Below are 113,853 nucleotides of genomic sequence, written 5' to 3' on the forward strand. Positions count from 1 at the left end.
TTGATCCGGCGCTGGCATGGGTCGGGGTTAAAAATTCCGGTCGGGGCTGCACGCTGTCAAAGATTGGCTATGAAAGCCTGACCCGGCCGAAAAGCTTCCATCTGCGTACCAAAATTTAAGGGCAGGCGCCGTTGCGCCGTGCCAGGGGAAACATTGCCATGAGCAAACATATCACCGGAAACTGGAATTATCCGACGCCTGTTCGTTTTGGTCCGGGCCGGATTGCGGAACTTGCCGATGCCTGCAAGGCACTGGGTATGACACGCCCGTTACTGATTACCGACGAGGGCCTTAAGGACCTGCCAATGGTGCGTGATGCCATTAGCGCCAATGAACAGGCAGGTTTGCCTACCGGGCTTTTTGCCGGGGTAAAAGGCAACCCGGTTGGCAAAAATGTTGATGATGGTCTTGCTGTTTACCGTGAAGGCGGCCATGACGGCGTTATTGCCTTTGGTGGCGGTTCGGGCCTTGACGCGGCAAAGGCCGTGGCCCTGATGGCGGGGCAGTCACGCCCGATGTGGGACTTTGAAGATGTTGGCGATAACTGGACCCGTGTGGACCCCAAGGGCGTTGCACCGATTGTTGCCGTGCCGACAACATCGGGCACCGGGTCCGAAGTTGGGCGCGCTAGCGTCATTACCAACGAAGACACGCACGAAAAGAAAATTATCTTTCATCCCAAAATGTTACCGGGGATTGTTATATCAGACCCTGAACTGACAGTCGGCCTGCCAGCCCATGTTACGGCGGCAACCGGGGTGGATGCCTTTGTACATTGTTTTGAAGCCTTTTGTGCGCCGGGCTATCACCCGATGGCCGATGGCATCGCCCTTGAAGGCATGCGCCTGATTGCCGATGCATTGCCGCGTGCCTATGACGATGGCAAGGATATTGTTGCCCGCGCCGATATGCTGGCGGCGGCTTCGATGGGGGCGACGGCCTTCCAAAAGGGGCTTGGCGGTGTTCACGCGCTGGCCCATCCGATTGGTGCAATTTTTGATACCCACCACGGCCTGACCAACGCCATTTTGCTGCCCTATGTCATGCGCGCCAATCGCAAGGTGATCGAAGATAAAATGGTGATTCTGGGCCGTATGCTCAATATCGCCGCGCCGGGTTTTGAGACCATGTTTGACTGGGTGCTGGGTTTCCGTACCCGCCTTGGCATCGTCAATACGCTTGCTGAAATCGGTGTTGATGTTGATCGCGCCGACGAAGTCGCGACCAAGGCAAAGGCCGATCCGTCAGACGGGGGCAACCCGGTTGATCTTTCGGTTGCGGATTACGCCGCCATTTATCGCCGTGCCTGCGCGGGCGAACTGGGCTGATACAGGCGATCACATCAAATCGGGATCGGGGACAGGCAATGGGTTTGAAAATACTGGTCGTGGATGGCAATCTTGCCAGGGTCAACCAGCTTAACCAGTCGCTGGGTGGGTCACCATCTGGCGAGGGATATGTTGCTGCCCTGCATCTTCTTGATCCCGATATTGATGCGACAATTGTTCATCCGGCCGATGACGGGCCGGATTGCCTGCCATTTGGCATTGCACTAACTGATTTTGACGGGATCGCCTGGACAGGGTCGGCATTGAATGCCTATGCCGATGAACCCGCCGTTGCCAACCAGTTACCGCTTGCCCGGGCCTGTGTTGAATCCGGCGTGCCGGTATTTGGCAGTTGCTGGGGCATGCAAATAGTGGCCCAGGCCCTGGGCGGGGAAGTCCGGCCCTGTGAAAAGGGCCGTGAAATTGGCATTGGTCGTGAAATTCTGGTCAATGAAGCGGGCGAAACCCACCCGTTATTTGCAGGTCGATCAACATGCTTTAGCGCAATGACCGTGCATATGGACGAAGTGTGGGCCGTGCCTGAAGGGGCGGTTATTTTGGCGGGCAACCGGCATTCTGCCGTTCAGGCCTTTGCACTGGAAACATCGAAATACCGGTTTTGGGGGGTGCAATATCACCCGGAATATTCGCTGGCCGAACTTGCTGCCATTTTCCGCCGGTACGGGCAAAGATTGATTGATGCGGGCCTGTTTGCCGATCAGGCCGCCCTTGATGCCATGGCCGATGACTGGTTCACCCTGCATAACGATACCGGGCGGCGAGACCTTGCCTGGAAATACGGTATTGGCGAGGATACGTTATATGCATCCTCGCGACTAACCGAACTTTCAAACTGGCTGACCTATCTGGTGCGACCCTATGTCGCCAGCAGGGGCTAAAGCTGCTGGCCGGGCTTAGCAGCATCCGTGCCATTGATGCTTTGCGGGTTTATAAGGCCTGTTTGACAGCCTGCTTTGCGCGTTCTTCGACAGTTTGGACATTCAAATCCCAAACCGTGGTGCCGTGGGTTTCTGCCGTCAGGCTGGCCATGGCAAGGCCGCGGGAAACGGCATAATCAAAATCACCGGGTTTGCTGGCGGCTGCGGCGGTGAAGCCGGCAAAAAAGGCGTCGCCAGCCCCATTGGCATCAACAAGGCGGGTTGGCAACGGTGCCCAGAATGCCACGTCGCCACGGTTAAGCGTTACAACACCTTGCGCACCCAGCGTGATAATAACCTGCGGGGTGCCTTTATGATGCAGGATGCCAGCGGCCTTAACGGCATCTTCCTGCGAGCCCACATTCTGGCCGGTCAGAATTTCGCTTTCGATGCGATTGGCAATCAGCAGGTCAACATCGCCAATAATTTCTTTCCAGCGATCCGCCTTGAACGGCGAGACCGTTGCGGCACAAAACGGGATGGCCCCCTTATTGCGGCTTAGCCACGCCAGGGTCTCGACCGGCAGGTTGGCATCGGCCACCCACCAGTCCCATTTTTTAAGCTGCCCCAGACGGGACTGGAAATGTTCGATCGTCAGGCTGTCATAGGTTTCGGCATCCATCAGGCCCAGGGCAAGGTCGCCCTCGGTATTCAGGATGGCGGTATAACCCGGTGTATGCTGGCCGGGCAGGCGGTCGAGCAGGCGGGTATCAATGCCAATTTCTGACAGGGACTGCACAATCTGCCCGCCATCACCATCACGGCCGACGGCCCCGGCCATGCCAACATTGCAGCCCAGCAGGCGCAAATGAACGGCAATATTGCGGCCAACACCACCCGGTTTGCGATGCAGGGTTTTAACCGGGTTGGATGCCGCAGGTACAAACGGGTTCAGACATTGCATGGTGCGGTCAAAATGGGCGGCACCCAGGCACAGGATATTGGCGGGCAAGGACATGAAGGAAATCTTTTAAACCGGGTTTCAAATGTGGGGCGATGAAACGGGTATTCCGCGTCATCTGTTTGATAATCCCCCCATCACGGGCAGGCAAGGAAAACGCATATCAGGGGATTGCCAGATATATAAAAAACGGGGCAGCCTTTGTAGGGCCACCCCGTTTCGATGTCTGGCAGGGATAAGGTAAGCCCTGCCGGGTTATAAAGTGTGTTGTGCCTATTTCAGGATGATGCGGCCCTGTGTGGCCGGGGTCATCGGCGAATTTGCCGCGATATATTCGGCAACCGCATCTTCAAGATTGGGGCCATAATCATAGGCATCAACACCATTGTCGCGGAACAAAACGTAGCCATCGCCACCACGACGCATGAAATCGTTCGAGACAACACCGTATAATTTGTCGTCCTGGATCGGGCTGTAAGCGCCATCTTCCATAACCATGACGTTTGAAACACGCGCACCTTCAGCCGCAGCCAGATCAAGGTCAAATTTCAGTCCGGCAACCTGCGGGAACTGGCCTTTGCCTTCGGCCACGCCAGAAACCCCATGTTCAAGCGATGCAACCACGTTCTTGCCCGAAAGTTTGAAGGTCGCAATCGTGTTCTGGAACGGCAGAACGGTCATGACCTCACCCATATTGACCTGGCCCTGATCAATGCTGGCACGCAGGCCGCCACCATTTTGAATGGCGATCTGGAAGCCTTCGCCGGCCTTTGCCAGCATCGCATCGGCAACAAGGTCGCCCATCGCACATTCCTGCGCACGGCAGGTTTCACGCGATCCGTCGGCTGGTCCTGAAAATTCGCCAACAAGCTGGTTGCGCACGGCATCCACCGGGGCGCGTTTGGCATCAATAGCGGCCAGAACATCGGGTGCCTGTTTGACGCTGCTATCAAGTGCAATAGGATCACCCTGCCATTTGACCGGCACACCATCGTCATTAAAGGTGACGTTCAGATCGCCAAGATAACGGCTATAGGCATAGGCCTGTACGATCAGCACAGGGTCGCCGTTGGGGGTGTGTTCTACAACCGGGTAGGGGTATTGGGCGTTTTTGTCGGTATTGGAAAACAGCAGGTGGTCATGCCCGCCAACAATAACGTCGATGCCATCTACGCGCTTGGCAATTTCAAAATCGCGATAGGACCCGTCATGTCCCAGAACAATGATCTTGTCGATGCCTTCAAGCTTCAGCTTGGCAACAGCGATGCGCAATGCCTCTTCCGATTTCATGAAGGTCAGATCCGGGCCGATAGAGCTGACTTCCGGTGTCTCCTCGGTCGTGAGGCCAATCACGCCGATTTTCTGCCCGCCGGCTTCCAGAATGGTATAGGGTTTTACCTTGTCATGTAGGGGGGATGCAGGACCTGCGACCAGATTGCTTGATACGATAGGGGTTTTGTTATTTTCAATGAAACGGACCAGATTTTCCGGTCCGTCATCAAATTCATGGTTGCCGATCGTCATGGCGTCATAGCCAACCATGCCCATCAGTTCGGCAGTCAGGTCACCTTTATAGGTGGTATAGAAAAGCGATCCCTGAAACTGGTCGCCCGCATCAAGAACCACCGTGTTACCACCTTGGGCGCGGGCATCGCGAATGGCGGTTGCCAGGCGGGCATAGCCGCCAAAACATTTGCCTTCGGTTTCGCCTTTGGCATCGCAGCTATTGTTATATTTGGTGACCGATTCGACCCGGTCATGAACGTCGTTGGTGTGTAAAATTCGCAGTTGATAATCAGCAAGAGCGGGTGCGCCCCCAAGGGCCAGCATCGAACAGGCAGTCAGCAGGCCCAACGTCATCCGTTTCATCGTGTTTGCTCCGGTCAAAGTGCGAAAGTGTGTTTTTGGGTTTGCACCCCAAAAGCCATGTTGTTCAAACCGCTTATGGTAAACAAGGCAGCCCTGATGTCGACTGAAACTATCATGACGGCCCAATTGAAATTACGGGGCCTTAAAACCCGGCGTGGTGAAACTGCGGGGTCATTCGCTGCTGGCGATTTGGCAAGCCGGGTTGATTTTCCAATTGCCGGCCATGTTGTCCTGAGCAAGAGAGAATCGGGACGATTGCATGATCAGTGTGGACGGATTCCAAAAAGGTATTTTACCGGAATGTGACAGTGAAAGCGCTTTCACTCCGGCTAAATTTCTTGAAATTTGTTCGTGCCGTGGTTAAACGGGCCAACGTAAGGGAAATCACTGATAGGGCAGGGCAAAGCGATCATCAATCGGGTCCATTACTGACCATTTGGACAGCTTTTATACCTGATAATGTTCCTCGCCTATTTACACAGGCCCATATTTTGTAGTTACCATATGTCGTCCGTATCCGGTTTAAATGGGGAAAGGCGCAAACAGTCCCGGATAAATCAATAAGGAACGGGCACCGTTTTTCGATGAGGGAGTTCCGCCGTCAAGGGCACTGGCGGGATACAAAATAAGAGAATCAAGCAACAGAAGGGCATCGGAATGAAAAAGCTTCTGACCACAATGGTCGCGGCTGTCGCGTGCTATGCTACGGTAGCGTCGGCTGCCGAAATCAAGCCGGCGGTTGTTTACGATCTGGGCGGCAAATTTGACCGTTCCTTTAACCAGAGTGCCCACGAGGGTGCCGAGAAATACAAAGCAGATACCGGCACAGCCTATCGCGACTTTGAAATCCAGAACGATTCCCAGCGCGAACAGGCCATGCGTAACTTTGCGCGCCGCGGTATGAACCCGATTGTCGTGATCGGCTTCTCGCAGGCCAGCGCCCTTGAAAAAGTTGCTGCCGAATTCCCTGACACCAATTTTGCGATTGTTGACTCGGTTGTTGATCTGCCGAACGTTCAGTCCATTCTGTTCAAAGAACAGGAAGGTTCGTTCCTGGTGGGTGTTCTTGCCTCGATGGCATCGAAATCCCACAAGGTCGGCTTCATCGGCGGCATGGATATTCCGCTGATTCACAAGTTTTCCTGTGGCTATGCCCAAGGCGTTAAATACGCCAATGACAGCACCGAAGTTTTTGAAAACATGACCGGCACCACCGGCGCTGCCTGGAATGACCCGGTTAAGGGTGGCGAACTGGCGAAATCACAGTTCGACCGTGGCGCGGATGTTGTTTACCATGCCGCAGGCGGCACCGGCGTTGGTGTTCTGCAGGCAGCAGCAGATGCGGGCAAGCTTGGCATTGGTGTGGATTCCAACCAGAACGCCCTGCATCCGGGTTCGGTTCTGACCTCGATGCTCAAGCGTGTTGATACAGCTGTTTACCAGGCATTCAAAGATGCAGCCGATGGTAACTGGCATTCCGGTACGACGGTTCTTGGCCTTAAAGAAGGCGGTGTTGACTGGGCTCTCGATGATAATAACGAGAAGCTGATCACCGACGACATGAAAGCAGCCGTTGCCAAGGCTAAAGCAGAAATCATCGATGGCTCGCTGAAGGTTCATGATTACATGACTGACAGCGCCTGCCCGATGTAAGCATCTGACATTCGGGGATCAGACGTGTCAGATACGATACACGCAGCGCACGGTACCGGGGCAACCGGTACCGTGCCGCCCGCCATTGAACTGCGCGGCATTGATAAGCGGTTCGGTGCGGTTCACGCCAATAATTCAATTGATCTGAAAGTTGAAAAAGGCACCATTCACGGCATCGTCGGCGAAAATGGTGCTGGCAAATCAACATTGATGAGCATCCTTTACGGCTTCTACCAGGCCGATGAAGGAACCATTCATGTTGACGGGAAGCTTTGCGACATTAAAGGTTCGGAAGACGCCATTGCTGTGGGCATCGGCATGGTGCATCAGCATTTCATGCTGGTTGAACCGTTTAGTGTTCTGGAAAATGTGATTTTGGGCGTGGAAGGCGGTGCTGTTCTGCGTGAAGGCGTGGACAAGGCCCGCGAAGAACTGCGCCGGCTTGAACGCGAATACTCCCTTGATATCGACCCTGACGCCATTGTTGGCGAATTGTCGGTCGGGTTGCAGCAACGCGTTGAAATTTTAAAGGCCCTGTATCGCGGGGCTGAAATTCTTATTCTGGACGAACCAACGGGCGTTTTAACCCCGCAGGAAGCCGACCACCTGTTTCGTATTCTTGAAACCCTGAAACAGCAGGGAAAAACGGTGGTTTTGATCACGCATAAACTGCGCGAGATCATGGCGGCAACCGACAATGTTTCGGTCATGCGCCAGGGTGAAATGGTGGCCCATCGTCACACCGCCGACACCAGCCCGGAAGAACTTTCTGAATTAATGGTGGGGCGCAAGGTATTGTTGCGCCTTGAAAAAGGCGAAGCCAAACCGCGCGATACCATTTTGCAGGTGGAAAACCTGTGCGTTGATACCAGCACTGGTGTCCGCAAGGTGAAAAATGCCAGCTTTCATGTGCGTGCGGGTGAAATTGTTGGCATTGCCGGTGTTTCGGGCAATGGACAAAGCGAATTGTTAGAAGCCCTTGGCGGTATCCGTTCCGTCAGTGAGGGGCAGGTGACACTGAATGGCCAGGATGTAACGCCAGGGCGCGGTGTTGGCCCGGCAGAGCTGCGCCAGCGTGGTGTGGCCCATGTCCCCGAAGATCGCCATCGTATGGCGATGGTAACAGCCTTTTCCGCCGAAGAAGCCGCGATTCTGGGCTATCAGGATGACAAGGCCTATCAAAAGGGGCCGTTGCTTGACTGGGGCAAAATTGCCGGTGCAACCCGCCATATGATGGAAGAATTCGATGTTCGCCCGGCAGATCCGCATTTGAAGGCCGCGAATTTTTCGGGCGGGAACCAGCAGAAACTGGTGCTGGCGCGTGAAATGATGCGTGACCCGGACCTGCTGCTGGTTGGGCAGCCAACCCGTGGTGTGGATATTGGCGCCATTGAATTTATTCACAAACGCATTGTCGCCATGCGTGATGCGGGCAAGGCCGTTTTGCTGGTTTCGGTTGAACTTGATGAAATCATGTCGCTGTCAGACCGTATTTTGGTGATGTGCGACGGGTACATTGTAGGCGAGGTTGATGCCGCAGACGCAAATGAACGGGTATTGGGCCTGATGATGGCTGGTGTTGATCCGAAACAGGCCGAAGCGGAGGCCGGGAAATGAGTGATACCATCCAACTTCCGCGCTGGATCGATGTTGGCGTCCTGCCGCTGATGAACCTGGTTCTGGCTTTTCTGATTTCCGGTCTGGTCGTGATGGCCATTGGCGAAGACCCGACCGAAGTTGTGCGCATCATGCTGTATGGTGCATTCGGCTATGAAGAAGCGGTGGGTTACACCCTTTATTACACCACCAATTTCGTCTTTACCGGTCTGGCTTTTGCGGTGGCATTTCATGCCGGGCTGTTCAATATCGGTGTTGAAGGCCAGGCCTATATTGGTGGTCTGGGGGTAACACTGGCGGCCCTTTACCTTAATTGGATTCCGGCCCCCCTTATGCCGGTTGTCAGCATCCTTGCTGCGGCGCTTTTTGGGGCGGCCTGGGCCTATATCCCGGCTTATTTGCAGGCGCGGCGCGGGTCGCATGTGGTGATTACCACCATCATGTTTAACTTCATTGCCTCATCGCTGATGGTTTATCTGCTGGTAAATGTGTTGCGCCCGCAAGGCTCGATGACGCCGGAAAGTGCCGCAATCGATGAAAACCTGACGCTACCCTATATCCACGATATGGCGGGGTGGTTCGGGTTTGATATGGCCAGCAGCCCGCTGAACTTTTCCTTTGTCTATGCGATTGCGTGCTGCGTGCTGGTTTGGCTGTTTATCTGGCATACGCGCTGGGGTTATGCCATTCGTACCGTGGGTGCCAATGCCGCAGCTGCAACCTTTGCCGGGATCGAACCGGGCCGTTATATCATTCTTGCCATGATGATTTCGGGTGGGCTTGGCGGCTTTATGGCACTTAATGAAGTCATGGGTGTTCAGCATCGCCTGCTGATCGATTTTACCGCCGGGTATGGCTTTGTCGGTATTGCTGTCGCCCTGATGGGCCGGAATCATCCGTTTGGTATTTTCCTTTCAGCCCTGTTGTTTGGCATGCTTTATCAGGGCGGGGCGGAGCTTTCGTTTGAAATTCCGACCATTACCAATGACATGGTTGTGGTTATTCAGGGTCTGGTCATTTTGTGCACCGGTGCGCTTGAACATATGTTCCGCCCGCGTGTCACCCGGATCTATACGGCCTGGCGGTTGCGCCAGCGTGCGCAGGAGGCTGCATAATGGATAATTTCCAAATGGTCGTCCTGTTGCTTGACGCAACAATGCGGACATCGACTCCCCTGATCCTTGCTGCCCTTGCTGGCATGTTTTCCGAACGGGCAGGGACCATCAACCTGGCCCTTGAAGGCATGATGCTGGGTGGGGCGTTTTCGGCGGCCTGTGTTGCCTATTATACCGACAGCCACTGGCTTGGGCTTGGTGCTGCTGTGCTGACAACAATGGCCCTGTCACTGCTGCATGGTTTTGCCTGCATCACGCATAAGGGCAATCAGGTTGTATCGGGCATGGCGATCAACATTCTGATGTCCGGCCTGACAGCACTTGTGGGTATTGCCCTGTTTGCCCAGGGTGGCAAAACCCCGGCGCTTGACCATGATGCACGTTTCCAGCCGATCACCCTGCCGGGTGCGGATGCGGTGGCCAATGTGCCGGTGTTGGGTTCGCTTTATTCCGAACTGATCAGCGGGCACAACATTTTGGTTTATGTTGCGTTTCTGGCAGTACCGGCATCCTGGTGGGTCCTTTATCGTACGCGGTTTGGCCTGCGATTGCGTGCTGTGGGCGAAAACCCGGGGGCCGTTGATACGGCCGGCATCAGCGTGGTTGCCATGCGTTATCGTTCGGTTCTGTGCAGTGGTTTTCTGGTGGGTATTTCAGGTGCCTATTTGTCAACCGCGCAGGGGGCATCCTTCCTGCAGGATATGACGGCGGGTAAAGGGTATATCGCGCTGGCAGCGATGGTCTTTGGCAAGTGGCGCCCGTTTCCTGCCATGTTTGCCTGCATTCTGTTTGGCTTTCTTGATGCGGCGGCAACGCGCCTGCAGGGCGTTTCATTGCCCGGTATTGGCGAGGTGCCGGTACAGCTGGTGCAGGCACTGCCCTATATCCTCACGGTTATTTTGCTGGCAGGCTTTATTGGCCGCGCCGTTGCCCCCAAATCGCTGGGCCGTCCGTATGTCAAGGAACGCTGATTTTTGCTTTTGTGGGGTTTTACCCCGTCTGGATGTTTGATGACTGAAAACAATTCTGCCGTGCAAAAAAATGAAACCGAAAAGCGCAACGCCCCGGCTGATCTGGTGGCCGCGGCGCAGGTTGCGCGCAAAAATGCCTATGCTCCCTATTCCAATTTTCTGGTAGGGGCGGCGTTGCGCACGGAAAATGGTGCCATTATTGCGGGCTGTAATGTTGAAAATGCGGCCTATCCCGAAGGTGTTTGCGCCGAAGGCGGGGCCATTTCGGCAATGGTGCTGGCGGGTGAACGCAAAATTACGGAAATTGTTGTGGTGGGCAGCGGTGATGTTGCCTGCACGCCATGTGGCGGTTGCCGCCAGAAAATTCGTGAATTTTCCGGCCCTGATGCGACCATTTTCGTCATTAACGAAGCTGGCAAAACGCTTTTGACCCTAAGCCGTGAAGAACTGATCCCGCATTCTTTCGGACCGGAGAACCTGTCATGAGCAATATTGACGTGGCACTTGCGATTATTGAACAGAAGGCACCCGGTTTTAAGGCCGATGTTGCCCTGGTTCTGGGAAGTGGCCTTGGCGGTGTTGTTGATGCCGTTAGTGAAGCCATCAGGATTGATTACAGTGATCTTCCCGGTTTTCCCAAGCCGACGGTGGTTGGCCATGGCGGGCAACTGGTGCTGGGCCGCATTGGTGCCGTGTCGGTTGCTGTTATGCAGGGACGCGCCCATTATTACGAACATGGCCGTTCGGATTTGATGGCAGAACCGCTGGAAGTTTTGCGCAAACTTGGCGCTGATCAGTTGATTTTAACCAACGCGGCAGGCTCGCTTCTGGCGGAAGCAACGCCGGGTAACCTGATGCTGATTACCGACCATATCAGCCTGTTTGGTCCCAACCCGCTGATTGGCTATCACGGTGCGGATCGTTTTGTGGATATGAATGTGCCCTATGACCCCGAAATTGGGGCAGGCCTGCATCATACTGCCGCAGAACTGGGTATTCCCCTGTTTGAGGGGACTTATGCCTGGTGCACCGGCCCCAGCTTTGAAACCCCGGCCGAAATTCGTGCCTTGCGGGTGATGGGCGCGGATGCGGTTGGCATGTCGACCGTGCCCGAAAATATCCTGGCCCGTCGCCTTGGTTTCCGGGTTGCTGCGGTTTCCAATATAACCAACCTTGCTGCCGGCATGAGCATGACAGCCCTTAGCCATGAACAGACCCTTGAAATGGCAAAGGAAGGTTCGGCAAACCTTATTCGTATTTTGTTGCGTTATTTCGCCCAGACGAAATAGGGCCGGGACGCCATAACACTGTTTGAAGGCGGGCAATGTATGATGTCCGCCTTGATTTTCTTAACCATCTGCAGAGCAGGGGACCCACATGCTGCCGCAGGAAATTATTCGCCGCAAACGTGAAGGCGAAGTTCTAAGCGAAGAAGAAATTGCCTTTTTTGTCAAAGGTATCGCCGATCTTTCTATTAGTGAAGGTCAGGTTGGTGCCTTTGCCATGGCGGTGTTTTTCCAGGGAATGACCATGGATGAACGCGCAGCCCTGACCCGTAATATGCGTGATTCCGGCACGGTGCTGGACTGGAAAAAGCTGGGTCTGGAAAATGGCCCGGTGGTGGACAAACATTCCACCGGTGGTGTTGGCGACAAAGTCAGCCTGATGCTGGGTCCCATTGTTGGGGCCTGTGGGGCATTCGTGCCAATGATTTCGGGCCGTGGCCTGGGGCATACGGGCGGGACGCTTGATAAATTTGATTCCATTCCCGGCTATCGCACCGCACCGGACTTGGCCGAATTTGCCAAGGTCACGCGTGAAGTTGGCTGTGCAATTATTGGCCAGACGGCCGACCTCGCACCGGCGGACAAGCGGTTTTATGGCATTCGTGATGTGACGGCGACGGTTGAATCCATTCCGCTGATTACAGCATCGATCCTGTCGAAAAAGCTGGCAGCGGGCCTTGATGCGCTGGTGATGGATGTGAAATTCGGCTCTGGCGCATTCATGAATGAATATGACCGTGCCCGCGAACTGGCCCAAAGCATTGCCGAGGTTGCAACGCGCAATGGTGTGCCAACAACCGCCCTTCTGACCGATATGGACCAGGTGCTGGGTGAAACGGTTGGCAATGCCCTTGAAATGAAAGAAGCCGTTGATTTCCTGACCGGTAAAAACCAGGAACAGCGGGTTTATGATGTGACGATGGCGCTGGCTGCCGAAATGCTGGCCCTGACCGGTATTGCCGATGACGTGGCTGATGGTTTGCAGAAGGCATCGGCGGCATTGTCATCCGGGCGCGCAGCCGAGGTATTTTCGCGCATGGTAACTGCCTTGGGTGGTCCGACCGATTTTGTCGAGAATATCGACAAACATCAGGAAGCCGCACCGATGGTTTCAGAAATTACCACGGGGAAAACCGGGCGGGTTCTGTCGATGGATGCGCGCAAGGTTGGTTTGGCCCTGGTTGCGCTTAAGGGCGGGCGTACGCGCGCCGATCAGGCGATTGATCATGCCGTTGGCTTTACCGATTTTGTCCGTGTAGGGCAGACGGTATCGGCGGCATCGCCGCTTTGCGTTGCCCATGTGCGTGATGACGCGCAATTGCAACTGGCCGAGAAAATGTTGCGCGACGCCATCGTCATTGGTGATGGCGACATTGCCGAAACGGGCAGTGCCGCCGCCGTGCGCGAACGCATTGTCGCCAAGCGCAGCGGCGAATAACGGCTGCTTCAGTTAAACAAAAAGGCCCGGGGCGTTGACTGCTCCGGGCCTTTTTGATTTGCGTGAAAAGCAATGCTGCTTTTATGCCGCATCCGCCTTGATCAGTTCGGCGGCCTTTTCGGCAATCATGATTGTCGGCGAATTTGTGTTGCCGGAAACAATGGTTGGCATGATCGAGGCATCGGCGATACGCAGGCCGGCAATCCCGTTAAATTTCAGGGCCGGGCTGACAACGGCGTCGGGATCCGTTCCCATCCGGCAGGTGCCCACCGGGTGGAAAATGGTGGTGCCAATGTCACCCGCGGCTTTTGACAGGTCATCGTCAGTCTCGTAAGACGGGCCTGGTTTGAATTCTTGCGGGTTATAGGGCTGCAATGCCTTTTGGGCCACGATCCGCCGGGTTTGGCGGATGGCATCAATGGCAACCTGCCTGTCGGCCTGTGCGCTCAGGTAATTGGGTGCAATGGCGGGCTGGGTTTTATAATCCGGGCTGGTCAGGTGAATGGAACCACGGCTTTCGGGCCGCAGGTTACAGACACTGGCGGTAAAGGCCGGGAAGGGGTGAACGGAATCGCCAAATTTTTCCAGCGACAGGGGCTGCACATGATATTGCAGATTGGGCATATCATAGGTTGATGACGACCGCGTAAACATACCAAGTTGGCTGGGGGCCATCGACATGGGGCCGGACTGGTTAAACAGATATTCCAGCGCGATTGCCGCCTTGCCAAACAGGGAATTGGCCTGTTCGTTCAGGGTTTTGATATTTGACACCTTGAAGGCACAGCGCAGTTGCAAATGGTCCTGCAGGTTTTCGCCAACCGAACTGTTTTCATGAACAACATTGATGCCAGCCTTTTGCAATACATCGCCACGGCCAATGCCCGAAAGTTCCAGAATATGCGGCGAGCCGACCGATCCGGCTGAAAGAATAACCTCGCGGCGGGCCCGGACGGTGCGGATGGTGCCGTGATGGTCAAATTCGACGCCAACAGCCCGACCATTTTCAATGATCAGGCGGCGGACCTGGGCATGTGTCTGGATTTTCAGATTGGCGCGGTCCCGTGCTGGGCGCAAAAAAGCCTTGGAGGTATTCCAGCGAATACCGCGACGCTGGTTAACCTTGAAATAGCTGGAGCCTTCGTTATTGCCTCGGTTGAAGTCATCAACACGCGGGAAACCTGCCTGTTCGGCTGCATCCTGAAAGGCATCGAGGATGTCCCAGTGCAGACGGGCTTCTTCAACCCGCCATTCACCACCGGCACCATGAAGGGCATCCGCGCCTTTATAATAATCCTCGGATTTTTTAAAAAGCGGCAGCACATCATCCCAGCCCCAGCCGGTGCAACCTGACTGACGCCACTGGTCATAATCGGTGGATTGGCCGCGCATATAGATCATACCATTGATCGATGAACAGCCGCCTAAAACCTTCCCGCGCGGATAGGAGAGGGACCGGCCATTGAGGCCGGTTTCGTTCACGGTTTTAAAGCACCAGTCCACACGAGGATTGCCGATGCAATAAAGATAGCCCACCGGGATATGGATCCAGGGATGGCGATCCTTACCACCGGCTTCAAGCAGGATGGTTGTGGCATTGTCGATTTCCGAAAGGCGGTTGGCGAGCGTAGAGCCCGCCGACCCGGCACCGACAATGACGTAGTCAAAGGTTTCTTCTGTCATGAAAAGGGGCCTTATTGCTTGGTCCGCAGACCCAAACGGGCACCAAGGCGCGATGCATTGAATTCACCAATGATCCCGCGACGGAACACCAGAACGCAGACCATAAAGATCAGCCCGGTCAGGACGGTAACGGGGAATGCCGATGCTGCAAGGTAGTTTTGCAGGGTCACGACAAAACCCGCACCAAAGATGGGACCAAAAATGGTGCCGATACCACCCAGAAGCGTCATCAGGATAACCTCGCCCGACATTTGCCAGGCAACGTCGGTCAGGGTGGCGAACTGGAACACCAGCGTTTTGGTGCCCCCTGCCAGCCCGGCCAGGGCCGCCGACATCACAAAGGCACCAAGCTTGTAACGGTTAACCGAATAGCCCAGCGAAATGGCGCGGTCTTCGTTTTCGCGGATGGATTTCAGGATCATGCCAAACGGCGAATGGACAATGCGCCAGATGGCGAAAATACCAATCACGAAAATGCCCAGCACGAAGAAATACATGTTAAGCGGTTGGTTAAGGTCGATAAAACCCAGGAAATGGCCGCGCGGCACGCCCTGAAGGCCATCTTCACCATGGGTAAATTCAGCCTGCAGACAGAAAAAGTAAAACATCTGTGCCAGCGCGAGCGTGACCATGGCGAAATAGATGCCCTGGCGACGAATGGCAAAAAAGCCCATCACCAGCCCCAAAAGGGCAGCACCAACCACACCAACAAGAATGCCCAGTTCAGGTGGGAAGCCCCATTCTTTGACCGCATAGGCGGTGAAATAGGATGCCCCGCCAAAAAATGCGGCATGGCCAAATGACAGAAGCCCGGTATAGCCCAGCAACAGGTTGAAAGCACATGCAAACAGGGCGAAACAGAGCACCTTCATCAGAAAGATCGGATAAAAGGCGAAGGGCGCAATCACCAGGGCAATGAACGCAACAGCAAGCAGCGCAAGCTGGATACGGGTGCCGGTACTGGTGGTGGCAGAAGATGTCATGGAAGATGTTTTCATATCACGCATCCCGACCAAACAGACCGGCAGGCCGGACCAGAAGAACCAGTGCCATGATGACAAAGATCACGATGTTTGAGGCTTCGGGGTAGAAAACCTTGGTCAGGCCTTCAAGAATACCCAGCGCATAGCCGGTAATAATGGCCCCCATGATCGATCCCATGCCACCAACCACGACAATGGCGAAAACCACAATAATCAGATTGGAGCCCATAAGCGGGCTGACCTGATAGATCGGTGCCGCCATGATGCCTGCCAATGCCGCCAGACCGGCGCCAAGACCATAGGTCAAGGTCAGAAGCAGGGGCACATTGATGCCAAATGACTGAACAAGGATGGGGTTCTCCGTTGCTGCGCGCAGATAGGCACCCAAACGTGTTTTTTCGATCAGAACCCAGGTGCCGATACACACGATCAGTGAAGCAACAACCACCCAGCCACGATAGATCGGCAGATACATGAAGCCCAGATTGACACCGCCACTTAGCAGTTTGGGCGTGGCATAGGGCTGGCCCGAGGAGCCATAAAAATAACGAAACGCGCCTTCAACCACCAATGCCAGACCAAAGGTAAACAGCAGGCCATAAAGATGGTCGAGGTTATAAAGGCGGCGCAGTGCAAAGCGTTCGACGACAATGCCGGTAAGACCGACAATGACGGGGGCAAGAATCAGAGCGAACCAGTAATTCACACCAAGCCAGGTCAGCAGCAGCATACCGGCAAAGGCACCCATCATATATTGGGCGCCATGGGCGAAATTGATCACGCGCAGCATGCCGAAAATAATCGCCAGGCCAAGGCTGAGCATTGCATAGAACGACCCGTTGATAAGGCCGATCAGCAACTGTCCCAGAAACGCCTGAATGGGAATTCCAAAAATCATGATCACGGCGTTTAAACTCCTAGAACCTCGTGCAGCATATCCATGCGCGCAGGCAGTTCGCTGGCGTCAAATCCTGCGGAAACAAGGCCATGTTCCATCAGGTAAAAACGGTCGGCGATTTTGCTGGCGAAGCGGAAATTCTGCTCGATCAGCAAAATGGTCATGCCACGCTGTTTCAGGGTCTGTAAAACCTCGCCAATGCGCTGAACAATGACCGGGGCCAGGCCCTCGGTCGGTTCATCAAGCAAAAGCATGTCAACGCCGATGCGCAGCATACGCGCCATGGCCAGCATCTGCTGTTCGCCACCCGAAAGTTTGGTGCCGGAACTGGTTTTACGTTCATAAAGGTTCGGAAACAGGTCGTATATTTCCTCGATGCTCATGCCGCTATCGGAAATTTTCGGCGGCAGCATCAGGTTTTCCTCGACGCTGAGGCTGGCAAAAATGCCGCGTTCCTCGGGCACAAAACCAAGGCCGGTTTTGGCAGTTTTGTGCAGGGGCAGGCGCATCAGGTCGTGGCCGTTAAATTCAATGGCCCCGGTGCGTTTGCGCAAAATACCAACGATGGACCGCAATGTGGTGGTTTTACCCACGCCGTTACGGCCTAGAATGGTAACGGTTTCGCCCCGGCGGACATTCAAATTCACCCCGTGCAGGACGTGGCTTTCGTCGTACCAGGCATTCAAATCCCTGACGGACAGAAGGATATCCTTGTCACTCATCATCTGTCCCCATATAGGCAACTCTTACGCGTTCGTCGTTGCTGACGGTGTCATAATTGCCTTCGGCCAGAATTTCGCCGCGCTGAAGCACGGTGATATGGTCACACAGATCCGCCACGACCTTCAGGTTATGTTCCACCATCAGAACGGCACGGCTACGCGCCACTTCACGGATAATTTCGGCAACCCGGCCCACATCTTCCTGGCCCATGCCCGCCATTGGTTCATCAAGCAGCAGGACTTTCGGGTCCAGCGACAGGGTGGTTGCAATTTCAAGCACACGCTTGCGACCATAGGAAAGGTCGGCAGCGTAGCTATCGCCATCCTTTTCCAGCCCGACGGATTTCAAAAGCTCCATCGCGCGGTCATTGAGGCTGTCTAGCGTGTTCATCGACCGCCAGAACTGGATGGCAAGGCCACCAGGACGTTGCAGGGCGACACGCACATTTTCCAGAACCGTCAGATGCGGAAATACCGCCGAAATCTGGAATGAGCGCACCAGTCCCATACGCGCGACATTGGCGGGCGGGGTTTTGGTAATGTCATGACCCAGAAGGGTGATTGTACCACTTGTGGGTTGAAGAAACTTTGTTAGCAGATTGAAAACAGTGGTTTTGCCTGCGCCATTCGGGCCGATCAGCGCATGCACCCGGGCATGATGGACATCCAGGTTGACATTGTTGACCGCGGTAAAGCCACCAAAATCGCGGCGGAGGTCACGAGCGGAAAGAACCACTCGTGCCTCGTTCGCGTTTTGCGACATACCGGGATTTTGAAGTTCTCCGGTTGCCATCATGTTTTATTGCGCCAGTGCGCAGCCGCTTTCGGACGGGGCGATGAATGCCTTGTCACCGGGGACGGTATCAAGAACATTGTAGTAGTCCCAGTCGCCCTTCATTTCGGACGGCTTTTTGACTTCCATCAGATACATGTCATAGATCATGCGGCCGTTGGCGCCGACTTTGCCGTTATGGGCAAACACGTCATTGACCGGCATTTCATGCAGGGCTTTGGCGACGGCTTCGGTTTCATCCGTGCCAACTTCCTTGATCGCCTTGAGATACTGAAGAACAGCCGAATAGGTGCCTGCCTGGATCATGTTCGGCATGCGGCCGGTACGATCATGGAAGCGTTTACCAAATTCGCGCGATTCATCATTGCGGTCCCAATAGAAACCTTCGGTCAGGGACAGGCCCTGTGCGGCTTCGGCACCCAGGCCATGCACTTCGGCCAGGGTAAACAGAAGGGCGGCAAGGCGCTGACCGCCCTGAACGATACCGAATTCCGATGCCTGTTTGATGGCATTGGCGGTATCAAGGCCGGCATCGGCAAGACCGATGACCTTGGCACCCGATGCCTGTGCCTGGAGCAGGAAGGACGAGAAATCGGTGCTGGAAAGTGGATGGCGCACCGAACCCAGAACCTTACCACCATTGTCGGTAACAAATTTCGAGGTCTGTTCTTCGAGCGAATAGCCAAAAGCGTAATCGGCCGTCAGGAAGTACCAGGTATCGCCACCGTTTTTCACGAGTGCGCCACCCGTACCAACTGCAAGGGCGTGGGTGTCATAGGCCCAATGGAAGCCATAGGGCGAGCACTGGTCACCGGTTAGCGCGGTCGTTGCCGCACCGGTTACGATGTCGATCTTTTTCTTTTCTTTGGAAATACCCTGAACAGCCAGTGCGACTGACGAGGTCGTCAGTTCCATGATCGCATCAACCTTGTCTTCGTCATACCACTGACGGGCAATGTTGGCCGCAACATCAGGCTTGTTCTGGTGGTCGGCGGTGATGACTTCGATTTTCTTGTCCAGAACGGTTCCGCCGAAATCTTCGACGGCCATTTTGGCGGCTTCATAAGACCATTTACCACCGAAATCGGCGTAAACGCCGGACTGGTCATTGAGAATGCCGATTTTAACGATATCGTCGGAAACACCAGCCGCATGTGCCGGAAGTGCAGCAGCGGCCGCCATGACGGCAAGTGATGCCATCGCGAGTTTCTTCATCTGAGGTTCCTCCCTAACTGAACCATGTTGTTACCGCCATTCACAGAAATGGCGGGTGACGTTCCTGTTTTCCGAACTCTGCTTTGACCGCAAGTCAGTTGACTGCGGCGGAGGACAGGCGACGGATAGGCGTACACTGTGCCGTGTACTTGTTTATTTTTGTAACGCACCGGAAGGTTGTTTCGATGCCCTGATATTCTCCGCCTGCGGCTGTTTTCAGGCAAGCGGGTTATTGTTTTGTTGTTCGATGTGAACGCTAACATTGACCAAAAGGTCAACAAATATATAATTTTGGACAATATCTGTACAAAAATGAACAGAACGGTCCGATGAACAATTTTTCCTGGGATGATTTGCAGTATTTTCTGGCTGTCGCGCGAGACGGGCAATTGTCCGCTGCCGCACGCCGCCTGCGCACAAGTCACGTTACGGTAGCAAGGCGTATCGACCGCCTTGAACAGCGTTTGGGCGCCAAATTATTTGAGCGGAATCCCCGTGGTTATGTGCTTACGCCATTGGGCGCGCGCCTGATGTCGCCAACTGAAACAATGGCGCAGGAAGCCGATAAATTATTGGGAGAGGTGGGCACCGGGTCATTTGCCCTAAGCGGGGTTGTACGTTTTAGTGTGCCCGAAGGGTTTGGCAATTTTTTCATTGGTGAAAAGCTGCCGTTTTTTGCCAAACGCCATCCCAGCCTGTCGATTGAAATGGTCAATATTCAGCAGATCGTTTCGCTTTCACGCCGCGAAGCCGATATTTCGGTCGCGCTGAATACCCCCAAAACCGGGTCTTACCATCGCGAGAAAATATCAAGCTATGCACTGTATGTTTACGCATCGCGGCAATATCTGGCGGAACACGGACCAATCACCGATCGTGCGCAATTATCCTCGCATTCATTCATTGGCTATATCGAGGATATGATTTTTACCCAGGAACTGAACTATCTGGCCGAACTGATGCCGGGCTTTCGCGCGGGCTATCAAAGTTCGAGTGTATTTGCGCAGCTTAAAGCAACCCGGGCGGGGTTCGGGCTGTGCATATTGCCGTATTTTATGGCGGTTGCCTTTGATGACCTGGTGCCGGTTTTACCCGAAACCGTAAAAATCATGCGCGATTACTGGATGGTATGCCATAGCGATATGATCAATGTGGCGCGGATTCGCCTGCTGGCGGATTTCATCCGCGAAGAAACCCACGCCGCAACCGATCTGTTGACCGCAGCATCCATGCCCGCCGTACGTGATGCCTGAATGTTTCGTTCGGGCGATTAATTGGGATCGTAGAATGTGGGTGGGGCGGTGATTGGCACCTGAAAAGCCCTTCACGTGCTTTTTGACTGTCCGGTAAAGGGTAAGGCAGCGATTTCGGGGCAGCATGGTCTTGCATCTTTTGTGCGATCCCCGCATGTTAGGGAGCATGACTGCGAAATGAGAACAAACTTATATAAAATCACATCGCCGTATCGGAGAGAACATGGGTAAATTGGACAGGCGCCGCCGGGAAATTCTGGAGAAGGTAGCCGTTAGCGGCTTTATGACCATCGATGCACTGGCGACGCATTTTGATGTTACCCCGCAGACCATCCGTCGCGATATCAATGAAATGGCCGAAGAAGGGCTGATTGCCCGTTATCATGGCGGTGCGGCAAGCCTTTCGACCACTGAAAATACGGCTTACACGGACCGCCAGGTTCTTAATCTTGAGGCGAAACGCAAAATCGCCCGTCTGGTGGCACGTCACATTCCCGAAGGGGCGTCGCTTTTTATCAATATCGGAACGACGACCGAAGAAGTCGCCCGTGCCCTGTCTGATCACAAGAACCTTAAGATCATTACCAATAACCTGCATGTCGCCGAGATTTGCGCTGCTAACCCGGGATTTGAGGTGATTATTGCTGGTGGTGTCGTGCGTCAGCGTGACTTTGGCATTATCGGTGAAGCCACTATCGACTTTATCAGCCAGTTCAAGGTTGATTACGCGATTATCGGTATTTCCGGTGTTGATGAAGATGGCAGCCTGATGGATTTTGACTATCGCGAAGTGCGTGTTGCCCGCGCGATCATTTCCAATTCCCGCCAGACATTTTTGTGCACTGACCTTTCCAAATTCGGCCGTCGCGCAATGGTGCGGCTTGGCCATTTATCCGAGGTCGACGCCCTGTTTACCGATGTTGCGCCAGGCAAGGCATGGGAAAACATCCTTGAACAGGCGGATCTGTCCGTTTATTGCGCGGATTGACCGAAAAGGCGCAAATAAATCAGCCAATACAGTGCCAATAACGGTTAGGGTCCTTTGGGGAGCCTAACTGCATATTGGTGCATTGAATATTGCAGGTGAAAGGGCTGTCAGGCGACGAGATGTTGCCCGCGATTTCGTGTGCGCATCGAAATCGGCCCCTGGGATGAACCCTTAAGCATCTGTGTCAGGTGCTCGTTGTGGGCATCGGAAATATCGTCGCGCTTGCCACTCCAATAGACCCGGCCTTCATGCATCATGGTCAGGAAATCATAACGGTTACGCGCGATTTCCATGTCATTGGTCACGGTGATGACGGTCGTTTTGTGCTTTTTGGCGATGGTTTCAATCATGTTTTCAATATGATTGGAAAGCACAGGGTCAAGGCCGGCTGTTGGGTTATCCAGCAACAGGATTTCCGGGTTGTTGGCAATGGCACGCGCAATACCCACACGCTTTTGCATACCGCCCGAAAGGTCGGCCGGACGTAAAGTTGCACTATCGGCATCCAGGCCAACCAGCCCCAAAAGTTCGACGGCGCGTTCCTTTGCCTGTTTTCGTGACAGGCTGCCGTTCTCGATCAGCTGAAAGCAGACATTTTGCCAGATCGGCAGGCTGTCAAACAGGGCGTTTTGCTGAAACAGCATGCCGACACGATCGGTCCAGCTTGCGTCATTGCTGGCATCGTTTTCGGCGATGTTTTTGCCCTCGATCAGGACCGAGCCCTGATTGGCACCATAAACACCGGCCATACATTTCAGCAGCACGCTTTTGCCCGCTGCCGACGGGCCGATAATCGCCATTGTCTGCCCGCGATCAAGCGACAGGCTGACATCATCCAGCACGGTGTTTTCGCCAAATTTTTTGACCAGATTATGAATAGCCAAAAAAGGCGAGGTCGCGTTTGCCGGGTTTTGGGCGGTATCGTTGGGCAATGTCATGATGCAATCAGTGTTATGCGAAAATCTATTGGGCCGATAGTCGCTGCTTGGCGGGCAGGGCGCAAGGATGAAATGCGCAAAAAGAAAAACGGCCCCGAAAAATTCGGGGCCGCTTAACCGTTTTAAACCTGATTTTCGCTTAGTGCGAAAGGATCTGGCTAAGGAACAGTTTGGTACGTTCGCTTTTCGGATTGGCGAAGAAGTCATGGGGTTCACCCATTTCTACAATTTCACCGGCATCCATGAACACAACGCGGTCGGCAACTTCTTTGGCAAAGCCCATTTCGTGCGTCACGCACAGCATGGTCATGCCTTCTTTTGCCAGTTCAACCATCACGTCGAGAACTTCCTTGACCATTTCCGGGTCAAGGGCCGAGGTCGGCTCATCGAACAGCATGATTTTCGGCTGCATGCACAGTGAACGTGCAATGGCCACACGCTGCTGCTGACCACCGGAAAGCTGACCCGGATATTTGTGGGCCTGTTCTGCAATGCGAACACGCTTCAGGTAGTGCATGGCAAGTTCGATGGCTTCTTTCTTCGGGGTTTTGCGAACCCAGATCGGCGCCAGGGTGAGGTTTTCCAGCACGGTCATGTGCGGGAAAAGGTTGAAATGCTGGAACACCATGCAAACTTCGCGGCGCACAGCTTCGATGTTTTTCACATCGTCGCCCAGCAGAATGCCATCAACCGTAATCTCGCCAGCCTGATAGGCTTCAAGACGGTTCAGGCAGCGGATAAGGGTGGATTTACCCGAACCCGACGGCCCACAGATGACGATACGTTCACCCTTGCGAACGGTAAGATCCACGTCTTTGAGAACGTGAAAGTTGCCATACCACTTGTTCGCCTTGCGAATGGTGATCACGTCTTCGTTCGACGGCGGCGGAGCAACATTATTGGTGGTTTCAGTAGCAGTCATTTTGTTTTTCCTCTCTCCTCACCGGCGCTCGCCCTTGCGCAATTCTTTTTCAAGATATGCGGAATAGCGGCCCATCGAGTAACAGATCAGGAAGAAGATCGCCGCAGCGAAAACGTAACCTTCGACATAATAGCGGGTCCAGGCAGGGTCGCTGCGCAGTGCCAGCTTGACCGCACCCAGAAGGTCGAACAGACCGATGATCACGACCAGGGTCGTATCTTTGAACATCGAGATGAAGCTGTTGACCGTTGGCGGAATGACCAGACGCAGGGCCTGCGGCAGAATGATCAGGCGCATGGACTGCCAGTAGGACAGACCAAGGGAATCACCTGCTTCAAACTGGCCACGCGGAACAGCCTGCAGACCACCACGGAATACTTCGGCCAGATAGGCCGCTGTAAACAGGATGATACCGATCTGGGCACGCAGAAGTTTGTCGATGGAAACGCCATCCGGCAGGAACAGCGGGAACATGACAGATGCCATGAACAACACCGTAATCAGCGGGACGCCACGAATGACTTCGATATAGACCACTGACAGGGTCTTGATCGCCGGCATGTTCGACTGACGGCCAAGGGCCAGCAGCAGACCAAGCGGGAAGGCGAAAACGATACCGATCGTCGACAGGATCAGCGTCAGCGGCAGGCCGCCCCACGAGCTGTTCTGAACGTAGGTAAGGCCAAGCATGCCGCCCCACATCAGAATGGCAATCGCCGGAATGCCAACAATCCACATCGGCAGGATCAGCTTTTGCAGGCGCGGATAACGTACGCCGGCAAGGCTTGCCACGATGATGCCGATCAGGATGATCATGGCCAGCAACGGACGCCACTGCTGATCAAAGGGATAAACCCCAAACAGGATCAGTCGAAGATTGGCATTGACGAAGCCCCAGCAGGCGCCGGTGGTTTCGCGGCAGGCTTCGATGGTCGGGGTCAGCGTTGCATTAAGCACGGCCCATTCAAAGATCGGCGGAACAATCCAGACCACAAAAGCAATGGCGAGAATTGTCAGGATCGAGTTGAACCAGCTGTTAAAAAGGTTTCTGCGAACCCAGATAACAGCACGTTGACCGACAGAACCATTCGGGCCCGGTGGTAGTTGGGTACTTGTTGCCATCTTACCTCTCCACCAATGCCATTTTCTTGTTGAACCAGTTCATGAACAGCGACGTGATCAGGCTGAGGCCAAGATAAACAGCCATGTAGATCGAGATTGCCTCGATCGCCTGACCGGTCTGGTTCATGGTTGTGTTCGACACCGAAACCAGGTCCGGGTACCCGACAGCAACAGCAAGCGAGCTGTTTTTGGTCAGGTTCAGATACTGGTTGGTCAGCGGCGGAATGGCGACGCGCATGGATTGCGGCAGAATGATTTTCCGCAGCGAAACAGAGCGCTTCAAACCAAGGCTGTCGGCAGCTTCCCACTGGCCGTTCGGAACGGCCTGGATACCGGAACGGACAACTTCGGCGACATAGGTTGACGTATAGATCGTCAGACCGATGAGAACCGACATGAATTCCGGCGAAATGTTATAACCGCCGCGAATGTTGAAGCCCTTGAGTTCCGGGATGTCCATTTCGGTCGGTGCGCCGCCGGCAATATAGGCGATCAGGACAAAACCAACCAGAATACCAACGCTGGCCCAGAAAATCGGGAAGGGCTGGCCGGTGGCATCCAGACGTTTGGCTGCCCATTTCTTGACGAAATAGATAACCACAAACGCAAGAATTGCAGCAATCCCCATGAAATCATAGGCATTGTCGGCAACCGGAACCGGGATATACATCCCGCGATTGGTCAGCAGAACATCGGGCAGGGGCTGCAGGGCATTACGCGCTGCAGGAAATGCGCCCGGAATGATCGCATACCAGAAGAAAAGCTGAAGCAGAACCGGAATATTCCGGAATGTCTCGACATAAACCGTGGCGAGCTTGCGCACAATCCAGTTCGACGAAAGACGTGCAACACCAAAGATCGTGCCAATGATGGTACACAGAACGATGCCGAGAAATGCGACCTTGACGGTGTTAAGCAGGCCGACCATGAGTGCCGTTGCATAGCTGCTGCGCGGCGTATAGTCGATCATGCTTTCGCTGATCCCGAACGATGCTTCCAGATTAAGGAAGCCATAACCGGTTGAGATGTTTTGCCGTTCCAGGTTGTCCAGGGTGTTGGACACCAGATACCAGCCAGCCAATATGACAAGACCGATCGCAATGATCTGATAAATTACAGCGCGAACGTTTTCGTCATTCAGGTAATCGGCGAGGCCTTTGGAACGGACACCCCCCGGGGCCTGTTGAGTCTTACTCATCTGTCCCTCAGGTGTAGATTGTATCCAATATGCAGATGCTCTAACGAAAAGCTCCGCCCCGGCAAAAAAGGCCAGTGGGCGGAGCTCATTTCGTCTACGAAGACCGGTACGATTAACGGACCGGAATAGCGTACTGCAGACCACCGTCAGTCCACAAAGCGTTCAGACCACGTTCCAGGCCCAGCTTTGCGGTTACGTTGGCTTTGTAGCTTTCGCCATAGTTGCCAACCTGTTTGATGATGCGGTAAGCCCATTCTTCGTCAACACCAAGAGCTTCACCCATGCCCGGGGAAACGCCCAGAAGACGCTGGATGCCGGGGTTTTCGCTCTTCTTCATATCGTCAACGTTTCCGCTGTTGACGCCGAGTTCTTCGGCTTCAATCATCGCCATCAGCGACCAGCGAACCAGGTCGGCCCACTGATCGTCACCCTGTGCGACAGCCGGTCCAAGCGGTTCTTTGGAGATGATTTCCGGCAGGATCACATAGTCATCCGGGTTCGGAGCCATGGTCTGACGGACAGATGCAAGACCGGAAGCATCGGTGGTGTAAACGTCACAACGACCAGCAAAGAATGCTGCCGTGGTTTCGTTGATGTTTTCGATAACGACCGGCTCGAAGCTCATGCCCTTGGCGCGGAAATAGTCAGCCAGGTTGAGTTCGGTGGTGGTGCCCGGCTCGACGCAGACGGTTGCACCGTCCAGTTCGGTTGCGTGGGTCACACCAAGAGATTTCGGGACCAGGAAGCCCTGGCCGTCATAGTAGTTAACGCCACCGAAGGTCAGACCCAGTTTCGCATCGCGGGTCAGGGTCCAGGTGGTGTTACGCGACAGAATGTCAATTTCACCAGACTGCAGAGCGGTGAAGCGCTGTGCAGCGGTCATCGGGGTGTACTGAACTTTTTCGGCATCACCCAGAAGTGCTGCTGCCGCTGCGCGGCAAACATCAACGTCAAGGCCTTCCCATTTGCCTTCCGCATTTGCAGCAGAGAAACCCGGCAGACCGGTATTCACGCCGCACTGAACGAAACCTTTGGCCTTGATGCCATCAAGCACAGCGCCAGCGTGGGCGTTGTTTGCGGCAATGGCGGCAACAGACATTGCGCCAGCGGCCAGGATCGTTTTCATTTTCATTTATTAGCTCCCTCATTAGCAAAGCATTCTTAATGGCTTTGGTAACTTCTATGCCACCCCAGACATGCCAAATGGACATATCTGTTCTGTCCTTTTGTTCGGACAGCCAAATTAAGGAATTTTAGGGCCGTATGTGTCAAGTGCGAAAAACAGCGGGTAGGTTGCCGGTGTAGAAATTTTCGCAACAAAAATTGTCTTTTTGGGTAATCAAATTAGCCAAAAAATCGGTACTGAAATGAGGATATCGAATTTATATCTTTTATATCAATGGCTTGTGTTCCTGTCTTTTTGGACAGGTTCGTTTGCCATTTTAGCGCCATTTTTTTTTATGACGCGGTGTTTGTGTGTAAAAAATTGGCAAAAATGTGTCCTGATTAAATTTTGATCGTCGCTGCGATGCGGAATCGGAGCAATTATCGCAGGGGTGAATAATTGCTCTGGTGACCGGCGCTGTTCTCAAGGATTTGAGAAAAAGAATGCCCCGGCATCGTATCTGGATGCCGGGGCATGATATGCGTTTTGCTGCGACGCGAAATCAGCTCTGCAGAATTTCCAGGTCGGCATACAGGTCCAGCGCTTCGGGATTGGCCAGTGCTTCCTGATTCTTTACCGCCCGTCCATGCACCACATCACGCACAGCCAATTCCGTGATTTTGCCCGATTTGGTACGCGGGATATCATCGACCGCAACAATCTTGGCCGGGACGTGGCGTGGCGTGCAGTTATTGCGGATCTGCTTGCGGATACGGTCTGCCAGCGCGTCATCAAGTGTGGTGCCCGGTGTCAGCACCACAAACAGCACCACACGAACGTCGTTGTCCCATTCCTGGCCGATAACGATGGATTCCTGGATTTCAGGCAGCATCTCGACCTGGCGGTAAATTTCCGCTGTACCGATGCGCACGCCACCTGGGTTCAGTGTGGCGTCGGAACGGCCATAAATCACCATGCCGCCATCATCATCAAGCTCTACATAATCGCCATGGCACCATGTGTTGGGGAAGCGATCAAAATAGGCATCGTGGTAGCGCTGCCCATCCGGGTCATTCCAGAAGCCAACCGGCATGGAGGGGAAGGGGGCAGTACAAACCAGCTCACCCTTCTGATTGCGCACCGGTTTTGCTTCATCGTCATACACATTGACTGCAACGCCAAGGGCGCGGGTCTGGATGACGCCGCGGCGTACCGGCAGGACCGGGCTTGCCAGTACAAAACAGCCGAGAATATCGGTGCCACCGGATATCGACGCCAGATGGATGTCTTCTTTGATATCACGATAGACATAATCAAAGCTTTCGGGCGCCAGGGGCGAGCCGGTCGATGTCATGGCGCGCACCGTTGACAAATCGTGGGTTTCGCGCGGTTTCAATTCGGCCTTGGCAAGGGCGTCGATATATTTTGCCGATGTGCCAAACAGGGTCATGCCTTCGGCATCGGCATAATCAAACAGGATATTGCCACTGGGATAGAAGGGGGATCCGTCATAAAGCAGCAGGGTTGCTTCAGCCGCCAGGCCGCCCATCAGCCAGTTCCACATCATCCAGCCGCAGGTGGTGAAATAAAATACCCGGTCACCCGGCGCGACGTCGCAATGCATCAAATGTTCGGAAACCTGCTTTAACAGCGTGCCGCCGGTGCCATGCACAATGCATTTCGGTTTGCCCGTGGTGCCCGATGAAAACATCACATAAAGGGGGTGGTTAAATTCCACCTGTTCGAATTCGATTTTTTCGGCGTCATAGCGACCGGTATAGTCGCCATACGAAACGGCGCCGCGAATGCCGGTGGTGTTTTCACCGTCAAAGGCATATTTGACGATCACAACGGTTTCAATGCTGGGGATGCGGTCAACGACATCCTTTACCTTTTCGCGAATATCGTGGCTTTTGCCATTATAATAGTAGCCATCAACCGTGATCATGACTTTGGGTTCGATCTGCCCAAAGCGGTCTTCAACGCCCTGTACGCCAAAATCGGGCGAGGCGGATGACCATGTGGCACCAATGGCGGCCGTACCGAGCATCGCAATTACGGTTTCAGGCATGTTGGGCATATAGCCGCACACGCGGTCGCCTTTGCCCACGCCCTGGGCGCGCAGGGCCTGTGAAAATTTTGATACGGCAATATTCAAATCGCACCAGGAAAGGCGGGTTTTAACCTTGTCTTCGCCCCAGAAAACCAGCGCATCACTGTGGTCATCGCGGCGCAGCAGGTTTTCGGCAAAGTTCAGCCGTGCTTCGGGGAAAAATTTGGCGCCAGGCATCTGGTGCGGGTTTTCCAGCACCGTGTCGCCCCATTTTTCGGCCTTCAACCCGGCATATTCGATGAATGCTGGCCAGAAGGTTTCCATATCGCTGACGGACCAGTCATACAGATCGACGAAATTTTCCAACTGCAGGTCGTTGCGGTTGTTAAGCCATTCACGAAAGCGCGTAACGTTGGCGTTTTTTATGCGTTCCGGGCTTGGTTGCCAAAGAATGTCCGTCATCGTCGATACCTCTGTTTCCTGCGTCAATGTTGTTATGAATTAAGGGGATGCCACGGTTTGTAACTGTTATCGGTAATTCGGTATCACCCTACCGCTTTTTACGTCGAAATATGCTGCGCGGCAAGAAAACTGGTGTTGCATTGCCGAAGATCGTTAATCGGGAAGTGGTTTATCCTGATGTGTTTTATTGGGTTTAAGAGATAACGCATTGAATTTTATTGGTTCACTGTGAAATGAATCATGCTTGCATATCTGCCAGCAGAATCTAGGCAGCCATTCGGGTTTCGCAACTTTATCCAGGGTCGATGCGACGCGTGGTCATGCGGGGTGCTGCCAGCGTGCGCGAAATTCGCATAAAAACTTTTGCGACGAATAGCTTGCACACCAAAGCAGGGGCAGTAAGCTGCTGGCAATATTTTTATTTCGGAGTTTCGGACATGCCGGGAAAGATTGATCCTTCCTTGCCTTTCAAGCCAGTCAATATCGCCGTGTTGACCGTGAGCGACACGCGCAGCTTTGCGACCGATACGTCGGGCGATATTCTGGTGCAGCGCGCCGAAAAGGCGGGGCATACGGTTATTGACCGTAAAATATTGCCTGACGAGTTTGACCAGCTGGTTGCCCAGTTAAAAGCCTGGTCGGAAGACCCCAGTGTTGATGCGATCATTTCAACCGGTGGAACGGGGGTTACGGGGCGCGATGTCACGACCGAGGCGCACCAGGCCGTTTATGAAAAGGAAATTCCCGGTTTTGGTGAGCTGTTTCGCTGGTTGTCCTACGCCAAAATTGGCACATCGACGATCCAGTCGCGCGCTGTGGCAGGGGTTGCGAACGGCACATATATGTTTGCGCTGCCAGGCTCAAACGGGGCATGCAAGGATGCGTGGGACGATATCCTTGTCTATCAGCTCGATTTCCGGCATCGCCCGTGCAATTTCGTCGAGCTGATGCCGCGCCTGTTGGAAAAGTAAACCGGACGCCCCTGTTTGATCTGCGCTTTATGGCCTGAAATGGCGGTAAACATGCTGTTGCAGGCAAACAGGGTAACGGTGTTATGGAAGATTGATGGATATAATCAGCGATCCGTTTTTTTATGTCGTGGCGATCCCGGCCGTATTGATTGCCGGGGTGTCAAAAAGCGGTTTTGGCGGCGGGCTTGGCGTTGTTTCCGTGCCGTTAATTGCGCTTGCAGTGTCGCCGCAAGTTGCGGCCGCCATTATGTTGCCGATCCTGTGTCTGATGGATTTGGCCAATGTCTGGGCGTATCGCAAAAATTGGGATCGTCGCAACATGATGATCCTGATCCCGGCTGCCCTGATTGGCATTCTCGTCGGTTCATTATCGTTTAACTATCTAAGCGAGGAAGCCGTTAAAATCCTGATCGCGCTTATTGCGATCGGCTTTACGCTTGATCGCTGGTTGCGACGTAAATCGGCGGGGGACCAACCCAAAAAAGCCAAATGGCTGCCTGGTACGTTTTGGGGGGCTATTTCGGGCTTTACCAGTTTCGTTGCCCATTCGGGTGGGCCGCCGATATCCGTGTTTTTGCTGCCGCAGCGGTTGGATAAAACGGTGTTTGTTGGCACAACCGTTATGTTCTTCATCGTTGTGAATTACGTAAAGCTTATTCCATACTGGCTGCTTGGCCAGTTTAACGGGGCGAACCTTGAAACAGCTGCTGTTTTGGCGCCGGTTGCAATTGCTGGCACCTGGCTGGGGCTTTGGGCGCATGACAAAATCAACGAGGTTCTGTTTTACCGCGTTTGTTATGTGCTGTTGCTGGTGACGGGACTGAAACTGTTGTGGGATGGACTATCGCATTTCGGAATGCTGTAGCGATCCAGGTCAATAGGCCGAGCAGTGATTGCCGCATGATACAGGTATGAAATACAGGGCAGGGCGCATCTTTGGGTGTGCCCTGTTTTTTTGTTTTGCGGCTTTATGTGATCAAAATTCAATAATCTGTCGGGCGGGCCTTCTAGGCTGGAGGATACCTCTTGGTGACAGCCGGATTGCAGCTTTTTGTGCAGGTGAAAATTGCGCAAAAGCATACTTATAGCGGTTGTATAGGGTGTTTTCGCATTTGATGCTAAAATTTTTAAAAAAATGGCATTTTCAACTGTTTTTTACCGATAAAAATCCAACGCGACTCTGATTCTGCGATGATTTCCCTGGCTTGAAGCAGGGTAACTTTGTCCTGCTTTGGGGCTGTATATTAATGCGTAAGTATATATAAATTAAGATGTAAGATTATATATTCCGGTAAATTGGTATTACGTAACTTCTGTCTTTTATTTGTGAATATTTGGCATAGGTGTTTGCGAAAACTGAAACAATAGCGCAAGTAATTGAAATAATTTGGAATTAATTTAACACATTGGTTGTGTGTTACAAAAATATTGCGTGTGCATCCTCGGCCAGCGGCGCAGCCTTTTCTTATCAGGAACTTTAAAAAACATGGGGGATAACATGCCTGAGAGAATCCTGAATGCTGCAACAAAAATGTCGGAACTAACGACAGCCAAGGTCAATGAAATTCAGAATGTCACCAAGGCTGCCAAAATCCTGGCACTGAACGCGCTTATTGAAGCATCCCGTGCGGGAGAGGCGGGACGGGGCTTTGCTGTTGTTGCCAACGAGGTTAACAGCATTTCCCAGCAGGTCACATCCATCGCCAATGAACTGCAAAACCTGTTTGCGACCGAAGCCCGCGATTTGCGTGCGACGGCACAAATGGTGCGCGGGGCGCGATTGTCCGATCTGGCGCTGTATGTGATCGAACTGATTGACCGTAACCTGTATGAACGTTCGTGTGACGTTCGCTGGTGGGCAACCGATAGCGCGGTTGTCGATGGCTGTGCAGACCCGGAAAATGACAAGGCGACAAACTGGGCATCAAAACGCCTTGGGGTTATTCTGGATTCCTATACGGTTTATCTTGATTTGTGGGTCGCGGATTGTAATGGCCGGGTTATTGCCAATGGCCGACCGGACCGTTACCGCGTCAAGGGGCTCGATGTCAGTAATGAACCCTGGTTCCGCCAGGCAATGGCCACCCGGGATGGCACCGAATATTCGGTCGCCGATATTGAACGAAACCAGCATCTGGGCGGGCGTTCAACAGCAACCTATGCCACGGCTGTTCGGGCCGAGGGTGAAGCGGACGGTGAAATCATCGGTGCGATGGGGATATTTTTTGATTGGGAAACCCAGGCAGATTCGGTTGTTAATTCCATCAGCTTTGCCGAGGAAGAGGCACCCAGAACCCGTGTGATGATTGTGGATCGAAATTATAATGTCATTGCTGCGTCCGATGGCATGTCCAGCCGCGGCGAACGTTTCGCCCTGCAGGTTAGCGAGAATGACAAGGATTCTTACCTGTTGGAAGATGGCAGCATTGTTGGCTTCGCCTTGACACCGGGCTACGAGACCTATGAAGGGCTGGGCTGGCGCGGGGTCATTGTGCAAAAGCCGCGCAATGATTTGCGAACGGCGCGCAGGCATGTTGCGCTGACAAAACCTGTTGAGCGGACACGGGAGTTGGAAGCCGTGGAAAGCTGATCAGCGCAAAGATTGAGTTTTTGATACTATAGTTCGTCAGCCAGGCGGGTACAGGAAGTACCTGCCTGCTGTCGTTTTTGCGTATGGTGTTTGTAAGCCGCCAGGCGGTCTGCTGTCAGGAAATGTCAGTAGTGGCGGCAAAACAGGATGGCTATTGGGTAGGGATAACGATAGGAACGGATAAAGAACATTGATTTGGGGACGACATCATGGCCGAGCTTTTGAAAGACCTGTTTTCACCGGCATTGATTGCCGATATGGCGGCCAATATTTTGCGGCATGATACGTCGTTTGACCATGATGCATTTATCCGGGATGCCAGCGACAATCTTGCTGCCCTGGAATTAAAACAGCGCAGCAATCAGATCCTCGATGCGCTTTCTACCCATCTGCCCGATGATTTTGCCCGTGCCGTTAGCATTATCAACCAGAGCCTGGCGCCAGCACCAAGCGGTGATTTTAACGACATTACCGACCCGCAACCGGCAATTTCCGGTCCAGGCATACGCGGCTGGGCAATTATGCCAATGGCGGATTACATCGCCCGGCATGGGCAGGATAATGTCGAATTATCAATGGGTAGTCTTTATCAGTTAACCCAACGCTTTAGTGCGGAATTTGCCATTCGCCCGTTTCTGGCGAACCATACTGCACAAACATTGGCGATTTTGGCGGGCTGGGTCGAGGATGCGAATACCCACGTTCGCAGACTGGTATCCGAAGGGACGCGCTCGCGATTGCCATGGGGGATGCGCCTGCCGGTTTTCATTGAGGACCCCAAACCTGTCATCGCACTTTTAACCCGTTTGCGTGATGACAGGGCGGAATATGTGCGCCGGTCGGTTGCCAATAACCTGAATGATATTTCAAAAGATCACCCTGATCTGGTCGCCGGGATCGCGGCGGACTGGTTGCGTGATGCCCCAAAACCCCGCCAGCGTATGATCAACCATGCCTGCCGCAGCCTGATCAAACAGGGGCATGAACCCACCCTGGCGGCACTTGGCTTTGGCCCGGTTAAAGTGGCGGTATCGGCATTGGATTTAAGCACTGATGCGATTGAACTGGGCAGCGAGATTGGTTTTTCGATTGCGATAAAAAACGAAGAACCGGCAATACGCGATATCGTGATTGATTATGCCATTCATCACCGCAAGGCGAATGGCAGTCTGGCAGCCAAGGTTTTCAAATGGAAGAAGCTGGTGCTTAAGCCCGGTGCAAGCATTTCTCTTGCCCGAACCCATCGGATTTATGAAATCACCACCCGCAAATATTACCCCGGCCAACATATTATTGATGTGCTGGTAAACGGGCAAAAAGTGGCAAGTGCGCCATTTGATTTGCGCATTCCCTGAAATGGGGGCAACCGTATCGCAAAGTTGGCTGGCCTGGTGATATGGTAAACGTAAATCGATGATAGCCCGTTGATAAGTCCGCGTATTAGCCCGGTTTCATATGGGGCAGGCTGGGCCGCTTTCTGTAAGCCAGATCAAAACGGTCGAAATATTTCACTGGCGTAATTTTGATAAAATTGCAACAATTCGACAACGTTTTGTTCTTTCTTGCTGTTTTGCAGGTCCCCCATGTCGCTGTTTATTGCCAAACTTGCCGTTTCCATCATTGTGGTTTTGGGGCTGTCAATGCTGGCCGAACGCGCCGGGCCGCGGGTGGCCGGGGTGCTATCAGGTTACCCGCTGGGAACGGCGATTTTGCTGTTTTTCATCGCGATCGAACAGGGCGTGCATTTTGCCCAGGAAAGTGCGGTTTATGCGTTGCCAGGGCTGATTGCGACACTGGCATTTTTATATGCCTACTACCTGGTATCGCGCGCGGTCACCCATATGTCGTTGTTGTGGCAGGTCCCTATATCCTCGCTGGCATCTTTTGCGGCGTTTGTGTTTGTGTCCTGGCTGGGCCAGCTTTTTACCTTCACCCTGTTTGAAGCGGCAGGGGCGCTATTGGTTGCGATGGTGGTTTCGATATTTCTGTTTCGGTCTATCGAAAATGTCAGCATTGCCCAGCGTATCCGCATTACGCACGGCATTGTTGCCATCCGGGCGGCGACGGCGGCACTTATTGTTGTGGCGATCAGTGGTGCAGCTGCCATTATTGGTCCGCGATGGTCGGGCCTGTTTGCCGGCTTTCCGGTAACGCTTTATCCCATGATCCTGATTTTACACGTGTCATACGGCATTGCGCCGGTTCATACCGTGATCCGCAATTTTCCCCGGGGAATGGGCGCCTTGCTGATTTATATCGTCATGGTCAGCTTTACCTATCCGCAATTTGGCATCGGGGTTGGAACGCTTCTCGCTTTTGCGGCAGCAACGATTTATCTTGTTGGATATTCCAGCGTCGTATGGTGGCGTAACCGTGGAATTGCACAGACAGGAGGCTGATTTCCGCTTGCGTGCATCCCGCTGATAACGCCAGCCAAAAGAACGCGTTTTCATGCGGGAGGAAATCGCCATATGCAGCAGGTTCAGTCGCTGGTGCGTGCCTTGGGCATTTTAAATACCCTTGCTGACAGTGATGATGGCATGACGCTGACGGAAATTTCGCAGCGTGTGAAATTGCCGCCATCGACGGTGCATCGTCTGCTTACCACCATGCAGCACGAACGCTATGTCACCTTTGATGGTGAACGCACCCTGTGGTCAATTGGCGTGCAAGCCTTTAGCGTTGGTAATGCCTTTACCAAAAACCGCAATCTAAGCCAGATCGCGCGGCCCTACATGCGGGCATTGATGGAAGAAAGCGGCGAGACCGTAAACCTTGCCGTGGCCGATGGTGGTGAAGTGATTTTCCTGTCTCAGGTGGAATGCCGCAAGATGATGCGGGCCCTTGTAACACCGGGTCGCCGGGCGTTGATGCATTGTTCGGGGGTGGGCAAGGCCCTGCTGGCCTTTTTACCGGCCAAGGACGTGGATGTTGTGATTGCCCAGCATGGTTTGCCACAGATGACGGAACGCACGCGCACCACCGCCGACAGCCTAAAAAATGACCTTGCCATTGCACGCAAGCAGGGATGGGTCCTGGATGATGAAGAACATGCTGTTGGCCTGCGCTGTGTTGCCGGTGTTGTCCGCGATGAAACGGGCGATCCGATTGCGGCATTGTCGCTTTCCGGCCCTGCGGCACGCATCCCCGAAGAACGCATTGCCGTTTTTGGCAATTTGATTCGCCGTGTTTGCGGCGATCTTAGCCGGGAATATGGTGGCATCCCGGTGTGATGCATGTTGCCGAACAAGCAAAACGGCCCGTCTGATCATGATGGGCCGTTTTGCTGAGCTGTCAGGTTATCCGAAAATCATTTGCCAGGGCAGGAAACGCCCGTACCGCCAAGGCCGCAATATCCATCCGGATTTTTGAACAGATATTGCTGATGGAAATCCTCGGCGTAATAGAAGGTCGGTGCGTCTTCGATTTCGGTGGTGATGTCGCTTAGACCGGCACCTTTCAGCGCACCAAGATAGTTTGCGCGTGACGCCAGTGCGGCATCCTTTTGCGTGCCATTGACGGGATAAATGACAGAGCGGTATTGCGTGCCAATGTCATTGCCCTGACGCATGCCCTGGGTCGGGTTGTGATTTTCCCAAAAGATTTTCAGAAGCTGGTCATAGGAAATGACAGATGGATCAAAAACCACCAGAACGACTTCGGCGTGTCCGGTCTGGCCGGAGCATACTTCGCGATAGGTCGGGTTTTGGGTGTAACCACCGGCATAGCCAACGGCCGTGCTGTAAACGCCATCCTGTTGCCAGAACAGGCGTTCAGCCCCCCAGAAACAGCCCATACCGAAAACAGCCGTTTCAAGGTGGTCGGGGAAGGGGCCGGTCAGGGGATTGCCGTTTACTGCGTGGAATTCGGGCACCGGCATGGCATCGGGGCGACCCGGCAATGCCTCGCTGCGGGACGGCATGCGTGATTTTTCGGGTGGAACGGAATTAAACATGGTCAACCTGCCAGATGAATGAAACGTGTTTCCCGCAATGTAGCCGGGATTTGATGCGGTGCAATCACCGATGCTTCAAATTGTCTTGATTGTTTCGTTTTTATCAATCGGCCACGGGCCGCATAATACCATTTGCAGGCCCTGTATTCTATCAAAACAGGGTACGGTATTGCGGCGTGTTTCCAAGCGGAAAGTCGGTTGAATGCGGTTCGTTCGGTCTTTCGGGCTGGTGGGTGGTGGTTTGGTGCTGCTGCTTGTGGGCCTGTCCTTTTTGCCTTTACCCCCACCATTTTTCGGTATGGTTCTAATTGCGATTGCCATACCCATGCTGGCAAGTGGTTCCAAACGTGCGCGTCGCATCATTCAGCATATCCGCTGGAAAATTTATCAGCGAAACGGATTTCTGGAAAAGGCGCTGTATCAGGCACCGCGCTGGATTGGTGTTTACCTGCGTAAAACCGATCCCGGCCCGGTCACAAGGCGCCTGCGTCAAAAGTCAGTACAGCCACGCTCGATCAGTTAAGCTGCTTTTTTCAGCAGGTCGTTGTTCATTCATCAAAATAAATAACGCCCCCGCCACGGTTAGCGACGGAGGCGTTATTTGAAACATCAGACCCGGCAGTTGTGCCGTGATCAGGGTTCGATATAGCGCACAATGCAATCCAGGCTGTTTTCTTTAAAGCCCTGGCAGACCTGTGCGGCAACGGCCTTATCGGCGAAATGACCGGTCATCAGGCGGAAATACAGACCCTTGCCCTTGATGGCCAAGGTGCGCACTTCATGATCGATTCCGTCAAGCAACCCGCCTGATTTCTTTTGAAGCTTCACCCAGCTTGCTTCGGCCATTTCCCGGCTGCGATACGCCGCAAGCTGCAGGGCATAATAGGGTTGGCCTGCTTTTGCTATGGCGTTACCCGTGGTTTTGACGGGGGCGACGGCTTCGGGCGCTGGTGGGCCCTGGCGTTCGGCTGTTGTGGTCATTTCCGGCTGGGCCGGTTTTAGCGGTTTATCGTCTGTTGCAGGTTTGGCGGGGGCCATATCCTGTGCCGTTGCCGTTGCCGTTGCCGTTTCAGCCTTGGCCGGTTTCATTGCTGCGGGTTTGGCTTCGTCCGCACCTGGCACCATGTCATCGGGGACCGGGGCAGGGGCTGGCATTGGCTCCGTCTCTGCCACGGTCGGGGCTGCGGGCATTGATTGCAAATTGCCATCTTCAGTGGGTGTGCTGTTGGGTTGCAGGCCTGCATTTCGCACACTGGCCGCCCCAACACCACCGGTCAGTTCCAGTATTTCAGCTGCCGGTGATTTTTTCGGCGGCTGGCTGGTGGTGATGTCGCTAATGCCAACTGCCTTTTCGCTGGTAATGCTGACAGGTTCCTTTGGCGGCGTTACGCGGGCAAGCGTTTCGGTATTCGGGCTTACCTCGATCGCAAAGGGCGGGGCCGGAGGATTGTCATCCTCGGGCATCACATCCACCGGCCCGGCCGTCAGGTAAAAGTCGGTATTGCGTTTGACCTTGGGCGGGTTTGGCATGGTTGGCCCGGGGGCGACCTTTGCCATTTCGACCTTTTCATCAATCTCGTCAGATTTCGCCAGTTCCGGGTTGGATACATCCATTGCGGCCAGACGTTGTTGGGCAAGGCGGACAATCTTGCTTGAGAGGTTCACGCCATTGCCACATGGCATGGTAAAGGTGCTGTTGGGGTTGGCTGCTGTCAGCCAAAGATAAAGCTTGCGGGCTTCGGCATGATAGCCGCCCAGTTCAAGTTCAATGGCCTGTTTCAGGTCATCTTCAGGGCTGGAGCTGATTGCGACGTCTTTGGTGCTTGTTGCAGTCGGTGCTGCGCGCGCAGAAGACAGGTAAATCCCGCGCGCAGCCGAATTTTCCAGAAACAGCGAGCATGCGGCCATTTGCTGGGCAATGCTGAAATCATCAAAGGTGGTCGGCTGGGTTTCGATACCGGCCATCACATCTGGCCGTTCGTTCATGGTTTTCTGGTTGTCTGTCGCGCAACCCGCAAGCAGAAGGCTTGCCGGCACCGTGGCCATAAGCAGGCGCTGTGCCTGGCGAAATTTGAGATTCCTGATTGGAAAGCTGATTTTCGCCATCGTTCCCCACATTCCCCGGCTGTGTATGCAATCGTTTTATTGCACTTATCATGTCTTAGGACGGGGAACTGTCAAGGCGCAGTTTTGCTATTTTCGTACGCAGGGTGACTAGCGGTTGATAAGCTGAAAAGCGATACCGCCCAGCAAAATCAAAACGGTAAGCGCCAGCGCGATATTGATGACCGATTTTGTCGCGCGCGAGACAATTTCCGGTGGAATGACCATCGGGCCATTTCCGTGGCGGGCAGGGCCGCTTGTCGCGCTTGCCAGATTGTCCCGGTTCAGAATTTTGACGACCTGCTTTTTTTCTTTACGGGTGGCATCGTCATATTTGTTTTCCACTACGCGGGCTTCGACATTGTTGGTATTGTCGAGTGCCTTCTTCGCACTTTCCATTGCGGCCGCATATTCGGATGCTGTTTCCAGTTCCATCTGGGCGCCGGTTGTGCGGGTTACCATCACGGTATATGTTTTGCGTAGCAGATTGCCTGACATTGAGACTCACTAAAAGCAATGGGTACGGGTTTCAGGATGCCCTAGTCTTCCGAGAATGTATATCTATACGTACGGCTATTTTGTTGCGTTGCGGCAAGAAAATAACTGCTGTATCGATGCATTGCAAAAGCCTGGGCACGTTGCCGGATTGGCGCTGTTTTCCTTAAAGTTTGGTTCGGATTTGCTCTCTATATTGTTAGGCGATGCCTCGAAACAAGATGAGACGGGCGAGAAAATCGAACTGTGAATTTTATGTGTTAGCGATCCTGGCGCCGGGCCGTAACGAGCACGATTCCCCAGGCAGCAAAAACCCTTCACCGATCAGACCGGGAAGGGCTTTTGGATGATGGGTGTTGTCGGGGGCCGGTGTTACCAGCTTGAAGATTTGCCATCCAGCGCGTTGCTAAGGTCTTTATATTGTTCGCAGTCCGTACCGCAAACTTCTTTCAGACGGGCAAGGTTTTCCTTTGCCATGTCAACGCGGCCAGTCTGGATATAAAGTTCGCCCTGGTATTCAAGCGCCCCGCGATGGTCCGGGTTGATTTCAAGGGCTTTTTCATAGTTGGCTTCTGCTGATTTCATATCGCCCGATTTACGCTGGCTATAGGCAAGATAATTCAGCACGTCGGCATTTTCCGGATCGGCTTTGTTCATTTTTTTCAGGCTGTCGATCGCATCTGAATATTTGCCAGCATCAATCATTTTAACGACTTTTGGCAGGTCCGTCGGGGTGTCGTCACTGGAGCTGCTGAAAAAGCCAGCAGCAAAGCCGCTAGAGCTATAAAGGCAAACCGCACCGGCGACGGTTGCGATGCGGGCAAACTGGACAAATGTTTGTTTGTTCATCTGAAGCTCGTGCTTTCCATGGGGTAGGGCGTTAGGGCGGGGGCAATGCCGTGTTTGTGCATTACGCGCCTATTATATCCATACTACGCAAACCAGTATCTCACAGGTCAGCCGGTTCTTGTAACTAATGTGTGACCAGCCTGTGAAAAGGCATGAAAAAGGCCCGCAAGCATGTGCCTGCGGGCCCTGGTATCGTTTGTTCGAACGGTCAGAAACCTTAGAAATCGGCTTCGATCACGCGGTCCTGAATTTCACGAACCATATCTTCTGCCAGATCGGCGATCGCCACGGTTTTCTGATGTTTGAAGCCAAGGCGACGAACCGAAGCGGTTTTTTCTTCCGCTTCGCGTTTACCCAGCGCCAGGATCAGCGGGATCTTGGCATGGCTGTGTTCACGCACCTTGTAGCTGATCTTTTCATTGCGCAGATCAAGCTCGACATTCAGGCCCTTGGCCGCCAGTGCTTCTTTCACTTCACGGGCGTAATCGTCTGCCTCGTTGGTGATGGTGCAAATGACGGCGTGAACCGGCGACAGCCAAAGCGGCAGGCGGCCCGCATAGTTTTCGATCAGAATGCCGATAAAGCGTTCGAGTGAACCCAAAATGGCGCGGTGAAGCATGACAGGGCGGTATTTTTCGCCGTCTTCACCCATATAGGTCGCATCAAGACGTTCGGGCAGCACAAAGTCCGCCTGAAGCGTGCCACACTGCCAGTCACGGCCGATGGCATCACGCAGAACGAATTCAAGCTTCGGACCGTAAAACGCCCCTTCACCCGGATTGATTTCCAGTTTCAGGCCAGCAGCTTCGGATGCTTCACGCAGTGCGCTTTCGGCTTTGTCCCAGATTTCGTCAGAACCGGCACGGACTTCCGGGCGGTCAGAGAATTTGACGACGATATCGGTAAAGCCGAAATCCTTGTAAACCGATTTCAGAAGGTCACAGAAAATCTTGGTTTCGGAAACGATCTGGTCTTCGGTACAGAAAATATGCGCGTCATCCTGAATGAACTGGCGCACACGCATGATACCGTGCAAACCGCCAGACGGTTCATTACGGTGGCAGCAGCCAAATTCGGCCATACGCAGCGGCAGGTCACGATAGGACTTGCTGCCCATACGGAAAATCTGCACGTGGCACGGGCAGTTCATCGGCTTAAGGGCAAGAACCTTTTCATCCGTATCCGGGGCAGTCGTGAACATGTTTTCACGGAACTTTTCCCAGTGACCGGATTTTTCCCAAAGAACGCGGTCCACCAGCTGCGGCGTGCGAACTTCCTGATAGCCGGCATTGCCAAGGCGATCACGGATATAGTTTTCAACCTTGCGATACAGCTTCCAGCCTTTGTCATGCCAGAAAACCGACCCCTGGGCTTCTTCCTGCATGTGGAACAGGTCCATTTCGCGGCCAAGGCGGCGATGGTCGCGTTTTTCGGCTTCTTCAAGCATATGAAGATAGGCATCAAGCTGTTCCTGCGTTTCCCAGCAGGTGCCGTAAATACGCTGCAGCATTTCGTTATCGGAATTACCGCGCCAATAGGCACCGGCAACCTTCATAAGTTTGAAGGCCTTGCCAATTTTACCCGTGGAGGGCGCATGCGGCCCGCGGCAAAGGTCGATAAAGTTGCCCTGGCGATAGCAGGTGATCGTTTCCGTTTCCGGAAGGTCACGAATGATCTCGGCTTTGTAGTCTTCGCCCTTATCAAGGAAGAACTTGATCGCTTCGTTACGATCCCAGACTTCACGTTCGATCTTTTCATTACGATCAACGATTTCTTTCATCCGCTTTTCGATCTTGACCAGATCGTCGGGCGTGAAAGGCGTTTTACGGGCAAAATCGTAATAAAAGCCGTTTTCGATGGACGGGCCGATCGTGACCTGCGTGTCAGGATACAGTTCCTGCACGGCTTCGGCCATGACATGCGCGCAATCGTGGCGGATCAGCGGCAATACTTCTTCATGCCCTTTGGTTACGATCTCGATGGTTGCATCAGTATCGATCTCGCGGCCAAGATCGCGGACTTCACCGTTAACGATAATGGCAAAGGATTTCTTTGCCAGTGAACTGCTGATGCTTTTGGCAACATCGAAACCCGAAACAGGACCGTCAAATTCACGTACGGCGCCGTCCGGAAGCGTAAGGGCAATCATGTTCTGCTCAACTCTGCTTTTTCATGCGGGCGAAATAATCAAGGCGCACACCTTATACCCGTTGTTATAACGGGAAGTCTGCACAAGAAAACGAATTTTGGGATGGGGTCAAGTTCGCTCTTTTAAAAAAGCGACTTCAAAGGCAGCAAAAAACGCTGCACTGCCATTCTGGCGTGCAGTAAATTCTGTCTTCATCAATTTTTTGTCGGCTGCGCCGTTCATTGATGCTTTCCCGTTTGTTGCTGCTCAAATATAACAGGCTATTGCCGGCGGGCAAGCCGGAACTGGCTGATATCGGCCCAATTATCTGAATAATAATCATCAGGCGCCACCACGCCCATCAGGAAATCGTCACCATGCCCAGCCCCGAAGTCAGACGTAACGTTATTGTTCTCAGTCTGTGTGTTGCCCTTTCGGCAAGTGCGATGTCACTTCTTTTTACTGTGGCCGCTGTTATTGGCTATTCACTGGCCCCCGATAAATCCCTGTCGACACTGCCGGTATCGGCAACCATGATTGCAATGCTGGTTACAACCGCACCCGCAGCCTTCATGATGAAACGTTACGGGCGGCGCATTGGCTTTGCTGTTGGCTGTTTCATTGGCATGTGTGGTGCCATTTCGGGCATGGGTGCCGTTTACTGGGGTAATTTCTGGCTGATGTGCGCGGCTGGCGCCTTTATCGGCTCGGCCAATGCCATTGCCATGCAATACCGCTTTGCCGCAGCCGAGGCAGCCCCGGCCGAATTTCGATCCCGCGCCATTTCATTTACCATGCTGGGCGGGGTGCTGGCGGCGTTTATCGGGCCGAACCTGGCAAGCTTTGCGCGCAACTGGTTTGATACAGTGCCGTTTCTTGGCACATTTTGTGCGCTGTTTGGCCTGCAATTGTTGCTTTTGCTGGCGATTTCGCAATTGCGCTTGCCCGAAACCCACAAAAAGGTCCATGACGAACCCGCCCGTCCGTTAGGCGAGATATTCCGGGTGCCAGGCGTGCTGGTTGCCATTGTGGGGGCCGCCCTTGGTTACGCCGTCATGAGCTTTGTAATGACAGCAACGCCGCTTGCCATTCTTGATTGCAATTATGCCTTTGGTGATGCTGCTTTTATTATTCAGTGGCATGTGGTCGGGATGTATGCGCCGGGCTTTTTTACCGGCAGTTTGATCCGCCGGTTTGGTTCGCTTGCCATTATCCAGATCGGGGCGGTGATTACGCTGGGCTGTCTGTTGTTCGGGCTGGCCGGCGTTGACCTGCTGGCGAATTTCTGGCCCGCCCTGGTGTTGCTGGGCATTGGCTGGAATTTCATGTTTGTGGGCGCGACCACGCTTTTGACGGAAAATTATCGCCCGGCAGAACAGGCACGTATCCAGGCGATTAACGAATTTGCCGTGTTTGGCACCGTTGCTGTTGCATCCCTTTCTGCCGGGTCGATTTATGCCGGGGCAGGATGGTCGGTTCTGCTGATGTCGGCTGGGTTGCCGGTCGGGCTGGTGATGCTGATTGTAGCGATTTATGCGGTTTATAAACGGAACCTTGCACGCAAAACCATCTGATCATTCTTGTACCGTTTTGATGCGTTTTAAAACGCTTAATGCTTGCCCGACAGAATTTCGAGCGCATGGGAGCGAAATTCACGGTTATAGAGCACCACAATCACCCAGCTTGCACCGAGCATGAAGGCATAGGGGTGATAAAACCAGGCCAGGGCGGACAGGGCAAAGAAATAGGCGCGAATGCCGCGATTGAAATTATGGGCGGACATCATGCTCATGCGGGCAGCCTGGGCCGCAATGTTCGCGCCTTTTTCGTGGTTGGCTTCCGGGGCGGCGCCAATCAGGATTGAACAGTAATTTGACAGCCGGAATGCCCAGGTGAATTTGAAAAAGGCATAAACAAAGATCAGCATCAAAAACACGACCTTGCAATTCCAAAGCAAAGGTGTGGATGCTGCCGCATAGGGCAGGGCGGAAATCAGTTCCAATCCTTCCTTGCTGTAGCCCAGCAGCGCACCAAGGCCGACCAGCACCAGGATGGTTGTTGATGAAAAGAAGCTGATAGCCGTGATCAGGTTGCCAGCGATGGATGTGTCAATCATCCGCAGATTGCGCTTGAGCATCTGTTCCATCCAGCGATGGCGATTGCGTGCCATAAGGGCGGAAATGCTTTTGCGACGGCGCGCGCTGCTATCGGCGTAAAATGTATAGCCTGCCCACCAGCACAGCGCCCAGGCAAGTGCGAGCGCATCATGCAATGTTGTTGTTACCATTTATGTTTTTCTTCCCCTTCTTATGGTGGGGGATCATATCATTGAATGGGGCGGTTGGCTTTGGTGTTTATCCTCGCAGATTGTGGGTATGCGGTTTATATTGGCCCGCGTGATGGCAGATGAAGAATTGCTGAAAATCATCGCCGACGGGTTGTTTTCTGGCCCGAGAAAGAGTATCAGCGGCGCAAATTTAACGGAGCTAATACCCCATGAGCGACCTTGATAACGACCTTGGCGAAGAAGACCTCGAACTGGCCGAATTTGAAGCACATACCGAAACGCTGATCGAAGAAGGTCGCAGCCGGGATGATGTGTTTGAATTTGTTGGTTATATGAATATCAACGAAGTCGGCACCCACATGATCGCCGCTGAAATGGTTCTGGACGAAGATGATATCGACCAGATGAGCAAAACCCTGCGCCAGCTTGATGTTGACCTGAAGCCGCTGGGTGAATTGACCGGTGGCCTTAAAGGCGGCGAAGATGTCAAACGTGCCTTGGCAGCCCTGTTTCTGGAGCTGGTCGAACTTTGCGAGCTTGATGACGATGATGAAGATGCCGGCGAACTGAGCGAAGAATCCCTGCTGCTGTTGAACTTTATCAAACGCTTTAACCCGCAGATGCGCCGCCTGACCGTGGCTCTGACCGATACGGATGATGATGACGTGTCGTGCGAATATGAAGTTACCAACTGGTAACAGCCTGACGTTAAATGGCAAAGCAACGCTGTTGCTTGCCACTGCGTCATAAATTGGCTAGGCACAAAGGCAGCATTGTTTGAATGCTGCCTTTTGTTTTTTGCGGAGCATCACGGTGAGCCAGGAAAGCCCGGTTATGACTGAGACGACAGATGATTTGGCACAGGGTGAAAAACGCCTTGAAACTTACCTTGGCCGCCATGCGCGTGGCGAAGACCCCATGCCGGAAGCCGCACCACTATTGCAGTGGATTGACGCACATGCAGGTGGTTTTGCATCGGTTCTGTCGCATGATTTAAAAACATGCCGCAAAATCGTTTATGATTTTAGCCGCGATGGCGACGTTGTTTTGGGCGGCACAAGCGACCCGGCCCGCCAGACCGACATCATGTTTGCGCAAATGGCACAAGAGGACGCACCGGTAGGCGTAGGCCGTTACCGCGAAGACCGCATCTGTTATCAGTCGCCGCAATTTAAAACCGGCGGCGAAGCCCGCAGCCAGCATTTGGGGATCGACCTGTTTCTTGCGGCGGGAACACCGGTTTATATGCCGCTTGATGGCGTTGTGCACAGTTTTGCCGATAACAACCTGCCGCTGGATTACGGCCCCACCATCATCATGGAACATAACCCTGAACCCGGCATCCGGTTTTGGACATTATACGGCCACCTTAGCCGTGAATCGCTTGAGGGGATTCATGTTGGCAAGGCCTTCGCAAAGGGCGAGGAGCTTTGCCGGTTTGGCGATTACCCGGTAAATGGCGACTGGATACCGCATCTGCATTTCCAGCTTATTTGTGATCTGCTGGGGAAACAGGGTGATTATTATGGGGCAGCGAAGCCCTCGCAATGGGATGTATGGGCAGCGATTTGCCCCAATGCCAACCTGATTTTGCAAATGCCCGAAAATGTCACGGCCAGCCGGGCAGGGCAGTAAGGCAAGGGGGACGGGATGACACAGCCACGTTTGAAGGCCGGTTTATGGGTGCGCGGGCAAATCGGCATTTGTCAGGCCAATGGCATCACCGCCATGGTGGTGCATAAGGGCAATGAGGATGCCGGTGCCGTTTTGCTGAAATTAAACCGGTTTGCGGGGGGCTGTTTTGTTTATTCCCGTGTCACAACGATGGAAGGTGAATTGGGCTGGATGCAGGTTGCCGGTGCGGCCTTGGGCGACCGGGAAACCGAAATGCAGTGCGATGATTACTGCCGAAGGCAGGTTTCCTTTGACCGTGATGTCTGGGTGCTTGAGGTCGAAGATCATAAGGCGCAATACGAACTTGATGCCCCAATTGTTGAGTTTTGACATAAAAAAAGGCCCGCAAATTATTGCAGGCCTTTAATTTTTAGCGTAATGCCAAATCAGGCGGTACGCTGCAGGATGTGATAACCGAAATCGGTTTCAACAACGTCGGACACAGTGCCGACTTCCATGTTAAATGCAGCCTGGTCGAATTCCGGAACCATCATGCCACGACCAAAGAAGCCAAGGTCGCCGCCCTGACGGCCCGACGGACAATCAGAATTGGCCTGGGCGATTTCTGCGAAATCAGCGCCATTGTCGATCTGGGTTTTCAGGTCCTGGATCTGGGTCAGGGCTTCGTCTTTGCTGCGCGATGCGGTGGAGCGTGCGGAACCGGCATACATCAGCAGGATGTGCGAAGCGCGAACTTGTTCACTCATGATATTTCCTTTCGACCCGGCCCTATGCAGTTGCAAAAGGCCGGAAATCTGCAAAATTTCAAAATTATGGGAATTGCCATGCGTGGCACTTTCCCATAAGCCTTGTGGCTTGTTACGACAAAATGACCTGCGATGAAAGAGAAGAGGCTCACAAATGCTTGCTGTTGTTTCCCCGGCAAAGAAACTGGACTTTGAAACACCGGCACCGAATATGCCAGTCAGCCAGCCGGCATTTCTTGATGATGCTGTCGAACTGATTGGTGTTGCGCGAAAAAAGACCCGCCGCGACCTGATGAATTTGATGGGCATTAGTGAAGATCTGGCTGAACTGAACGTACAGCGTTTCGCCCATTTCAAAACCCCCTTTACCGCCGATAATGCCAAACCGGCGGTTTATGCTTTCCGGGGCGATACCTATGTCGGACTCGATGCCGATAACCTGACCCAGGACGATCTGGAGTGGGCGGAAAACCATTTCCGTATGCTTTCGGGGCTTTATGGTGCGCTGCGCCCGCGTGACCTGATGCAGGCCTATCGCCTGGAAATGGGAACCCGGCTGGAAAACCCGCGCGGTAAAAACCTGTATGAGTTCTGGGGCGAAAAAATTGCCCGTCATTTGAACGATATTACCCGTGATCATGCCGACAGAACCCTGGTTAACCTGGCCTCGCATGAATATTTCAAGGCGGTGAAAACCAAATTGATCGAAGGCCCGGTGATTACCCCGGTCTTTAAGGAAGTAAAAGGCAACACGGCCAAGGTGATTGGCTTTTCAGCCAAGCGTGCCCGTGGCATGATGGCGCGATACATGATTCAGAACCGGTTGGAAAAGCCGGAAGACCTTAAATCGTTTGATATGGACGGTTACATTTACCGCGATGACCTGACCGATGGGAATGACTGGGTCTTTACGCGCACGCACGAATAATGTAGTGCCCGTGTTCTCGATTTTTTCACCATTAAAGTGAGCGACCAGATGAGCGATGATCATCTAGAGCAGCCCGACGATGAAAATCACCTGCCAGAATCACATCCGTTTTCGGGGTATTTGCGGCAGTTCTTTCGCGGGCCGGGCCGTTCGCGCAGTTTAACCCGGGACGAGGCCTTTACGGCCTTTTCCATGGTTCTGCGTGACGAGGTCGATCCCATTCAGCTTGGCGCCTTTTTGCTGATGCTGCGTTATCGCGGTGAAACGCCGGAAGAACTTGCTGGCATGATTGAAGCCGTGCGCGAAATTGCCCGGCTTGAACCCGATGAAAGCGACATCCCCGAGGCAAGCCATCCGATGCTGGACTGGCCGTCCTATGCGGCGGGGCGTACGCGTGGTTTGCCGTGGTTTGTTCTGTCGGCATTGTTGCTGGCGCAAAACAAGATCCCGGTTCTGATGCATGGCTATAATTCGCATCTGGTAAAGGGGATTGGCACCGAGGCAGCCTTCAAGGCGCTGAAGCTTCCGATTGCGATGTCCGCCGAAGAAGCACGGGCCGATATCTCCATTCATGGTATCGCCTATCTGCCGTTGCGCCACATTCATCCGAAATTGCAGGAACTGATCGGTCTTCGGCCGCTTCTGGGCCTGCGTAGCCCGGTTAACACGCTCTTGCGGCTGTTAAACCCCCTGCAGGCCAAGGCGGCCTTTCTTGGGGTGTTTCATCCGGCGTTTCTGGATGTGCATCGTGAAACCGGCAAATTGCTGCATTTGCCCCGCATCGGCGTGATCAAGGGCGGTGGCGGCGAGGCGGAGCGCACACCCTATAAGCATGTTGATCTGCGGTTGCTTGATAACGGGGTTCTAAGCGACCTTCGCTGGCCTGCCAGCCTGGCGCGCACCGAAAAACCCGAGGACGATGTGCCCCCGGCCAAGATCGAACATTTCCTGGGCGTTTGGCGTGGCGAAATTGACGATGCCGATGCCATTGCCAAAATCAAGGGAAGTGCTGCCATGGCGGCCTATCTTGCCGGGCGGGCTGATTATATCGACGAGGCCGAAAGCCTTGTTGAAGGCTGGTGGACCAACCGCAAGATCAAGCGTTTACGCTAGGGTTTGGCAAATACCATATCGATATGCAAAAGGCAGGGGCGATGAAATCCCTGCCTTTTTTATCAGAAGGATGAACCGGGCTGTTTCAGGAATGCCAGTTCATCGTCGCTTGAAGTGCGGCCAAGAATGGCATTGCGGTGCGGATAGCGACCAAAACGGTCGATGATTTGTTTGTGGCGTTTTTCAAAATCAAGATTTTCTTCAAGGCCGGGCTGGTCAAACAGGGTCAGCGCGACTTCGTGAACAAGTTCGGATTCCGAATGCATATAGGGCATGTATAAAAACAGCCGTTCGGTCGCATCGCCCAGTGCCTGGTCCGCTTTGATGCTGACGGCTTCCTGCGCAAGGACCAGCGCCATCGGGTCGCTGGCAAATGATCCCGGCTGGTCGCGATAGATATTGCGGGAAAACTGGTCAAGAATGATGATTTCGGCCAAACGGCCCTTGGGCGTTTTCCGCCAGCCAAACAGTTCACCCTTGCCAGCCGCAGCATGATAATCGGCAAACCGTTCGCCGATATGGCGATCAAGGGCCGTATCTTTTTCAAACCACTGCTTGCGGGTCAGTTCCTTAAACCAGAAATGTAAAATTTCGTCCGGGTTCATTGTGATGCGTCCTGTCGGGATTTATGGTTATCGGGGCGTATCAGAAACAAGTTTGCCATTTTGCTGGCTGACAGTGCGGGTTGCAACCTGCTTAAGGAAGGCATGGTTATGTGAAATAATCACCATGGCTTGGGGCAGGCTTTGCAAAATGGCGGTGAGGCGGGTTTCAACCGCATTGTCCAGCCCGGTTGTCGGTTCATCAAGCAACAGGATTTCGGGTTTCATTGCCAGAACGGTGGCAAGCGCCACCAGGCGTTTTTCCCCACCCGACAGATGATGCGTGATCCGGTTTTCAAACCCGTCAAGGCCAAGGTCCGCCAGGGTTTTATGCGAAATGGCAAGGGCATCGGCATCTGTTGCGCCCAGGTTAAGCGGGCCAAAGGCGACGTCTTCGATCACGGTGGGGCAAAAAAGCTGGTCATCGGAATCCTGAAACAGCAAACCCACACGGCCGCGAATGGCGGCAAAGTCCTGTTCGCTTTTGCAGGTATTGTCCAGGATGTTTACGGTGCCACTATCGACTTTGCGCAACCCCATCATGATATGAAACAGGGTTGTTTTGCCCGCACCATTAGGCCCGGTCAGTGCCACACGCTCGCCCGGCTGCAACGTGAAATTTGCGTTATCAAGTACGCGTTTGCTGCCATCAAACGAAAAGCAGATATCACGCAAGGCAATTAAATCAGGGGCGGGCATAAAACCTCCAGCGTGATAAGGGCGGCCAGAAAGAACAGGATCGCCAGTACAAAGGCAGCATCGCGGCGCGTTGGGTGGGGCAGGTGAGCAAAATGATAATGGCCGTGAAAGCCCCGACATTTCATTGCCCATAAAATCCGTTCGGATCGCTCATGGGCCCGCACCAGCAACATCCCCACCAGATACCCTGTCATTTTCCAGCTATGCCGGTTGGTTTTCAGGCGAAAGGCACGAGCGCGCATGGATTGGCGCAGACGCAAATATTCATGATGAAGCACGTCGATATAGCGCACTGTAAACATCATCAGCGTCGTCAGCTTTGTTGGCAGATAAAGCCCGGTCATACCGCGCCCAAGTTCCGTACTGCTAAGATTGCCGAGAAAGGCGATGATGCCACACATCACCGCATTGGCCTTTAACGCAATCATGGTGGCGCGATAAAGCCCCTGCCAGGATGCATCAAATCCCCACAGCGTGAACATAACATCACCAGGAAATGTAAATGGCAGCAGGACAAGCGTTACCAGAATAAACCCGTCCATCGCCAGGATGCGCCGCAGGGTTTTGCGCCAGTCTGGCGAGGAACTGGCAATGATTAACGCCGTGATGGCAATGGATGCCACCATGGGCTGCCAACTGGCAAAGGATACCAATGTAATCGCCAGAAGGATCGTTACGGCGATTTTAACGCGTGGGTCAATGGTGCCGATAAAGCCGATGGAATGCGATGTGCTGGCAGGTGTCAGAACCGAATGTTTGTTCATTCTGACTTGGTCGATACGCGGCTTCTGGCCTGCCACCATGCGATGGTGCCAAATATGCCAATGATTATGCCAAGGCCCCCAATAATATCGGAAAAGCGCACCTTGTTCTCATAGGCGACAATCTGTTCGCGCAGCGGATTTACCTGTTTTGCCACTGCATGGCTGACAAGGTCTGACAGTTGCTTGGGTGTGATGGTGATGCGCTGGGTGTCACCTGATGTTGCTGTGCCCTGTGTCGTGGCAGGCTGATTGAATGAAGACATGAAGGCTGTGCTGTCAATGTCGCTATCTTCCCCGGCGGGCAAGGCCGATACGGTCGCGGGGCTTTTGGCGGATGCTTTTGGCAGGTTATCCGATAGCTCGCTTGCCTTCACGACGTAGGACGCAGCATGGCCATCGCCAGTGTTGGTGCGGATGGTGTAATCATCCAGATGGTCGATTTTCAGGCGAAATTCGCCCTCATTATTGGTTTTGCCGGTAAACAGGGTTTTGCCTGTGCTGTCTTCCACGGAAAGGGCCGCTTCATGCGGGCGTGCGCCCCCGCCAAAATAGGCATAACCCTCGATCACATCGCCATCGCCCAGTGCAAACACATGGAAGCTGTGCGCCCATACCGGCAACGGTGCCAATGCCAGCAGCAGCATGGCAATTAAAGGTACACAAAACTGGCGGCTGGTGTGGCACCAGCGGTTGGACCGTGATGCCGCGGTAGGAAATACGGGGGACGAAACAGGGACCATGGATTTGCAATTATGCGGTGGCACGGGCATTACCGCCTGAAAGCAGCATAGCCGGGCGAACTTTTTTGATGAGCGAGAAGGCGGCAGCTGTCAGGAAGCCTTCAACAACCATGATTGGCATGTTGTTGATGAAAACCAGTTTGGCCGTTGCGATAAATTCCTGCCCGCTTAACGCCAGGGAGGCACCAACCATCACCGCACTCAGCATGATGGAGCTTGCCCCCGCGAGAAAGGCCGCAATCGCCATAAACCGCCCGTCCATCCGCGCCAGAAGTGGGCTGAATGCCAAGCCGACCAAAACAGCCGGCAGCGCCATATTGACGGTATTGACGCCCAAAACCGTAATTCCGCCAAACCCGAAAAACACTGCCTGTAACAATAAGGCGATAAACACGGCCGGGAAGGCGGCCCAGCCCAATATAAGGCCAAGCAATCCATTCATGATCAGATGGATGCTGGTTGGGCCGATGGGCACGTGAATAAGGGATGCGACAAAGAAAACAGCGCTTAACAATGCTGTTCGCGGCATGTTTTCAATGGTGATGCTGCGCAGGCCATAGGCAATGCCGCCCACCGCAATAACAGCCCCGCTCACAACCACCTCTGTCGATAAGACACCATCAACAATATGCATTTTATTGTCCTTTTGGGGTTGGCCGTTAGGGCAGGCAGCAAGCGTGTCGCCGGGCGATTAAAAATGCACGCATATGGCGCAAGCCACACGAAATGCCAGATTTGAATTTCCCGGAATGAAAATCAGCGTAGCGATTGAAGCCCCGAAAAGTCAAGCATCACAACACTGATTTTCATATTTTTCAGGAAAAGTTATGACGCAATATGGCGCCGTAACCATCTGTTTTCGAACGAATTATCCGCTGCTTTCGCAGTGCGAAATTTATACGGCTGTGATTGCTGGTGGATCAGCTTAATTTGACGATTTTGCCGGGTTTTCCGTTTTGATCCACAAAACACCACCGCGTTCGACAGGGACATTTTCTTTGCCATCAGGGGTGGGCAGCGTGCCATCTTCGATCAGGGCTGCAAAAACCCACCAGCCAGCCCAGGGTGTGGTGTAGGAAAATGTGCCATTTGCATCGGCCTTGATGACCTGGGTTGAAAAGCTGCCATTGGGCAGGGTGACACTGCCATCATTTTTGAATTCGACTTCTATTTCGGCAAAGGGCACCGGTTTACCATTGTGTTTTACCACCCCGGAAAAGCTGTTGCCGGCCCAAAGCCCATAGGGGCGGGATAGTGGTTCGATCTCGACTGGGAAGCCCACCATCTGGTCCCAGTTGCTGCCATCGCCAAAGGCGTCGATTACGGTTTTGGTATATTGGACGATATATTTACCTTCGGCAGGTTCATAATAAGGCTGCGGTTCAAGGTAAAAGGTATATCCTGCCGGTCGGGGCAGGGTGACATCGGCCTGATAGGCCTGTTTGCCATCGATATCATGGCGAACCAAATGATCGGTGAAATCGGTCTTTTTACCATCTACCTGCATGCCGAATTGAACCGGTTTGGCCATTTCCATGGTTGGCCCCATATCGGTGGGATGGGTGAAAACCATATCGAAATGCACATCTTTCCCGGTCGTCTGATCGACAACATTTGTCGACGGGATCAATTGCTGAAAGTGCGCCTGTGCTGTAGCTGCAAACAGGGGTGAAAATGCCAGACCGGCACACATGGCCACGACATTTCCTGTCTTGAAGTTACGCATCTTCAATCCTTTTCTGATGATCCCAAACTGGTCAGGTCGAACGCTAGTTTTATTAGGAATAATCGTCAAGCCATTGAAATCACATTTTTCATAAAAAATAATAATATGTATGAATTTAAAGTGATCTGTGTGATTGATGGCACGCTGGCAGTGTTTGGTCCGTTTACCATCTTCGCTAAAAAAGTGTATGTATTGCATGTTTCACGGTTTATCCGTGTGCCGGTAATGCTATGATTCGATCTGGCTTTTTCATCGATGAAACGCAAAACGGGGGATGCGATGCTGCGAATGGTTTATGTGACGCCCGATGGTGGGCGGCATTGGGTTGACAGTGAATGGCGCAATACGATGACCTTGCGCGATGCCATCGCCGATAGCAGGCCCGGTGATTTGATCCGCCTGTTGCCGGGAAACTATTTTCTGCCCGAGGCAATTGACCTGCCACGCGATGGCACCCCGGCCGAGCCCATTATCATTCGTGGTGAACATGGGGCGATTATTGATGGCCGTCGCCCGCCTGATCCCGAAGTATCGGCCACCAGTCCGGGGCCGTTACGCTATGCTGCCTTTCGCATGATCAATCGCTGTCATATCCGGCTGGACAATATCCGGATCGAGCGAAGCTGGCCCAGTGCGGTTTATATGGAAAACAGCCACCATCTGATTTTCAAGGATATGGAAATTGAAGGTGGAACCTATGCCTTTTACGCCGATGGACCAAGTTGCCATCATATATCGGTGGTGCGATGCGATTGGGTACAGGATGACAGCCTGTGGCGGTACATCAACTGGGCGATGGTCCATGATGGCGAACTGGTACCCGGTGAGAAGGCACCATACCGTTATTTGAACGGGGCTTTTTTCGGCAGCAACAATATCAAGGGCGATATTGTTATTCGCGCCAATAATATTCGCCACTGTTACAATGCCATTCGCCTGGATATGTCAGATGAATATGCTGATGCGCCGTTAGGTGACTTCAACTGCAATGTTGTGATCACGCAAAACCGGTTTTCTTTTGTGCGTGATAACCCGGTGGAGCCTGAAACCGTCGCGGTGAATTGGTGGGTGACCTATAACCAGCTTTATAACTGCCATAAATGGTTTTCACAGGACGGGGTCAAAGGCGGCTTCTGGTATTATTTTGGTAATCTTGGCTGGTTTGATTCCCGCCCAGGCCCCGAAGGGGATGAAAATAATGGTGGCGCGGTTTTCAAATTTGGCAAAGACCCGGATGCATTGCCAAGCCTGCCTTTCGAAACCTTTCACAACAGTTTCTATCTGCGCCAGCAATATGTGAAAAATGGTACAACCAGCCAGTGGCGCCACCGCCGTAATGCCATTGGTTACGCCGATAGTGCGCATTTGCCCCCGGGGCTTATGACGCCCGGTCAACCGTTTTTGGGTGAAGACCTGGAGCTTTCGTCTCAGGAGAATGTCTCGTTTGACGGTGATCTGTGTAACCATCCGACTTTTCCGTCAGTGTTTGATAATTACCCCGGTGTTTATTTGGGTGGGTTGCCGGTTAATGGGCCCATTTTCCGCGCCGGGATATGCGGGGATCTGGCGTTATTACCGGGCAAGGCTGTGCCTTATGATCAGCCGCTGGCGGTGCAAATGCCCGATGGCACGGTTTGGCATTCGGAAAATGGCCTTATGCCCGGGGCGCTGGATGGCAACGGCATGTTTACGGGGCCGCGTTATCGCCCGGTGGATATGGATTATTTGCAGCAATGCCAGCAAACCGATGATTGATATGTGCTGATCGGGCGTGAAAGGACGGCCGCTGCGTAAAGCGGATTCACAAAGGCATAATTCTTACGTAAGCGTAAATTCATTGACTTTGACGTTGGTATGGGGCGAAGGTGTATTTCGGGTGTCCCAAGCATAAGAAGAACAGATGAACGACAAGCTTTACAGCATTACTGAACTTGCCGAAGAATTCGACATTACGCCGCGCGCCATCCGCTTTTACGAAACCAAAGGGCTGTTATCGCCACAGCGGGCCGGGGCAACGCGGGTTTACAATTACCGCGACCGGGCGCGTCTGGTGCTGGTTTTGCGGGGCAAGCGCCTGGGCTTTACGCTTGAGGATATCAAAGAATATATCGACCTTTACGATGCCGATCGCAGCCATTCCGAACAATTGGCGCATTTGATGCTGGTGGGGCGGAAACGTATTTCCGAGCTTGAGCAGCAGCTTGAAGATGTGCAAACGACCCTGGTGGAGCTTCGCAAGATCGAGGCAGAGGCCCATGATGCCCTTCAGGCCCGTGGCCTTGACCCGGAAGAAGCCGTACGCGACATCGTTCGCAAATTGCCGGCAAAAGCCGGGGCGTAAGGCTTCATCTTTTTGATTTGCAGAATGCAAAACACCCCGTCAGCAACCAGGCTGGCGGGGTGTTTTTGTGTGCATGTCGCGTTTATGGATGGGTTAGCGGTAATTTGACCTCGAAGACTTCCTCGTCTTCCAGATATTTGCGGGTAAAGCCCAGTTTTTCACACAGGGTCAGCATACGCCGGTTGGTTGGCAGGACCTGGCCGATAAAGGTTTCAACGCCTTTGGCACGGCAGAATTCGATCATTTTTTCCATCAGGATACGGCCAAGACCACGTCCCTTGATGTCCGAACGCACCATAATCGCATATTCGGCATATTCATTATTCGGGTCGATGGCGACCTGGACAATACCGTGAATATCCCCTCCGGTCGTGCCATCAGGCACGGTTGCGACAAAGGCCATGGCGCGGTCATAGTCAAGCTGGGTCTGGCGGGCCATTTCCGAATGCGGTAATTCCCGAACCGATCCAAAGAACCGGAAATGGATATCTTCCGGTGTCAGCTTTGACATGAAGGCATAGTGCGCCGGTTCATCTTCGGGCTTGATCGGGCGCAGCATATATTGTGTGCCATCTTCCAGCACAATTTCCTGCTTCAGGTGGCGCGGATAGGGGTGAATGGCGAGGCGTTTGTCATCGCTTTCAACCTTTGGCGTCACCTTGATGCGGGCATCAAGGGCAATGACGCCTTTCTGATCGATCAGAAGCGGGTTCATATCGAGTTCGACCACTTCACCCAGATGCACCACCAACTGCGACAGGCGCACCAGTGTCATGAACAGTTCTTCAAGATTGACCGGCGGCACATCACGATACCCTTTCAGCAGATTATAGATGCGGGTGCCTTCAACCAGTTCGCGGGCAAGTTTCATGTTCAGCGGGGGGAGGGCCATGGCGCGGTCGCGCACTACTTCGACCTCGACACCACCATGCCCAAACAGGATAACCGGGCCGAAAATCGGGTCTGTTGTCATGCCGACAATCAGTTCACGGGCATTGCGCCGTGTTACCATCTGCTGCACGGTAAAGCCGCGCAAGCGGGCATCAGGGAACTGATCGCCGATGTTTTTCAGCATCTTTTCGGCGGCATGTTCGACTTCTTCGGCACTTTCCAAATTCAGGACAACGCCACCCACATCGGATTTGTGGCTGATATCATCGGACAGAATTTTGAGGGCGACCGGAAAGCCGATTTCCTTTGCCGTGCTGACAGCACCAGCGACATTTTCAACCGAAATGGTTTTGACCGTATTGATGCCATAGCATTCCAGAACCTGCTTGGCTTCGGGTTCGGTCAGCATGGTCCGGCCGGAATGGATGGCCGAATGAATGATCTGGCGGGCCTTGTCGGTTTCAGGGGTGAAATCCTGGGGAACGGAAGGCGGCGTTTCCATCAAAAGATCTTGCAGCTTGCGGTAATTCACCATGTGCTGAAAGGCGGTAACGGCATTTTCCGGCGTGCGATAGGTCGGGATGCCTGCGGCATAAAACAGCTTGCGGGCTTCAGTTACGGTGGCTTCACCGACCCAGTTGGTCAGAATGTTTTTGCGGGTGTTTTTAATGGCATCAATCACACCGCGCGCCACTTCTACCGGGTCGGTAATGGCGGTTGGGGCATGCATCACTAGAAGGCTGTCGATATTCGGGTCTTTCAGGACCTGTTCAATGGCACCTGCATAACGCTCGCCCGGGGCATCACCGATAATATCAATCGGGTTTGCGTGTGACCAGGTATCGGGCAGAACCTTGTTCAGGGAATCGATGGTGCCTTCTTCAAGATGCGCCAGTTGCCCATGCTGTTCGATCAGGGAATCGACGGCCAGAACACCGATGCCGCCGCCATTGGTGATAATACCAAGTTTATCGCCCTTGAATGGCCGCATGCGCGACAGCGTTTCTGCCGCCGAAAACATTTCAGAAACCGTATAAACGCGCAAAACGCCGGCCCGTTTGATGGCGGCATCAAAAACATCATCCGCACCGGCAAGTGCGCCCGTATGCGAGGCAGCAGCAGCGGCACCTTCGGCAAAACGGCCCGATTTGATGCATAGAATCGGTTTGTTGCGCGATGCCGCGCGCGCCGCCGAGATAAAGCTGCGGCGTTCATGAATGGATTCGATATAAAGCATGATCGCGCGGGTTTCCGGATCCGAACCCAGATAATCGATGACATCGCCAAAATCGACGTCATCGCATTCGCCCAGCGAAATGAAGTGTGAAAAACCAACACCGCGGGCAGCAGCCCAGTCCAGTACCGCCGTGCATAGTGCGCCTGACTGCGAAACGAAGGCGATTTTACCTTTTTCAATGCTTTGATGGCTGAAGCTGGCATTAAGGCCGATGCCCGGAACCATCAAGCCAAGGCAGTTGGGGCCAAGCAGGCGCATTTTGTTGCGTGCCGCCGTTTCCAGCATCGCCTGTTTAACGCTGCGGGTTTCGTCATAGGGCGTGGATCCAAGGCCCGCCGTTAACACGATGGCGGCTTTGCAGCCTTTCTGATCAAGGCATTCCATCACCGGGACAACGGCCTGTGGCGGAACGCAGATAACGGCCATTTCCGGCACAACCGGCAGGCTTTCGACATCGGGATAGGCCAGAACGCCACCAATGGACTGGTTGCGCGGGTTTACCGGCATGATCGGCCCGTCAAAGCCGCCCGCCAGCAGGTTGCGCATAATCACCTGCCCAACCGAATGCGGGCGATTGGAGGCGCCAATAACGGCGACCGAGGACGGTTTGAAGAGATGTTCTAGATTGACTGTGCTCATAACCGAATTCCCGCTTTGCTGTCTGAATGGACGTTGTGCAAATGTGAAAGCTTGCGCAATGTAACCCGTTTTCGGTTCAGTATGATCCGATCAGAATAACTGTTTTTCGCAGGTGCGGAAATTATTTCGTCTGGCGATTATTTGCCTTGTTCTGAATCAAAAACGGTACAGGCTTCATATTTCTGGAACAAAAATGTGCCGGGGCAGGGTGAAGTAACGAAGCCTGGAATGCAAACAGCTTTAATGAAGATGTTCGCCGTGACCGTGATCAAGGTCATGGCGTTCGGATTCTTCAAGCCATTCTTCAACTTCTGTTGCACTGCCCATGGCAAGGGCGATGGCAACATCGTTATGAACATGTTCAAGGCTGTCAAACATCGGGCACCAGCCAAAGGCCTGGATGCGTTCATCGGTTGTCGAGGCGATGGTAAACAGATCACCGTCAATCGGATGAACCGTGCCGTGAATGACGTCTTTTTCACCAATAATCAGCCAGCCATCGGTTGAACCGGCAAGCGTGCCCAACTGAACCTTGCGCAATTCGATATTTGCAATTTTCATCGGTTAAATCCTTCGGACCTATGGTGAAAAACAGGTAACGCAGATCAAAAGAAAAAGGGACCGAACAAAATGTTCGGCCCCTTTTTAATTGGCTCCGGCAGCAGGACTCGAACCTGCGACCCAATGATTAACAGTCATTTGCTCTACCAACTGAGCTATGCCGGATCAGTGTTTGGCACTCCGTCTGAAGCGCGTGGCAGGGGTATAATAAATGCCGGAAACCGGCGCAAGACCTTTTTTGACAAAAAAGGACGAAAAATTCAAATTTGCCAAAATTTATCCAGTTTCAATGCGTTACCAAACGCGCAAAGCGAAATTGGACGGGGCTGTTAAGCCATTGGTCCCGCTGGCCGATACCGTTGGGCTTTCTGTAGCGATGAAAAAAAGCGGGGCGTCAGATTCACCCCGCCGCTTGATATTGGCCTGACGGCTGTTTGTCGGTTACGGAACCGGGTGCCCCTGGGCTGCTACCAGGATGGCAAACCAGTCCTGGCGTTCCAGCTTGATATCGCAGGCCGTGGTTGCGTCTTTCAGGCGTTCAGGCTTCATGGTGCCCAATACCGGGATGGGTTTGCAGGGCAGGCTTAAAAGCCACGCTATGGCGATTTCTGCGATGCCGGGGGTATTGTATTTGGCACGCATTTCTTCCAGAACCGGGCGCAGATGTGCGGCAACGGCATCATCCTTGTCACGAAACAGGCGTGATCCGCCCAATGGCGACCAGATCATGGGGCTGATGCGATTTTGCTGCATCAAATCAAAGGTGCCATCAAATAGGGGCTTAAGCTCCAGTACCGAGCATTCAACCTGATTCGTTACAAGGGGCGTATCAAGCCGGCTTTGCAGCAGATTGAATTGTGACGGCGTGAAATTTGAAACGCCGAAATACCGAACTTTGCCGGCACGATTGAGAGTGCCAAAGGCATCGGCGACCTCATCGGCGATCATTAGCGGATCAGGCCGATGCAAAAGCAGGGTATCGATATGGTCGGTGCGCAGATTGCGCAGCGAGGATTCGACAGATGCGATGATATGTTCTTTGGTGGTGTTGTAATGATTGATGCGGTTTTCCGGCCGTGCATCACAAACCAGCGCGATATCGCATTTGGTGACGATTTCCATTTGCTGGCGCAAATGCGGCGTCTGCGACAGTGCGCTGCCAAATAATTCCTCGCAACCGTAATTGCCGTAAATATCAGCGTGATCAATGGTGGTGATGCCAAGATCAAGGGCTGTTTCAACAAGGCGCAGGATATCGTCGCCATTATTGATGTCCGGGCTGTTTTTAAGGCGCCATGCACCCCAGGCCAGTGTTGAAAAGCTAAGGTCGTCGGCAAGTGTTCGGCGTGATAGCGACATATCCGGTCCCCGCTGCGCCCATAGTCACACAAAACGGAGTGGTTTTGCGGCAGGCGCAGGTGTTGTTGGTTGGTTTATGGCATTGTCCTAGCAAGCCAGCGGAGCGCGGTAAACTATCCATCCATGTCGGGCGGCCCTCCCATTGGGCTAGCCGTACTGTCAGGGGATAGCAGATGGTATTTAGTCAGAAAGGGCGTAGGCGACCAGGATGGCTGCCAGAAAGATGCCTGTCATGGCAAGCGGTTCCCAATATTCCATGAAGCCAACGGCAACTAAAATCCAGCCGATACCGGCTAGAATCGTTATCGCCTTTATAACGGGCTGCTGGGCAAGGGCAGGGCGGCGCCAGCACATGGAAAGGGCCAGCAGGCCAAAGCTGACCTGTCCCAGTGAAAAGGTGCTGTTCAGGCCATAATAGAGTGTCGTTTCGGGGCTGCTGGGGCGAACGCCGCGCAGATATTGTGAAATCACATCAATGGTGAAATGAAGCAGGCCGATCAGAACCAGCCAGCCATATGCGATTCTTAAAACCACAATCTGCATCGCGCCTTCCTTTGCATGCCAACATCAGATGGCAATCGTTATAGGGCTGCGCGAAAAATCGGGCTTTGCCGATTATCGTTAATTTTTGCCCGATCGTCCGTATCGCGGGCAATAAGGGTGAATCGGGCAGGCGGGGTATGACGGGCATGATCATGATAGGGCAAAGAAAAAGGGACCGAACACAAGGTTCGATCCCTTTTCACATTGGCTCCGGCAGCAGGACTCGAACCTGCGACCCAATGATTAACAGTCATTTGCTCTACCAACTGAGCTATGCCGGATTAGTGGAGGCGCGAGCCGGAATCGAACCGGCGTACAAGGATTTGCAGTCCTCTGCGTGACCACTCCGCCATCGCGCCATCGCGTCGGCAGGGCGGTGTATAGCCCTATAGAATGCAGCCCGTCAAGCACCCAATTTTACATTTTTTGTACAATGACAGGAATTAATGTCAAAAAGCAGCACAGCCGCCAGTTTTTGGCTGGCGGCTGTGGGCTAAATTACGATGTTTGCTAATTTATTTCCGGCTTTGCGGCTGGCGTTCCAGCCATGGGCGCAGAACTTTTTCGCGATCGGGCGATGCGCTGAAATCAAGGTTGGCGACATCTTCACGGCTGTTTTCAACCTCGAATGACAGCGTGATATTCGGGCCATCAATGCGAATGGTACCGCGTGTTCCCGGTTTTACCGGTTTTTGCAGTTTCACCTTACACCCGCCCTTGGAAATATCGATGGTGTGGCCATTGATGGTTTCACCATTCACGCTGACCTGCACACGGGTTTCGATATTAAAGCGCGGATCGCGGCGACGGTTGACTTCCGGCGTTGCCGTACGAACGATACGAACCAGGGTCGCACGCAGTTCGGCAATGCTTTTATCCACTTCGGATGCGATCTGGTTCATGCTTTCGGCACGTTCCAGGTTGCTGTCGGCTTCCTGGGCAACGTCGCTGATTTTTTCGGTCACCTCGTTGGATGCGGTTGCCGTTTCAATAACGTTTCGGGCAATTTCCTGGGTGGCGCTATCCTGCTGGTGAACCGATGTGGCAACATTCGATGCCACCTGGTCGATCCGGCGGATATTTTCACTCATATGCTGAACAGTCGAAACGACCGATCCGGTAACCTGCTGGATCTCACCAATCTGACGGGTGATTTCCTCGGTCGAGCGGGCGGTCTGGTTGGCAAGGTTTTTAACTTCCTGTGCCACCACGGCAAAGCCTTTGCCAGCATCGCCTGCTCGGGCTGCTTCAATCGTTGCATTAAGTGCGAGAAGGTTGGTTTGTGCTGCGATATCGGCAATCAGTTCGGCAACTTCGCCGATGCGATCAACACTATCTTTTAGTGACAAAACAGTGCGTTCTGCCTCAATACCTGAAGTATTGGCTTCAGTGGTGATCGAGGTGGCTTCTTCGATCTGGCGCGAAATTTCGCGAATGGAAGCTGCCAGTTCTTCGGATGCACCCGATACTGTTTCGGCGTTGGCAAGGGCTTCGTGTGCCGCGGCAGCAACGCTTTCGGAATTGGTTGAAACACGCTGCGACGATGCGGCCATGTCGGCGGCAGACGAATTCAACCGTGATGTCTGGTCGATGATAGCTTCAACCACGATCTGCAATTCACGTTCAACGGTTTCTGCAAGATTCTGCAGGGACGAAACACGCTGGGTCTGGGCTTTTTCCTCGTTTTCACGCCGTTCAAGGATGCCATAGGCCAGCTTGGCATGCAGGGCACGCAATTGCTGAATCACGGGTTTGAAATCGGGAACCGATGGTAATTCGATATCGTGTGACAGATTATTATGGGCAATGGCTTCAAAATGATCCTCCATACGCAAAAGGGGCTTGCGCAGTTTGCGAATCATCAGGGTGCCGTACAGGAGCGTTAGCGCAATCGCGATGCCCAGCAACACGATATTGACGGTAATCGCGCTATAGAAATTGCTTTCAGCGCGGGCAACGCGTTCTTCGGTCAGTTCTGTTTGCAGGTTGGCAAGTTCGCCAATAGCGGCCGTCAACGGGTCAATCGTCTGATAAAGCTGCTGTTCGACCAGGGCCTTAAGGGCGGGTTTGTCCTTGGCGCGGAAGCTGTCTTCAAGTTTTTTTGCCAGCGCATCGGCCGATGTCATCATGCCGGTAATTTTGCTGACAATGGTCTGTTCGCGCGGGCCCAGTTCCTGGCTGGAATAGGTGGCAATGTTGCTGTGAATCCGGTCCTGCGCGGCTTCAATGCCTTTCAGGCCTGTATCCCAGTCAAAATTGCCATTATTCACTTTATGCGCGGCATCAACGATGAAAACGGCGTAATCGTCTGACACTTCTTTCAGAAGGTTCAGCGGTTTGACGCGTTTTTCGTAAACATCAACCAGATGGCTTTCGGTATTCTGTTCAGCCCAGATACCAAAGCCGCCAATTGCCGCCATCAAAATAACCATGGAGCCAAAAGCAAGGGTCAGGCTGCCACGAATGCTGGAGATGTAATTTTTAACCCGTGCGCCAAACCCGTCGGGCACGATCTGGCCATCATCAAGCGCGACATTATTGCCGGCATTGTTGCGCAAATCGGCATAGGTTTGCTCGGCTTCACGTTTTTGTTCGACCGTCGGCTTGGTGCGAATGGAAATATAACCAACAACCTTGCCGTCATTGACCACGGGCGTCACATTGGCGCGTACCCAGTAATGGTCACCATTTTTACAGCGGTTTTTAACAATACCCTGCCAGGGGCGACCTGCCTTGATGGTCGACCACAAATTTGCAAAGGCTTCCTTGGGCATGTCGCGATGGCGGACAATATTATGTGCCGACCCGATCAGCTCGCTTTCGGAAAAACCACTGATTTCGACGAAATCCTTGTTAGCAAATACAATCTTGCCACCGGTATCTGTCCGGGAAACAAGAATGCTGCCGTCTTCCATTTCGATTTCGCGGTTTGTTACCGGTCCCGTATCCCGCATAATCCCCTCTGGCGTTGCTGGCGTTAATTCAACTTAGTCTGCTGGTAAATACACAGATACCGCGCGGAAAGATTTGATATATCTTTGTATCGATGCACAAAAGATGATCGATAATTACCCTATCCAATGGTATTATCAATAGCGAATTTTACGGAGCCTTATAAGGTGAGTACTTCTTTTGATTGCAGTGAAAACCGGGATAGGACGGCTACGTTTAAACAAGTCTAAGTCCAAGAGAATACGTGATTTTGCGCGAAAATCCATATCTGATATGCGCGATTGCACCATGAACCTTTAATGCGGTGTTTCTAATATTGCCTGTGCTTATCGGGTATCCTGGCGGTCTTATATGGCTGGATGAGGCGGATAGGGGGCTATGATGGTGTCAGCAGGCGGGATTCGCAGGCGGGATAGGGTTGAAAAACGTAAAATCGGGGCTGTTACGCCGCGCCGCAGCAATTTCCAATGTTGTCAGGCGCCCGCGGGCTGATTATAAACGTCTCACCTCGTCAGGCCCTTCGGCTGTTATGCCGCCGGGGCCATAGTGCATTTCTTGCGGGAATTTCAGGTCAGATATGATGGATTATCAAGTCGCGCGCCACAACATGGTGGAAAATCAGGTTCGTGCCAACAAGGTTACCGATCCTATGGTCATCGCAGCGATGGAAGAGGTCCCGCGCGAGCTGTTCTTGCCGGAAAGCAAACGCGGCGTTGCCTATGTTGACGAAGACATTGCCATTGGCAATGGCCGTTATGCCGTCGAGCCGATGGTTATTGCCCGTCTGATGCAGTTGGCCGAAATCGCCACGACCGATGTCGCCCTGGTGATCGGTGCCGGTTATGGTTATTCCAGCGCATTGCTTTCGCGTGTTGCGGAAACCGTTGTCGCGATCGAGCAGGACGGTGCCATGGCGCAGGCCGCGGAAAAGATCATGCAGCAGAACAACTATGACAATGTCATCGTTGTAGAAGGGGATGCCGTTGCCGGTTATCCGAAACAGTCACCTTACAATGTCATCATGTTTGACGGTGCAGTTGCCGAGGTTCCCGAAGCAATTCTTGCACAGCTTGCCGAAGGTGGCCGTCTTCTGGCTGTGGTGCGCGAAGCCGACAAGGTTGGCGTTGCCCGCCTTTACGAACGTGAACATGGCGTTATTGGCCATCGTGACCTGTTTGATGCCTATGTTCCTTACCTGCCTGGTTTTGAACCGGTCGAAAGTTTTGTATTCTAATTTACAGCGCTGAATGCGGGTCCGGTATCGGTGTGCCGATATCGGAACGCATCGTTGTGTTATTTGTTATTGCAAGGTCTGTCGCAATTGGACATGGTCCGGGATATTTCCTGTCAGGAAGTCGCAAGTATGATCGAAACTTCGGTTCCGTTCACGCTTGTTGATGTACGTGAGGCATGGGAACTGGAAATCTGTTCGATTGAAGGGGCCCTGCATATTCCGCTTGGCGATATTGCCCGCCGGTTTGACGAGATTGATACCAGCAAGCCAGTCGCACTTTTGTGCCATCATGGTGTGCGCAGCCGACATGCTGCGATGTTTCTGGTATCAAGGGGGATGACCGACATTTTCAATATTGCCGGTGGTATCGAAAAGTGGGCTTTGGATATCGCGCCGGAAATGTCACGATACGAATGACGGAAATGTACGAATTCGGTTAAATGAAGGGAAAATTGGAAATTTTACTTCCAACTGCCTCTTTTTTTAGACATTTTTATTGGCAACGTTACCATATCGGAACTGCGCTGGGGTCGGGACTTGGTGTAGGACTTTGACAAGGGTGTATAAATGATAAAACGGTTCTTGCTCACCTGTAGCATTCTGGCGACTGCCGGTGTGATCTCTACGGGGGCGTCTGCTGAAACCCTCGATGATGCGCTTGCCAAAGCATATCAGAGCAATCCGACCCTGGAAGCCGGACGGGCACAATTGCGTGCGACCGATGAAGAAATCTCCCAGGCTCTTTCCAATTGGCGTCCTACTGTTCAGTTGAACGGCAGTGCCGGTATTCGCAAGCTTGACGTCGATACCGACCAGGCCGCGACGACCCGCGATTCGACGCTGAACCCCTATGAGGTCGGTCTGAATGTCAGCCAGCCGCTTTATCGTGGCGGCCGGACCGAAGCTGAAACCGAACGGGCCGATGCGCGCATCAAATCGCAGCGTGCAGGTCTTCGTTCGACGGAACAGACAGTATTTTTGAATGTTGCCACGGCTTATTTCAACGTTCTGCGGGATACCGCCGTTGTTGAACTCAACCAGAACAACATTCGCGTTCTTGAGCGCCAGCTTGAAGCAACCCGTGACCGTTTCTCGGTGGGTGAAGTTACCCGTACCGACGTTTCGCAGGGTGAAGCCCGCCTTGCCGGCGCCAAGGCCGACTTGATCGCAGCCCAGGGTACGCTTGCAAATACCCGTGCGGTATATGAACGCCTTGTTGGCAATGCCCCGACCGATCTGAAAATTCCGGATCCGCTCGGTGGTCTGCCGACCAGCGTCAAGCAGGTGATTGAAACCGCCAGTGCCCAGCACCCCGATGTTCTGCAGGCGCAGTTCTCGGAAGATGCTGCACATGACGATATCCGACTGAGCGAAGGTGCCCTTTATCCGGTCGTCAGCCTGAGCGCGGGCGTTTCGCGCAGCAGCGAGGCGTCTTCGGAAGACACCACGACCGATACGGCCGAAGTTCTGGCCGAAGTAACGGTTCCGATCTATCAGCAGGGTGCGGAATATTCCAGCATCCGCGCAGCCAAGCAGACAGCCGGTCAGGCCCGTCTGGTTGTGGATCAGACCCGTCGTGAAGTTATCGAAAGCGCAACCAGCGCTTGGGAAAATCTTGTAACGGCACGTGCCAGCATCGAAAGCCAGCAGGCTGAAGTTTCGGCTGCTGAAGTTGCTCTTGATGGTGTTCAGCGCGAAGCGTCTGTTGGTTCGCGTACCGTTCTTGACGTTCTTGACCAGGAACAGGAACTGCTGCAGGCACGTGTGTCGCTGGTGCAGTCACGCCGTGATGCCGCAGTTGCCGAATTCCAGGTTAAAGCCGCAATTGGCGCCCTGAACGCACAAGTTCTTGGTTTGCCGGTTGAAATTTACGATGTCGAACAGAACTATAATAAAGTTAAGGATCAATTGTGGGGATCTGATTGATCTGGAAGTGCCAACACCGGCCCTGGACGGGAAGGGGGCCGGATAATCGACCGGACCAGTTCGGTGATTATTTTTTAGCGCGGAAGAAAACCAATGAGTGATGGGCAACAGGAACCTTCAATGGAGGACATCCTTCAGTCTATCCGCAAAATTCTTGCGGATGAGGGTGAGGATGAGAAAAAGGAACCGGCAAAACCAAAGCCGGCACCGGCCCCGGAGCCTGAACCTGAGCCAGAGGTTTTTGACGAGCCGGAAGATGACTTCGACGAACTGGTTCTGGAAGATGAACCAGAAGAGCTGGTGCTTGACGACGACGAACCGGAACCTCTTGATCTTGACGATGATGAAGAGGAAATGGAACTTGAGCCGGAAGGTATGGACCTTGACGACATGCTTGATTTTGAAGAGCAGGTCGAAGATGAGCCGGAACCCGAGCCCGAACCCATTGCCGAAGAACCGCGTCGTCCGATGCCCGCTTTTTACGAGCAGGAAGATGATGACGAACCTGCCCTGATTTCGGGCATGACGGAATCCTCGGCTGCTGGCAGCATGACCGAACTTGCTCAGGCGGTTGCGCGCAAACGCGCCATCGGGCTCGGGATCAATGCCGGCCACGCCACACTGGAAGATCTGGTGCGCGATATGTTGCGCCCGATTTTGAAAGAGTGGCTGGACGAGAATTTGCCCTATATGATCGAGCGCCTTGTGAAAAAGGAAATCGAGCGGATTGTGAGCCGCGCCGAAGACCTTTAGGCGAGCCGATGAACAACAGACAGCGGCGCGCCTTTGGTGCGCCGCTTTTTTTTCTTTTATCAATAAAACCCGCAGCGGATCAGAAAGACAATGTTGGATAAGACCTACAGCCCGGCCGACGTGGAAAGCAAACTCTACGAAAAATGGGAAAAATCCGGGGCCTTTGCCGCCCATCCGGAAAGCAAAGAAAATCCCTATGTCATTATGATGCCGCCGCCCAACGTGACCGGTAGCCTGCATATGGGCCATGCCCTGACATTTACCCTGCAGGACATTCTGGTGCGTTATAACCGCATGAGCGGCAAGGACACCCTGTGGCAGCCCGGCACCGACCATGCCGGTATCGCAACCCAGATGGTGGTTGAGCGCCAGCTGGGTGCCCAGAACGTCACCCGTCATGACCTTGGACGTGAAAAATTCGTCGAAAAGGTTTGGGAATGGAAAGAACAGTCCGGCGGGACCATTACCAACCAGTTGCGCCATCTTGGCGCGTCGCCCGATTGGCCGCGTGAACGTTTTACGATGGATGAAGGCCTTTCATCGGCTGTTCGCAAGGTGTTTGTCACCCTGCATAAACAGGGCCTGATCTATCGTGACAAGCGTCTGGTAAACTGGGACCCCAAGCTTCTGACCGCAATTTCTGACCTTGAAGTTGTACAGAAAGAGGTCAAAGGCCATTTCTGGCATTTCAAATATCCGATTGAAGGCCGCGAGGGTGAATTCATCACCGTGGCAACTACCCGCCCGGAAACCATGCTGGGCGATACGGCGGTTGCTGTTCACCCCGATGATGAACGTTATACCGATCTGGTTGGAAAATATTGCATTCTTCCGATCGTTGGGCGTCGTATCCGCATTGTGGCCGATGAATATGCTGATCCGGAAAAAGGTTCGGGTGCTGTTAAAATCACCCCGGCGCATGACTTCAATGACTTTGAAGTGGGACAGCGCAATGACCTTGAAAAGATCAACATCCTCGATGATAACGCCTGCATTAACGATAATGCACCAGAAGAATATCGTGGTCTTGACCGCTTCAAGGCGCGTGAACTGATCATCGCGAAAATGGAAGAACTCGGTCTTGTCGAAAAGATCGAGGAAACCGTTCACATGGTTCCCTATGGTGATCGTTCCAACGTTGTCATCGAACCCTATCTGACCGATCAGTGGTTTGTGAATGCAGCGGTGCTGGCGAAACCGGCGACCGAAGCAGTTGAAGATGGCCGTATCCGTTTTGTCCCGAAAAACTGGGAAAACACCTATTATGAATGGATGCGCAACATCCAGCCCTGGTGTATTTCACGCCAGCTTTGGTGGGGGCATCGTATTCCGGCGTGGTTTGGTCCGGATGGCACCATCTTTGTTGAAGAAACCGAAGAAGAAGCCTTCGCTGCGGCCAAAGCCCATTATGGCAAGGATGTCGCGCTTGATCAGGAAACGGATGTTCTTGATACCTGGTTTTCATCGGCATTGTGGCCGTTCTCGACCCTTGGCTGGCCGGAAAACACCCCGGAACTGGGCAAATACTATCCGGGTGATGTGCTGGTTACCGGTTTTGACATTATTTTCTTCTGGGTTGCCCGGATGATCATGATGGGCATGCATTTCATGGACGGGCAGGTGCCATTCCGTGACATTTACATTCATGCCCTGGTCCGTGACGAACACGGGCAGAAAATGTCAAAATCCAAGGGTAACGTCATCGATCCGCTGGATCTGATTTCGGAATATGGCTGCGACGCGCTGCGCATGACCCTGACCGCACTTGCAGCCCAGGGCCGTGATATTAAGCTGGCGACCTCGCGCGTTGAAGGTTACCGCAATTTCGCGACCAAAATCTGGAATGCGGCGCGTTTCTGCGAAATGAATGAATGCCAGGTGGTTGATGGTTTTGACCCCAAATCGGTCAAAACCACGTTGAACCGCTGGATCGTTGGCAAAGTCGCTGAAGCAGCCAAAACCGTTTCAACCGCCATTGAAAACTATCGTTTCAATGATGCGGCAGGCGGGGCATATCAGTTTGTCTGGGGCACCTTCTGTGATTGGTATCTGGAACTGGCAAAGCCTGTTTTCATGGGAGATGACGCCGATGCCAAGGCTGAAACCCGTGCGACTGCGGCCTGGGTTCTGGATCAGATTTTGCTGATCCTGCATCCTGTCATGCCGTTCATCACCGAAGAACTTTGGGCGCAGACCAGTGATAAACACACAGGCCTTCTGATGTCGCAGGCATGGCCGGTTCTGGGTGATGATCTGATCGACACCAGCGTTGAATCGGAAATGGATCTCGCACTGCGTTTGATCGGCAATATCCGTGGTGTTCGTTCGGAAATGAATGTTCCGCCATCTGCCGAAGTGCCGATTTATCTGGTGGAAGCATCGGATGCCATGAAGGCGGCAATCACTGCGCAGGAAGCCCAGGTTAAACGTCTGGCGCGTGTTGCCAGCATCAATCTGGTTGGTCAGGACCAGGTCGAAACCGTTGCCAAGGGAGCGATCCAGACCGTTGTTGATGGTGTACCGGTTTTCGTTTCGGTTGCTGATTTCATTGACGTTGCGGCTGAAAAGTCCCGTCTTGAAAAGGAAATCGACAAGATCGGCAAATATATCAAGGCACAGGAAGGCAAGCTTTCCAATGAACGCTTTGTCAGCCGCGCGCCCGAAGAGATTGTCGCTGCTGAAAAAGCCAAACTGGAAGAAGCCCGCAATACGCTTGGCAAGCTTCAGGAAGGTTACGACCGTATTGCTGCCATGTAAGGTTGTGACAGGTCAGATTTGATTTGAAAAAGGGGTGCGGGATTATGCCGTGCCCCTTTTTTGTTTCTGGCAATATGGCGGGAATCGCATAAATTGGCGCCCTGAATATCGCGCAGGAGACATGACATGCCGCTTTCCCGTTTGCCATCGCCCCCGTATTACGCCGTTATTTTTGCATCGGTCCGCACCGATGAAGATGATGAAGGTTATGGCATTACGGCCACGGAAATGAGCCATCTTGCAGCAGAGCAGGAAGGGTATTTAGGCCAGGATTCCACGGCACGCGATGGTGAAGGCATGGGCATTACCGTTTCCTACTGGCGTGATGAGGCATCGATCCATGCCTGGAAAAAGCAGCTTGATCACACCGCTGCGCGCAATATGGGCCGCGAGAAATGGTATAAAAGCTATACGCTGCGTGTCGCCCGCGTTGAACGCGCCTATGATTTTGACCGGCCGGAACAGGCCTGATGCGCGCGGTTGAACATCCCTTTATCGAGCCGGAAGAAGCCTTTTTCGCTTTCGCAGGTTTGCCGGGCTGCCATTTCCTTGATTCTGGCGGTGATAGCGGCTTTTCCTATATTGCCGTTCATCCCGTACATGTCATCTCGGCGCGTGATGGTGTGGTATGCGTTGATGATCAGCCTATCGATACTGCGCCCTTTGCGGCTATCCGCGAAATGCTTGCCAGATACCAGATCCCCCATGATCCGACCTTGCCGCCATTTCAGGGCGGGCTGGTTGGCTATTTTGGCTATGACCTGTGCCAGCAGCTTGAAAAGCTGCCAGTCCCCAATGCTGATTTCCTGAACATCCCGGACATGTTGGCGGGCATTTATGATGTGGTGATATCATTCAACCTTGCCGCACGTCGTATGTGGATCATCGCGCATGGCCTGGATGATCAGACCGATACTGCATCTGATGTGCGTGCGCAGACGCAAATATTTGATATCGAGTGTAAGCTGGCCGATGTGCAGGGCCAGGGCGATTGCAATGATGATCGGCCGCTACCCACTGCGCCGGAAGCACCGACAATAACCGCCTGGCAGTCTAATTTTGATCGTGCGGGATATGAAACCGCTGTTGGTCAGGTAAAGGACTATATTTTCGCGGGCGATATTTTTCAGGCAAACCTGTCACAGCGCTTTTCGGCGGAATATGAGACTGGGCAGCTTGCGGACCGTTTTGGGCTTTATCGGCGGTTACGGCACCTAAGCCCGGCGCCATTCGGGGCCTTTTTGAATTTTGGTGATGTTGCAATTCTGTCTAACTCGCCCGAGCGGTTTTTACAGGTCGACGAAACCGGGGCTGTTGAAACCAAGCCGATCAAGGGCACGCGCCCGCGTGGTAAAACCCCGGTTGAAGACGCCTCCTTTGCCCAGGATTTGCTGGTGTCTGAAAAGGACAGGGCAGAAAATGTGATGATCGTGGATTTGCTGCGCAATGATTTATCACGCGTTTGCAAGCCGCATTCCGTTATCGCCGATCCGATTTGCGATCTCGAAAGCTTTGCCAATGTCCATCATCTGGTTTCAACGGTGAAAGGGCAGCTTGAAGATGGCCAAACCGCGATAGACCTTTTGATGGCCTGTTTTCCCGGTGGTTCTATTACCGGCGCACCGAAAATTCGGGCGATGGCGATTATCACCGAACTGGAGCAAACCCGGCGCGGGGCCTATTGCGGGGCAATCGGGTTTATCGGCTTTGATGGGGTGATGGATACCAACATCGCCATCAGAACGCTGGCAATTCACCGCGGCAGGGTGGCCTTTAATGCTGGTGGTGGTATCGTTGCCGATAGTGACCCGGCAGCAGAATATGATGAAACCCTGGCCAAAGCAGCAAAACTAATGGCAGCCCTTGGAATATCATTTGATGGCCAATAGGGCCGCATGTGGCGTTCCGAATGCCGGTAAAAATTCACGCATATTGAAGATCATGCTGCAAAGTAATGGAAATCGTTCGTGATTTTATTGATCGATAATTACGATTCGTTCGTTTTTAACCTGGCCCGTTATGTGCGGGAATTGGGGCGCGAGGTAATGGTCATTCGTAATGATGCCATCGACGCGGCAGCCATTCGTACACTGGCGCCGGAGGCCGTTATTTTATCGCCAGGGCCTTGTGCGCCAGATCAGGCCGGTCAATGCCTTAATATCGTGCGTGATTGTAGTGCTGATTTTCCCATACTTGGTGTATGTCTGGGACATCAGGTGATTGCGCAGGTTTTTGGCGGGCGAATTGCCCGTGCCAAACGGCCGCTTCATGGCAAAACCACACCGATCACGCATAATGCCACAGGCCTTTTCAAGGGCCTGCCAAGCCCATTGACGGTCACCCGCTATCATTCCTTGATTGCCGATTTTCCCGCTGGCAGCATCTCACTGGAAATAACGGCCCAAAGCCCTGATGGCGAGGTAATGGCGCTGGCCCATCAAAACTTGCCAGTTCATGCTGTGCAGTTTCACCCCGAAGCGGTTTTAACCGAATACGGGCATGATCTGTTGGCGAATTTTCTGGGCATTGCAGATGCGTTTAATGCCGCAAAACCCGATGATGATGCGGGCCGGTTTGCCATTACCCAGGCAGGTGTTTGATGATGTGGTTGAACGGACAGTTCGTTGCTGAAAATGATGCCGCAATTTCGGTGCAGGATCGCGGGTTTCTGCTGGGTGATGGGCTTTTTGAAACCATGTGTGCGACGAATGGCAAAGTTAAATGGCTATCGCGACACATTAACAGACTATCGCAATCAATTGAAAAATTGGGTGAATTTTCGGGATCTGTGCCAGGTCAGGCAGAGCTTGCTGATATCATCGCGCATTTGTGTCAGGATATCGTGACGCCACATGCGGTGATCCGGTTAACGGTTTCACGCGGGCAGGGTGGTTTGGGGTTGATGCCCGGCGGCGTAATGGATGGGGTGGTTCTAATCACTGCCAAGCCGTTTGATATGGCAAAGGGTGCCGGACCGTTATCATTAAGTGTATCGGCCCGTATCCGTCGCAATCCGTGGTCGGTTGCAAGTCGTATAAAAAGCCTGAACTATCTTGATAATATTGCAGCACGTCAGGAAGCCGCCCTTCATGGTGCCGAAGACGCCCTGATCCTGACGCAGGACGGGTTTGTTGGTGAAACGACAATTGCCAATATTTTTACCTTGCGGGGGCGTGTTTTACAAACTGTGGGCGATAAAAGTGGCATTTTCGCCGGACTGGCACGGGGCGAGATCATTGATTGGGCGCAAAGCATTGATCTTGCGATCTGTTATGATCCGCTGTCGATTGCGGAACTTTCGCAGGCGGATGTGGTTTTTGTCTGTAATGCGCTGCGCGGTGCGCGCCTGGTTCGTGAAATTGACGGACAGGTTTTGGCACCGTCCCAAAACGGTTTGGAAATATACAATAAGATTGCAAAGCATCTTGAAAACAGCATCAGAGGTGGCAGCTAAAGAACCACAAGACTGCCCTGTCTGTTTTCAAAAAGGGTGAGAGTAGGGAGACGATGACCGAAAACGGCAAACTAAAAGAAATTCCGGCAGCCCGCCTGCTGGAGCTTTTGAAGAAGAATGATCAGTCTGGCAAAAAGCTGTTTGTCGGTCTGCTGGATGTGCCAGCATCCCTGCGGTTGTTATCCGAGGATTATGCCGTTCTGATGCGCGAAGGGTTTCGCCTGCTGCCGGAAAAAACCCAGCAATACAAACTTGAAAACGGCATGGTCGCCTTTGTCCGCCTGGGGCGTGGTTTTGGCAATGCCGACCCGTTTGTTGATAGCATTTCTGCAATGTTGCAGCAGGTCATTACCCGGCAGGGCCTGGGTGCCTTGCCAGATGATTTGTGGAACGAATTTCGCTGGCCCGATGATGACGCCAGGCTGCAAACCGCGCTGCGGATCAGCGAAAAAGATTCGCTGCTGCCGACAGGCAAAAAGAAAATCGATTTCGCCAATATGTTAAAGGCCGCGATTTCAAGCGAAGCGGTTTATGATTCCTGCCGTCGCCAGGCCATTCTGGAAATTCGAGACAGCCAGCGCGAAATTATCGGGCATGAGCTTTATTGCTCGCTCGATTTTTTGCGGCATAACCATCTTGCCAGCTTCCAGCTTGAAGGGGCCGGTGAAATCGAAATTCTGTCGCGTGTTCTTGATGAAAAGGTCATGGCCCTGACCGAGCAGCTTGCCCCGCGCATTTTGCCCGATGTGCTGCATCTGAATATGCAGGTTCAAACCATCTTTTCCGATGCTTTCACCAGTTTCCTTGATAGCGGTGACAGCCGTTTTGCCCGCAATCTTGCCATTGAAGTATCGCTGGAAAACGCGATTGCCGATTGGTGGGAATTCGAGGATGCCTGCAAATTGCTGCAATCTGCCGGTGTTCGTGTGGGGCTGGATCGGATCACACTGCCCGCGCTGGAATTTCTTTCGCCGCGTAAAATCAAGGTCGATTTCGTCAAGGTGATCTGGGATCAGAATATCATCGGGTCGAAACGCTCGACCGTGGCGGAACGCCTGCGAGAATTTGCGACCGTGCTGGGCAACCGTAACCTGATCCTGACCCGCTGCGATAGCCGTACAGCGGTGCGCATGGGCCGCAGCCTGGGGGTGGATGCGTTTCAGGGAAGTTACGTTGATGCCCTGTTAGGCAAACATCTGGCCGAAGATTGCGATTCTCCGCATGCAGCAGGGAACGAACGGCGTTGTGCAGTTTGCCAATGGGCCCCACGCGAAACCGAAAGCAATGGCTGCAGTTTTCATTTTCGGGCAGGCAAGGTATTGCCGCCGCTTTAACCGCACTTGCGCAACAATGACGATTGGTAAAAGTCGGTTAGTGCCGTTTACGCAACAATTTGTTGGCAAGGTTTGAACTTGCCAAGATTGTCTTAATTCCCTACTGTCACGCCATCGGCCAGTTGTTGGCCGGTATGTCGTTATTAAACGGCGCTTATTCTCAGGGCAGGGTGTAATTCCTGACCGGCGGTAACCCCAAAAGGGAAGCCCGCGAGCGCTTGGCGGTTTATCTGTCAGGGTCAGCAGATCTGGTGTAATTCCAGGGCCGACGGTAATAGTCCGGATGGGAGAGGATAAAGCGTGGCAAGGCAGAAAGGGCGAATTTATTTGCCCTGTTAACCTGTTTTGTCGGGTATCGACAAAGGACGGTGTTTCGCACCGTTTCTTTGGCCTTTCTTGCGTGCCCTGATTCGTAAGCCGCCATCAAGGAGGACGGTTATGAATCAGAGTGTTCATCAGGAACCCACATTGTCGCTGTTTGGCGATCCAATGGCCCGTATGGAACGTGCCATTGCCGATTTGCAGGCAGGTAAAGGGGTTCTGGTTGTCGATGACGAAGATCGCGAAAATGAAGGCGATCTGATTTTCTCTGCACAGCATCTTACAAACGAACAGATGGCGATGATGATTCGCGACTGTTCGGGTATTGTTTGCCTGTGTCTGACGGATGCCCATGCAACCGCACTGGATTTGCCGCCGATGGTGGCAAATAACACATCAAGCATGGGAACGGGTTTTACCGTTTCAATCGAAGCCAAGGTTGGTGTGACCACCGGTGTTTCTGCAGCTGACCGTGTGACCACGGTCAAGGCGGCGACGGCGGAAGGTGCAAAACCTTCTGATCTGGCCCGCCCGGGCCATATTTTCCCGCTGCGTGCACGTGCAGGTGGCGTTTTGGAACGCCGCGGCCATACCGAAGCCACGGTTGATCTGATGCGTGTTTCGGGCCTGAAACCGGCGGGTGTTCTGTGCGAAATCACCAATCCCGATGGAACGATGGCGCGTCTGCCTGAACTGGTCGATTATGCGCAAAAGCACGACATGGTCGTGATCAGCATCGAAGACATCGTTGCATATCGCCAGTCCCTGCAGGAAGCTGCTGAATAAGCTTTTCGCTAAGCGGCCATATATCAGAATTTAAAAAGGGACGGCATGTGATGCTGTCCCTTTTTCCATGTCAAAGCTCTTTTGTGCTGTGGTCAGCCTGCTTTATTGCGGGCTCAGGCGTCGATCATGCACCAGACGGGCGTGTGGTCCGATGCCTTTTCCTTGCCGCGCGGTTCGCGGTCGATATCGGCCGCACTTAACCGGTCGGCTGCTGCAGGTGTCAGCAACAAATGGTCGATGCGTAGGCCGTTATCCTTGTTCCAGGCACCAGCGCGATAATCCCACCAGCTATATTGATGGCCACTGGCATTAAAGGTGCGGAAGGCATCGGTATAGCCAATGTTCATCATGGTCCGCAGGCGTTTGCGTTCCTGGGTGGAACACAAAACCTTTTCATGAAGTTTTTCCGGGTCATAAACGTCGGAATCATCAGGCGCGATATTGTAATCGCCGCCCATAACCGCAGCTTCACCGCTGGCGAAAATATTTTCAAAACGCGTGATCAGGCGATCAAGGAAGTTCAGCTTGTAGGCAAATTTCTCGGACCCGACCTCGGTTCCCATCGGTACATAAATCGAGGCAACACGCACCGGGTTTTCCCCGGAAATAACGGCTTCGATATATCGTGCCTGGTCATCGGCGTCATTGCCGGGCAGGCCACGCTGCACATCCTCGATCGGGAATTTCGACAGGATTGCCACACCGTTATAGGTTTTCTGCCCGTGAATGGCGATGTTATAGCCCAAATCCTCGATTTCCATCGCCGGGAAACCTTCGTCGACGGTTTTGGTTTCCTGCAGCAACACCACATCAGGTGCCGCAGATTCGAGCCATTCGAGGATATTGGGCAGGCGTGCCTTGATCGAGTTGACGTTCCAGGTGGCGATTTTCATTGAATCCTCGAATTTGCCTAAACAGTGCCGAAAAAGAAAACGGGACCTGCGATATCACAGGTCCCGAAAATATTTAACGCTTTAGAAGCGGGCGATCAAATCGAGAAACTTGAACCACAGCCGCATGACGAGGATGCATTGGGGTTATTGACCCGAAATGCAGCGCCCACCAATTCACGGACAAAGTCAATTTCCGCGCCGCCAAGCAGGTCAAGCGACACATCGTCGACAACCATTTTGGCACCGTAATTTTCAAAAACGTGATCTTCGCTGCTGCTTTTATCATCCAGCGAGAATTCGTACTGAAAACCACTGCAGCCGCCGCCAGAAACCTGAAGACGCAGCATCAGCTCGTTATTGCCTTCGCTGTTGATCAGTTCCTGAATCCGCGTCGCCGCACTTTCTGTCATCTGTACTTGCCGGGATGCTTCCGCCATTTACATACTCCTTGACGCTCAACCCAACGGATGGGGAATTTTTCAATCTGAATGAAATTCTATCACATTCAGACATAGCTGTTTAACCTGTATTTAGCGCGTCTGCGGTAAATGTCAAAACACCGGATCGGCAAGGCTGCCATGTTGTTGGCAGGCCCTGCTTGCGTTTTGCTGTGAAATGGCTCAAAACACCGGCAGACTGTTGGCCTCTGGTCAAAACTCACAACTGCAAAAGTCTTTAATGTCATGAATGTTTTCAGCCAGTTGAAAAGCGATATCGAAGGGCAGATTGCCGTCCTTCAAACCGAGGGCGTCCTGACCGGGGAAATCGATACCTCGCGTATCACGGTCGAACCGCCGCGCGACCCGTCACACGGCGATGCCGCAACCAATGCCGCCATGCTGCTGGCAAAACCTGCGGGAATGAAGCCGCGCGATCTGGCCGAAAAGCTGGCCGAAAAATTGCGCACCGTTTCCGGTATTGCCGCCGTTGAAATTGCCGGACCGGGTTTTATCAACCTGCGCATGGCCAATGATTTCTGGCTTTCCCAGGTAACCGAAGTTCTTAATGTCGGCACCGCTTATGGCACCAGTGCCATGGGGCAGGGCGAACGGGTTAACGTTGAATATGTTTCGGCCAACCCCACCGGACCCATGCATGTTGGTCATTGCCGTGGCGCGGTTGTGGGTGATGTTCTGGCAAACCTGCTGGCCAAGGCCGGTTATGATGTGACCAAGGAATATTACGTGAATGATGCCGGCGCACAGGTTGACGTGCTTGCACGTTCCCTGCATTTGCGTTACCGCGAGGCACTGGGGCAGGATATTGGCGAAATTCCCGCGGGCCTTTATCCCGGCGATTATCTGGTCGCACCGGGCAAAAAACTTGCCGCGCGTGATGGCGATAAATGGCTTGATCAGCCCGAAGAGGCCTGGCTGCAGGAATTCAGAAGCTTTGCCATTGCCGAAATGATGGGCCTGATCCGCGAAGATCTTGCACAGCTTGGCGTGGAACACGATGTTTTCACATCCGAGGCCGCACTGGTTGCCGCGGGCAAGGTGCAGTCCGCCTTTGATTATCTTGAAGGCAAGGGCGACATTTATGTTGGTGTGCTGGAACCGCCGAAGGGTAAAACCCCGGAAGACTGGGAACCGCGCCCGCAGACCCTGTTCCGTTCTACTGATTTTGGCGACGATGTTGACCGTCCTTTGAAAAAGTCGGACGGCAGCTGGACCTATTTTGCGTCTGACATTGCCTGCCATTTCGATAAATACGAACGTGGCTTTGCGACCATGATTGACATTTTCGGTGCCGATCACGGCGGTTATGTTAAGCGTATGAAGGCAGCGACCAAAGCCATCACCAATGGCGAGGGCGATCTGGATATCAAGCTGTGCCAGCTTGTGAACCTGTTTGATAATGGCGAACCGGTTAAAATGTCCAAGCGTTCCGGTACGTTTGTGACGCTGAAGGAAGTTGTTGAAACGGTGGGCAAGGATGTTGTCCGTTTCATCATGCTGACGCGCAAAAACGACGCCACGCTGGATTTCGATTTTGCCAAGGTCACCGAACAGTCCAAGGACAACCCGGTTTTTTATGTGCAATACGCACATGCCCGGATTAGTTCGGTGTTCCGTCAGGCTGCCGAAGCCTTTGCCAATGTTAATTTTTCCGATGCGGCACTGGCTGGTTGTGACCTGTCGGTGCTGGATTCGGAAGAAGAAATGCGCCTGGTTCGCCGCATTGCCGAATGGCCGCGCATTGTCGAGCAGGCAGCAACCGCACATGAACCGCACCGTATTGCCTTCTTCCTGGGCGATGTTGCTGCCGATTTCCATTCATTGTGGAACCGTGGTCGCGACAATACCGAACTGCGCTTTATTAAGGCCGATGACCTTGCTGCAACGCAGGCCCGTCTGGCGATGATCCGTGCGGTTGCCCTGGTTATCGCATCGGGCCTTGCCGTGGTTGGTGTTAGCCCGCTCGAGGAGATGTAAGCATGTCCGGGGATCACAGCCGCGGATTACACGCCGAAATTCGTCGCACGCCGCAGGGTTCACCGGGCGGCGGTGACTGGAAACGGGGTGCTGCGACTGTGATCCTTGGTATTGCTGTTATCGGGGGCGGTATCGGCCTTGGTGCCTGGTGGTTTTATGGCCATGGGCAGCATATCGTGCAGGAAGGCGACCTTCCGGTGTTGATGCCCGAAGGCGGGCCGGTAAAAGTTCGCCCGGATAATCCCGGTGGCATGGAAGTGCCCCACCGTGACACCACGATTTATCAGGAACTCGATGATAGCGGTGCCGATGTTGTCGTGGTGATTGATCCCATTCCCGATATGCCACGTGCGCCCGAAGCCTTTGAACTGGGGCCGCCGCCCGATGCGCGCAAACTTGTCGGCGATGAAATGGAAATCGATAGCGGAACCGATATCGATGCCCCTGAAATCGGTGAGCCAGCAGCCGCATCGTTAAAACAGGCACCTGCAGCTGCGGCAAAACCAGCCGCGCCAGCACCTTCGCAAACGGCCACAGCGCCAGAACAAACACCAGCAACGGCGGCTCCCAAGCCTGATGCATCGACAGACCCGGCATCCGAAGGTGAATTCCGCATCCAGATGGCATCCTTCCGCGAACAAGGGCAGGCCAGCGTTGCCTGGAATAAAATATCATCTGAAAACAAGGATGTGGTCGGAAACCTTAAGATGTTTGTTCAGAAAGTTGATCTGGGCGATAAAGGAATTTTCTATCGATTGCAGGCCGGGCCGCTCGATGGACGGGCTGCCGCTGATAAAATTTGTTCCGAACTGAAACAACGCAATGTGGGGTGCCTCAGTGTCCGGCCTTGAGTTAAAGCGACCCAAAGCCTGTATCCTTGGGCTTGAAGGAACGTCGTTAAGTAATTGGGAGAAAGGATTTTTTCGCGAAGCAGACCCGTTCGGGTTCATCCTGTTTGCGCGAAATGTTGCTGATCCTGACCAGTTAAAGAACCTGACCGCAGAATTGCGCGAAGTCAGCGGGAGAAGCAATCTGCCCATTCTGGTTGATCAGGAAGGTGGGCGCGTTGCGCGATTAAAACCGCCGCATTGGCGCAAAATGCCTGCTGCCGGTGTGTTTGGCCAGCTTTATGAACAGCAGCCCGACGATGCCCGTGAAGCAGCCTATCTGAATGCACGTCTGCTGGCGGCTGATCTGGTTGATGCCGGTATTTCCGTTGTTTGTGCCCCGGTTCTTGATCTTTACTTTCCGGGCATGAGCGACGTTGTCGGCGACCGGTCCTATGGCAGTGAAGTTATCAATGTGGTGGCGCTTGCCAGTGCCGTTTCAGCCGGTTTTCTGGATGGCGGGGTTATCCCGGTGATCAAGCATATTCCCGGACACGGCCGAGCCGCTGTTGATAGCCACAAGGATTTACCGGTGGTGACGGCATCAAAAAGCAGCCTGTCGGTGAATGATTTTGAACCGTTCCGCCAGATGAAGGACGTGCTTGCCGCCATGTCGGCGCATATCCTTTTTACCGCGATTGATGACCAGCGTCCCGGTACGGTTTCGCCAACGGTTATTCGCGATGTCATTCGCGATGATATCGGGTTTCAAAACCTGCTGATCAGTGATGACCTGTCGATGGAGGCCCTGGGAGGTTCCATTGCCAGCCGCACCCATGAATGCCTGGCAGCAGGGTGCGATATTGCCCTTCATTGCAATGGCAAACGTACTGAAATTGAACAGGTTGTTTCAATGTCGCCTGCGCTTGACGGGGCGGCACTGGAACGTGCATTGGCTGTGACCAACCGGATATCATCGCTCAAGGGTTCTGTGCCGCCGCGTCAGATGCTTGCTGACTGGAATGCGCGCTTAAGCCAGTTGCTGGCACCCGTTTGGCCCCCGGCACAAGGAGAAGGTGCTTGAACCATCTGTTTGAAATGATTGTTTCGGCAACCACCTGGGTTTTGCCGGTGCTTTTTGCTGTGACATTTCACGAAGCGGCACATGGCTACGCGGCCCGTGCATTTGGGGATGACACCGCGCAGCGGGCAGGGCGCCTCAGTCTTAATCCCATTCGCCATATTGACCCGGTCGGGACAATCGTTATTCCCGGTTTGCTGTTGCTGACCGGTGCGCCATTTCTGTTTGGTTATGCCAAACCGGTGCCTGTCGCATTCTATCGTCTGAACCCGCAACGTCTGGGCATTATCGGTGTTGCGGTTGCCGGTCCGGCAATCAATATCGTGCTGGCTATCCTGTCCATCATGCTGCTGGTCTGGCTGCCGTCTTTTTCTCCGGCTGTTGATAGCTGGCTGGGTGAAACGCTGCAAAACTCTGTCGCGCTGAACTGCGTTTTGGCCGTGTTTAATATGCTGCCGATACCGCCGCTTGATGGCGGGCGTGTGTTAACGGCCATTTCACCGGCACCAATGGCGCGTGTCTTGATGCGCATGGAAAAAACCGGCATGATTCTGTTGATCGGTGTTGTTTTTCTGCTGCCTTACATAACCGCGCAGTTGGGAATTGATCTGCCGATTTTCCAGTGGATCGTCATTAAACCGGCCTCCGCGCTGATCAATTTCCTGGCCGGTATTTTTACCTGACAGCCCAAACCCGTTAGTCGCCCAAGCACGAGACCTGAATGGCTGAAACCGTTTCCACAGATTCAAACATCAGCGATGAAGCCTTTGATGTTGCCCCCGTTGACGGCGGCAGTCTGGCAGATCGCCTTGTTCTGGATCTGGATGGTTTTGAAGGGCCAATCGATGTTCTGCTGGAACTGGCGCGTGATCAGAAGGTTGATATCATTCGCATATCGATCCTTGATCTGGCCGAACAGTTTTTGCAGTTCATCAGCCGCGCACAGGAAATGCGGCTGGAACTGGCGGCGGACTATCTGGTTATGGCGGCCTGGCTGGCCTATCTGAAATCGCGCCTGTTATTGCCCAAACAGGATGACGACGAAGAAGAACTCAGCGCCGAAGAAATGGCCGAACTGCTGGCCTTTCAGCTCCGTCGACTTGAAGCAATGAAAACAGCCGGGGCAAAGCTGCTCGAAGGACCAAATCTGGGACGGGATTTTTTCGGCCGTGGTGCGCCCGAAGAAATGAAGATCACGACATCATCTGTCTATGATGCCTCGCTTTATGACCTTCTGAAGGCCTATGCCCAGATCATGCTGACAGCCGAGGCCAAGACGCTGGAGATCGAGGCGTTTGACCTGTACGCCATGGACGACGCCATTCGCCGCCTGCGTGATCTGTTTGGAAGGCGGATTGTGCCGCAATGGACGCTGTTATTGCAGTTCATGCCACGCGGTCTGGGCACGCCATTAAAGGCAAGGTCGGCATTGGCAGCGCATTTTGTCGCCAGCCTTGAAATGTGCCGCGATGGTGAACTTGAAATTTCGCAGGAAAAGGTCTTTGGCCCCATCATGCTGCGTTCACCGCAAAAACGGCGTGATGAACCGCCCTTGGTTGGGGGCCTGGAAGGTTTTGGCCTGCCGGACGATGAGGGGAACGAGGCATTCGGTTCAGATGTGACTGAAGATGCAGAATCGGAAGGCATTGCGAACCTGATGGATGATGATCCATTTGGCGATTGGGACGACGAAGAAGAATTTGAACGCGACGGGGACGAAGGCGGGGACGACGATGAGCGCCGATAACATTCAACAGCTTGAAATGGATGGCATGAACCAGAAGCCAGCCATTGATTTGCAGCATCTGCGCATTATCGAGGCTGTGCTGTTTGCGTCCAGCGAACCGCTAAGCGAAAAGCTGCTGGCCGCGCGCCTGCCCGAGGATGCCAATATTATTCATATTCTGGCGGAATTGCAGGAAACCTATGCCGAACGGGGTATCAACCTTGTGCATGTTGGTGAAAAATGGGCGTTTCGCACTGCAATTGATTTGGCCGGTGACCTGCATGTCGAGGTCGAAAAATCCAAAAAGATGACGCGCGCCACGTTGGAAACACTGGCGATTATTGCCTATCACGAGCCTGTAACCCGTTCTGAAATTGAAGAAATTCGTGGTGTTGCGCTCTCCAAAGGCACACTTGATATTTTGCTTGAGGCAAAATGGATCCGTCCGCGTGGTCGTAAACGTGTGCCCGGTCGACCGGTTTTGTGGGCAACAACGGATGAATTCCTCGATCATTTCGGCCTGCAAAACCGCGATGATTTGCCGGGGCTGTCGGATTTGAAGGCAGCAGGGTTGCTTGATAGTCGCCCGGGGATGGGGCGTTATGGTGCCAGTTCCGGTGATGACAGTTTGCTACCCGAACCGGAAGATGACCCGTCAAGCACGGAATCGGCTGTGGAAGAAGCCCTTACCAGCCGCAACCTTGCTGAACTTGATGCGGAAATTTATGCCGAATCCCTTCCCGGTGACGATCTTGATCGCTGATTGATCACGATCATATCAGCCCGTGGGCAAATTGTTGCATCACAGCGAACAGCACATTAAACCATAACCGGTTATTGAATTTCATTCGCACCGATGCGCGAAATTCCAATTCGTGATCGGTCCGAATTACAAAAGGGTATGCCATGCCGGTTGGCCTCAGCCTTAGAAATGTCAGTCATGAATTTGGCAGCAGCCGGGTTCTGCGCGATATCAATTTCGACGTTGCCCCGGGTGAACTGGTGTGTCTGCTTGGCCCGTCGGGCTGTGGTAAAACAACGGCGCTGCGCATTGCTGCCGGGCTTGAACGGTTGCAAACCGGCAGTGTTTTAATCCATGACGAGGTTGTTGCCTCTGCCGGGCAGTATCTGGAACCGGAAAAACGCGGCGTTGGGCTGGTTTTTCAGGATTATGCACTGTTTCCCCATCTTGATGTCGCGGGTAATATCGGTTTTGGGTTGCGCCATCTTGATGCTTCGCAGCGTCAGCAGGCGGTGATCAATGCGCTGGAACGGGTAGGGATGGCCGATTATATCAAGGCCTTTCCCCATCAGCTTTCCGGCGGGCAGCAGCAGCGCATTGCTCTTGCACGCGCCCTCGCACCTGTGCCGCGTGTCATGCTGCTTGATGAACCGTTTTCCGGCCTTGATGTTGCCCGTCGTGCGGAACTGCGTGACACTACGTTGCATGTGCTGAAAAATGCGGGCATCGCGACGGTGATGGTCACCCATGACCCGGAAGAGGCGATGTATATGGGCGATCGCATCATTGTGATGAATGAAGGGCAGGTGATGCAGGATGGCACACCCGAAGACCTTTATTTTCATCCTGAAAATCATTTTGTCGCGTCGTTTTTTGGTGATGTGAATGTCTTTCCATCGCGCGTGGAAGGCAATATTGCGACAACGCCCCTGGGAGATGTGACAGTTGGTGATATCGCAAGTGGTACGGCGGTTGATGTGCTGATCCGCCCGGAAGGATTGCGCATTGGTTCAAACGGCCGCGAAGGGCAAATCCTTGCCAATATCGATGCTGTACGGTCGCTGGGTGGGGTAAGTTTGATGCATCTTTCCATCCAGAATGGCCCGCATGTTCATGCCCGTGTACCGCGCCCCCAGGCCGTTGATAAAGGCGGCGTGGTGTCTATTACGCTTGATCCCGAGATGACCTTCGTGTTTCCTAGAGACTAGAAAGGCGGCAGAAGGGCGCAAAACGGCAAACACCGCGTTGCACAGCAAAAGGCTTTCTGCCATTATCCCTTGCCCTGTCTAAAGGGTGAGTACCGTATTGGGAGTAATAAGGTTATGAGTATCGGCGTCTGGCAAATTGTACTGATCCTGGCCATCGTTCTGATTATTTTTGGTGCTGGCAAACTGCCGCGCGTCATGGGGGACATGGGCAAAGGTATTCGTAGCTTCAAAGCTGGCATCAACGAAAAAGACGATGATGAGTCCGGCAAGATCAGCAATAACAGCTCCGCTTCGGTTTCTGCCGAAAGCAAAGACCAGGATTCGGTTAAGTCCTGACCCCGTCTGTCTGACTGGCCTCGCTCTGATAGGCGTTATTCATGTTTGATATCGGTTGGACCGAAATGGCACTTGTGGCCGTCGTCGCGCTTTTTGTCGTCGGCCCCAAGGATCTGCCCCATGTTCTCTATAAAATGGCACATTACTGGAAAAAAGTGCGCGGTATGGCGCGCGAATTCCAGGGTGGTATCGATAGCTTGATCCGCGAGGCCGAGCTTGATGAACTGCGCAAGCAGGCCAGCAGTGCCAATACCAGCGCAACGGAATTTCTTGAAAAGCAGATTGGCGGTAGCGACAGCAAGCCAGCCAAACCTGCCGAGAAAAAGGCTGACACCCCGTCAGTCCCTGCCGATGCCAGCAAATCAGCAGCGCCTGCTGCCGATGAACAGCCAAAACCTGCTGCACCGACCTTCGGGAACGTGACACAGCCATCCGCGGAACCGGCAGGTTCCGTTGCGGAACAAACCAAGGATCAACCTGAACCGGCTACCGCCCGGACCCAGCCGGAGAAATAGGCGTGAACATGCAGCTTCAAGACCAGCAGATGCCGATCATGGAGCATCTGATCGAGTTGCGGAATCGCCTGACTTGGTCGGTGCTTGCGCTTTTTGTGACCTTTGGCGTCTGCTATTATTTCGTTGAAGATATTTACGGTTTTCTGGTGCGCCCCCTGGCCGAAGCCATGGGGCCGGGCAGTGACCGCCGCATGATTTACACCGCCTTGACCGAAGTATTTTTTACTTACGTCAAGGTTTCGTTTTTTGCGGCCTGTTTCGTTTCCACGCCGGTTGTTCTGGGCCAGATCTGGGCGTTTGTCGCACCGGGCCTTTACAAGAACGAACGCAAGGCATTTTATCCGTTTCTGTTTGCCACCCCCATCCTGTTTCTTATGGGCGGGGCGATGGTTTACTATTTCATCATGCCGCTGGCCTGGAAATTCTTCCTCAGCTTTGAAACGGCAGGAAGCCAGACCGGCCTTGCCATTCAGCTTGAAGCAAAAGTCGGCGAATATCTTTCGCTGGTGATGAAGCTGATCTTTGCCTTCGGGCTTAGCTTCCAGTTGCCGGTATTGCTGACTTTGATGGCGCGCGCGGGTCTCGTCACATCGCAGGGCCTGGCTAAAAAACGCAAATATGCCGTCGTTATTACCTTTATCGTGGCCGCAGTCATGACACCGCCTGACCTGATTTCGCAAATCGGTCTGGCTGTGCCAATTATGCTGCTTTACGAAATCTCCATCATCATGGCCCGCATCAGCGAGCGTAAACGCGCTGCCAGCATGGCAGACGAAGATGATGATCTGGAGGATCAGAATGGTCAGGGTAATGCGGATGACGATGTAAATGCGCAATCTGCGGCGGCGGCTTCGGCTGGCAATATGGATAATTCCACGGCTAAAGCATCAAGTGATGAAACATCATCATCTGACACTTCGTCCGAACCCAAAAAGCAGTCCAAACCGTCTGCGTCCGGGGCATCGGGTGACGATGATGAAGATGATTTCAACAATGCCCGGTAACTAGACCTCGCAAATAAACAAGATATTCTGGGCGGGGTGGACCAATGGTTCACCCCGTCGTATAAGCAGCCCGAAAAAAATTCAGACAGACAAGGTGCGGTTTCATGCACGACATAAAATGGATTCGTGAAAATCCCGAAGCATTCGACGCAGCCATGAGCATGCGTAATGCCGAAATTACTGCTGCCCGTTTAATTGATATTGATGCCGAACGGCGCCGGCTGATGACCGAACATCAGGAATTGCTGGCACGCCGCAAAACCATTTCCGGCGATATCGGCAAAGCCAAACAGTCTGGCGGTAATGCCGATGAACTGATGGCTGAAATGGGTGGCCTCAAGGACCGTATCAAAGCTGCCGAAGACGGGCAGGCAGCCCTGAATGATCAGCTTGACCTGCTGCTGACATCCTTTCCGAACATCCTTGATGCATCGGTGCCCAAGGGCGCGGACGAAGATGACAATGTCGAAATTCGTCGCTGGGGCACCCCGGGCGAATTTGACTTTACCCCGGGCGAACATTTTGACCTGGGCGAAAAGCTCGGCATGATGGATTTTGCCACGGCGGCAAAGCTGTCGGGTTCGCGCTTTGTTATTCTGCGCGGTCAGCTTGCGCGTCTGGAACGTGCCCTGGCACAGTTCATGATTGACATGCATGTCAACGAACATGGCTATGAGGAAACCACCACGCCGATGCTGGTGAAGGACGATGCTATGTTTGGCACTGGCCAGTTGCCGAAATTTGCCGAAGATTCGTTTAAAACAACCAATGACATGTGGTTGATCCCGACATCGGAAGTCACACTGACCAACCAGGTTGCCGGCGAAATCGTCGATACTGCCAGCCTGCCGTTGCGCTATACCGCACTGACCCAGTGTTTCCGTTCCGAGGCGGGATCGGCCGGGCGTGATACGCGCGGTATGATCCGCCAGCACCAGTTCTCGAAGGTCGAAATGGTTTCCATCGTCGATCCGGAACAGTCGGATGCCGAACTGGAACGCAAAACACAGTGCGCTGAAGAAGTGCTGCAGCGTTTGGGCCTGCCTTACCGCACCATTTTGCTGTGTTCGGGCGATACCGGTTTTTCGGCCATGAAAACCTATGACATCGAAGTCTGGTTGCCGGGGCAGGGCCGTTACCGCGAAATTTCGTCCTGCTCGAACACGGGTGAATTTCAGGCACGCCGCATGAATGCCCGTTGCCGTGCCCAGGGCGACAAGAAAACCCGTTTCGTCCATACCCTGAATGGATCGGGCCTTGCGGTCGGGCGCTGCCTGATTGCGGTCATGGAAAATTATCAGCAGGCAGATGGTTCCATTAAGGTTCCGGAAGCATTGGTGCCTTATATGGGCGGTATGACTGAAATTTCCGTGACGAAGTAAGGTTTATCCATGATCGATCTGCATAATGCCCGCATTCTGATCTGCAATGATGACGGTATAGATGCCCCTGGCATCAAATTGCTTGAAAGTCTTGCGCGGCAGTTTTCAGATGATGTGTGGGTGGTTGCACCGTCGATAGAACAAAGTGGCGCAGGGCATTCGCTTACCCTGCGCCGCCCGTTACGTATCCATCAGCGTGACGAACGCCATTTTGCTGTTGATGGCACGCCGACGGACTGCATCCTGCTGGCCTTGCAGGTTATCATGCGTGAAACACCACCTGATATTGTGTTTTCAGGCATCAATCGCGGCGGCAATCTGGGCGAGGATGTAACCTATTCCGGCACGGTGGCGGCCGCCATGGAATCTGCTCTGCTGAATGTGCCGGCCATTGCATTTTCGCAGTATTTTTCCCAGAAAATGATCAGTTGGGATATTGCCAGGGCGCATTTGACCAATGTGGTTACTTCACTTGTGAAGGAAGAATGGCCGCGTAACGTTTTGATTAACGTTAATTTTCCTGAAAAGGAACGCGAAGGTGGGGCGAAAATTCGCATTACACGGCAGGGGCAGCGTAAAATTGGTGATCACGTTGCCGAACGTCAGGACCCGCACGGCGAACCCTATTACTGGATCGGTGCCATTCGGTCGGAATTGCCCGAAGATGAAAACGCCGATTTACATGTGATCGAAAAGGGCGATATTTCTGTTACGCCAATCGGCCTTGATTTTACCGATAATGTGACCCTCGAAAAACTGACAAAGGCATTTCAGTGAGTACGCCTGCCATTGCCCGTGCACCGGAAATCGATGCCCTGCTGGAAACACTGCGTCAGGACGGCATTCACGACGAAGCCGTTCTGAAAGCGCTGGCTGATATTCCGCGTGAATTGTTTGTTGCCGAGCCATTTGCCAGCCGCGCCTGGGAAAATGTCGCATTGCCAATCAGCAAGGGGCAAACCATTTCCCAGCCCTATATCGTCGCGCTGATGACACAGGCCCTGCAGCTTAATGATCGCATGAAGGTGCTTGAGGTCGGTACGGGATCTGGCTATCAGGCTGCAATCCTTGCCCGTCTGGCGCGCCGTGTTTACACACTTGAGCGGCATAAACCCCTGCTGCGCGAGGCAGAAGACCGTTTTCGCAAACTGGGCCTGCACACCATTTCAACCCTTCATGCCGATGGCGGGCTGGGGTGGAAGGCACAGGCACCGTTTGACCGTATCATTGTGACGGCATCGGCACAGGATGTGCCACCGGTACTGGTTGATCAGCTTGCCATTGGCGGGATCATGGTGGTGCCGGTAGGCGAAGTTTCCCATACCCAGATTTTGCTGCGTGTGATGCGCACCCCGACCGGCATAGACGTTACCGAACTGATGCCGGTGCGGTTTGTGCCCATGCTGGCTGGCACCGAAGAATTCTGAAATCTTGCCATCTGTGAAAATTTTCGCCTCGTTACCGATTATTAACCGGTGATGCGGGAAAATCTTCGACATGATGAAAAATTATGTCAAACACGTCGTTCATAATGTCCGGACGTTGCTGTTTGTCTGCGGGACAACAGCGGCGCTAAGTGGGTGTTTGCTTAATTCAAAGCCGGTTCCGGTCGTTTATGACGAAGGCACAAATTATTCGCTTTCGGCCATGCCAGAGCTGCGCAATGGCGAACGCGTGATCACCGTTAAACGTGGTGACAGTGTTTCGCTGCTGGCCGAACGCTATCACGCCGATTTCCGCAAATTCGCCGCCAGAAACAGCCTTAGCTCGCCGTATGTCATCTATCCCGGACAACGGCTGGTTTTACCGCCCTGGCAGGCCGAATATGACAGCCGCCCGCCAGAAACGGCTGTGGCGCAATCATCAGGCAATTCGCGAGCAACCAAAAACGTTGTCATTGCTGGCCGCGCGCAACCGGTTGAAATAACCTCGGCACCGCTTGATGCGCCTTCATCGGCAGCATCACAGCCTGCATCGGCTGCACCGGCATCCGATCTTAGCCCGGTTACTGACATCACCAGTTCCAAAAGCACGGTTATTGCCGGCGCCAATTTACCTGTTCCGGGGATAAAGCCACAGGATATTGCCGCACAGGCCGAACGCCAGTTTGCGTCGGGAAATAGCTGGCGCAATACCACCGGCACCAAGGTTGCCAGCAGCAGCCCGACCAGCACGGGTGGTAGCGCTGCTGTTGTTCCTTCCAGTGCGGCATCGCACCCATCGCGGGTCAAGGTTGATGATATCGTTCCTGCGGGCCGGCAGGGCTTTATCTGGCCGGTACAGGGCAAGGTTGTTCTGGGATATGGTGCCGGGCCCGGTGGCCTGTTTAATGATGGCATCAATATTGCGGCTGAACGCGGCACTGCCATTCTGGCGACCGACAATGGGGTTGTTACCTATGTCGGCAATGAACTGCGTGGTTTTGGCAACCTGATCCTGATCAAACATGCCGATGGTTATGTGTCGGCCTATGCGCACACTGAAAACCCGCTGGTGGCGCGCGGCGATGTGGTTAGCCGAGGGCAGCGCATTTCTTCGGTCGGCGCGACGGGTGCGGTCAACCGACCACAGCTTCATTTTGAAATCCGTCAGGGTCGCAAATCACGCGATCCGGTAAAATACTTGCCTCAGGCAGTTGCATCCCGCTGACCCATTAAAAAACGGCCTGATTGCGCAATCAGGCCGTTTCTGTTTGGGCTGTCTATGAGCATTCGATGGGCTTGTATGCCTGTTCAAGCGATATGTTTGCCCTGTTCCCCTGCAATTTCCTGAATGAACTGCCAGGCGACTCGTCCGGACCGGCTGCCACGCGTTACGGTCCATTCCTTGGCGCGCGCAAATAGTTCGTCCTCGGCAATATCCAGGTCATATTCCTTGGCATATCCGGCGATGATCTCGAAATAAACATCCTGCGAAATATTGTGGAAGCCCAGCCACAGCCCGAACCGGTCGGAAAGCGATACTTTTTCTTCAACTGCTTCTGACGGGTTGATTGCAGTTGAGCGTTCGTTTTCGATCATGTCGCGCGCCATCAGGTGGCGACGGTTGGATGTGGCATAGAAAATCACGTTGGCCGGGCGGCCTTCAATCCCGCCATCCAGCACTGCTTTCAATGATTTATAGGATTCGTCCTGCAGGTCAAAAGACAGGTCATCACAGAACAGAACCGTCTTGCGCCCGCTATCTTGCAGGATTTTCAGCAAAACGGGCAGGGTGGGAATATCCTCGCGGTGAATTTCCACCAGCGCCAGGGAAGACGGGGTTTCCATATTGATTAGCGCATGCATCGCCTTGACGATCGAGCTTTTGCCCGTACCGCGCGCGCCCCACAGCAGCGCATTATTGGCTGGCAGGCCATCGGCAAAGCGTTTGGTGTTGTTATAAAGAATACGCTTTTGCTGTTCGATCCCTTGCAAAAGGCCAATATCCACCCGGTTAACCTGTTTGACGGGCTGCAAATACCCGGTTTCGGCATGCCAGACAAAGGCATCAGCCACAGAAAGGTCGTTCTGCTGGCGGGCAGGCGGTGCCATGCGTTCAAGGGCATCGGCAATGCGGGACAATGTTGGCAGCAAATCGGCAAGGGTATCGGTCATGGGGGCCTCTTGGATGTTTTCATTTTTGGTGGCAGCAGAATTCACTGCATTTTATGGGCGAACCCTAGCACAGCATGCTTCGCACGGAATAGTCCGTATAAACCGGCATTGGGACTGTGAATCTGGTCACAAAGTCGCGCAACACAAGGTAATTCAACCGCCAATGCGCATGGATGTGTGATTTATAAGGCACGCAATGGCCTGTTTGAGGCAAATTTAAGCGATCTTTCTTGCAACGGTGAACGACACCGTTATATTCCGGCAGTTGATTGGTTTTTCTGTTTTAGGTTAGGAGTTCCTAATGTTGATTTCACCGGCTTTTGCTCAGGGTGCTGGTGGCGCTGCTGGCGGAGCAGATATGCTGACTAGCTTTCTGCCGCTGATCCTGATTTTTGTGGTTTTCTACTTTTTGCTCATTCGTCCGCAGCAGAAGAAACAGAAAGAACACAAAGCAATGCTGGCTGCGGTTCGCCGCGGCGACAAAATCGTTACGGCTGGTGGGATCATCGGAACCGTTGCCAAGGTCGTCAATGACGATGAAGTTTCCGTCGAGATTGCTGATGGCGTGAAAGTCAAAGTCGCACGGGGCATGATCTCGAATGTCCTGTCGCGCACCGAACCGGCCAAGGGTGGTTCGGATGCCGAAGACAAGGCAGACGAGAAGAAAACTGAAGAAGTCAAAAAAGACTGATTTCTGTCAAAGCTACAGGCGGAACCTCCCGGTTCCGCCTTTCTGCATATTACTGGCGGTCGGCCGGGCAAGTCCTTCCTTATTATCCTGATTGAGCCCTGAGCCCGATGTCGCAATGTTCCCCAGACATCTCTGGTTAAAGGACACATGCTTTATTTTACCAAATGGAAAGCAACACTGGTTTTGCTGGTGTGTGCTTTGGGCGTGATATATGCCGCGCCAAACTTCCTTCCCAAGGGTACGTTCCCGACAGAATCAAGCTGGATGCCCGGTAAGCAGATCAGCCTTGGTCTTGACCTGCGTGGTGGCTCGCACATGCTTTTGGAAGTGGGGGTCGATAGCGTTATTCGAGAACGTTACGACTCACTGACCGAAAACATGCGAGACGCCCTTCGCGAGCAGCGTATTCGCTATCGCGGCCTGCGCGGTTCGGCCGATGGTGCATCTGTAACCATCGTTAGCGATGATGATGTCGAGAAAGCCCGTTCCCTGATGGCAAAGCTGGACCCGCTGACGGTTGTCGGTGGTGAAGGCAACCACATCATGCTGACTTACAACGAACAGACGCGCCGCGAAATGGTCGATCGGGCCATCAGCCAGTCGCTGGAAGTTGTCCGTCGCCGTGTGGACGAACTGGGTACGACAGAGCCGTCGATCCAGCGTCAGGGGGAAGACCGCATCGTTGTTCAGGTTCCTGGTCTTGATGATCCGTCGCGCCTGCGTGACATTCTTGGCCGTACGGCAAAGATGAACTTTCATCTGATCAACGAAACCAAAACCCCGCAGCAGGCCAAGGCCACCGGCATTCCGCCCGGTGCCGTGATCATGCCCGGTGCTGATAACGCATCACCCGGCGAACCGGAAGAATATCTGGTTGATCGCCGTGTCGTGGTTTCCGGTGACAACCTGATCGACAGCCAGCCAACCTTCAATGATGGCCGCCCGGTGGTTTCCTTCCGCTTTGATGCGGCAGGCGGGGCACGTTTTGGCGATGTCACCAGCAAAAATACCGGCCGCCGTCTTGCCATCGTTCTTGATGGCAAGGTGATTTCGGCACCGCGCATCAATGAACCGATCATGGGTGGCAGCGGCATCATTACCGGCCAGTTTGGCGTTCAGGAAGCAAATGACCTGTCGCTGCTGCTGCGTGCCGGTGCGTTGCCCGCGCCGATGAAAATTCTTGAAGAACGTTCGGTTGGTCCGGGCCTTGGTCAGGATTCCATTGATTCGGGCGAAATCGCTGCTGTTCTTGGTATGGTCTTTGTTGTGGCCTTCATGGCCGTCAGCTATGGCCTGTTTGGCATTTTTGCCAACCTTGCCCTGATCATCAACCTGGTGCTGATCCTGGCGATCATGTCGGTTCTACAGGCAACCCTGACATTGCCGGGTATTGCCGGTATCGTTCTGACAGTCGGTATGGCGGTTGACGCCAACGTTCTTATTTTTGAACGTATCCGCGAAGAACGAAAAATCGGCCGATCGATCATCAGTTCGATTGATGCCGGTTACCGCAGCGCCATGTCGACCATTCTTGATGCCAACATCACGACCCTGATTGCAGCGCTGGTGCTGTTCAGCTTTGGCTCCGGCCCGATCAAGGGCTTTGCCGTGACGCTGGCAATCGGGATCATCACGTCGATGTTCGCAGCCATCTGGGTGACACGTCTGATCGTGGCATTCTGGGTCAAGCATCGTCGTCCGACTGAACTTGTCTTGTGAGGAAGGGAGCAATTCGCACATGAAACCGTTGCATCTTGTTCCGGATGACGTGAACATCCCGTTCCTCAAAATCCGGAAGCTGTTTTACATCTTCTCGCTCTCGCTCGTGGTTCTGTCGGGCGTGCTGTTCTTCACCAAGGGCCTTAATTTCGGTATCGATTTCCGCGGCGGTATTCTGCTCGAAATCAAAACCGATGGTCCGGCCGATATTCCGGGATTGCGTGACAATCTTGGCAGCCTTGGCCTGGGTGACGTTGCCATTCAGCAGTTCGGTGAACCCGATGACGTGCTGATCCAGTTGCAGCGCCAGGACGGCGATGAACAGGCCCAGATGGCGGCACTTGAAACCGTGACCAAGGCCCTTGGTGATGGTGTTAGTATCCGCCGCTCCGAGCTTGTCGGCCCGAAGGTTGGTGACGAACTTAAGGAAGCAGGCCTTTATTCGGTTGTGATCTCGCTTGCGCTGATCATGATCTATATCTGGTTCCGCTTTGAATGGCAGTTCGCTGTCGCCTCGGTCGTGGCACTGTTGCATGACGTGATCATTACGGTTGGCCTGTTTGTCATTTCCGGCATCCAGTTCGACCTGGCAACGCTGGCTGCGATCCTGACAGTGGCAGGTTATTCCATTAACGATACTGTGGTCGTGTTTGACCGTATTCGCGAATTCATGCGCAAATATCGTAAAATGGACCTGATCGAGCTTTTGGATCTGTCGATCAACACCACGCTGTCACGTACCGTGATGACGTCGTTGACGACGCTTCTTGCGCTGATCGCCCTGTTCCTGTTTGGCGGCGAAGCCATTCGTGGTTTCACCTTCGCCCTTATTTTCGGCATCGTGATTGGTACATATTCCTCGATCTGTGTGGCGTCGCCGCTGCTGGTCGTGCTGAAGCTGCGCCGCAAGATCCCGGAAGGCGAAGAAGCCAACCCCGAAGAGGCCAATGCCCTGTAATAGCGGCAGGCAGTAATTTCTGCCGGTACTAGACATTTACAAGAAGGCCGGGTTCGTGCGAAAACGACCCGGCCTTTTTTTATGCCCGAAGCAGGCGATAGAACGTTTCTGGCATCCAGTCACCACCAACGAGGTTTCCCATGTCGATGGACATCACACCGATGGTAGCATCGGGCCGCAAAATTGTTTCCAGCTATGGGGATGGCCTGTTTCGGTTCGGGGCGGAAAAGGCCGAAGGCTCGGTTTTGCTGTTTCCCAACGAATTCATGCGCTGGCCCCATATCGACATGACGACCGTGACCGAAGACTCATTTGCCGATGTCATCGAACGGGCAGGGCAGATCGATATTTTGTTACTCGGCATGGGAACCCGGATGCAGCCGGTTAAAACCGCATGGCGTAACGCCCTGCGGCCGCATGGTATCGTGATCGAGCCCATGGATACCGGTGCCGCTTGCCGTACCTTCAATGTGCTTCTGTCCGAAGAACGCCGGGTTGCTGCTGCCCTGATTGCGGTCTGACGGCCCCTTTTTCTATTTTCATACCTGCCGGTATAGCGGCTGTTCCGATCTGTTTCGGAACAATTTGCCTCGCCTTGCGTGTTGTATCCTAAGGGATTAACGCAAACAGGCAGGGGATACCTGCGGCCCAATCCTTTAACCCGTGCAGACGCGCGTGTTTTGATGCAATCGCTAGCAGGTTGTGTCTGTTCGTGTGGTCGGTCCATTGACCACGATAAAGGGATTTCAGGCCGTAAATCTGGCATATGGAAGAAGTTACTTCGGGCTTTGAAGACTTAAACGACAAGGTTGTCGCAAAATTCACCGATTGGGCCGATATGGTTGGCGGCGGAGATATTGGCCGCGCCATTGTTGCCATCGTTATTTTGCTGTTTTTCATCACCATTCGTAAATTTCTGGCGCATGGTGTGGTCGGTGGTATTCGCCGCCTGGCCGATCAGCATAAACATCAGACAATGGCCATGATCCTCGATGCATTACAAACACCGATTGAAGTGTTTGTTGTATTGTTGGGGATCTATTTTTCTGTCGAAGTCATGGAGTTTTCGGACAAGACGGATGCCGCGATTTTCAATGTTTTGCGGGTTTTTGTTATCGCCACCATTTTCTGGGCATTTTACCGGGTGGTCGAACCACTCGCCCTTGGCTTTAATACCTTTGCCGGGCGTTTTGGCGCAGGCCTGGCCGATGATTTACGCCAGTTTTTTATCCGCTGTGTGCGCACCCTTGTTGTTGTGTTGGCTGGTGTTGCCCTGCTCGAAGATTGGGGCATTGATGTCAGTGCGTTTTTGGGTGGCTTGGGCCTGGCCGGTATGGCGGTTGCGCTGGCTGCGAAGGATTCAGTTGCCAATGTTTTTGGCGGATTGACGATTTTTGCCGACAAGCTGTTTAAACGCGGTGACTGGATCGAAACACCGCATTTTGAAGGTGTTGTCGAATTTGTTGGCCTGCGGGCAACCAAGGTACGTACCTTTTCCAAGGCAATGGTCGTGATGCCCAATGCCGAAATTGTTGATTCACCAGTTATCAACTGGAGCCGCATGACGCACAGGCGCATCAAGATGGTAATCGGCGTTGAATATCGTACCAGCGCCGATCAGATTGAAAAGATCATCGAGCGATTGCGTAATTTTCTGCAGCAGGATGAAGACGTGGCCCAGGAAGATGTGCCGCAAATGGTACATTTGGCTGATTTTGGTAGCAGTTCGATCAATATCGATCTGTATTATTTCACCAACACCACCGATTGGCAGGAATGGCGCGACATTCGCAATCGACATATCATTGCATTTAAACGGATAATCGAGGAAGAAGGGGCATCATTTGCATTCCCGTCCCAGTCTTTGTATGTGGAAAGCATGCCGGACATGAAAATGTCCCGTGCATCGGCAAACCAGGACGATCAGAATAAACACCAAAACCAGCGACAACAGACGCCTGAAAAAATGGGATAGTTTCCCATCGGGCGCTGGGCGTGACCGGCGGATAACTTAATTTCGATGAGTGATACACCAAGCCTTTCCTACTGTGCCGATTATGTACGGCGAAATGACAAGGACCGTTTTTTGTGCGCGCTGTTTGCGCCGGCCGAAAAGCGCGAAGACCTTTTCACGCTTTACGCCTTTAATCAGGAAATATCGAAAACCCGCGAAATGGTCAGCGAAGCCATGCTGGGCCAGATCCGCCTGCAATGGTGGCGTGATGCGCTGGCTGATATTGCCAAGGGCGAGGTTCGCAAACATGAGGTCGTCGAACCGCTGGCAGGCTTGATTGGGCAGGGGCGTGTCAGCCCGGCAACCCTGGAAGCCATGATAGATGCCCGCGAATTCGACCTGTTTGATAATGCGCCCAAGGATATGGCTGCACTTGAAAACTATATTGATGCAACATCCGGTCAGTTAAGCGAGGTTGCAGCTGGCGTTCTTGGTGCAAAAAGCGACGATGCCGCCCGCGCTGCCCGACTTGCGGGTAATGCCTATGGTCTGGTGGGGATATTGCGCGCCATGGTGTTTCATGGCCGGGCAAAGCGGCAATATATCCCCGAAAATGTCATGGAAAAGCATGGTGTGGCGACAGGAGATATTTTTGAATTTCGCAAAACCGATGCTGTAAAAGCCATGACACATGACCTTGCCAGCCGGGCAAAGGAAAAAATACGCGAAGCACGCAAAATGCGCCAGGCATTGCCCAAATTGGCGTCTCCTGCGGCATTGCCGATCGTTCTTGCCGATAACTATTTGAAAAAATTAAAAAAGGCCGAATATGACCCGTTTTCTGCGGAGTTCGGCCTGGCGCGACCTGCCAGTTTTCGCCTGACGATACGGGCAGTTTCGGGATATTGGTGATGCAGTGTCTTTACAACGGGCAAAAAGGTTATAAATCTATATACATCAACCGGTTCCTGACCTGATTTGGCTGGTTGTCCGGTGTTAGAAGCCCGCGGGGTCCAAAAAATGAAAAGCATCAGAAATATCGCACTCTTGGTCATCATCCCGGTGGGTGTTCTGATCACGCTATGGACCTTTGCAAAGCCCGCAGCGGCAACCTCTATTGATCCGTTCCTTGGTGTTTATCACGGCACGGCCATATCCGAAGAAACCCACGAGCTAAAGGCCCGTGACCTTGATGTAACCATCAAGAAAACCGGCAATGCCTTTTCGATTGACTGGTCCACCGTGATTTACAAATCCGATGGCCGGGAAAAGGCATCGGCGATCAGCATTGATTTTTTCAGCACCGACCGGGCCGACATTTTTGGTAGCGCCATGCGTACCGGCCTGTTTGGTAAACGCGTTCCCAATGACCCGCTAAAGGGGCAGCCCTTTGTCTGGGCGCGCATTGTTGGGCCAACGCTGACGGTTCACGCCATGTATATTCTTGATGATGGCGGCTATGAAATGCAGGTCTATGAACGTACGCTGGACCCGCACGGCAATCTTGATCTGGTGTTCAAACGATTTCGCAACGGCAAAAGCATTCGTGAAATCACCGGCGAGCTGACCCGGGTTAAATAACGCAATTCCATCGCCAAATTGCCCTCACGAAAAACGCCCGCGCAAGCTGCACGGGCGTTTTGTCTTGTTGCATATTCAGCACTGGCTTGGGCAAAGACGATGCCTTGATGCCTTAATTGCCAATCTCGGCCAGCCACTCATCAAAGGCGGGAATGGCACGGTCGGTATACAGCTTTTTGCGATCACGGCCCTTGACCCGTTTTTTCAGATCAAGTTCCGGGAACAGGCCGAAATTGACATTCATCGGCTGGAAGCTGTCTTCGTTGGCACCGCCGGTAATATGGCCCAGAAGCGCACCCATTGCCGTTACTGCCGGGGGCAGGGGTAATTCGCGGCCCTGTTTTTCCGCTGCGGTAAAACGACCGGTCATCAGGCCGACAGCAGCACTTTCGACATAGCCTTCACACCCGGTGATCTGCCCGGCAAAACGGATGTCGCGGCGTGATTTAAGCCGCAGCGTCGGGTCCAGCAAGCGCGGGGAATTGAGGAAGGTGTTGCGGTGAATACCACCCAGGCGGGCGAAATCGGCATTTTCAAGGCCCGGGATGGTTTTGAAAACCTCGACCTGGGCGCCGTATTTCAGTTTCGTCTGAAAACCGACCATATTGTAAAGGGTGCCCAGTGCATTGTCCTGGCGCAACTGCACAATGGCATAGGATTTCACCAGCGGATCATGCGGGTTGGTCAGGCCAACCGGTTTCATCGGGCCATGGCGCAGGGTTTCACGCCCGCGTTCAGCCATTACTTCAATGGGCAGGCAGCCGTCAAAATACGGGGTGTTTTTTTCCCAATCCTTGAATTCGGTTTTGTCACCGGCCAGCAGCGCATCAATGAAATTGTTGTACTGCTCTTTGTTCATCGGGCAGTTGATGTAATCCTTGCCATCGCCCTTGTCATAGCGTGACTGGAACCACGCCTTATCAAAATCGATGCTTTCTTTATACAGGATCGGCGCAATGGCATCGAAAAATGCCAGCGACTGTTCTCCGGTTTGTTCCAGAATAGCTGCCGCAAGCGAACCCGATGTCAGCGGGCCGGTGGCGATAATGGTATTGCCCCATTCCGCGGGCGGAAGGCCGCTAATCTCGCCGCGCTCCATGGAAATCAGCGGGTGGTTCATCAGCGCATCTGTAACGGCCTGCGAAAAGCCTTCACGGTCAACGGCCAAGGCGGCACCAGCCGGCACCTTGTGTTCATCAGCACAGCGCAGAATAAGCGAATTTGCCCGGCGCATTTCATCATGGATCAGGCCAACAGCGTTATATTCCTTGTCATCGGAACGGAACGAATTGGAACAGACCAGTTCGGCGCATTTGTCGGTCTGGTGGGCATCGGTCGGGCGTTCCGGGCGCATTTCATGAATGATCACGGGAATGCCGGCTTCGGCCAGCTGCCAGGCGGCTTCACTGCCAGCCAAGCCAGCACCGATGATATGAACAGGTGTTACCGTTTCCAAGCTGAACCTCCGTCAGAACAGGTTTTGGCATCAGGCCAAGTTTGGCCCCACACATAGCGGCCCCGGCACCCAAATATCAAGTCAATTGCAGCAATTTGCCGGTATCGCCGTGCGATTTCGGTTGGGTTTGGGCTTCTTCGTCACATTTGGCAGCACCATCCGTCAAACGGGTATTGAAAAGTGGTCCGGTGCCTGTGTTCTCAAATGGCTTGTTTGCTGCACTTAACCGGCTTCAATGGCTTTAACCAGGTAAAAACAAATGACCGATCCGGCAAACACCAGTTCCCCCAATACCCCCGGTACCCCCAATGCAACAGGTATCAGCCCGGCAACATCATCCGCCGGGCCGTCAAACAGTATTTCGACGCCCGTCGCCGCCGTCTCAGGGCGGGCGGCAGATCACCCCCAAACATCTGGCATATCCGGCGATAGCAGTGCGACGCGCCCGCAAAATGGCACCGACGCATCTGCCAATCCCGCAACGCCAGCAGGGGTTACACCCGTTTCGCCTCTCAACAGCTTTGTCGCGGTTTTGACCGGGGGTGGTGATGTGGCCAAGCTTTCGGCGGCAAGCCTGGCTTTGGTCTTTTCGCCGCTGGTTCTGCTTGCGGTGCTGGCAACGTTCTTTACCATCGATGTGCTGGTCAGTTCTTGGGGCGGGCGGTTGTTTGGTTTCAGCTATGATCTGGTATTTTTTGTCGGCGTCTTTGGCGCATTGGGCGCAACGGTCAGCGTGATGCTGTATATCAGCGATACCCAGAACTGGCAGAACCTGACACCGCTTGATATTTTCTTCCGCTTTTTATTTCGGCCGTTTTTGGGGTTTGTTTTTGCGATTCTGGCATTGCTGATTGTGCGTGCCGGGATCGTTCCCGACAGTCTGAGCCAACTTCAGGCCATTCGGGATCTCAATGATCTGGGGACGCTCAAGCTTAGTGATGAAAGCGGCCAGCAAGTCGCGATCATGCTTTTGATTGCATTTTTGGCAGGGTTTAGCGAACGGCTGGTCAAGGCCATTTTGCAAACAGTCGAAGGCCGCATCCGTGCCCTGGCGATCGGTTCCGATAGCGCCAAAACAACCTGATGCGGCCCAAATCCACTTACCAAGTCCGTTTACACGGGTTTATGAAAGGCGCAAATGGCGCTTCAGATATTTGCCGGTATAGCTGCGGTCATTTTTCATGATGTCTTCGGGTGTACCGGCACTAACCAGTTCACCGCCGCCATCACCACCTTCAGGGCCGATATCAATAATCCAGTCGGCGGTTTTGATCACATCCAGGTTATGTTCAATCACAACAACCGTATTTCCCTGATCCACCAGGGTATGCAGCACCTCAAGCAATTTACGAATGTCGTGGAAATGAAGGCCGGTTGTCGGCTCATCCAGAATGTAAATTGTTCTGCCTGTCGCGCGTTTTGACAGTTCCTTGGCAAGTTTGACACGCTGTGCCTCACCGCCAGAAAGGGTGGTCGCCTGTTGGCCCAGGTGAACGTAGCTCAGACCCACCTGTTTTAGTGTTTCCATCTTGTCACGGATGCTGGGAACGGCTTTGAAAAAGTCCGCACCTTCCTCAACCGTCATGTCAAGAACGTCAGATATCGATTTGCCTTTAAACGATATTTCGAGAGTTTCTCGGTTGTATCGTTTACCTTTGCACTGATCACATGTAACATAGACATCGGGCAAAAAGTGCATTTCAATTTTGATAACGCCATCACCCTGGCAGGCTTCGCACCGGCCACCCTTGACGTTGAATGAAAACCGCCCCGGTTTGTAGCCACGGGTTTTGGCCTCTGGCAACTGGGCGAACCATTCACGAATGGGGGTAAAGGCCCCGGTATAGGTAACAGGATTGGAACGCGGGGTACGGCCAATCGGGCTTTGGTCAATATCGATAATTTTATCGATATGTTCGATGCCGGAAATGCTGTCATGGGCGCCGGGCTGGGTGCGGGCATTATGCATACGTTTGGCCAGCGACTTATATAGCGTTTCAATCACCAGGCTGGATTTACCGCCACCTGAAACACCGGTTACGCAAACAAACCTGCCCAGCGGAAAATCAACCGTGATGTTTTGCAGGTTATTGGCCCGCGCACCGCTGATGGTAATGGCCTTGCCATTGCCATCGCGCCGTTTGGCCGGAACCGCAATCTGTTCAATCCCGGTCAGATATTTGCCCGTCAGGCTTTCCGGATTTTGCTGAATTTCATCTGGCGTGCCCTGGGCCACAATACGGCCCCCGTGAATACCGGCACCCGGTCCCATATCAACAACGTAATCGGCAGCACGGATGGCGTCTTCATCATGTTCGACAACCAGCACCGTATTACCCAAATCGCGCAGACGTTTCAGGGTTTCCAGCAGGCGGTCATTATCACGCTGATGCAGGCCGATGGAGGGTTCGTCAAGCACATATAAAACGCCCGTCAGGCCCGAGCCAATTTGCGATGCCAGGCGAATACGCTGGCTTTCCCCACCCGAAAGCGTGCCCGATGTACGCGACATGGAAAGATAATCCAGTCCCACATCGCTCAGGAATTTCAGGCGATCATTAATCTCGCGCAGAATACGACGGGCAATTTCGGTCTGTTTTTCATCCAGTTTCGGCTCAAGGGATGCAAACCATTCAACCGCCTTGCCAATTGAAAGGGCGGTGATTTCGGATATGGTGCATTTATCAACCTTGACCGCCAGGGCTTCCGGCTTCAGGCGATGCCCATGGCAGGCGTCACAATCGGAAACGGTCTGATATTTTGCCAGTTCATCGCGGGCCCACTGGCTGTCGGTTTCGCGCCAGCGACGCGACATGTTGGGAATAACCCCTTCAAAGGGGCGTGTTACCTTATAGCTGCGCGAACCGTCATCATAGGTGACAGTCACTTCTTCCTCGCCCGAACCATGCAAAATAATGTGCTTGGCTTTTTCCGGCAGTTTGTCCCACGCTACGTTGGTTTTGAAGCCAAAATGCTTGGCAATGGCGCGCAGCGTTTGCAGGTAATATTTCGACGTGCTGCTTGCCCATGGGGCAATTGCACCGTCATCCAGCGTTTTGCTGGTATCGGGCACCACCAGTTCGGGGTCGAATTCCATTTGTGTGCCAAGGCCATCACAAACCGGGCAGGCGCCAAACGGGTTGTTGAACGAAAACAGGCGCGGTTCAATTTCTTCGATGGTGAAACCCGAAACCGGGCAGGCAAATTTTGCTGAAAAAAGCGTGCTGTCACCGGAACGGGCATCTTCGGCAAATACGATACCGTCGGTCAATTCCAGTGCAGTTTCAAAGCTGTCGGCAAGACGCGTCTGGATGCCGTCCTTGACTACAAGGCGGTCGACGACGACGGAAATATCGTGTTTCAGCTTTTTGTTTAGGTCGGGGGCTTCGTCGATGTCATACATTTCGCCATCGATTTTCACACGCTGAAAACCACGTGCGCGAAGGTCCTTCAATTCCTTTTTATATTCGCCCTTGCGGCCACGTACGATGGGCGCCAGCAGGTAAAGGCGTGTGCCTTCTTCCATTTCCATCACGCGGTCAACCATTTGCGATACAGTCTGGCTGACAATGGGAAGGCCGGTTGCCGGGGAATAGGGGATGCCCACACGCGCCCAAAGAAGGCGCATATAATCGTAAATCTCGGTAACAGTACCAACGGTCGAGCGCGGATTGCGCGATGTGGTTTTCTGTTCAATCGAAATGGCGGGCGACAGACCGTCGATATATTCGACATCCGGCTTTTGCATCATTTCAAGGAACTGGCGCGCATAGGCCGACAGGCTTTCGACATAACGGCGCTGACCTTCGGCATAGATGGTATCAAATGCCAGCGAACTTTTGCCCGAACCCGACAGGCCGGTAATCACCACAAGGGAATCGCGGGGCAGTTCGACATCAATGTTCTGCAGATTGTGTTCTTTCGCACCGCGAACCGAAATTTTTGTCAGCATGTCCGGCCTTTTGTTCCTGAATTGTTCGGGCAATGTATAGAGGAGCCAGTGATTATACGCAAGTGCGCCCCTGACAGTTCCTGTCAGGATTTGTCAGCAGGAAAAATGACAAAGCCTGGAAAGGTAGTGGAGGGGAATTGGCGCAAAAGAAAACCCGCCAGAATGACCTGGCGGGTTTTGCAAAATCAGGCAGGGGATTAACCCTTGGCAATCGACTTGCCGGTGGCACCCAGATCCTTGAAAGCTTCTTCAAGGCGGGCTGCCATGGAAAGTTCGGCTTCACGAACCCAGACGCGCGGGTCGTACTGCTTTTTGTACGGTTTGTCGTCTTCGGGATCGACCTGGTATTTGAAGGCACGGTCGTTTTCTTCGACATATTTGCCAACGGCTGTCGCATAGGCAAATTGGGTGTCAGTATCGATATTCATTTTGAAAACGCCGTAGCCAACAGCTTCCTCGATTTTCTCTTTTTCCGAGCCGGAACCACCGTGGAAAACGAAATCAAGCGGGAAGCCATCAAGGCCATGTTTATCAGCAACGTATTTCTGCGATTCCAGAAGGATTTCCGGGCGCAGTTTAACATTGCCCGGCTTGTAAACGCCGTGCACGTTGCCAAATGCCGCCGCAACCGAGAAATGCCCCAGCGGTTTCAGGCGGCGATAGGCTTCTTCGACTTCTTCCGGACGGGTATAAAGGCGCGGGTCGATATCGTCCTGAGTGGTATCGAGTTCCTTGCCAATACCGTCTTCTTCGCCACCGGTAACGCCCAGTTCGATTTCCAGGCTCATATCGACGGCGGAAAGACGTTTCAGAAATTCCTCGCAGGTTGCCAGATTTTCTTCGAGCGGTTCTTCCGAAAGATCAAGCATATGCGAGCTGAACAAAGGCTTGCCGGTTTCCTTGTAAGCTTTTTCACCCCAGCTCAGCATACCATCGACCCACGGAACAAATTTCCGGTTGGCATGATCGGTATGCAGAACTACGGCGACGCCATAATATTCAGCCAGAAGCTGGGTATGGCGGGCGGCGGAAACAGCGCCAATAACGCGAGCAGCATTGGCATCCTTGATGCCCTTGCCGGCAAAGAACTGTGCACCACCATTCGAAAGCTGAATGATGATGTCAGAACCGGCATTGGCAGCAGCTTCAAGGGCAGCGTTCAGCGTGCTCGACGTGGTAATATTAACTGCGGGTAGAGCGTAACCGTCCTGCTTGCAGGCAGCAACGAGTTCACGATAGGCAGCACCGGTTACAACACCGGGTTTAACGGAAGGCATGTGGGTACTCCTCCTGGGGGTCAGAGCATTATAATATTCCCCGTGCGAACCGATTGATCCGCAGCAAGGGCGATCCGTAAGGAGCCCAATGCATCCGTCATATGCTGCGTAAGGTCAAGATTTTCCGTAATAGACTTTAGGAAAAACTGCTGTTCACGCAGACACAGGCCATCATGATCGGGCTCGTCATCGGTTCTGATGATTTCGTCCGAATGTGAAAATTTTCCGTGCCTATCTGTGGCAGCATGATGTAATTTTAAGGCATTCGTCTTGGTATGTGTGTCGATATCGGCCGATCCGGCGCCTTTTTCTTCTACATCTGTGATTGATACCGACCCTTTGGGTCCGATGACATCCTTAACGAAAAATGCCGTTTCGCTGATCATGGGCCCCCAGCCCGCTTCGTACCAGCCAATCGACCCATCATCAAACCGGACCTGCAATTGCCCGTAATTATACATGTCCTCTGCAACATCGGGCGACAGACGCACCCCCATTGCATGAACCGAAATCGGCTTTGCCGCTGTCATCAGGCACATCATATCAAGGTAATGCACACCACAATCAACAATCGGCGACACGCTGTTTAACAGCCGTTTATGCGTTTCCCAAAATTCGCCGCTGCTTTGCTGGTTCAAGTTCATTCGCATCACCAGCGGCTTGCCAAGTGTCTTTGCCAGTTCGACAAACTTTTCCCACGACGGGTGATGGCGCAGGATATAGCCGATCACCAGTTTACGGCCATGCTTCTGCGCACTTTCAATGACGCGTTCGGCATCGACCACGGTGGCGGCAAGCGGCTTTTCGATAAAGACATGCGCACCTGCTTCAAAGGCGGCAATGGCGTAATTTGCATGGGTTTCTGTATAGGTGTTGATCGAAACCGCATCAGGCCCGGTTTGGGCAAGGGCGGCTTCGTAATCGGTAAATTGCGGGTAGGATTCAAATCCTTCTGGCAGGGTGCCCGGTGCGATGGGTGAACGGGTACATAGCCCAACAATCTCAAACCCTTCCAGGGCATGGTATGCCTTGGCATGGGACATCCCCATATTGCCCAGTCCGACGACAAGGATGCGTACGGGTTTCGACGTCATTGGGATGTCTCCTTTGATGTAAGGTTTCAGATAAGGTGTTTATCTTAAATACCTGAAATCCAGGTGTGTTTTACCTGAAATGTTTGGGGATCAAACAGGACCATATCGGCATCAAAACCCGGCATGATTTTGCCTTTTCTGTCATCAAGTTTCAAAAATGCCGCCGGATAAAGCGAGGCCATGCGCAGCGCTTCGCCCAGATCAACGCCAATCATCTCAACGCTGTTTTTCACTGCCGAAATCATATCAAGGTCCGACCCGGCAAGGGTGCCGTCGGCAAGTGCACAACGGCCATCAATGGCAATAATTTCTTCGCCGCCCAGAACAAAACGTTTGGTTTTAGCACCCACCGTTGGCATGGCGTCGGTCACCAGCATGATCTTGCCTGTCTGTTTTGCGCGAACGGCAACCTGCATGGCGGCCGGATGCACATGGTAACCATCGGCAATCAGGCCGCACCATGTGTTTTTGTCAGCTATGGCAGCACCTGCAACGCCGGGTTCCCGGTGGGCAAGGGGGCTCATGGCGTTAAACAAGTGGGTAAAGCCACGCAAACCTTCGCCAATTGCCTTTTGGATATCGTCATAGGTCCCGGCAGTATGCCCGGCACAAACCAGTACGCCATTGGCGCACAGTTTTTCAATTGTGCCCGGTTTTGCTTTTTCCGGGGCCATGGTTACCAAAATCCGCCCATTGGGCAGGCTGGACAGAACCTCAATCGCGTCATCTTCCATCGGGCGGATGATGTTGGCGTCATGCACGCCCTTGCGTTCCGTGTTCAGATACGGACCTTCAAGGTGGATACCAACAATGCCCGGCACGCCTTCGTCGATGGCGTTTTTAACCGCCTCGATGGCGGCCAGCATTTTTTCGCGTGTGTCGGTGATAAGGGTGGGCAGCATGGCCGTTGTGCCAAACTGGCGATGCCCCGCCATAATCTGGCGAATGCCATCAACGCTGGGCGTGTGATTTAGTAAAACACCGCCGCCGCCATTAACCTGCACGTCGATAAACCCCGGTGCCAGCACATTTCCCCGGGCGTCAAAAATGTCAGCGCCATCCGGGATGCGGGCCGGTGACACCGCACTGACTTTACCGTTTTCAACGATCACGCAGGCATCATCGTGAAACTGCTCGCCATCGAACAGCCGGGCATTTTTAATGGCAAGAACAGTCATCAATGCGTCTCCGTTACCTTGGAAAGATGCGGCGGTGCATCGGGGTTACAGCCGCGCAGCAACGCAACATGTTCAGCCAGGGTATAAAATGTCTGGATCATCGCAATTGGCGCTAGCAGCGGATGGATGTCTTCGACAACCGGCAAATGGCCCTTGGTCGCGGCATCACCGGTTTCGGCGGCAAACAGGTTGTCGGTCTTTGCGCGCATTTCAGTCAGAAAACCCTCAACGCTATCGCGGGTGGCGTCATCCTGTGAAAAGACCAGCAAGGGAAATTCCCGTGTTACCAGGGCCATGGGGCCGTGTTTGACTTCGGCGGCACTAAAGGCTTCGGCATGCAGGCTGCTGGTTTCCTTGAATTTAAGGGCAGCTTCCTGCGCAATAGCAAATGCCGGGCCACGCCCGATAACATACAGCCCCTGCGATTTTGCAATCGGGTCGGCGGCATCAAGCCAGTCTTTATCCAAGGCCTGTGCCAGTTGGCCGGGCAAGGCAGAAAGGCCATTATTCAGGCTGGTGTCATCCACCCAGCTTGCGACAATCTGGGCAATGGCTGATAGGGTCGCGATATAGGATTTGGTCGCTGCAACGCTGGTTTCGGCACCCGCCATAAGCGGGATAACATGATCCACCGTTTCAGCCAGCGGGGAATTGGTAACGTTTACCAGCGCGACCGTGCGTGCGCCGGCCTTTTTTGCTGCGGCCGCACTTTGCACCAGATCCGGGCTTTTGCCGGACTGCGAAACGGCGATAAACAGTGCGCCCTTAACCGCCAGGGTTTTGCCATAGATCGATGTAATCGACGGTGCAGCCGAAACAACGGGAATGCCAAGCTGGCTTTCGATCAGGTATTTTGCATAAAGCGTTGCATGGTCCGAACTGCCGCGCCCGCAGGTCATGACAAAGGCGGGCGGGTTGCTGCGCAATTCGCTGACCAGTGCGGTAATGGCATCCTGATTGGCGGCCAACTGTGCCTTGACAACATCCGGGGCCTGGGCGGTTTCGCGACCCATCTGGGTTTGGGGCTTCCAGCGTGTGGTCATGTTCGGTTTCCTTGCGTTAAAATGCTGTTTGCAAACAGGGGATGGTGGCGCCTATCGCGCATCCACCTGCATTTCGGCGATAAAGTCGTAACTGTCGCCGCGATAATGGGATCGGGTAAATTCAACGGGTGTGCCATTCGCCAGGAAGGATCGCCGTTCGATATAAAGCGCGGCACTGCCTTCTGGCACGCCCAATGCGCGGGCGGTTTCATTGTCAAACAGTTCGGCGCGCAGGCGCTGCAGGGCGCGATCGGGCTTTTTGCCGTATTTCGCTAGCGCATCATAAAGCGATTTATCGACTTCTTCGGGATGCGGGATGAACTGTTTGGGGACCACGGCAAATTCCAGCGCCATGGGTTTGTCATTGGCGGTACGCAGGCGGCGAAAACGTGCGACTTCCGTGCCCGGCGACAGGTTCAGGGCCATGGCTTCTTCCGGGGTGGCGTAACCAACCGATTTTTCCAGCCATACGGCACCCGGGCTCATGCCGCGTGTGGTCATATCCTCGGTAAAGGATGTCAGTCGTGACAGGGCCTGTTCCACGCGCGGGGCAACAAAAGTGCCTGCACCATGCCGCTGGATCAAGACGCCATCTTCCACCAGCGCCCTGACGGCATTGCGCACCGTCACCCGTGAAATGCCCAGTTCGGTCGCCAGGTCGCGTTCGCTGGGCAGGGCATCTTCGACTTTTAAAATACCGTCATCGATGATGGCTTTTATCGCGGTTTGTAAACGGCGATAAAGCGGGCCGTGGCCGGTATTTTCAAAATCGCGGGCGCGCAGGCTTTTTAAAACGTCATCCGTTGCAATCACCGGCTTTCCCCCTGTTGGCGTTTGGCCATCAGAATGGCACCATCAAGCGCGTCACCGGCAGCCGGGACAAGCCTGTTTTTAATGTCATCTGGCATTAAATCTGCCATGCGCTGGGCAATGCCGCCCATTAATGTCAGCTTGGGTGCGCCAAAGGCCAAAAGCCGGCGCAAAACCTGTTCATTTGCCTGTTTTGCCTGTGCCACTATGTCACGTGCAATGGCATCGCCATTATCAAGTGCCTCAAATACTGCCAGGGTGAACTGCCCGTAATCTGACGGGCGGGCGGTTTCGGCAAAGGCAACCATTTCTTCCGGGCTGTTATTAAATCGTGCCATTAACTGGTGTGTCAGGTCGGTTGCCGGACCAATGTTTTCGTGTGCCAGAAGCGTTTTTTCCAGTGCCTGTTTACCAATGCGTGCGCCGCTGCCAATGTCGGAAATTTCAAAACCCCAACCGGCAACTGCCAACTGTGTATCGCCAACAATGGCCTGACCACAGGTGCCGGTGCCAATAATCAATATGGCCCCATCCGCGCCGTTATGGGCGCCGAGGCAGGCAGTAAAGGCATCGGTTTCAAAAACGGCGCTGGCAAATGGGTGTGGGTAGGCGCGCACCAGTTTGCGTTCGCGCTCCAGCGCCAAACCGGCAAGGCCCAAACCAGCATGAATATCGGCAATTCTGCTGTGGGGGAGGCTGGCCTGATCCAGTGCGTCAAACGCAGCCGACGTGATTTCCGCAAAGATTTTTTCAAGTCCAAGGCGGGTGTTGGCCCCGCCGCGAACGGCTTCGCCCAATATGGTGCCATGGCCATTAGACAGGCGCACCCGGCACCGCGTGCCGCCGCCATCAACGCCCAGGAAAAGACTTTCGGAATCCGGTTTATTCATTGTTTGCCATCCCTAACTTCCCTCACCATAGCAGAGTGGTATCAATATTGGCAATACCAATATAGGTCCACTTGGCATCATGTGGTCTGGGCGTAAAAACCACGTCACCTGCCACCCTTATGTGTAGGTGGTTCATGTTTTTATGTTAAACATATGAAATATATAAATTAATATGATGTTGTCGGGTTAATCTGTTGAAGGGTGAATTTAACGCCTTGCACGTCTGGTATCATAATGGTATTTAATTATGGAAGGGAGATAAGGAAAATGGCATTAAGCACCGAAGAATTCGATTTGCGCTTTGCCGGATTGGACCAGTGGTCCGATGCCGATTTCCTTACTGCGCTTTGGGAAGGTCAGATGCGTGCTGTTGCATCTGTTGGCCCCGTGATCGCGCCTCTCGCTGCTGCTGCGGCAGATATTGCAAACCGCCTTCTTGATGGTGGCCGCCTGGTTTATGCCGGTGCTGGCACATCTGGCACAGTGGCCTGGCAGGATGCCAAGGAACTGGGCGGGACATTTGGCTGGCCCGAAGACCAGACCATTGTTCTGGTGGCAGGCGGTGTTGATAGTGAACCGGGTGTGTTCAATTCTGCCGAAGACGATATCGATGCCGCAAAGGCCGCCATTCGTGACCATCATATTGGCCCCGGCGACGCTGTAATCGGCGTGGCTGCAAGTGGATCAACCCCGTTTACTGTTAATGCCATATGTGCAGCCCGCGCGGCGGGTGCTTTGACTGTGGGTATTTGTAACAATGCCGATGGTGCACTTCTTTCACATGCCGATCACGGCATCTTTCTTGATAGCGCGCCCGAAGTTATTGCCGGTTCCACCCGTATGGGGGCCGGGACGGCACAAAAGGCCGCGCTTAACATGCTTTCAACGCTGGTGATGAACCGGCTGGGCCGTCTGTTTGACAACCTTATGGTGGGCATGCGCGCCGATAACGTGAAACTGCAGGGCCGGGCGGTGCGCATTGTCGCACAAATTGCGTCCTGCACTGCCGATGCTGCGCAAGCTGCACTTGAAAATTCCGGTTTTGACATTCGCTGCGCCGTTTTGATGGTGCGCGGCAAAACCCTGCCACAGGCACAAGAAATTCTGGCGTCCGTGAACGGCAATCTCCGGGCGGCGCTTGAATATAAGGGTTGAACCCGGTCCACAAAGGGCAGGGCAATCCACCGACATTGATCAGAGGAGGCATAAATGTCGAACAAACTATTGGCAAAAGGGCTTGCAGGTGCCTTGGCGGCAAGTGTCGCCCTGGTTCCCTTGATGGCGCAGGCCGGTGACCTTGTCATTGAAAGCTGGCGTAACGACGATATCGATATCTGGAATGACAAAATCATTCCCGCTTTCAATGAAAAGCACCCCGATATTCACGTATCGTTCAAGCCGACCACCCCGACCGAATATAACGCTGCCCTGAACGCAAAGCTTTCGGGTGGTACTGCTGGCGACCTGATCGCCTGCCGTCCGTTTGATGCATCGCTTGAACTTTACAAACAGGGCAATCTTGCATCGCTTAACGACCTTGCTGGCATGGACAATTTTTCTGACGTCGCCAAATCCGCCTGGCAGACCGACGATGGTTCAACCACCTTCTGCGTGCCGATGGCATCGGTCATTCATGGCTTCATCTATAACAAGGAAGCCTTTGAAGAAGTTGGCGTAGAAGTCCCGAAAACCACCGAAGAATTCTTCCAGGTTCTTGATAAGATCAAGGAAGACGGCACCTACGTTCCGATGGCAATGGGCACGGCTGACCAGTGGGAAGCCGCAACCATGGGCTTCCAGAATATCGGTCCGAACCACTGGAACGGCGAAGAAGGCCGCAAAGCCCTGATCGATGGCAGCCAGAAATTCACCGACAAACCCTATGTCGATACCTTCGCAGAACTGGCCCGCTGGAAAGATTACCTGCCTGATGGCTTTGAAGCCATTTCGTACCCGGATGCGCAAAACCTGTTCTCGCTTGGTCGTGCGGCCATTTACCCGGCTGGTTCGTGGGATATTTCCCTGTTTAACAAACAGGCTGACTTCAAATTCAGCGCATTCCCGCCGCCCGCACCGGCTGGTTCGGATACCTGCTATATCAGTGACCACACCGATATCGGTATGGGTCTGAACGCAAAGTCGAAAAATGCCGAAGAAGCAAAAGTCTTCCTTGAATGGATGACCGGCCCGGACTTCGCAAAGCTGTATTCCAACGCACTGCCGGGCTTCTTCTCGCTGTCGAATGCCAAGGTCGATATCGAAGATCCGGTTGCCCAGGAATTCGTAAGCTGGCGCCAGAAATGCAAATCCACCATTCGTAACTCCTACCAGATTCTGTCGCGCGGTACGCCGAACCTGGAAAACGAACTGTGGAACATTTCCGCACAGGTTATCAATGGTACTTTGACCCCGGAAGAAGGGGCGAAGAAAGCCGAAGATGGCCTGCAGAAATGGTATGCACCGCATCAGAAATGATCGGTTGAATATTCGGGCAGGCGCAAATATGTGCCTGCCCACCCTTCGGGGATATTGAATTCCAGACTGGCGGCGTGTGTGTGGCACCCGCAAGCGAACCATGCGGCTGACCGCGCTGGTATTTCGCACCCAAAATTTTCAGACAGACAGGACATGGTAT

108 protein-coding genes, 3 tRNA genes and 1 riboswitch (2 of these 112 cut by a window edge) are annotated in these 113,853 nt (G+C 53.4%); of the genes, 65 read left to right on the plus strand and 46 right to left on the minus strand.

Annotated elements, in window-relative coordinates; genetic code table 11:
• The 3 genes in view from CSC3H3_RS08760 to CSC3H3_RS08770 are tightly spaced (at most 39 nt apart) and all read left to right on the plus strand, a layout consistent with a single transcriptional unit that may run on beyond the window.
• A protein-coding gene (locus CSC3H3_RS08760; protein WP_101284599.1) for an aldehyde dehydrogenase family protein crosses the window boundary here: on the plus strand, positions 1 to 119 show its final stretch. Its footprint begins 1,273 nt before the window's first position; the window shows 119 of its 1,392 coding nt (coding positions 1,274-1,392); the start codon falls outside the window, past its left edge; its stop codon occupies positions 117 to 119.
• A gap of 39 nt (positions 120 to 158) precedes the next feature.
• Complete coding sequence (locus CSC3H3_RS08765; RefSeq protein WP_101284600.1) at positions 159 to 1,328, plus strand: iron-containing alcohol dehydrogenase; 1,170 nt, start codon at positions 159 to 161, stop codon at positions 1,326 to 1,328.
• Between the two features lie 38 nt (positions 1,329 to 1,366).
• Positions 1,367 to 2,227 carry a type 1 glutamine amidotransferase gene (locus tag CSC3H3_RS08770; protein ID WP_101284601.1) on the plus strand — a complete coding sequence of 287 codons (861 nt, stop codon included), beginning with the start codon at positions 1,367 to 1,369 and terminating at the stop codon, positions 2,225 to 2,227.
• Positions 2,228 to 2,276: 49 nt separating this feature from the next.
• Here CSC3H3_RS08770 and CSC3H3_RS08775 read toward each other — a convergent pair whose 3' ends face one another.
• Together CSC3H3_RS08775 and CSC3H3_RS08780 are read right to left on the minus strand one after the other, a co-directional pair.
• Positions 2,277 to 3,224, minus strand: a complete 948-nt coding sequence (locus CSC3H3_RS08775) for a carbohydrate kinase family protein (RefSeq protein WP_101284602.1) — start codon at positions 3,222 to 3,224, stop codon at positions 2,277 to 2,279.
• Between the two features lie 216 nt (positions 3,225 to 3,440).
• Positions 3,441 to 5,036 carry a bifunctional metallophosphatase/5'-nucleotidase gene (locus CSC3H3_RS08780; protein WP_101284603.1) on the minus strand — a complete coding sequence of 532 codons (1,596 nt, stop codon included), beginning with the start codon at positions 5,034 to 5,036 and terminating at the stop codon, positions 3,441 to 3,443.
• Between the two features lie 657 nt (positions 5,037 to 5,693).
• On the opposite strand from CSC3H3_RS08780, the gene CSC3H3_RS08785 reads away from it, so the two are divergent.
• From CSC3H3_RS08785 to deoA, 7 genes are all read left to right on the plus strand, one after another.
• Complete coding sequence (locus CSC3H3_RS08785; protein ID WP_101265949.1) at positions 5,694 to 6,689, plus strand: BMP family lipoprotein; 996 nt, start codon at positions 5,694 to 5,696, stop codon at positions 6,687 to 6,689.
• Positions 6,690 to 6,713: 24 nt separating this feature from the next.
• Positions 6,714 to 8,306, plus strand: coding sequence for an ABC transporter ATP-binding protein (locus CSC3H3_RS08790; RefSeq protein ID WP_281262539.1), 1,593 nt, complete (start codon positions 6,714 to 6,716; stop codon positions 8,304 to 8,306).
• Positions 8,303 to 9,421: an ABC transporter permease gene (locus tag CSC3H3_RS08795; protein WP_101265947.1), complete on the plus strand. Its 1,119-nt coding sequence runs from the start codon at positions 8,303 to 8,305 to the stop codon at positions 9,419 to 9,421. Before CSC3H3_RS08790 ends, CSC3H3_RS08795 begins: the two co-directional genes overlap by 4 nt.
• A complete protein-coding gene (locus tag CSC3H3_RS08800; RefSeq protein ID WP_101265945.1) occupies positions 9,421 to 10,392 on the plus strand; it encodes an ABC transporter permease in 972 nt (323 codons plus the stop codon). Before CSC3H3_RS08795 ends, CSC3H3_RS08800 begins: the two co-directional genes overlap by 1 nt.
• Positions 10,393 to 10,431: 39 nt before the next feature.
• Positions 10,432 to 10,878 carry a cytidine deaminase gene (gene cdd / locus CSC3H3_RS08805; RefSeq protein WP_101284604.1) on the plus strand — a complete coding sequence of 149 codons (447 nt, stop codon included), beginning with the start codon at positions 10,432 to 10,434 and terminating at the stop codon, positions 10,876 to 10,878.
• Complete coding sequence (locus tag CSC3H3_RS08810; protein ID WP_101284605.1) at positions 10,875 to 11,681, plus strand: purine-nucleoside phosphorylase; 807 nt, start codon at positions 10,875 to 10,877, stop codon at positions 11,679 to 11,681. The genes cdd and CSC3H3_RS08810 overlap by 4 nt, the downstream gene beginning before the upstream one ends.
• A gap of 88 nt (positions 11,682 to 11,769) precedes the next feature.
• Complete coding sequence (gene deoA / locus CSC3H3_RS08815; protein WP_101284606.1) at positions 11,770 to 13,116, plus strand: thymidine phosphorylase; 1,347 nt, start codon at positions 11,770 to 11,772, stop codon at positions 13,114 to 13,116.
• 81 nt (positions 13,117 to 13,197) lie between these two features.
• On the opposite strand, the gene CSC3H3_RS08820 is transcribed toward deoA, so the two are convergent.
• Genes CSC3H3_RS08820 through CSC3H3_RS08845 form a run of 6 tightly spaced genes read right to left on the minus strand, consistent with a single transcriptional unit; the run spans position 13,198 to position 19,410 of the window.
• Positions 13,198 to 14,799: a GMC family oxidoreductase gene (locus CSC3H3_RS08820; protein WP_101284607.1), complete on the minus strand. Its 1,602-nt coding sequence runs from the start codon at positions 14,797 to 14,799 to the stop codon at positions 13,198 to 13,200.
• Positions 14,800 to 14,810: 11 nt separating this feature from the next.
• Positions 14,811 to 15,797: a branched-chain amino acid ABC transporter permease gene (locus CSC3H3_RS08825; RefSeq protein ID WP_101265935.1), complete on the minus strand. Its 987-nt coding sequence runs from the start codon at positions 15,795 to 15,797 to the stop codon at positions 14,811 to 14,813.
• 1 nt (position 15,798) lies between these two features.
• Complete coding sequence (locus tag CSC3H3_RS08830) at positions 15,799 to 16,680, minus strand: branched-chain amino acid ABC transporter permease (RefSeq protein ID WP_425444980.1); 882 nt, start codon at positions 16,678 to 16,680, stop codon at positions 15,799 to 15,801.
• 11 nt (positions 16,681 to 16,691) lie between these two features.
• A complete protein-coding gene (locus CSC3H3_RS08835) occupies positions 16,692 to 17,402 on the minus strand; it encodes an ABC transporter ATP-binding protein (RefSeq protein ID WP_101265931.1) in 711 nt (236 codons plus the stop codon).
• Complete coding sequence (locus tag CSC3H3_RS08840) at positions 17,395 to 18,195, minus strand: ABC transporter ATP-binding protein (RefSeq protein WP_245881377.1); 801 nt, start codon at positions 18,193 to 18,195, stop codon at positions 17,395 to 17,397. Before CSC3H3_RS08840 ends, CSC3H3_RS08835 begins: the two co-directional genes overlap by 8 nt.
• 6 nt (positions 18,196 to 18,201) lie before the next feature.
• Positions 18,202 to 19,410 carry an ABC transporter substrate-binding protein gene (locus tag CSC3H3_RS08845; protein ID WP_101265929.1) on the minus strand — a complete coding sequence of 403 codons (1,209 nt, stop codon included), beginning with the start codon at positions 19,408 to 19,410 and terminating at the stop codon, positions 18,202 to 18,204.
• Between the two features lie 329 nt (positions 19,411 to 19,739).
• Here CSC3H3_RS08845 and CSC3H3_RS08850 point away from each other — a divergent pair, with 329 nt between their 5' ends.
• Together CSC3H3_RS08850 and CSC3H3_RS08855 are read left to right on the plus strand one after the other, a co-directional pair.
• Positions 19,740 to 20,663, plus strand: a complete 924-nt coding sequence (locus CSC3H3_RS08850) for a LysR family transcriptional regulator (RefSeq protein ID WP_101265927.1) — start codon at positions 19,740 to 19,742, stop codon at positions 20,661 to 20,663.
• A 223-nt stretch (positions 20,664 to 20,886) separates the two neighbouring features.
• Positions 20,887 to 21,651: a DeoR/GlpR family DNA-binding transcription regulator gene (locus CSC3H3_RS08855; RefSeq protein WP_101265925.1), complete on the plus strand. Its 765-nt coding sequence runs from the start codon at positions 20,887 to 20,889 to the stop codon at positions 21,649 to 21,651.
• A 107-nt stretch (positions 21,652 to 21,758) separates the two neighbouring features.
• Here CSC3H3_RS08855 and CSC3H3_RS08860 read toward each other — a convergent pair whose 3' ends face one another.
• The 6 genes from CSC3H3_RS08860 to CSC3H3_RS08885 form a co-directional block, all read right to left on the minus strand.
• A complete protein-coding gene (locus tag CSC3H3_RS08860; RefSeq protein WP_101284608.1) occupies positions 21,759 to 22,589 on the minus strand; it encodes an ABC transporter ATP-binding protein in 831 nt (276 codons plus the stop codon).
• 139 nt (positions 22,590 to 22,728) lie between these two features.
• Complete coding sequence (locus CSC3H3_RS08865; protein WP_281262540.1) at positions 22,729 to 23,511, minus strand: amino acid ABC transporter ATP-binding protein; 783 nt, start codon at positions 23,509 to 23,511, stop codon at positions 22,729 to 22,731.
• 18 nt (positions 23,512 to 23,529) lie between these two features.
• Complete coding sequence (locus CSC3H3_RS08870) at positions 23,530 to 24,633, minus strand: amino acid ABC transporter permease (protein ID WP_101265923.1); 1,104 nt, start codon at positions 24,631 to 24,633, stop codon at positions 23,530 to 23,532.
• A gap of 1 nt (position 24,634) precedes the next feature.
• On the minus strand, positions 24,635 to 25,831 hold the full coding sequence (locus CSC3H3_RS08875; protein WP_101265921.1) for an amino acid ABC transporter permease: 1,197 nt from the start codon (positions 25,829 to 25,831) through the stop codon (positions 24,635 to 24,637).
• Between the two features lie 112 nt (positions 25,832 to 25,943).
• On the minus strand, positions 25,944 to 26,963 hold the full coding sequence (locus CSC3H3_RS08880) for an amino acid ABC transporter substrate-binding protein (protein ID WP_101265919.1): 1,020 nt from the start codon (positions 26,961 to 26,963) through the stop codon (positions 25,944 to 25,946).
• Positions 26,964 to 27,498: 535 nt separating this feature from the next.
• On the minus strand, positions 27,499 to 29,451 hold the full coding sequence (locus CSC3H3_RS08885; protein WP_101284609.1) for an acetoacetate--CoA ligase: 1,953 nt from the start codon (positions 29,449 to 29,451) through the stop codon (positions 27,499 to 27,501).
• A gap of 437 nt (positions 29,452 to 29,888) precedes the next feature.
• Here CSC3H3_RS08885 and moaB point away from each other — a divergent pair, with 437 nt between their 5' ends.
• The 6 genes from moaB (at position 29,889) to CSC3H3_RS08915 (ending at position 36,245) form a co-directional block, all read left to right on the plus strand.
• Positions 29,889 to 30,422: a molybdenum cofactor biosynthesis protein B gene (gene moaB, locus CSC3H3_RS08890; protein WP_101286169.1), complete on the plus strand. Its 534-nt coding sequence runs from the start codon at positions 29,889 to 29,891 to the stop codon at positions 30,420 to 30,422.
• 94 nt (positions 30,423 to 30,516) lie between these two features.
• Positions 30,517 to 31,287 (plus strand): sulfite exporter TauE/SafE family protein, encoded by a 771-nt coding sequence (locus CSC3H3_RS08895; protein ID WP_101265915.1) that lies wholly within the window; start codon positions 30,517 to 30,519, stop codon positions 31,285 to 31,287.
• Positions 31,288 to 31,920: 633 nt separating this feature from the next.
• Entirely contained in the window at positions 31,921 to 33,012 is a 1,092-nt protein-coding gene (locus tag CSC3H3_RS08900) for a methyl-accepting chemotaxis protein (RefSeq protein WP_101286170.1), read from the plus strand.
• A gap of 209 nt (positions 33,013 to 33,221) precedes the next feature.
• Positions 33,222 to 34,367, plus strand: a complete 1,146-nt coding sequence (locus tag CSC3H3_RS08905; protein WP_101284610.1) for a DNA alkylation repair protein — start codon at positions 33,222 to 33,224, stop codon at positions 34,365 to 34,367.
• A 228-nt stretch (positions 34,368 to 34,595) separates the two neighbouring features.
• Positions 34,596 to 35,411 carry a hypothetical protein gene (locus CSC3H3_RS08910; RefSeq protein WP_101265911.1) on the plus strand — a complete coding sequence of 272 codons (816 nt, stop codon included), beginning with the start codon at positions 34,596 to 34,598 and terminating at the stop codon, positions 35,409 to 35,411.
• Positions 35,412 to 35,483: 72 nt separating this feature from the next.
• Complete coding sequence (locus tag CSC3H3_RS08915) at positions 35,484 to 36,245, plus strand: IclR family transcriptional regulator (RefSeq protein WP_101284611.1); 762 nt, start codon at positions 35,484 to 35,486, stop codon at positions 36,243 to 36,245.
• 77 nt (positions 36,246 to 36,322) lie between these two features.
• Here CSC3H3_RS08915 and msrA read toward each other — a convergent pair whose 3' ends face one another.
• Positions 36,323 to 36,967: a peptide-methionine (S)-S-oxide reductase MsrA gene (msrA, locus tag CSC3H3_RS08920; RefSeq protein WP_101284612.1), complete on the minus strand. Its 645-nt coding sequence runs from the start codon at positions 36,965 to 36,967 to the stop codon at positions 36,323 to 36,325.
• Between the two features lie 202 nt (positions 36,968 to 37,169).
• Here msrA and CSC3H3_RS08925 point away from each other — a divergent pair, with 202 nt between their 5' ends.
• Positions 37,170 to 37,490 carry a hypothetical protein gene (locus CSC3H3_RS08925; protein ID WP_101265906.1) on the plus strand — a complete coding sequence of 107 codons (321 nt, stop codon included), beginning with the start codon at positions 37,170 to 37,172 and terminating at the stop codon, positions 37,488 to 37,490.
• Positions 37,491 to 37,600: 110 nt separating this feature from the next.
• Here CSC3H3_RS08925 and CSC3H3_RS08930 read toward each other — a convergent pair whose 3' ends face one another.
• Positions 37,601 to 38,953 (minus strand): SPOR domain-containing protein, encoded by a 1,353-nt coding sequence (locus CSC3H3_RS08930; RefSeq protein ID WP_157831869.1) that lies wholly within the window; start codon positions 38,951 to 38,953, stop codon positions 37,601 to 37,603.
• A gap of 228 nt (positions 38,954 to 39,181) precedes the next feature.
• Entirely contained in the window at positions 39,182 to 39,568 is a 387-nt protein-coding gene (locus CSC3H3_RS08935; protein ID WP_101265902.1) for a hypothetical protein, read from the minus strand.
• Between the two features lie 55 nt (positions 39,569 to 39,623).
• Here CSC3H3_RS08935 and CSC3H3_RS24775 point away from each other — a divergent pair, with 55 nt between their 5' ends.
• A complete protein-coding gene (locus tag CSC3H3_RS24775; protein ID WP_101284614.1) occupies positions 39,624 to 39,815 on the plus strand; it encodes a hypothetical protein in 192 nt (63 codons plus the stop codon).
• 122 nt (positions 39,816 to 39,937) lie between these two features.
• Here CSC3H3_RS24775 and CSC3H3_RS08945 read toward each other — a convergent pair whose 3' ends face one another.
• A complete protein-coding gene (locus tag CSC3H3_RS08945) occupies positions 39,938 to 40,414 on the minus strand; it encodes a tetratricopeptide repeat protein (protein WP_101265898.1) in 477 nt (158 codons plus the stop codon).
• A gap of 217 nt (positions 40,415 to 40,631) precedes the next feature.
• On the minus strand, positions 40,632 to 42,563 hold the full coding sequence (thrS, locus tag CSC3H3_RS08950) for a threonine--tRNA ligase (protein ID WP_101265896.1): 1,932 nt from the start codon (positions 42,561 to 42,563) through the stop codon (positions 40,632 to 40,634).
• Positions 42,564 to 42,919: 356 nt separating this feature from the next.
• Between thrS and CSC3H3_RS08955 the strand changes: the two genes are divergently transcribed.
• Positions 42,920 to 44,116: an MFS transporter gene (locus CSC3H3_RS08955; protein WP_101284615.1), complete on the plus strand. Its 1,197-nt coding sequence runs from the start codon at positions 42,920 to 42,922 to the stop codon at positions 44,114 to 44,116.
• A gap of 35 nt (positions 44,117 to 44,151) precedes the next feature.
• Here the strand turns inward: CSC3H3_RS08955 and CSC3H3_RS08960 are convergent, their stop codons facing one another.
• A complete protein-coding gene (locus CSC3H3_RS08960) occupies positions 44,152 to 44,829 on the minus strand; it encodes a DUF599 domain-containing protein (RefSeq protein WP_101265891.1) in 678 nt (225 codons plus the stop codon).
• A gap of 209 nt (positions 44,830 to 45,038) precedes the next feature.
• On the opposite strand from CSC3H3_RS08960, the gene CSC3H3_RS08965 reads away from it, so the two are divergent.
• From CSC3H3_RS08965 to CSC3H3_RS08975, 3 genes are all read left to right on the plus strand, one after another.
• On the plus strand, positions 45,039 to 45,527 hold the full coding sequence (locus CSC3H3_RS08965) for a hypothetical protein (RefSeq protein WP_101265888.1): 489 nt from the start codon (positions 45,039 to 45,041) through the stop codon (positions 45,525 to 45,527).
• A 136-nt stretch (positions 45,528 to 45,663) separates the two neighbouring features.
• A complete protein-coding gene (locus CSC3H3_RS08970) occupies positions 45,664 to 46,464 on the plus strand; it encodes a peptidoglycan DD-metalloendopeptidase family protein (protein WP_101286171.1) in 801 nt (266 codons plus the stop codon).
• A gap of 15 nt (positions 46,465 to 46,479) precedes the next feature.
• Positions 46,480 to 46,833 carry a DUF1491 family protein gene (locus CSC3H3_RS08975; RefSeq protein ID WP_101284616.1) on the plus strand — a complete coding sequence of 118 codons (354 nt, stop codon included), beginning with the start codon at positions 46,480 to 46,482 and terminating at the stop codon, positions 46,831 to 46,833.
• A gap of 56 nt (positions 46,834 to 46,889) precedes the next feature.
• Here the strand turns inward: CSC3H3_RS08975 and CSC3H3_RS08980 are convergent, their stop codons facing one another.
• Positions 46,890 to 47,210 (minus strand): peptidylprolyl isomerase, encoded by a 321-nt coding sequence (locus CSC3H3_RS08980; RefSeq protein WP_101265882.1) that lies wholly within the window; start codon positions 47,208 to 47,210, stop codon positions 46,890 to 46,892.
• Positions 47,211 to 47,364: 154 nt separating this feature from the next.
• Between CSC3H3_RS08980 and yaaA the strand changes: the two genes are divergently transcribed.
• Both yaaA and CSC3H3_RS08990 read left to right on the plus strand, forming a co-directional pair.
• Entirely contained in the window at positions 47,365 to 48,138 is a 774-nt protein-coding gene (gene yaaA, locus CSC3H3_RS08985) for a peroxide stress protein YaaA (RefSeq protein ID WP_101284617.1), read from the plus strand.
• Positions 48,139 to 48,186: 48 nt separating this feature from the next.
• The gene (locus CSC3H3_RS08990; protein ID WP_101284618.1) at positions 48,187 to 49,251 is read left to right on the plus strand and encodes a glycosyl transferase family protein; all 1,065 of its coding nucleotides are present in this window, start codon (positions 48,187 to 48,189) and stop codon (positions 49,249 to 49,251) included.
• Between the two features lie 62 nt (positions 49,252 to 49,313).
• On the opposite strand, the gene CSC3H3_RS08995 is transcribed toward CSC3H3_RS08990, so the two are convergent.
• The 6 genes from CSC3H3_RS08995 to CSC3H3_RS09020 all read right to left on the minus strand — a co-directional run bounded on the left by CSC3H3_RS08995 (position 49,314) and on the right by CSC3H3_RS09020 (position 53,782).
• Complete coding sequence (locus CSC3H3_RS08995; protein ID WP_101284619.1) at positions 49,314 to 49,856, minus strand: DUF924 family protein; 543 nt, start codon at positions 49,854 to 49,856, stop codon at positions 49,314 to 49,316.
• 27 nt (positions 49,857 to 49,883) lie between these two features.
• Positions 49,884 to 50,552 carry an energy-coupling factor ABC transporter ATP-binding protein gene (locus CSC3H3_RS09000; protein ID WP_101284620.1) on the minus strand — a complete coding sequence of 223 codons (669 nt, stop codon included), beginning with the start codon at positions 50,550 to 50,552 and terminating at the stop codon, positions 49,884 to 49,886.
• On the minus strand, positions 50,534 to 51,316 hold the full coding sequence (cbiQ, locus tag CSC3H3_RS09005; protein ID WP_157831870.1) for a cobalt ECF transporter T component CbiQ: 783 nt from the start codon (positions 51,314 to 51,316) through the stop codon (positions 50,534 to 50,536). Before cbiQ ends, CSC3H3_RS09000 begins: the two co-directional genes overlap by 19 nt.
• Positions 51,313 to 52,080: a hypothetical protein gene (locus CSC3H3_RS09010; RefSeq protein ID WP_157831871.1), complete on the minus strand. Its 768-nt coding sequence runs from the start codon at positions 52,078 to 52,080 to the stop codon at positions 51,313 to 51,315. Before CSC3H3_RS09010 ends, cbiQ begins: the two co-directional genes overlap by 4 nt.
• Positions 52,067 to 52,690: a cobalt transporter CbiM gene (cbiM, locus tag CSC3H3_RS09015; protein WP_101265870.1), complete on the minus strand. Its 624-nt coding sequence runs from the start codon at positions 52,688 to 52,690 to the stop codon at positions 52,067 to 52,069. Before cbiM ends, CSC3H3_RS09010 begins: the two co-directional genes overlap by 14 nt.
• A gap of 291 nt (positions 52,691 to 52,981) precedes the next feature.
• A complete protein-coding gene (locus CSC3H3_RS09020) occupies positions 52,982 to 53,782 on the minus strand; it encodes a DUF4198 domain-containing protein (RefSeq protein ID WP_245881348.1) in 801 nt (266 codons plus the stop codon).
• A 255-nt stretch (positions 53,783 to 54,037) separates the two neighbouring features.
• Between CSC3H3_RS09020 and CSC3H3_RS09025 the strand changes: the two genes are divergently transcribed.
• A complete protein-coding gene (locus tag CSC3H3_RS09025) occupies positions 54,038 to 55,537 on the plus strand; it encodes a right-handed parallel beta-helix repeat-containing protein (protein ID WP_245881349.1) in 1,500 nt (499 codons plus the stop codon).
• A gap of 145 nt (positions 55,538 to 55,682) precedes the next feature.
• Positions 55,683 to 56,123 (plus strand): MerR family transcriptional regulator, encoded by a 441-nt coding sequence (locus CSC3H3_RS09030; RefSeq protein ID WP_101265864.1) that lies wholly within the window; start codon positions 55,683 to 55,685, stop codon positions 56,121 to 56,123.
• Between the two features lie 82 nt (positions 56,124 to 56,205).
• On the opposite strand, the gene CSC3H3_RS09035 is transcribed toward CSC3H3_RS09030, so the two are convergent.
• The 3 genes from CSC3H3_RS09035 to CSC3H3_RS09045 form a co-directional block, all read right to left on the minus strand.
• Entirely contained in the window at positions 56,206 to 58,890 is a 2,685-nt protein-coding gene (locus CSC3H3_RS09035; protein WP_101284624.1) for a bifunctional acetate--CoA ligase family protein/GNAT family N-acetyltransferase, read from the minus strand.
• A 240-nt stretch (positions 58,891 to 59,130) separates the two neighbouring features.
• Positions 59,131 to 59,451: a hypothetical protein gene (locus tag CSC3H3_RS09040; protein ID WP_101284625.1), complete on the minus strand. Its 321-nt coding sequence runs from the start codon at positions 59,449 to 59,451 to the stop codon at positions 59,131 to 59,133.
• Between the two features lie 89 nt (positions 59,452 to 59,540).
• A tRNA-Asn gene (locus CSC3H3_RS09045) sits at positions 59,541 to 59,616 on the minus strand.
• Between the two features lie 46 nt (positions 59,617 to 59,662).
• Between CSC3H3_RS09045 and CSC3H3_RS09050 the strand changes: the two genes are divergently transcribed.
• Positions 59,663 to 59,878 carry a hypothetical protein gene (locus CSC3H3_RS09050; protein WP_101284626.1) on the plus strand — a complete coding sequence of 72 codons (216 nt, stop codon included), beginning with the start codon at positions 59,663 to 59,665 and terminating at the stop codon, positions 59,876 to 59,878.
• Between the two features lie 14 nt (positions 59,879 to 59,892).
• On the opposite strand, the gene CSC3H3_RS09055 is transcribed toward CSC3H3_RS09050, so the two are convergent.
• From CSC3H3_RS09055 to CSC3H3_RS09075, 5 genes are all read right to left on the minus strand, one after another.
• Positions 59,893 to 60,810, minus strand: a complete 918-nt coding sequence (locus tag CSC3H3_RS09055; protein WP_101284627.1) for an aldo/keto reductase — start codon at positions 60,808 to 60,810, stop codon at positions 59,893 to 59,895.
• 180 nt (positions 60,811 to 60,990) lie between these two features.
• Positions 60,991 to 61,353: a hypothetical protein gene (locus CSC3H3_RS09060; RefSeq protein ID WP_101284628.1), complete on the minus strand. Its 363-nt coding sequence runs from the start codon at positions 61,351 to 61,353 to the stop codon at positions 60,991 to 60,993.
• Positions 61,354 to 61,558: 205 nt separating this feature from the next.
• Positions 61,559 to 61,634 (minus strand) — tRNA-Asn (locus CSC3H3_RS09065).
• A 4-nt stretch (positions 61,635 to 61,638) separates the two neighbouring features.
• Positions 61,639 to 61,712: transfer RNA gene (locus CSC3H3_RS09070), tRNA-Cys, on the minus strand.
• Between the two features lie 156 nt (positions 61,713 to 61,868).
• Positions 61,869 to 64,307: a methyl-accepting chemotaxis protein gene (locus CSC3H3_RS09075; protein ID WP_101284629.1), complete on the minus strand. Its 2,439-nt coding sequence runs from the start codon at positions 64,305 to 64,307 to the stop codon at positions 61,869 to 61,871.
• A 578-nt stretch (positions 64,308 to 64,885) separates the two neighbouring features.
• Here CSC3H3_RS09075 and CSC3H3_RS09080 point away from each other — a divergent pair.
• The 11 genes from CSC3H3_RS09080 to ribB all read left to right on the plus strand — a co-directional run bounded on the left by CSC3H3_RS09080 (position 64,886) and on the right by ribB (position 76,870).
• Positions 64,886 to 65,539, plus strand: a complete 654-nt coding sequence (locus CSC3H3_RS09080; protein WP_101265850.1) for a protein-L-isoaspartate O-methyltransferase family protein — start codon at positions 64,886 to 64,888, stop codon at positions 65,537 to 65,539.
• A gap of 93 nt (positions 65,540 to 65,632) precedes the next feature.
• Positions 65,633 to 65,956 (plus strand): rhodanese-like domain-containing protein, encoded by a 324-nt coding sequence (locus CSC3H3_RS09085; RefSeq protein WP_101265848.1) that lies wholly within the window; start codon positions 65,633 to 65,635, stop codon positions 65,954 to 65,956.
• 150 nt (positions 65,957 to 66,106) lie between these two features.
• Positions 66,107 to 67,465 (plus strand): TolC family outer membrane protein, encoded by a 1,359-nt coding sequence (locus CSC3H3_RS09090; protein WP_101284630.1) that lies wholly within the window; start codon positions 66,107 to 66,109, stop codon positions 67,463 to 67,465.
• A gap of 120 nt (positions 67,466 to 67,585) precedes the next feature.
• The gene (locus tag CSC3H3_RS09095; protein WP_101284631.1) at positions 67,586 to 68,218 is read left to right on the plus strand and encodes a DUF2497 domain-containing protein; all 633 of its coding nucleotides are present in this window, start codon (positions 67,586 to 67,588) and stop codon (positions 68,216 to 68,218) included.
• Between the two features lie 90 nt (positions 68,219 to 68,308).
• On the plus strand, positions 68,309 to 70,975 hold the full coding sequence (locus CSC3H3_RS09100; protein ID WP_101284632.1) for a valine--tRNA ligase: 2,667 nt from the start codon (positions 68,309 to 68,311) through the stop codon (positions 70,973 to 70,975).
• A gap of 126 nt (positions 70,976 to 71,101) precedes the next feature.
• Entirely contained in the window at positions 71,102 to 71,446 is a 345-nt protein-coding gene (locus CSC3H3_RS09105; RefSeq protein WP_101284633.1) for an antibiotic biosynthesis monooxygenase family protein, read from the plus strand.
• Entirely contained in the window at positions 71,446 to 72,864 is a 1,419-nt protein-coding gene (gene pabB / locus CSC3H3_RS09110) for an aminodeoxychorismate synthase component I (RefSeq protein ID WP_101284634.1), read from the plus strand. Before CSC3H3_RS09105 ends, pabB begins: the two co-directional genes overlap by 1 nt.
• 78 nt (positions 72,865 to 72,942) lie before the next feature.
• On the plus strand, positions 72,943 to 73,575 hold the full coding sequence (locus CSC3H3_RS09115; RefSeq protein WP_101284635.1) for an anthranilate synthase component II: 633 nt from the start codon (positions 72,943 to 72,945) through the stop codon (positions 73,573 to 73,575).
• Complete coding sequence (locus CSC3H3_RS09120; protein ID WP_101284636.1) at positions 73,575 to 74,429, plus strand: aminotransferase class IV; 855 nt, start codon at positions 73,575 to 73,577, stop codon at positions 74,427 to 74,429. The genes CSC3H3_RS09115 and CSC3H3_RS09120 overlap by 1 nt, the downstream gene beginning before the upstream one ends.
• 53 nt (positions 74,430 to 74,482) lie before the next feature.
• Positions 74,483 to 75,763, plus strand: a complete 1,281-nt coding sequence (locus CSC3H3_RS09125) for an EAL domain-containing protein (protein ID WP_101284637.1) — start codon at positions 74,483 to 74,485, stop codon at positions 75,761 to 75,763.
• A 152-nt stretch (positions 75,764 to 75,915) separates the two neighbouring features.
• A riboswitch (FMN riboswitch) is annotated at positions 75,916 to 76,062 on the plus strand.
• A 139-nt stretch (positions 76,063 to 76,201) separates the two neighbouring features.
• Positions 76,202 to 76,870 carry a 3,4-dihydroxy-2-butanone-4-phosphate synthase gene (gene ribB / locus CSC3H3_RS09130; protein WP_101284638.1) on the plus strand — a complete coding sequence of 223 codons (669 nt, stop codon included), beginning with the start codon at positions 76,202 to 76,204 and terminating at the stop codon, positions 76,868 to 76,870.
• Positions 76,871 to 76,983: 113 nt separating this feature from the next.
• Here ribB and xth read toward each other — a convergent pair whose 3' ends face one another.
• Both xth and erpA read right to left on the minus strand, forming a co-directional pair.
• Positions 76,984 to 77,763, minus strand: a complete 780-nt coding sequence (gene xth / locus CSC3H3_RS09135; protein WP_101284639.1) for an exodeoxyribonuclease III — start codon at positions 77,761 to 77,763, stop codon at positions 76,984 to 76,986.
• A gap of 95 nt (positions 77,764 to 77,858) precedes the next feature.
• Positions 77,859 to 78,200 (minus strand): iron-sulfur cluster insertion protein ErpA, encoded by a 342-nt coding sequence (erpA, locus tag CSC3H3_RS09140; RefSeq protein WP_101265826.1) that lies wholly within the window; start codon positions 78,198 to 78,200, stop codon positions 77,859 to 77,861.
• A 246-nt stretch (positions 78,201 to 78,446) separates the two neighbouring features.
• Here erpA and argS point away from each other — a divergent pair, with 246 nt between their 5' ends.
• The 14 genes from argS (at position 78,447) to CSC3H3_RS09210 (ending at position 91,668) form a co-directional block, all read left to right on the plus strand.
• Positions 78,447 to 80,198, plus strand: coding sequence for an arginine--tRNA ligase (argS, locus tag CSC3H3_RS09145; RefSeq protein ID WP_101284640.1), 1,752 nt, complete (start codon positions 78,447 to 78,449; stop codon positions 80,196 to 80,198).
• Positions 80,199 to 80,200: 2 nt separating this feature from the next.
• Positions 80,201 to 81,049 (plus strand): SPOR domain-containing protein, encoded by an 849-nt coding sequence (locus tag CSC3H3_RS09150; protein ID WP_101284641.1) that lies wholly within the window; start codon positions 80,201 to 80,203, stop codon positions 81,047 to 81,049.
• Positions 81,036 to 82,109: a beta-N-acetylhexosaminidase gene (gene nagZ, locus CSC3H3_RS09155; RefSeq protein ID WP_245881351.1), complete on the plus strand. Its 1,074-nt coding sequence runs from the start codon at positions 81,036 to 81,038 to the stop codon at positions 82,107 to 82,109. Before CSC3H3_RS09150 ends, nagZ begins: the two co-directional genes overlap by 14 nt.
• A complete protein-coding gene (locus tag CSC3H3_RS09160) occupies positions 82,106 to 82,789 on the plus strand; it encodes a site-2 protease family protein (protein WP_101265817.1) in 684 nt (227 codons plus the stop codon). Before nagZ ends, CSC3H3_RS09160 begins: the two co-directional genes overlap by 4 nt.
• Positions 82,790 to 82,827: 38 nt before the next feature.
• Complete coding sequence (locus CSC3H3_RS09165) at positions 82,828 to 83,853, plus strand: segregation and condensation protein A (protein ID WP_342751381.1); 1,026 nt, start codon at positions 82,828 to 82,830, stop codon at positions 83,851 to 83,853.
• Positions 83,840 to 84,595, plus strand: coding sequence for an SMC-Scp complex subunit ScpB (gene scpB / locus CSC3H3_RS09170; protein ID WP_101284643.1), 756 nt, complete (start codon positions 83,840 to 83,842; stop codon positions 84,593 to 84,595). Before CSC3H3_RS09165 ends, scpB begins: the two co-directional genes overlap by 14 nt.
• Positions 84,596 to 84,738: 143 nt before the next feature.
• Positions 84,739 to 85,782, plus strand: coding sequence for an ABC transporter ATP-binding protein (locus CSC3H3_RS09175; RefSeq protein ID WP_101284644.1), 1,044 nt, complete (start codon positions 84,739 to 84,741; stop codon positions 85,780 to 85,782).
• Between the two features lie 114 nt (positions 85,783 to 85,896).
• Positions 85,897 to 86,118 carry a Sec-independent protein translocase subunit TatA/TatB gene (locus CSC3H3_RS09180; protein ID WP_101265811.1) on the plus strand — a complete coding sequence of 74 codons (222 nt, stop codon included), beginning with the start codon at positions 85,897 to 85,899 and terminating at the stop codon, positions 86,116 to 86,118.
• A 41-nt stretch (positions 86,119 to 86,159) separates the two neighbouring features.
• Positions 86,160 to 86,633, plus strand: coding sequence for a Sec-independent protein translocase protein TatB (gene tatB, locus CSC3H3_RS09185; protein WP_101284645.1), 474 nt, complete (start codon positions 86,160 to 86,162; stop codon positions 86,631 to 86,633).
• A gap of 8 nt (positions 86,634 to 86,641) precedes the next feature.
• A complete protein-coding gene (gene tatC / locus CSC3H3_RS09190; protein WP_172963461.1) occupies positions 86,642 to 87,637 on the plus strand; it encodes a twin-arginine translocase subunit TatC in 996 nt (331 codons plus the stop codon).
• Between the two features lie 104 nt (positions 87,638 to 87,741).
• Entirely contained in the window at positions 87,742 to 89,019 is a 1,278-nt protein-coding gene (gene serS / locus CSC3H3_RS09195; protein WP_101284647.1) for a serine--tRNA ligase, read from the plus strand.
• 9 nt (positions 89,020 to 89,028) lie between these two features.
• Positions 89,029 to 89,796: a 5'/3'-nucleotidase SurE gene (gene surE, locus CSC3H3_RS09200; protein WP_101284648.1), complete on the plus strand. Its 768-nt coding sequence runs from the start codon at positions 89,029 to 89,031 to the stop codon at positions 89,794 to 89,796.
• Between the two features lie 11 nt (positions 89,797 to 89,807).
• The gene (locus tag CSC3H3_RS09205; RefSeq protein WP_172963462.1) at positions 89,808 to 90,446 is read left to right on the plus strand and encodes a protein-L-isoaspartate(D-aspartate) O-methyltransferase; all 639 of its coding nucleotides are present in this window, start codon (positions 89,808 to 89,810) and stop codon (positions 90,444 to 90,446) included.
• A gap of 70 nt (positions 90,447 to 90,516) precedes the next feature.
• Positions 90,517 to 91,668, plus strand: coding sequence for a peptidoglycan DD-metalloendopeptidase family protein (locus CSC3H3_RS09210; protein ID WP_245881352.1), 1,152 nt, complete (start codon positions 90,517 to 90,519; stop codon positions 91,666 to 91,668).
• Positions 91,669 to 91,751: 83 nt separating this feature from the next.
• Here CSC3H3_RS09210 and CSC3H3_RS09215 read toward each other — a convergent pair whose 3' ends face one another.
• A complete protein-coding gene (locus CSC3H3_RS09215) occupies positions 91,752 to 92,615 on the minus strand; it encodes an ATP-binding protein (RefSeq protein ID WP_101286174.1) in 864 nt (287 codons plus the stop codon).
• Between the two features lie 301 nt (positions 92,616 to 92,916).
• Here CSC3H3_RS09215 and yajC point away from each other — a divergent pair, with 301 nt between their 5' ends.
• From yajC to CSC3H3_RS09250, 7 genes are all read left to right on the plus strand, one after another.
• Positions 92,917 to 93,306 (plus strand): preprotein translocase subunit YajC, encoded by a 390-nt coding sequence (yajC, locus tag CSC3H3_RS09220; protein WP_101265798.1) that lies wholly within the window; start codon positions 92,917 to 92,919, stop codon positions 93,304 to 93,306.
• A gap of 147 nt (positions 93,307 to 93,453) precedes the next feature.
• Entirely contained in the window at positions 93,454 to 95,025 is a 1,572-nt protein-coding gene (secD, locus tag CSC3H3_RS09225; protein WP_101265796.1) for a protein translocase subunit SecD, read from the plus strand.
• Between the two features lie 19 nt (positions 95,026 to 95,044).
• Positions 95,045 to 95,983, plus strand: a complete 939-nt coding sequence (gene secF / locus CSC3H3_RS09230; RefSeq protein WP_101265793.1) for a protein translocase subunit SecF — start codon at positions 95,045 to 95,047, stop codon at positions 95,981 to 95,983.
• A 140-nt stretch (positions 95,984 to 96,123) separates the two neighbouring features.
• On the plus strand, positions 96,124 to 96,504 hold the full coding sequence (locus CSC3H3_RS09235) for an Mth938-like domain-containing protein (protein WP_245881353.1): 381 nt from the start codon (positions 96,124 to 96,126) through the stop codon (positions 96,502 to 96,504).
• A 245-nt stretch (positions 96,505 to 96,749) separates the two neighbouring features.
• The gene (locus CSC3H3_RS09240) at positions 96,750 to 97,958 is read left to right on the plus strand and encodes a mechanosensitive ion channel family protein (protein WP_101284649.1); all 1,209 of its coding nucleotides are present in this window, start codon (positions 96,750 to 96,752) and stop codon (positions 97,956 to 97,958) included.
• Positions 97,959 to 98,003: 45 nt separating this feature from the next.
• Positions 98,004 to 98,849: a phytoene/squalene synthase family protein gene (locus CSC3H3_RS09245; RefSeq protein WP_101284650.1), complete on the plus strand. Its 846-nt coding sequence runs from the start codon at positions 98,004 to 98,006 to the stop codon at positions 98,847 to 98,849.
• Between the two features lie 108 nt (positions 98,850 to 98,957).
• Entirely contained in the window at positions 98,958 to 99,518 is a 561-nt protein-coding gene (locus CSC3H3_RS09250) for a hypothetical protein (protein ID WP_215907570.1), read from the plus strand.
• Between the two features lie 112 nt (positions 99,519 to 99,630).
• Here CSC3H3_RS09250 and trmFO read toward each other — a convergent pair whose 3' ends face one another.
• Positions 99,631 to 100,974, minus strand: coding sequence for a methylenetetrahydrofolate--tRNA-(uracil(54)-C(5))-methyltransferase (FADH(2)-oxidizing) TrmFO (gene trmFO, locus CSC3H3_RS09255; RefSeq protein WP_101284651.1), 1,344 nt, complete (start codon positions 100,972 to 100,974; stop codon positions 99,631 to 99,633).
• Between the two features lie 259 nt (positions 100,975 to 101,233).
• Here trmFO and CSC3H3_RS09260 point away from each other — a divergent pair, with 259 nt between their 5' ends.
• Positions 101,234 to 102,058, plus strand: a complete 825-nt coding sequence (locus CSC3H3_RS09260) for a hypothetical protein (RefSeq protein WP_101284652.1) — start codon at positions 101,234 to 101,236, stop codon at positions 102,056 to 102,058.
• Positions 102,059 to 102,097: 39 nt separating this feature from the next.
• On the opposite strand, the gene uvrA is transcribed toward CSC3H3_RS09260, so the two are convergent.
• The 7 genes from uvrA to CSC3H3_RS09295 all read right to left on the minus strand — a co-directional run bounded on the left by uvrA (position 102,098) and on the right by CSC3H3_RS09295 (position 111,218).
• A complete protein-coding gene (gene uvrA / locus CSC3H3_RS09265) occupies positions 102,098 to 104,926 on the minus strand; it encodes an excinuclease ABC subunit UvrA (RefSeq protein WP_101284653.1) in 2,829 nt (942 codons plus the stop codon).
• Positions 104,927 to 105,123: 197 nt separating this feature from the next.
• A complete protein-coding gene (fbaA, locus tag CSC3H3_RS09270; protein ID WP_101265781.1) occupies positions 105,124 to 106,203 on the minus strand; it encodes a class II fructose-bisphosphate aldolase in 1,080 nt (359 codons plus the stop codon).
• Positions 106,204 to 106,223: 20 nt separating this feature from the next.
• A complete protein-coding gene (locus tag CSC3H3_RS09275; RefSeq protein ID WP_172963409.1) occupies positions 106,224 to 107,297 on the minus strand; it encodes a Gfo/Idh/MocA family protein in 1,074 nt (357 codons plus the stop codon).
• A gap of 44 nt (positions 107,298 to 107,341) precedes the next feature.
• Positions 107,342 to 108,475, minus strand: coding sequence for an N-acetylglucosamine-6-phosphate deacetylase (gene nagA / locus CSC3H3_RS09280; RefSeq protein WP_215907571.1), 1,134 nt, complete (start codon positions 108,473 to 108,475; stop codon positions 107,342 to 107,344).
• A complete protein-coding gene (locus CSC3H3_RS09285) occupies positions 108,475 to 109,518 on the minus strand; it encodes an SIS domain-containing protein (protein ID WP_101265775.1) in 1,044 nt (347 codons plus the stop codon). The genes nagA and CSC3H3_RS09285 overlap by 1 nt, the downstream gene beginning before the upstream one ends.
• 51 nt (positions 109,519 to 109,569) lie before the next feature.
• The gene (locus CSC3H3_RS09290) at positions 109,570 to 110,331 is read right to left on the minus strand and encodes a GntR family transcriptional regulator (protein ID WP_101284656.1); all 762 of its coding nucleotides are present in this window, start codon (positions 110,329 to 110,331) and stop codon (positions 109,570 to 109,572) included.
• Positions 110,328 to 111,218 carry a glucosamine kinase nucleotide-binding domain-containing protein gene (locus tag CSC3H3_RS09295; RefSeq protein ID WP_101265771.1) on the minus strand — a complete coding sequence of 297 codons (891 nt, stop codon included), beginning with the start codon at positions 111,216 to 111,218 and terminating at the stop codon, positions 110,328 to 110,330. Before CSC3H3_RS09295 ends, CSC3H3_RS09290 begins: the two co-directional genes overlap by 4 nt.
• A 267-nt stretch (positions 111,219 to 111,485) precedes the next feature.
• Here CSC3H3_RS09295 and CSC3H3_RS09300 point away from each other — a divergent pair, with 267 nt between their 5' ends.
• The 3 genes from CSC3H3_RS09300 to CSC3H3_RS09310 form a co-directional block, all read left to right on the plus strand.
• Complete coding sequence (locus tag CSC3H3_RS09300; RefSeq protein ID WP_101284657.1) at positions 111,486 to 112,373, plus strand: N-acetylmuramic acid 6-phosphate etherase; 888 nt, start codon at positions 111,486 to 111,488, stop codon at positions 112,371 to 112,373.
• A 54-nt stretch (positions 112,374 to 112,427) separates the two neighbouring features.
• The gene (locus CSC3H3_RS09305; RefSeq protein WP_101284658.1) at positions 112,428 to 113,693 is read left to right on the plus strand and encodes an ABC transporter substrate-binding protein; all 1,266 of its coding nucleotides are present in this window, start codon (positions 112,428 to 112,430) and stop codon (positions 113,691 to 113,693) included.
• A 158-nt stretch (positions 113,694 to 113,851) separates the two neighbouring features.
• Positions 113,852 to 113,853, plus strand: a 2-nt sliver of a protein-coding gene (locus tag CSC3H3_RS09310) for a carbohydrate ABC transporter permease (RefSeq protein WP_101265765.1). 937 nt of this gene lie beyond the right edge of the window; only 2 of the gene's 939 nt are visible here; its start codon straddles the right edge of the window (only 2 of its three bases are visible, at positions 113,852 to 113,853); its stop codon lies off the right edge, out of view.

Origin of the sequence: Thalassospira marina, from assembly GCF_002844375.1 — a bacterium.
GTDB lineage: Bacteria > Pseudomonadota > Alphaproteobacteria > Rhodospirillales > Thalassospiraceae > Thalassospira > Thalassospira marina.

Excerpts from the sequence above, each read along its gene's own strand:
- CSC3H3_RS09210 (WP_245881352.1), top strand. The coding sequence starts at position 90,517 with ATGATGAAAAATTATGTCAAACACGTCGTTCATAATGTCCGGACGTTG.
- CSC3H3_RS08900 (WP_101286170.1), top strand. The coding sequence starts at position 31,921 with ATGCCTGAGAGAATCCTGAATGCTGCAACAAAAATGTCGGAACTAACG.
- CSC3H3_RS08980 (WP_101265882.1), bottom strand. The coding sequence starts at position 47,210 with ATGAGTGAACAAGTTCGCGCTTCGCACATCCTGCTGATGTATGCCGGT.
- CSC3H3_RS09300 (WP_101284657.1), top strand. The coding sequence starts at position 111,486 with ATGGCATTAAGCACCGAAGAATTCGATTTGCGCTTTGCCGGATTGGAC.
- CSC3H3_RS08965 (WP_101265888.1), top strand. The coding sequence starts at position 45,039 with ATGAGCGACCTTGATAACGACCTTGGCGAAGAAGACCTCGAACTGGCC.
- argS (WP_101284640.1), top strand. The coding sequence starts at position 78,447 with ATGAATGTTTTCAGCCAGTTGAAAAGCGATATCGAAGGGCAGATTGCC.
- cdd (WP_101284604.1), top strand. The coding sequence starts at position 10,432 with ATGACTGAAAACAATTCTGCCGTGCAAAAAAATGAAACCGAAAAGCGC.
- CSC3H3_RS09030 (WP_101265864.1), top strand. The coding sequence starts at position 55,683 with ATGAACGACAAGCTTTACAGCATTACTGAACTTGCCGAAGAATTCGAC.
- CSC3H3_RS09085 (WP_101265848.1), top strand. The coding sequence starts at position 65,633 with ATGGTCCGGGATATTTCCTGTCAGGAAGTCGCAAGTATGATCGAAACT.
- CSC3H3_RS08830 (WP_425444980.1), bottom strand. The coding sequence starts at position 16,680 with ATGATTTTTGGAATTCCCATTCAGGCGTTTCTGGGACAGTTGCTGATC.
- CSC3H3_RS09125 (WP_101284637.1), top strand. The coding sequence starts at position 74,483 with ATGACCGAAAACGGCAAACTAAAAGAAATTCCGGCAGCCCGCCTGCTG.
- CSC3H3_RS08780 (WP_101284603.1), bottom strand. The coding sequence starts at position 5,036 with ATGAAACGGATGACGTTGGGCCTGCTGACTGCCTGTTCGATGCTGGCC.
- CSC3H3_RS09295 (WP_101265771.1), bottom strand. The coding sequence starts at position 111,218 with ATGAATAAACCGGATTCCGAAAGTCTTTTCCTGGGCGTTGATGGCGGC.
- yajC (WP_101265798.1), top strand. The coding sequence starts at position 92,917 with ATGTTGATTTCACCGGCTTTTGCTCAGGGTGCTGGTGGCGCTGCTGGC.
- CSC3H3_RS09180 (WP_101265811.1), top strand. The coding sequence starts at position 85,897 with ATGAGTATCGGCGTCTGGCAAATTGTACTGATCCTGGCCATCGTTCTG.
- CSC3H3_RS09150 (WP_101284641.1), top strand. The coding sequence starts at position 80,201 with ATGTCCGGGGATCACAGCCGCGGATTACACGCCGAAATTCGTCGCACG.
- CSC3H3_RS09245 (WP_101284650.1), top strand. The coding sequence starts at position 98,004 with ATGAGTGATACACCAAGCCTTTCCTACTGTGCCGATTATGTACGGCGA.
- CSC3H3_RS08930 (WP_157831869.1), bottom strand. The coding sequence starts at position 38,953 with ATGAACGAACGGCCAGATGTGATGGCCGGTATCGAAACCCAGCCGACC.
- secD (WP_101265796.1), top strand. The coding sequence starts at position 93,454 with ATGCTTTATTTTACCAAATGGAAAGCAACACTGGTTTTGCTGGTGTGT.
- CSC3H3_RS09090 (WP_101284630.1), top strand. The coding sequence starts at position 66,107 with ATGATAAAACGGTTCTTGCTCACCTGTAGCATTCTGGCGACTGCCGGT.
- CSC3H3_RS08775 (WP_101284602.1), bottom strand. The coding sequence starts at position 3,224 with ATGTCCTTGCCCGCCAATATCCTGTGCCTGGGTGCCGCCCATTTTGAC.
- deoA (WP_101284606.1), top strand. The coding sequence starts at position 11,770 with ATGCTGCCGCAGGAAATTATTCGCCGCAAACGTGAAGGCGAAGTTCTA.
- CSC3H3_RS08855 (WP_101265925.1), top strand. The coding sequence starts at position 20,887 with ATGGGTAAATTGGACAGGCGCCGCCGGGAAATTCTGGAGAAGGTAGCC.
- CSC3H3_RS08995 (WP_101284619.1), bottom strand. The coding sequence starts at position 49,856 with ATGAACCCGGACGAAATTTTACATTTCTGGTTTAAGGAACTGACCCGC.
- CSC3H3_RS09025 (WP_245881349.1), top strand. The coding sequence starts at position 54,038 with ATGAAACGCAAAACGGGGGATGCGATGCTGCGAATGGTTTATGTGACG.
- CSC3H3_RS08915 (WP_101284611.1), top strand. The coding sequence starts at position 35,484 with ATGCAGCAGGTTCAGTCGCTGGTGCGTGCCTTGGGCATTTTAAATACC.
- CSC3H3_RS08945 (WP_101265898.1), bottom strand. The coding sequence starts at position 40,414 with ATGAACAAACAAACATTTGTCCAGTTTGCCCGCATCGCAACCGTCGCC.
- nagA (WP_215907571.1), bottom strand. The coding sequence starts at position 108,475 with ATGACTGTTCTTGCCATTAAAAATGCCCGGCTGTTCGATGGCGAGCAG.
- CSC3H3_RS09285 (WP_101265775.1), bottom strand. The coding sequence starts at position 109,518 with ATGACCACACGCTGGAAGCCCCAAACCCAGATGGGTCGCGAAACCGCC.
- CSC3H3_RS08840 (WP_245881377.1), bottom strand. The coding sequence starts at position 18,195 with ATGGCAACCGGAGAACTTCAAAATCCCGGTATGTCGCAAAACGCGAAC.
- erpA (WP_101265826.1), bottom strand. The coding sequence starts at position 78,200 with ATGGCGGAAGCATCCCGGCAAGTACAGATGACAGAAAGTGCGGCGACG.
- CSC3H3_RS09215 (WP_101286174.1), bottom strand. The coding sequence starts at position 92,615 with ATGACCGATACCCTTGCCGATTTGCTGCCAACATTGTCCCGCATTGCC.
- tatC (WP_172963461.1), top strand. The coding sequence starts at position 86,642 with ATGCAGCTTCAAGACCAGCAGATGCCGATCATGGAGCATCTGATCGAG.
- CSC3H3_RS08910 (WP_101265911.1), top strand. The coding sequence starts at position 34,596 with ATGTCGCTGTTTATTGCCAAACTTGCCGTTTCCATCATTGTGGTTTTG.
- tatB (WP_101284645.1), top strand. The coding sequence starts at position 86,160 with ATGTTTGATATCGGTTGGACCGAAATGGCACTTGTGGCCGTCGTCGCG.
- pabB (WP_101284634.1), top strand. The coding sequence starts at position 71,446 with ATGCGCGCGGTTGAACATCCCTTTATCGAGCCGGAAGAAGCCTTTTTC.
- CSC3H3_RS08810 (WP_101284605.1), top strand. The coding sequence starts at position 10,875 with ATGAGCAATATTGACGTGGCACTTGCGATTATTGAACAGAAGGCACCC.
- CSC3H3_RS08795 (WP_101265947.1), top strand. The coding sequence starts at position 8,303 with ATGAGTGATACCATCCAACTTCCGCGCTGGATCGATGTTGGCGTCCTG.
- CSC3H3_RS08870 (WP_101265923.1), bottom strand. The coding sequence starts at position 24,633 with ATGGCAACAAGTACCCAACTACCACCGGGCCCGAATGGTTCTGTCGGT.
- CSC3H3_RS08875 (WP_101265921.1), bottom strand. The coding sequence starts at position 25,831 with ATGAGTAAGACTCAACAGGCCCCGGGGGGTGTCCGTTCCAAAGGCCTC.
- CSC3H3_RS08935 (WP_101265902.1), bottom strand. The coding sequence starts at position 39,568 with ATGTCAGGCAATCTGCTACGCAAAACATATACCGTGATGGTAACCCGC.
- CSC3H3_RS08865 (WP_281262540.1), bottom strand. The coding sequence starts at position 23,511 with ATGACTGCTACTGAAACCACCAATAATGTTGCTCCGCCGCCGTCGAAC.
- CSC3H3_RS09250 (WP_215907570.1), top strand. The coding sequence starts at position 98,958 with ATGAAAAGCATCAGAAATATCGCACTCTTGGTCATCATCCCGGTGGGT.
- secF (WP_101265793.1), top strand. The coding sequence starts at position 95,045 with ATGAAACCGTTGCATCTTGTTCCGGATGACGTGAACATCCCGTTCCTC.
- CSC3H3_RS08825 (WP_101265935.1), bottom strand. The coding sequence starts at position 15,797 with ATGAAAACATCTTCCATGACATCTTCTGCCACCACCAGTACCGGCACC.
- CSC3H3_RS09050 (WP_101284626.1), top strand. The coding sequence starts at position 59,663 with ATGCCGGAAACCGGCGCAAGACCTTTTTTGACAAAAAAGGACGAAAAA.
- CSC3H3_RS09080 (WP_101265850.1), top strand. The coding sequence starts at position 64,886 with ATGGATTATCAAGTCGCGCGCCACAACATGGTGGAAAATCAGGTTCGT.
- CSC3H3_RS08925 (WP_101265906.1), top strand. The coding sequence starts at position 37,170 with ATGCGGTTCGTTCGGTCTTTCGGGCTGGTGGGTGGTGGTTTGGTGCTG.
- serS (WP_101284647.1), top strand. The coding sequence starts at position 87,742 with ATGCACGACATAAAATGGATTCGTGAAAATCCCGAAGCATTCGACGCA.
- msrA (WP_101284612.1), bottom strand. The coding sequence starts at position 36,967 with ATGTTTAATTCCGTTCCACCCGAAAAATCACGCATGCCGTCCCGCAGC.
- CSC3H3_RS08820 (WP_101284607.1), bottom strand. The coding sequence starts at position 14,799 with ATGACAGAAGAAACCTTTGACTACGTCATTGTCGGTGCCGGGTCGGCG.
- fbaA (WP_101265781.1), bottom strand. The coding sequence starts at position 106,203 with ATGCCTTCCGTTAAACCCGGTGTTGTAACCGGTGCTGCCTATCGTGAA.
- CSC3H3_RS09055 (WP_101284627.1), bottom strand. The coding sequence starts at position 60,810 with ATGTCGCTATCACGCCGAACACTTGCCGACGACCTTAGCTTTTCAACA.
- surE (WP_101284648.1), top strand. The coding sequence starts at position 89,029 with ATGATCGATCTGCATAATGCCCGCATTCTGATCTGCAATGATGACGGT.
- CSC3H3_RS09165 (WP_342751381.1), top strand. The coding sequence starts at position 82,828 with ATGGCTGAAACCGTTTCCACAGATTCAAACATCAGCGATGAAGCCTTT.
- CSC3H3_RS08765 (WP_101284600.1), top strand. The coding sequence starts at position 159 with ATGAGCAAACATATCACCGGAAACTGGAATTATCCGACGCCTGTTCGT.
- uvrA (WP_101284653.1), bottom strand. The coding sequence starts at position 104,926 with ATGCTGACAAAAATTTCGGTTCGCGGTGCGAAAGAACACAATCTGCAG.
- CSC3H3_RS08955 (WP_101284615.1), top strand. The coding sequence starts at position 42,920 with ATGCCCAGCCCCGAAGTCAGACGTAACGTTATTGTTCTCAGTCTGTGT.
- CSC3H3_RS09305 (WP_101284658.1), top strand. The coding sequence starts at position 112,428 with ATGTCGAACAAACTATTGGCAAAAGGGCTTGCAGGTGCCTTGGCGGCA.
- CSC3H3_RS09175 (WP_101284644.1), top strand. The coding sequence starts at position 84,739 with ATGCCGGTTGGCCTCAGCCTTAGAAATGTCAGTCATGAATTTGGCAGC.
- CSC3H3_RS09020 (WP_245881348.1), bottom strand. The coding sequence starts at position 53,782 with ATGCGTAACTTCAAGACAGGAAATGTCGTGGCCATGTGTGCCGGTCTG.
- CSC3H3_RS09000 (WP_101284620.1), bottom strand. The coding sequence starts at position 50,552 with ATGCCCGCCCCTGATTTAATTGCCTTGCGTGATATCTGCTTTTCGTTT.
- CSC3H3_RS09035 (WP_101284624.1), bottom strand. The coding sequence starts at position 58,890 with ATGAGCACAGTCAATCTAGAACATCTCTTCAAACCGTCCTCGGTCGCC.
- scpB (WP_101284643.1), top strand. The coding sequence starts at position 83,840 with ATGAGCGCCGATAACATTCAACAGCTTGAAATGGATGGCATGAACCAG.
- CSC3H3_RS08885 (WP_101284609.1), bottom strand. The coding sequence starts at position 29,451 with ATGACGGACATTCTTTGGCAACCAAGCCCGGAACGCATAAAAAACGCC.
- CSC3H3_RS09235 (WP_245881353.1), top strand. The coding sequence starts at position 96,124 with ATGTCGATGGACATCACACCGATGGTAGCATCGGGCCGCAAAATTGTT.
- CSC3H3_RS08905 (WP_101284610.1), top strand. The coding sequence starts at position 33,222 with ATGGCCGAGCTTTTGAAAGACCTGTTTTCACCGGCATTGATTGCCGAT.
- CSC3H3_RS08960 (WP_101265891.1), bottom strand. The coding sequence starts at position 44,829 with ATGGTAACAACAACATTGCATGATGCGCTCGCACTTGCCTGGGCGCTG.
- yaaA (WP_101284617.1), top strand. The coding sequence starts at position 47,365 with ATGCTTGCTGTTGTTTCCCCGGCAAAGAAACTGGACTTTGAAACACCG.
- CSC3H3_RS09040 (WP_101284625.1), bottom strand. The coding sequence starts at position 59,451 with ATGAAAATTGCAAATATCGAATTGCGCAAGGTTCAGTTGGGCACGCTT.
- CSC3H3_RS08970 (WP_101286171.1), top strand. The coding sequence starts at position 45,664 with ATGACTGAGACGACAGATGATTTGGCACAGGGTGAAAAACGCCTTGAA.
- cbiM (WP_101265870.1), bottom strand. The coding sequence starts at position 52,690 with ATGCATATTGTTGATGGTGTCTTATCGACAGAGGTGGTTGTGAGCGGG.
- CSC3H3_RS08845 (WP_101265929.1), bottom strand. The coding sequence starts at position 19,410 with ATGAAGAAACTCGCGATGGCATCACTTGCCGTCATGGCGGCCGCTGCT.
- CSC3H3_RS09275 (WP_172963409.1), bottom strand. The coding sequence starts at position 107,297 with ATGACGTCGAAACCCGTACGCATCCTTGTCGTCGGACTGGGCAATATG.
- cbiQ (WP_157831870.1), bottom strand. The coding sequence starts at position 51,316 with ATGAACAAACATTCGGTTCTGACACCTGCCAGCACATCGCATTCCATC.
- CSC3H3_RS09095 (WP_101284631.1), top strand. The coding sequence starts at position 67,586 with ATGGAGGACATCCTTCAGTCTATCCGCAAAATTCTTGCGGATGAGGGT.
- CSC3H3_RS08990 (WP_101284618.1), top strand. The coding sequence starts at position 48,187 with ATGAGCGATGATCATCTAGAGCAGCCCGACGATGAAAATCACCTGCCA.
- CSC3H3_RS09105 (WP_101284633.1), top strand. The coding sequence starts at position 71,102 with ATGCCGCTTTCCCGTTTGCCATCGCCCCCGTATTACGCCGTTATTTTT.
- CSC3H3_RS09120 (WP_101284636.1), top strand. The coding sequence starts at position 73,575 with ATGATGTGGTTGAACGGACAGTTCGTTGCTGAAAATGATGCCGCAATT.
- CSC3H3_RS08850 (WP_101265927.1), top strand. The coding sequence starts at position 19,740 with ATGAACAATTTTTCCTGGGATGATTTGCAGTATTTTCTGGCTGTCGCG.
- CSC3H3_RS09100 (WP_101284632.1), top strand. The coding sequence starts at position 68,309 with ATGTTGGATAAGACCTACAGCCCGGCCGACGTGGAAAGCAAACTCTAC.
- CSC3H3_RS24775 (WP_101284614.1), top strand. The coding sequence starts at position 39,624 with ATGTATATCTATACGTACGGCTATTTTGTTGCGTTGCGGCAAGAAAAT.
- thrS (WP_101265896.1), bottom strand. The coding sequence starts at position 42,563 with ATGATTGCCCTTACGCTTCCGGACGGCGCCGTACGTGAATTTGACGGT.
- xth (WP_101284639.1), bottom strand. The coding sequence starts at position 77,763 with ATGAAAATCGCCACCTGGAACGTCAACTCGATCAAGGCACGCCTGCCC.
- CSC3H3_RS08835 (WP_101265931.1), bottom strand. The coding sequence starts at position 17,402 with ATGAGTGACAAGGATATCCTTCTGTCCGTCAGGGATTTGAATGCCTGG.
- CSC3H3_RS09060 (WP_101284628.1), bottom strand. The coding sequence starts at position 61,353 with ATGCAGATTGTGGTTTTAAGAATCGCATATGGCTGGCTGGTTCTGATC.
- CSC3H3_RS08800 (WP_101265945.1), top strand. The coding sequence starts at position 9,421 with ATGGATAATTTCCAAATGGTCGTCCTGTTGCTTGACGCAACAATGCGG.
- CSC3H3_RS08975 (WP_101284616.1), top strand. The coding sequence starts at position 46,480 with ATGACACAGCCACGTTTGAAGGCCGGTTTATGGGTGCGCGGGCAAATC.
- ribB (WP_101284638.1), top strand. The coding sequence starts at position 76,202 with ATGAATCAGAGTGTTCATCAGGAACCCACATTGTCGCTGTTTGGCGAT.
- CSC3H3_RS09075 (WP_101284629.1), bottom strand. The coding sequence starts at position 64,307 with ATGCGGGATACGGGACCGGTAACAAACCGCGAAATCGAAATGGAAGAC.
- CSC3H3_RS08895 (WP_101265915.1), top strand. The coding sequence starts at position 30,517 with ATGGATATAATCAGCGATCCGTTTTTTTATGTCGTGGCGATCCCGGCC.
- moaB (WP_101286169.1), top strand. The coding sequence starts at position 29,889 with ATGCCGGGAAAGATTGATCCTTCCTTGCCTTTCAAGCCAGTCAATATC.
- CSC3H3_RS09260 (WP_101284652.1), top strand. The coding sequence starts at position 101,234 with ATGACCGATCCGGCAAACACCAGTTCCCCCAATACCCCCGGTACCCCC.
- CSC3H3_RS08770 (WP_101284601.1), top strand. The coding sequence starts at position 1,367 with ATGGGTTTGAAAATACTGGTCGTGGATGGCAATCTTGCCAGGGTCAAC.
- CSC3H3_RS09240 (WP_101284649.1), top strand. The coding sequence starts at position 96,750 with ATGGAAGAAGTTACTTCGGGCTTTGAAGACTTAAACGACAAGGTTGTC.
- CSC3H3_RS08880 (WP_101265919.1), bottom strand. The coding sequence starts at position 26,963 with ATGAAAATGAAAACGATCCTGGCCGCTGGCGCAATGTCTGTTGCCGCC.
- CSC3H3_RS08785 (WP_101265949.1), top strand. The coding sequence starts at position 5,694 with ATGAAAAAGCTTCTGACCACAATGGTCGCGGCTGTCGCGTGCTATGCT.
- CSC3H3_RS08860 (WP_101284608.1), bottom strand. The coding sequence starts at position 22,589 with ATGACATTGCCCAACGATACCGCCCAAAACCCGGCAAACGCGACCTCG.